General features: G+C 75.4%; 103 protein-coding genes and 2 tRNA genes (2 of these 105 running past the window's edge). 67 read left to right on the top strand and 38 right to left on the bottom strand.

Annotation, left to right across the window (positions count from 1 at the left end; all coding sequences use genetic code 11):
- Positions 1–97, top strand: partial view of a DUF5703 family protein gene (locus tag DMP17_RS20030; protein ID WP_062400830.1) — the end only. The gene continues 188 nt to the left of window position 1, outside the view; 97 of the gene's 285 nt are visible here — the last part of the coding sequence; the start codon falls outside the window, past its left edge; it ends in the stop codon at positions 95–97.
- Between the two features lie 13 nt (positions 98–110).
- Here DMP17_RS20030 and DMP17_RS20035 read toward each other — a convergent pair whose 3' ends face one another.
- From DMP17_RS20035 to DMP17_RS20045, 3 genes are all read right to left on the bottom strand, one after another.
- Positions 111–488, bottom strand: a complete 378-nt coding sequence (locus tag DMP17_RS20035; RefSeq protein WP_226366794.1) for a VOC family protein — start codon at positions 486–488, stop codon at positions 111–113.
- Positions 489–537: 49 nt separating this feature from the next.
- The gene (locus tag DMP17_RS20040) at positions 538–1,308 is read right to left on the bottom strand and encodes an SDR family oxidoreductase (protein ID WP_226355599.1); all 771 of its coding nucleotides are present in this window, start codon (positions 1,306–1,308) and stop codon (positions 538–540) included.
- A gap of 130 nt (positions 1,309–1,438) precedes the next feature.
- Entirely contained in the window at positions 1,439–2,770 is a 1,332-nt protein-coding gene (locus DMP17_RS20045) for a M20/M25/M40 family metallo-hydrolase (protein ID WP_337830292.1), read from the bottom strand.
- 99 nt (positions 2,771–2,869) lie between these two features.
- On the opposite strand from DMP17_RS20045, the gene DMP17_RS20050 reads away from it, so the two are divergent.
- The 4 genes from DMP17_RS20050 to DMP17_RS20065 all read left to right on the top strand — a co-directional run bounded on the left by DMP17_RS20050 (position 2,870) and on the right by DMP17_RS20065 (position 6,432).
- A tRNA-Leu gene (locus DMP17_RS20050) sits at positions 2,870–2,954 on the top strand.
- Between the two features lie 125 nt (positions 2,955–3,079).
- Positions 3,080–4,261, top strand: a complete 1,182-nt coding sequence (locus DMP17_RS20055; protein ID WP_337830293.1) for an oxygenase MpaB family protein — start codon at positions 3,080–3,082, stop codon at positions 4,259–4,261.
- Between the two features lie 78 nt (positions 4,262–4,339).
- The gene (locus DMP17_RS20060) at positions 4,340–4,780 is read left to right on the top strand and encodes an ArsR/SmtB family transcription factor (RefSeq protein WP_226366797.1); all 441 of its coding nucleotides are present in this window, start codon (positions 4,340–4,342) and stop codon (positions 4,778–4,780) included.
- On the top strand, positions 4,777–6,432 hold the full coding sequence (locus DMP17_RS20065) for a SulP family inorganic anion transporter (RefSeq protein WP_337830294.1): 1,656 nt from the start codon (positions 4,777–4,779) through the stop codon (positions 6,430–6,432). Before DMP17_RS20060 ends, DMP17_RS20065 begins: the two co-directional genes overlap by 4 nt.
- Positions 6,433–6,439: 7 nt before the next feature.
- Here the strand turns inward: DMP17_RS20065 and DMP17_RS20070 are convergent, their stop codons facing one another.
- A complete protein-coding gene (locus DMP17_RS20070) occupies positions 6,440–7,633 on the bottom strand; it encodes an MFS transporter (protein WP_226355594.1) in 1,194 nt (397 codons plus the stop codon).
- Positions 7,634–7,759: 126 nt separating this feature from the next.
- Between DMP17_RS20070 and DMP17_RS20075 the strand changes: the two genes are divergently transcribed.
- Genes DMP17_RS20075 through DMP17_RS20085 form a run of 3 tightly spaced genes read left to right on the top strand, consistent with a single transcriptional unit; the run spans position 7,760 to position 11,634 of the window.
- The gene (locus DMP17_RS20075) at positions 7,760–8,959 is read left to right on the top strand and encodes an aminotransferase (RefSeq protein WP_337830295.1); all 1,200 of its coding nucleotides are present in this window, start codon (positions 7,760–7,762) and stop codon (positions 8,957–8,959) included.
- 51 nt (positions 8,960–9,010) lie between these two features.
- The gene (locus DMP17_RS20080; RefSeq protein ID WP_226366800.1) at positions 9,011–10,447 is read left to right on the top strand and encodes an MFS transporter; all 1,437 of its coding nucleotides are present in this window, start codon (positions 9,011–9,013) and stop codon (positions 10,445–10,447) included.
- A 56-nt stretch (positions 10,448–10,503) separates the two neighbouring features.
- Positions 10,504–11,634, top strand: a complete 1,131-nt coding sequence (locus tag DMP17_RS20085; RefSeq protein ID WP_226355591.1) for a GGDEF domain-containing protein — start codon at positions 10,504–10,506, stop codon at positions 11,632–11,634.
- A gap of 10 nt (positions 11,635–11,644) precedes the next feature.
- Here the strand turns inward: DMP17_RS20085 and DMP17_RS20090 are convergent, their stop codons facing one another.
- Positions 11,645–13,300: an FAD-dependent oxidoreductase gene (locus DMP17_RS20090; RefSeq protein WP_226355590.1), complete on the bottom strand. Its 1,656-nt coding sequence runs from the start codon at positions 13,298–13,300 to the stop codon at positions 11,645–11,647.
- A 165-nt stretch (positions 13,301–13,465) separates the two neighbouring features.
- On the opposite strand from DMP17_RS20090, the gene DMP17_RS20095 reads away from it, so the two are divergent.
- Positions 13,466–14,620, top strand: coding sequence for a DegT/DnrJ/EryC1/StrS family aminotransferase (locus DMP17_RS20095; RefSeq protein WP_226355589.1), 1,155 nt, complete (start codon positions 13,466–13,468; stop codon positions 14,618–14,620).
- Positions 14,621–14,645: 25 nt separating this feature from the next.
- Here DMP17_RS20095 and DMP17_RS20100 read toward each other — a convergent pair whose 3' ends face one another.
- Positions 14,646–15,305: an ATP-binding protein gene (locus DMP17_RS20100; protein WP_337832705.1), complete on the bottom strand. Its 660-nt coding sequence runs from the start codon at positions 15,303–15,305 to the stop codon at positions 14,646–14,648.
- A gap of 124 nt (positions 15,306–15,429) precedes the next feature.
- On the opposite strand from DMP17_RS20100, the gene DMP17_RS20105 reads away from it, so the two are divergent.
- The 4 genes from DMP17_RS20105 to DMP17_RS20120 all read left to right on the top strand — a co-directional run bounded on the left by DMP17_RS20105 (position 15,430) and on the right by DMP17_RS20120 (position 19,451).
- Positions 15,430–16,029, top strand: coding sequence for a sigma-70 family RNA polymerase sigma factor (locus DMP17_RS20105; RefSeq protein ID WP_062404298.1), 600 nt, complete (start codon positions 15,430–15,432; stop codon positions 16,027–16,029).
- A 212-nt stretch (positions 16,030–16,241) separates the two neighbouring features.
- The gene (locus tag DMP17_RS20110; protein ID WP_226355588.1) at positions 16,242–17,075 is read left to right on the top strand and encodes a DUF5134 domain-containing protein; all 834 of its coding nucleotides are present in this window, start codon (positions 16,242–16,244) and stop codon (positions 17,073–17,075) included.
- Complete coding sequence (locus DMP17_RS20115; RefSeq protein ID WP_337830296.1) at positions 17,072–18,478, top strand: PepSY-associated TM helix domain-containing protein; 1,407 nt, start codon at positions 17,072–17,074, stop codon at positions 18,476–18,478. The genes DMP17_RS20110 and DMP17_RS20115 overlap by 4 nt, the downstream gene beginning before the upstream one ends.
- A gap of 79 nt (positions 18,479–18,557) precedes the next feature.
- Positions 18,558–19,451 carry an oxidoreductase gene (locus DMP17_RS20120; protein ID WP_226355586.1) on the top strand — a complete coding sequence of 298 codons (894 nt, stop codon included), beginning with the start codon at positions 18,558–18,560 and terminating at the stop codon, positions 19,449–19,451.
- Positions 19,452–19,504: 53 nt separating this feature from the next.
- Here DMP17_RS20120 and mftD read toward each other — a convergent pair whose 3' ends face one another.
- Positions 19,505–20,722: a pre-mycofactocin synthase MftD gene (gene mftD, locus DMP17_RS20125; protein ID WP_226355585.1), complete on the bottom strand. Its 1,218-nt coding sequence runs from the start codon at positions 20,720–20,722 to the stop codon at positions 19,505–19,507.
- Positions 20,723–21,318: 596 nt separating this feature from the next.
- On the opposite strand from mftD, the gene DMP17_RS20130 reads away from it, so the two are divergent.
- The 7 genes from DMP17_RS20130 (at position 21,319) to DMP17_RS20160 (ending at position 31,298) form a co-directional block, all read left to right on the top strand.
- On the top strand, positions 21,319–22,200 hold the full coding sequence (locus DMP17_RS20130) for a LytR/AlgR family response regulator transcription factor (protein WP_226356667.1): 882 nt from the start codon (positions 21,319–21,321) through the stop codon (positions 22,198–22,200).
- Positions 22,201–22,304: 104 nt separating this feature from the next.
- Entirely contained in the window at positions 22,305–23,318 is a 1,014-nt protein-coding gene (locus DMP17_RS20135) for a hypothetical protein (protein ID WP_337830297.1), read from the top strand.
- 189 nt (positions 23,319–23,507) lie between these two features.
- Positions 23,508–26,621, top strand: a complete 3,114-nt coding sequence (locus DMP17_RS20140) for an LCP family glycopolymer transferase (protein WP_337830298.1) — start codon at positions 23,508–23,510, stop codon at positions 26,619–26,621.
- A gap of 138 nt (positions 26,622–26,759) precedes the next feature.
- A complete protein-coding gene (locus tag DMP17_RS20145) occupies positions 26,760–27,758 on the top strand; it encodes an ABC transporter substrate-binding protein (protein ID WP_226355583.1) in 999 nt (332 codons plus the stop codon).
- The gene (locus DMP17_RS20150) at positions 27,755–28,813 is read left to right on the top strand and encodes a FecCD family ABC transporter permease (protein WP_337830299.1); all 1,059 of its coding nucleotides are present in this window, start codon (positions 27,755–27,757) and stop codon (positions 28,811–28,813) included. The genes DMP17_RS20145 and DMP17_RS20150 overlap by 4 nt, the downstream gene beginning before the upstream one ends.
- Positions 28,810–29,859 carry a FecCD family ABC transporter permease gene (locus DMP17_RS20155; RefSeq protein WP_337830300.1) on the top strand — a complete coding sequence of 350 codons (1,050 nt, stop codon included), beginning with the start codon at positions 28,810–28,812 and terminating at the stop codon, positions 29,857–29,859. The genes DMP17_RS20150 and DMP17_RS20155 overlap by 4 nt, the downstream gene beginning before the upstream one ends.
- Positions 29,856–31,298, top strand: coding sequence for an ATP-binding cassette domain-containing protein (locus tag DMP17_RS20160; RefSeq protein ID WP_337830301.1), 1,443 nt, complete (start codon positions 29,856–29,858; stop codon positions 31,296–31,298). The genes DMP17_RS20155 and DMP17_RS20160 overlap by 4 nt, the downstream gene beginning before the upstream one ends.
- A gap of 19 nt (positions 31,299–31,317) precedes the next feature.
- Here the strand turns inward: DMP17_RS20160 and asnB are convergent, their stop codons facing one another.
- Positions 31,318–32,931, bottom strand: a complete 1,614-nt coding sequence (gene asnB, locus DMP17_RS20165; protein WP_337830302.1) for an asparagine synthase (glutamine-hydrolyzing) — start codon at positions 32,929–32,931, stop codon at positions 31,318–31,320.
- 261 nt (positions 32,932–33,192) lie between these two features.
- On the opposite strand from asnB, the gene DMP17_RS20170 reads away from it, so the two are divergent.
- The 3 genes from DMP17_RS20170 to mihF all read left to right on the top strand — a co-directional run bounded on the left by DMP17_RS20170 (position 33,193) and on the right by mihF (position 35,717).
- Positions 33,193–34,623, top strand: a complete 1,431-nt coding sequence (locus tag DMP17_RS20170; protein ID WP_226355579.1) for an NAD(P)/FAD-dependent oxidoreductase — start codon at positions 33,193–33,195, stop codon at positions 34,621–34,623.
- A gap of 91 nt (positions 34,624–34,714) precedes the next feature.
- A complete protein-coding gene (locus tag DMP17_RS20175; protein WP_226355578.1) occupies positions 34,715–35,158 on the top strand; it encodes an ester cyclase in 444 nt (147 codons plus the stop codon).
- Positions 35,159–35,405: 247 nt separating this feature from the next.
- Complete coding sequence (gene mihF / locus DMP17_RS20180; protein WP_020621796.1) at positions 35,406–35,717, top strand: integration host factor, actinobacterial type; 312 nt, start codon at positions 35,406–35,408, stop codon at positions 35,715–35,717.
- Positions 35,718–35,787: 70 nt separating this feature from the next.
- Here mihF and DMP17_RS20185 read toward each other — a convergent pair whose 3' ends face one another.
- Genes DMP17_RS20185 through DMP17_RS20200 form a run of 4 tightly spaced genes read right to left on the bottom strand, consistent with a single transcriptional unit; the run spans position 35,788 to position 39,355 of the window.
- Positions 35,788–36,774, bottom strand: a complete 987-nt coding sequence (locus DMP17_RS20185) for a glycine betaine ABC transporter substrate-binding protein (RefSeq protein WP_226366808.1) — start codon at positions 36,772–36,774, stop codon at positions 35,788–35,790.
- Position 36,775: 1 nt separating this feature from the next.
- Entirely contained in the window at positions 36,776–37,570 is a 795-nt protein-coding gene (locus DMP17_RS20190; protein ID WP_073575474.1) for an ABC transporter permease, read from the bottom strand.
- Positions 37,567–38,703, bottom strand: coding sequence for an ABC transporter ATP-binding protein (locus DMP17_RS20195; RefSeq protein ID WP_226356664.1), 1,137 nt, complete (start codon positions 38,701–38,703; stop codon positions 37,567–37,569). The genes DMP17_RS20190 and DMP17_RS20195 overlap by 4 nt, the downstream gene beginning before the upstream one ends.
- Before the next feature lie 4 nt (positions 38,704–38,707).
- On the bottom strand, positions 38,708–39,355 hold the full coding sequence (locus DMP17_RS20200) for an ABC transporter permease (protein WP_226355575.1): 648 nt from the start codon (positions 39,353–39,355) through the stop codon (positions 38,708–38,710).
- A gap of 83 nt (positions 39,356–39,438) precedes the next feature.
- On the opposite strand from DMP17_RS20200, the gene DMP17_RS20205 reads away from it, so the two are divergent.
- On the top strand, positions 39,439–40,431 hold the full coding sequence (locus DMP17_RS20205) for an alpha/beta fold hydrolase (RefSeq protein WP_337830303.1): 993 nt from the start codon (positions 39,439–39,441) through the stop codon (positions 40,429–40,431).
- Here DMP17_RS20205 and DMP17_RS20210 read toward each other — a convergent pair.
- Both DMP17_RS20210 and DMP17_RS20215 read right to left on the bottom strand, forming a co-directional pair.
- Positions 40,413–41,111: a response regulator gene (locus DMP17_RS20210; RefSeq protein WP_226355573.1), complete on the bottom strand. Its 699-nt coding sequence runs from the start codon at positions 41,109–41,111 to the stop codon at positions 40,413–40,415. The genes DMP17_RS20205 and DMP17_RS20210 overlap by 19 nt on opposite strands.
- Complete coding sequence (locus DMP17_RS20215) at positions 41,108–42,736, bottom strand: sensor histidine kinase (protein WP_337830304.1); 1,629 nt, start codon at positions 42,734–42,736, stop codon at positions 41,108–41,110. Before DMP17_RS20215 ends, DMP17_RS20210 begins: the two co-directional genes overlap by 4 nt.
- Before the next feature lie 144 nt (positions 42,737–42,880).
- Here DMP17_RS20215 and DMP17_RS20220 point away from each other — a divergent pair, with 144 nt between their 5' ends.
- The 6 genes from DMP17_RS20220 to DMP17_RS20245 all read left to right on the top strand — a co-directional run bounded on the left by DMP17_RS20220 (position 42,881) and on the right by DMP17_RS20245 (position 49,668).
- Entirely contained in the window at positions 42,881–43,915 is a 1,035-nt protein-coding gene (locus DMP17_RS20220) for a Bug family tripartite tricarboxylate transporter substrate binding protein (protein ID WP_226355571.1), read from the top strand.
- A 234-nt stretch (positions 43,916–44,149) separates the two neighbouring features.
- Positions 44,150–45,112 (top strand): Bug family tripartite tricarboxylate transporter substrate binding protein, encoded by a 963-nt coding sequence (locus tag DMP17_RS20225; protein ID WP_337830305.1) that lies wholly within the window; start codon positions 44,150–44,152, stop codon positions 45,110–45,112.
- Complete coding sequence (locus tag DMP17_RS20230; protein ID WP_337830306.1) at positions 45,109–45,651, top strand: tripartite tricarboxylate transporter TctB family protein; 543 nt, start codon at positions 45,109–45,111, stop codon at positions 45,649–45,651. Before DMP17_RS20225 ends, DMP17_RS20230 begins: the two co-directional genes overlap by 4 nt.
- Complete coding sequence (locus tag DMP17_RS20235) at positions 45,651–47,159, top strand: tripartite tricarboxylate transporter permease (RefSeq protein ID WP_337830307.1); 1,509 nt, start codon at positions 45,651–45,653, stop codon at positions 47,157–47,159. Before DMP17_RS20230 ends, DMP17_RS20235 begins: the two co-directional genes overlap by 1 nt.
- A gap of 148 nt (positions 47,160–47,307) precedes the next feature.
- On the top strand, positions 47,308–47,682 hold the full coding sequence (locus tag DMP17_RS20240) for a hypothetical protein (RefSeq protein WP_337830308.1): 375 nt from the start codon (positions 47,308–47,310) through the stop codon (positions 47,680–47,682).
- A gap of 15 nt (positions 47,683–47,697) precedes the next feature.
- Positions 47,698–49,668: an amino acid transporter gene (locus DMP17_RS20245; RefSeq protein ID WP_337830309.1), complete on the top strand. Its 1,971-nt coding sequence runs from the start codon at positions 47,698–47,700 to the stop codon at positions 49,666–49,668.
- Here DMP17_RS20245 and DMP17_RS20250 read toward each other — a convergent pair.
- Together DMP17_RS20250 and DMP17_RS20255 are read right to left on the bottom strand one after the other, a co-directional pair.
- Complete coding sequence (locus tag DMP17_RS20250) at positions 49,665–51,251, bottom strand: AMP-binding protein (protein ID WP_337830310.1); 1,587 nt, start codon at positions 51,249–51,251, stop codon at positions 49,665–49,667. The two genes, DMP17_RS20245 and DMP17_RS20250, sit on opposite strands and share 4 nt — an antisense overlap.
- Entirely contained in the window at positions 51,251–52,402 is a 1,152-nt protein-coding gene (locus DMP17_RS20255) for an acyl-CoA dehydrogenase family protein (RefSeq protein WP_226355564.1), read from the bottom strand. Before DMP17_RS20255 ends, DMP17_RS20250 begins: the two co-directional genes overlap by 1 nt.
- A gap of 67 nt (positions 52,403–52,469) precedes the next feature.
- On the opposite strand from DMP17_RS20255, the gene DMP17_RS20260 reads away from it, so the two are divergent.
- From DMP17_RS20260 to DMP17_RS20270, 4 genes are all read left to right on the top strand, one after another.
- A complete protein-coding gene (locus DMP17_RS20260; protein WP_062400803.1) occupies positions 52,470–53,084 on the top strand; it encodes a TetR/AcrR family transcriptional regulator in 615 nt (204 codons plus the stop codon).
- Between the two features lie 269 nt (positions 53,085–53,353).
- Entirely contained in the window at positions 53,354–54,472 is a 1,119-nt protein-coding gene (gene sfnG, locus DMP17_RS20265; protein ID WP_226356663.1) for a dimethylsulfone monooxygenase SfnG, read from the top strand.
- Positions 54,473–54,619: 147 nt separating this feature from the next.
- On the top strand, positions 54,620–54,691 hold the full coding sequence (locus DMP17_RS46430) for a putative leader peptide (protein ID WP_350590274.1): 72 nt from the start codon (positions 54,620–54,622) through the stop codon (positions 54,689–54,691).
- A 194-nt stretch (positions 54,692–54,885) separates the two neighbouring features.
- Positions 54,886–56,124, top strand: coding sequence for an acyl-CoA dehydrogenase family protein (locus tag DMP17_RS20270; protein ID WP_226355562.1), 1,239 nt, complete (start codon positions 54,886–54,888; stop codon positions 56,122–56,124).
- Between the two features lie 70 nt (positions 56,125–56,194).
- On the opposite strand, the gene DMP17_RS20275 is transcribed toward DMP17_RS20270, so the two are convergent.
- Positions 56,195–57,022 (bottom strand): SDR family oxidoreductase, encoded by an 828-nt coding sequence (locus DMP17_RS20275; RefSeq protein ID WP_337830311.1) that lies wholly within the window; start codon positions 57,020–57,022, stop codon positions 56,195–56,197.
- Positions 57,023–57,181: 159 nt separating this feature from the next.
- A complete protein-coding gene (locus DMP17_RS20280; RefSeq protein ID WP_226355560.1) occupies positions 57,182–58,495 on the bottom strand; it encodes a TMEM165/GDT1 family protein in 1,314 nt (437 codons plus the stop codon).
- A gap of 316 nt (positions 58,496–58,811) precedes the next feature.
- On the opposite strand from DMP17_RS20280, the gene DMP17_RS20285 reads away from it, so the two are divergent.
- From DMP17_RS20285 to DMP17_RS20295, 3 genes are all read left to right on the top strand, one after another.
- A complete protein-coding gene (locus DMP17_RS20285; RefSeq protein WP_226366815.1) occupies positions 58,812–59,981 on the top strand; it encodes a thiolase family protein in 1,170 nt (389 codons plus the stop codon).
- Positions 59,982–59,998: 17 nt separating this feature from the next.
- Positions 59,999–60,745 (top strand): E3 ubiquitin ligase family protein, encoded by a 747-nt coding sequence (locus tag DMP17_RS20290; RefSeq protein ID WP_337830312.1) that lies wholly within the window; start codon positions 59,999–60,001, stop codon positions 60,743–60,745.
- 111 nt (positions 60,746–60,856) lie between these two features.
- The gene (locus DMP17_RS20295; RefSeq protein ID WP_226355557.1) at positions 60,857–62,377 is read left to right on the top strand and encodes a S1C family serine protease; all 1,521 of its coding nucleotides are present in this window, start codon (positions 60,857–60,859) and stop codon (positions 62,375–62,377) included.
- 132 nt (positions 62,378–62,509) lie between these two features.
- On the opposite strand, the gene DMP17_RS20300 is transcribed toward DMP17_RS20295, so the two are convergent.
- The 3 genes from DMP17_RS20300 to DMP17_RS20310 are packed head-to-tail and all read right to left on the bottom strand — an operon-like array spanning position 62,510 to position 64,414.
- On the bottom strand, positions 62,510–63,166 hold the full coding sequence (locus tag DMP17_RS20300) for a DedA family protein (RefSeq protein WP_226355556.1): 657 nt from the start codon (positions 63,164–63,166) through the stop codon (positions 62,510–62,512).
- Entirely contained in the window at positions 63,163–63,963 is an 801-nt protein-coding gene (locus DMP17_RS20305) for an MBL fold metallo-hydrolase (protein WP_337830313.1), read from the bottom strand. Before DMP17_RS20305 ends, DMP17_RS20300 begins: the two co-directional genes overlap by 4 nt.
- Before the next feature lie 16 nt (positions 63,964–63,979).
- Complete coding sequence (locus DMP17_RS20310; protein ID WP_337830314.1) at positions 63,980–64,414, bottom strand: pyridoxamine 5'-phosphate oxidase family protein; 435 nt, start codon at positions 64,412–64,414, stop codon at positions 63,980–63,982.
- A 211-nt stretch (positions 64,415–64,625) separates the two neighbouring features.
- On the opposite strand from DMP17_RS20310, the gene DMP17_RS20315 reads away from it, so the two are divergent.
- Positions 64,626–65,336, top strand: a complete 711-nt coding sequence (locus DMP17_RS20315; RefSeq protein WP_337830315.1) for a hypothetical protein — start codon at positions 64,626–64,628, stop codon at positions 65,334–65,336.
- Positions 65,333–66,097, top strand: a complete 765-nt coding sequence (locus tag DMP17_RS20320; protein ID WP_337830316.1) for a class F sortase — start codon at positions 65,333–65,335, stop codon at positions 66,095–66,097. Before DMP17_RS20315 ends, DMP17_RS20320 begins: the two co-directional genes overlap by 4 nt.
- Here DMP17_RS20320 and DMP17_RS20325 read toward each other — a convergent pair.
- Positions 66,037–67,347, bottom strand: a complete 1,311-nt coding sequence (locus DMP17_RS20325; protein ID WP_337830317.1) for a citrate synthase — start codon at positions 67,345–67,347, stop codon at positions 66,037–66,039. The two genes, DMP17_RS20320 and DMP17_RS20325, sit on opposite strands and share 61 nt — an antisense overlap.
- A gap of 69 nt (positions 67,348–67,416) precedes the next feature.
- Between DMP17_RS20325 and DMP17_RS20330 the strand changes: the two genes are divergently transcribed.
- The 5 genes from DMP17_RS20330 (at position 67,417) to DMP17_RS20350 (ending at position 79,216) form a co-directional block, all read left to right on the top strand.
- Positions 67,417–68,589 (top strand): citrate/2-methylcitrate synthase, encoded by a 1,173-nt coding sequence (locus DMP17_RS20330; RefSeq protein WP_226366822.1) that lies wholly within the window; start codon positions 67,417–67,419, stop codon positions 68,587–68,589.
- Between the two features lie 102 nt (positions 68,590–68,691).
- Positions 68,692–70,164, top strand: a complete 1,473-nt coding sequence (locus DMP17_RS20335) for an MFS transporter (RefSeq protein WP_337830318.1) — start codon at positions 68,692–68,694, stop codon at positions 70,162–70,164.
- Between the two features lie 532 nt (positions 70,165–70,696).
- Positions 70,697–72,646, top strand: coding sequence for a 3-oxoacyl-[acyl-carrier-protein] synthase III C-terminal domain-containing protein (locus DMP17_RS20340; protein ID WP_226366824.1), 1,950 nt, complete (start codon positions 70,697–70,699; stop codon positions 72,644–72,646).
- Positions 72,647–72,830: 184 nt separating this feature from the next.
- The gene (locus DMP17_RS20345; RefSeq protein ID WP_337830319.1) at positions 72,831–78,452 is read left to right on the top strand and encodes an ATP-binding protein; all 5,622 of its coding nucleotides are present in this window, start codon (positions 72,831–72,833) and stop codon (positions 78,450–78,452) included.
- The gene (locus tag DMP17_RS20350; RefSeq protein ID WP_226355546.1) at positions 78,449–79,216 is read left to right on the top strand and encodes a beta-ketoacyl-ACP reductase; all 768 of its coding nucleotides are present in this window, start codon (positions 78,449–78,451) and stop codon (positions 79,214–79,216) included. Before DMP17_RS20345 ends, DMP17_RS20350 begins: the two co-directional genes overlap by 4 nt.
- Positions 79,217–79,285: 69 nt before the next feature.
- Here DMP17_RS20350 and DMP17_RS20355 read toward each other — a convergent pair whose 3' ends face one another.
- On the bottom strand, positions 79,286–80,473 hold the full coding sequence (locus tag DMP17_RS20355) for a glycoside hydrolase family 3 N-terminal domain-containing protein (protein WP_443217965.1): 1,188 nt from the start codon (positions 80,471–80,473) through the stop codon (positions 79,286–79,288).
- A gap of 125 nt (positions 80,474–80,598) precedes the next feature.
- Positions 80,599–81,588, bottom strand: coding sequence for a glutathione S-transferase family protein (locus tag DMP17_RS20360; RefSeq protein WP_337830321.1), 990 nt, complete (start codon positions 81,586–81,588; stop codon positions 80,599–80,601).
- A 35-nt stretch (positions 81,589–81,623) separates the two neighbouring features.
- Between DMP17_RS20360 and DMP17_RS20365 the strand changes: the two genes are divergently transcribed.
- The 4 genes from DMP17_RS20365 to DMP17_RS20380 all read left to right on the top strand — a co-directional run bounded on the left by DMP17_RS20365 (position 81,624) and on the right by DMP17_RS20380 (position 84,849).
- Positions 81,624–82,697: an acetyl-CoA hydrolase/transferase C-terminal domain-containing protein gene (locus DMP17_RS20365; protein WP_337830322.1), complete on the top strand. Its 1,074-nt coding sequence runs from the start codon at positions 81,624–81,626 to the stop codon at positions 82,695–82,697.
- Entirely contained in the window at positions 82,694–82,828 is a 135-nt protein-coding gene (locus tag DMP17_RS20370; RefSeq protein WP_337830323.1) for an acetyl-CoA hydrolase/transferase C-terminal domain-containing protein, read from the top strand. The genes DMP17_RS20365 and DMP17_RS20370 overlap by 4 nt, the downstream gene beginning before the upstream one ends.
- Before the next feature lie 336 nt (positions 82,829–83,164).
- Entirely contained in the window at positions 83,165–84,016 is an 852-nt protein-coding gene (locus DMP17_RS20375; protein ID WP_308016790.1) for a glycine/sarcosine N-methyltransferase, read from the top strand.
- Positions 84,013–84,849: a methyltransferase domain-containing protein gene (locus DMP17_RS20380; protein ID WP_308253080.1), complete on the top strand. Its 837-nt coding sequence runs from the start codon at positions 84,013–84,015 to the stop codon at positions 84,847–84,849. The genes DMP17_RS20375 and DMP17_RS20380 overlap by 4 nt, the downstream gene beginning before the upstream one ends.
- Before the next feature lie 31 nt (positions 84,850–84,880).
- Here the strand turns inward: DMP17_RS20380 and DMP17_RS20385 are convergent, their stop codons facing one another.
- From DMP17_RS20385 to DMP17_RS20405, 5 genes are all read right to left on the bottom strand, one after another.
- A complete protein-coding gene (locus DMP17_RS20385) occupies positions 84,881–85,792 on the bottom strand; it encodes an alpha/beta fold hydrolase (RefSeq protein ID WP_226355542.1) in 912 nt (303 codons plus the stop codon).
- Entirely contained in the window at positions 85,756–86,334 is a 579-nt protein-coding gene (locus DMP17_RS20390; protein WP_337830324.1) for a GtrA family protein, read from the bottom strand. The genes DMP17_RS20385 and DMP17_RS20390 overlap by 37 nt, the downstream gene beginning before the upstream one ends.
- Positions 86,335–86,461: 127 nt before the next feature.
- A complete protein-coding gene (gene pcaG / locus DMP17_RS20395; protein ID WP_337830325.1) occupies positions 86,462–87,037 on the bottom strand; it encodes a protocatechuate 3,4-dioxygenase subunit alpha in 576 nt (191 codons plus the stop codon).
- The gene (gene pcaH, locus DMP17_RS20400; protein WP_226355539.1) at positions 87,034–87,732 is read right to left on the bottom strand and encodes a protocatechuate 3,4-dioxygenase subunit beta; all 699 of its coding nucleotides are present in this window, start codon (positions 87,730–87,732) and stop codon (positions 87,034–87,036) included. The genes pcaG and pcaH overlap by 4 nt, the downstream gene beginning before the upstream one ends.
- A gap of 29 nt (positions 87,733–87,761) precedes the next feature.
- On the bottom strand, positions 87,762–88,985 hold the full coding sequence (locus DMP17_RS20405) for a 4-hydroxybenzoate 3-monooxygenase (RefSeq protein ID WP_337830326.1): 1,224 nt from the start codon (positions 88,983–88,985) through the stop codon (positions 87,762–87,764).
- A 70-nt stretch (positions 88,986–89,055) separates the two neighbouring features.
- On the opposite strand from DMP17_RS20405, the gene DMP17_RS20410 reads away from it, so the two are divergent.
- Together DMP17_RS20410 and DMP17_RS20415 are read left to right on the top strand one after the other, a co-directional pair.
- Positions 89,056–89,814 (top strand): IclR family transcriptional regulator, encoded by a 759-nt coding sequence (locus DMP17_RS20410; RefSeq protein WP_226355537.1) that lies wholly within the window; start codon positions 89,056–89,058, stop codon positions 89,812–89,814.
- Positions 89,815–89,871: 57 nt separating this feature from the next.
- On the top strand, positions 89,872–90,999 hold the full coding sequence (locus DMP17_RS20415) for an epoxide hydrolase family protein (RefSeq protein ID WP_226355536.1): 1,128 nt from the start codon (positions 89,872–89,874) through the stop codon (positions 90,997–90,999).
- A gap of 4 nt (positions 91,000–91,003) precedes the next feature.
- Here the strand turns inward: DMP17_RS20415 and DMP17_RS20420 are convergent, their stop codons facing one another.
- Positions 91,004–92,233: an FIST signal transduction protein gene (locus DMP17_RS20420; RefSeq protein ID WP_226355535.1), complete on the bottom strand. Its 1,230-nt coding sequence runs from the start codon at positions 92,231–92,233 to the stop codon at positions 91,004–91,006.
- Between the two features lie 96 nt (positions 92,234–92,329).
- Positions 92,330–92,638: a S24/S26 family peptidase gene (locus DMP17_RS20425; protein WP_443217898.1), complete on the bottom strand. Its 309-nt coding sequence runs from the start codon at positions 92,636–92,638 to the stop codon at positions 92,330–92,332.
- A 111-nt stretch (positions 92,639–92,749) separates the two neighbouring features.
- Between DMP17_RS20425 and sodN the strand changes: the two genes are divergently transcribed.
- Together sodN and DMP17_RS20435 are read left to right on the top strand one after the other, a co-directional pair.
- The gene (sodN, locus tag DMP17_RS20430) at positions 92,750–93,157 is read left to right on the top strand and encodes a superoxide dismutase, Ni (protein ID WP_062400785.1); all 408 of its coding nucleotides are present in this window, start codon (positions 92,750–92,752) and stop codon (positions 93,155–93,157) included.
- 116 nt (positions 93,158–93,273) lie between these two features.
- Positions 93,274–93,807, top strand: coding sequence for an AAA family ATPase (locus tag DMP17_RS20435; protein ID WP_226366834.1), 534 nt, complete (start codon positions 93,274–93,276; stop codon positions 93,805–93,807).
- 12 nt (positions 93,808–93,819) lie between these two features.
- Here DMP17_RS20435 and DMP17_RS20440 read toward each other — a convergent pair whose 3' ends face one another.
- Positions 93,820–94,287: a MarR family winged helix-turn-helix transcriptional regulator gene (locus DMP17_RS20440; RefSeq protein ID WP_337830328.1), complete on the bottom strand. Its 468-nt coding sequence runs from the start codon at positions 94,285–94,287 to the stop codon at positions 93,820–93,822.
- An 80-nt stretch (positions 94,288–94,367) separates the two neighbouring features.
- Here DMP17_RS20440 and DMP17_RS20445 point away from each other — a divergent pair, with 80 nt between their 5' ends.
- The 3 genes from DMP17_RS20445 to DMP17_RS20455 all read left to right on the top strand — a co-directional run bounded on the left by DMP17_RS20445 (position 94,368) and on the right by DMP17_RS20455 (position 96,972).
- The gene (locus tag DMP17_RS20445) at positions 94,368–95,543 is read left to right on the top strand and encodes an FAD-dependent monooxygenase (RefSeq protein WP_337830329.1); all 1,176 of its coding nucleotides are present in this window, start codon (positions 94,368–94,370) and stop codon (positions 95,541–95,543) included.
- 19 nt (positions 95,544–95,562) lie between these two features.
- Positions 95,563–96,117, top strand: coding sequence for a DUF1697 domain-containing protein (locus tag DMP17_RS20450; RefSeq protein WP_337830330.1), 555 nt, complete (start codon positions 95,563–95,565; stop codon positions 96,115–96,117).
- Between the two features lie 255 nt (positions 96,118–96,372).
- Positions 96,373–96,972 carry a superoxide dismutase gene (locus DMP17_RS20455; RefSeq protein ID WP_337830331.1) on the top strand — a complete coding sequence of 200 codons (600 nt, stop codon included), beginning with the start codon at positions 96,373–96,375 and terminating at the stop codon, positions 96,970–96,972.
- 57 nt (positions 96,973–97,029) lie between these two features.
- On the opposite strand, the gene DMP17_RS20460 is transcribed toward DMP17_RS20455, so the two are convergent.
- Positions 97,030–98,322 (bottom strand): competence/damage-inducible protein A, encoded by a 1,293-nt coding sequence (locus DMP17_RS20460; protein ID WP_337830332.1) that lies wholly within the window; start codon positions 98,320–98,322, stop codon positions 97,030–97,032.
- Positions 98,323–98,727: 405 nt separating this feature from the next.
- On the opposite strand from DMP17_RS20460, the gene DMP17_RS20465 reads away from it, so the two are divergent.
- Positions 98,728–100,173 (top strand): glycosyltransferase family 2 protein, encoded by a 1,446-nt coding sequence (locus DMP17_RS20465; protein ID WP_337830333.1) that lies wholly within the window; start codon positions 98,728–98,730, stop codon positions 100,171–100,173.
- Positions 100,174–100,228: 55 nt separating this feature from the next.
- Here DMP17_RS20465 and DMP17_RS20470 read toward each other — a convergent pair whose 3' ends face one another.
- Entirely contained in the window at positions 100,229–100,705 is a 477-nt protein-coding gene (locus DMP17_RS20470) for an acyl-CoA thioesterase (protein ID WP_337830334.1), read from the bottom strand.
- Positions 100,706–100,960: 255 nt separating this feature from the next.
- Between DMP17_RS20470 and DMP17_RS20475 the strand changes: the two genes are divergently transcribed.
- From DMP17_RS20475 to DMP17_RS20485, 3 genes are all read left to right on the top strand, one after another.
- Complete coding sequence (locus DMP17_RS20475) at positions 100,961–101,353, top strand: STAS domain-containing protein (RefSeq protein WP_226355526.1); 393 nt, start codon at positions 100,961–100,963, stop codon at positions 101,351–101,353.
- Between the two features lie 6 nt (positions 101,354–101,359).
- Positions 101,360–101,452: transfer RNA gene (locus DMP17_RS20480), tRNA-Sec, on the top strand.
- A 43-nt stretch (positions 101,453–101,495) separates the two neighbouring features.
- Positions 101,496–102,749 (top strand): hypothetical protein, encoded by a 1,254-nt coding sequence (locus tag DMP17_RS20485; RefSeq protein WP_337830335.1) that lies wholly within the window; start codon positions 101,496–101,498, stop codon positions 102,747–102,749.
- 13 nt (positions 102,750–102,762) lie between these two features.
- Here DMP17_RS20485 and DMP17_RS20490 read toward each other — a convergent pair whose 3' ends face one another.
- Together DMP17_RS20490 and selD are read right to left on the bottom strand one after the other, a co-directional pair.
- Positions 102,763–103,809 (bottom strand): PLP-dependent cysteine synthase family protein, encoded by a 1,047-nt coding sequence (locus DMP17_RS20490; protein WP_226356662.1) that lies wholly within the window; start codon positions 103,807–103,809, stop codon positions 102,763–102,765.
- Between the two features lie 75 nt (positions 103,810–103,884).
- The gene (gene selD / locus DMP17_RS20495) at positions 103,885–104,919 is read right to left on the bottom strand and encodes a selenide, water dikinase SelD (RefSeq protein WP_337830336.1); all 1,035 of its coding nucleotides are present in this window, start codon (positions 104,917–104,919) and stop codon (positions 103,885–103,887) included.
- Between the two features lie 151 nt (positions 104,920–105,070).
- On the opposite strand from selD, the gene DMP17_RS20500 reads away from it, so the two are divergent.
- The 5 genes from DMP17_RS20500 to DMP17_RS20520 all read left to right on the top strand — a co-directional run bounded on the left by DMP17_RS20500 (position 105,071) and on the right by DMP17_RS20520 (position 110,235).
- On the top strand, positions 105,071–105,964 hold the full coding sequence (locus tag DMP17_RS20500) for a hypothetical protein (protein ID WP_337830337.1): 894 nt from the start codon (positions 105,071–105,073) through the stop codon (positions 105,962–105,964).
- Between the two features lie 67 nt (positions 105,965–106,031).
- Positions 106,032–107,363: an L-seryl-tRNA(Sec) selenium transferase gene (selA, locus tag DMP17_RS20505; RefSeq protein WP_226355522.1), complete on the top strand. Its 1,332-nt coding sequence runs from the start codon at positions 106,032–106,034 to the stop codon at positions 107,361–107,363.
- 3 nt (positions 107,364–107,366) lie between these two features.
- Positions 107,367–109,187, top strand: a complete 1,821-nt coding sequence (locus tag DMP17_RS20510) for a SelB domain-containing protein (protein ID WP_337830338.1) — start codon at positions 107,367–107,369, stop codon at positions 109,185–109,187.
- A 48-nt stretch (positions 109,188–109,235) separates the two neighbouring features.
- Positions 109,236–109,649, top strand: a complete 414-nt coding sequence (locus tag DMP17_RS20515) for an STAS domain-containing protein (protein WP_337830339.1) — start codon at positions 109,236–109,238, stop codon at positions 109,647–109,649.
- A 259-nt stretch (positions 109,650–109,908) separates the two neighbouring features.
- Positions 109,909–110,235: a WhiB family transcriptional regulator gene (locus tag DMP17_RS20520; RefSeq protein ID WP_060710891.1), complete on the top strand. Its 327-nt coding sequence runs from the start codon at positions 109,909–109,911 to the stop codon at positions 110,233–110,235.
- 96 nt (positions 110,236–110,331) lie between these two features.
- On the opposite strand, the gene DMP17_RS20525 is transcribed toward DMP17_RS20520, so the two are convergent.
- Together DMP17_RS20525 and DMP17_RS20530 are read right to left on the bottom strand one after the other, a co-directional pair.
- The gene (locus tag DMP17_RS20525; protein WP_226355520.1) at positions 110,332–110,817 is read right to left on the bottom strand and encodes a hypothetical protein; all 486 of its coding nucleotides are present in this window, start codon (positions 110,815–110,817) and stop codon (positions 110,332–110,334) included.
- Positions 110,818–111,282: 465 nt separating this feature from the next.
- Positions 111,283–113,580 carry a SpoIIE family protein phosphatase gene (locus DMP17_RS20530; RefSeq protein ID WP_337830340.1) on the bottom strand — a complete coding sequence of 766 codons (2,298 nt, stop codon included), beginning with the start codon at positions 113,578–113,580 and terminating at the stop codon, positions 111,283–111,285.
- 215 nt (positions 113,581–113,795) lie between these two features.
- Here DMP17_RS20530 and DMP17_RS20535 point away from each other — a divergent pair, with 215 nt between their 5' ends.
- From DMP17_RS20535 to DMP17_RS20545, 3 genes are all read left to right on the top strand, one after another.
- Entirely contained in the window at positions 113,796–114,224 is a 429-nt protein-coding gene (locus DMP17_RS20535) for an STAS domain-containing protein (protein ID WP_226355518.1), read from the top strand.
- Positions 114,225–114,306: 82 nt separating this feature from the next.
- Positions 114,307–114,738, top strand: coding sequence for an ATP-binding protein (locus DMP17_RS20540; RefSeq protein ID WP_226366845.1), 432 nt, complete (start codon positions 114,307–114,309; stop codon positions 114,736–114,738).
- A 1-nt stretch (position 114,739) separates the two neighbouring features.
- Positions 114,740–115,343: the 5' portion of a SigB/SigF/SigG family RNA polymerase sigma factor gene (locus DMP17_RS20545; RefSeq protein WP_226355516.1), read on the top strand. The gene runs 173 nt beyond the window's last position; only the first 604 of its 777 coding nucleotides appear in the window; its start codon is at positions 114,740–114,742; its stop codon lies off the right edge, out of view.

A 115,343-nucleotide genomic window follows, 5' to 3' on the forward strand; every position in this document is an offset into this window, starting at 1 on the left:
GTCCCGGCTGCGCCTCTACCCCGGTGGCGTGCGCAAGATCGTGCTGCGACGACGGCTCGGTGCCCAGCAGGGCCTGCTGCCCGAGCCCACCTTCTGACGGTCCCCGCCCGTCAGCCGCCGTAGGGCACCGTGATGAGCTCCATCCGGTGCCCGGACGGGTCCTCGAAGTAGACGCCCCGGCCGCCGTCGTGGGTGTTGATCTCGCCGGGACGGCTCCCGCCGGGGTCGGCCCAGTACTGCTGCCCGCGGGCGGTGATCCGGGCGAACGCGGCGTCGAACTCGTCGTCGGAGACCAGGAACGCGTAGTGCTGCGGGACGATCGTCGCCGGGTCGGCGTCCATGAAGTCCAGGTCGACGCCGTTCGCGACGCGCACGACCCGGAACGGCCCGAACGACGTCGGCTCGGGCAGCCCCAGGATCTCGGTCAGGTACGCCGCCCCGGCGCGCTTGTCACGGGAGTGGACGATGGTGTGGTTCAGCTCGGCCATGCCCCCAGGATGTGACCTGCACCGCGGTTCAGGTCAAGGCCCGCCCGTCTCAGGCGTCCTGCCAGCCGACCTCCGGTGGCGTGCCCGCCCCCCGCGGGCTGGGCACCCCCCGGAACCCGTAGGGCGCGGGCTCGCGGCCGGGCTGCACGTACCAGCACTCCCCCGGCTCGCCCCGCTCCAGGATCTGCTCGACGGCCGCGGCGACGTCGTCGGCCCCCAGCAGCGGGAAGTCACCGAACTGGGCGCGGACGTTGCCGATCAGCGGGGTGTCGGCGAACCCGGGGCACACCGCGGTGACCCGGATGCCCTCCCCCGCCAGCGCCGGGCCCGCGGCCCGGACGTAGCCGACGACGGCGTGCTTGGTCGCGGTGTAGAGCGCGTCGCCGGGCAGGCCGATCAGCCCGGCCAGCGACGCGGTCGCCACCACGTGCCCGCCCCCGGCGCGGCGCAGCGCCGGAACGGCGGCGTTGAGCCCGAACACCACGTGGTCGAGGTTCACCCCGAGGATGCGCCGGTAGCCGTCCAGGTCGAGGTCCTCGACGCCGGACTGGCCCGCCGTGATGCCGGCGTTGAGCAGCACGATGTCGAGCCGCCCGAAGCGCTCCTCGGCCGCGGCCACCGCGGCGGCCATCGCCGCGGGGTCGGTGACGTCGGCCGCGTGGGCGAGCCCACCGGCCTTCTCCGCGACGGCCGCGGCGCCGTCGGCGTCCCGGTCGACGACCACGACCTGCGCACCCGCCGCCACCAGCCGGTCGACCGCGGCCGCGCCGATGCCCGACGCGCCCCCGGTGACCAGGGCGACCTTCCCGGAGAGATCCATGGAGGTCACCCTGCCACCCGGCGACCGGTGCCGTCATCCGTCCCGGCGCCGGGCAGCGGCTCAGGCCGTCCGCAGGCCCCGCCCGATGTTCCTACTCACGCTGTTCGCAGGCCCTGCCCGATGTTCCTGCTCACGCTGTGCGCAGGAAGCGGTCGAGCACCCGGGTGCCGAACCTCAGCGCGTCCACCGGCACCCGCTCGTCGATGCCGTGGAACAGCGACGCGAAGTCCAGCTCCGGGGGCAGCCGCAGCGGCGCGAAGCCGTAGCACTTCATGCCCAGCGTCGAGAACGCCTTCGCGTCGGTCCCCCCGGACAGCATGTAGGGGACGATCTCGGCGGTCGGGTCCTCGGTGCGCAGCGCGGCCTGCATCGCGTCGGTCAGCGCACCCTCGAACGGCGTCTCGACGGCGGGCAGGTCGGTGACCCACTCCCGCTCGACGTCCGGGCCCAGCAGCTCGTCGACCTCGCGCAGGAACGCCTCCTCGCGGCCCGGCAGCACCCGGCAGTCGACGACCGCCTCGGCCGTCGACGGGATGACGTTGGCCTTGTACCCGGCGCTGAGCATCGTCGGGTTCGCAGTGTCCCGGACGGTCGCGCCGATGATCCGCGAGATCGGGCCGAGCTTGGCCAGGGCGCCCTCGAGGTCGTCCTCCGGGTACTCGACGCCGGTCAGCTCGGTCATCCGGTCCAGGAACGCCTGCACCGTGTCGGTGATCGTGAGCGGGAACGTGTGGTTCCCGAGCCGGGCGACGGCCTCGGCCAGGATGGTGACGGCGTTGTCGTCGTGCAGGAACGAGCCGTGGCCGGGCTTGCCCTTGGCCCGCAGCCGCATCCAGGCGATGCCCTTCTCCGCCGCCTCGATCAGGTACGCCCGCTGGTCCTCACCGAGGGTCAGCGAGAAGCCACCGACCTCGCCGACGGCCTCGGTGCAGCCCTCGAACAGGTCCGGCCGGTGCTCGACGAGCCACTGCGCGCCCCACTTGCCGCCGGCCTCCTCGTCGGCGACGAAGGCCCACACGATGTCCCGCGGCGGGACGACGCCCTCACGCTTGAAGCGGCGGGCGACCGCCAGCATCATCGCGTCCATGTCCTTCATGTCGACGGCGCCGCGGCCCCAGACGTAGCCGTCCTGCACGGCCCCGGAGAACGGGTGCACCGACCACTCGCTCGCGTCCGCGGGGACGACGTCGAGGTGGCCGTGCATCAGCAGCGCGCCGCGGGAGCGGTCCGCGCCCTCGAGCCGGGCGATCACGTTCATCCGCCCGGGCATGCCGGACTCGACGAGCTCGACGTCGTAGCCGACCTCGCGCAGCTTGTCCGCCACGTAGTCGGCCGCCTCGGCCTCACCGACGAGGGTCTCCGGGTCGGCGGTGTTGGTCGTGTCGATCCGGATCAGCTCCGAACACAGCTGCACGACCTCGTCCTCGGCGCTGCTCGGGTCGTCGTTCGCTGAAGCGGTCATGGGCGTCGTTCTACCACCGGCGGCGCGTGCCGACCCCGCCGCAACCCGGCCGCGGGCCTCGGCTATGCTTCCCCCACGACGCGATCGAGAGATCGCGACGTCCGAGTGGCGGAATGGCAGACGCGCTAGCTTGAGGTGCTAGTCCCCGTATAAGGGGGTGGGGGTTCAAGTCCCCCCTCGGACACACATCCTCCGAAACCGGTCACGGTCCTCCGTGGCCGGTTTCGTGCGTTCCGGGCCCGTCGCCCTCCGTAAGGGGGGATCGGCACGCCGTGGTTGTCGCCGGGCGGCGCAACTAGGAACGACGTCATGACCACATCGAACGGAGCTCCTCCGGTACCCGGGCGGGCCGTCGGCCTCGCCGCCGCCCGCACCCGCCACGGCGACGACGTCGACCTGCTGCTGCGGATGCTGCAGACGGGCGACCCGCTCGCCGACGCCGTCGTCGCCGAGTTCGACGAGCTCGGCGCCCCCGCCCGCGAGGCGCTGCAGCGCGGTCTCGTCGCGGGGCGGGCCGACGTGCCGGACGTCCCACCGGCCGTCGACGCGCTGCTCGCCCAGGTCGAGACCGTGCCCGGCTGGGTCTCACCGGAGCTGCTGGACACCGGCGACCGGATCTCGCTCGCCGTGCCGCCGCACTGGAACCACCTGGCCTTCGCCGGCGGATCGCTGACCCACACCTACAGCTCGCCCTCGATGGCGAGGCTGCTGGTGGGGACCGGCCGGCTGACCGCGACCGCGCCGCGCCGGCTCGCCGAGACCGGGATGTGGGCCGCCGCGGCGACCCTGCCCGGCGGTCTGCGCCGCGGCGCCCCCGGCTACGTCCAGACCGTGCAGGTCCGGCTGCTGCACGCGCGGGTACGGGCCTCGGCCACCCGGCACGGGTGGGACGCCGACCGGTGGGGGGCGCCGGTCAACCAGGCCGACGTCGCCCGCACCTGGCTGGACTTCACCCTCGTGCCGTTCACGCTGCTGGCGGGCATCGGCCACCACCTCACCGCCCACGAGCAGTCCCGGCTGTACCGCTACTGGTGGTACGTGGGCCACCTGCTGGGCCTCGACGAGCGGCTCTTCCTCGGCATCGAGGACCACGAACGGGCCCGGACGCTGCTCGACCTGCTCGACTCGACCGCCGACGCACCGGACGCGAACAGCAGGGCGCTGGTCGAGGCCCTCTACACCGCGGCGACCGCCGACCTCGCCGCCGCGCCGGGCTCACCGATGGACGCGGCGGGCTGGCGCGACCTGCTCCATGCCGTCGCCCGCAGCTGCCACGGCGAGGAGGTCGCCGCGGCGCTCGGCATCCCGGAGTCCCCGTTCACGCCGTTGCTGCCGCTCCTGGCGGCGGGCGAGGCGACGGCGCGCCACCACCGGCGGCAGGTCCCGGGGGCGATGCGGCAGGCCGAGGAGGACGGCATCGCCGCCCGCCGCGGGCTCGTCGCCGTGGTCACCGGCAGCACTGCGTTCCAGGACCACATCACGCACCCGTGAACACCCGGGTGACGCGCCCGACCGTCCACGTTCTGTTTGACGACTTAGGATAGTCGTCAAACGAGGAGGTGGGCGCCGGTGTCGCTCGACGACCGACGGACCGAACCGCTGTACCGGATCAAGGCCGAGCTGTTCAAGTGCCTCGCCCACCCGGTCCGGATCCGGATCCTGGAGGAGCTCGCCGCCGCGGAGGGCGACGCGGTCGCGGTGTCCGAGCTGCTCACCGTCACCGGGTGCGAGGCCTCCCAGCTCTCCCAGCACCTCGCCGTCCTGCGCCGGGCCGGGCTCGCCACCTCCACCCGCAGCGGCAACGCCGTCGACTACCGGCTGGCGGCACCGCTGGTGGCCGAGCTGCTGGTCGTCGCCCGGGCGTTCCTCCTGGCCGGTCTGGCCCGCGACGAGACGCAGCTGGCCGCCGCACGGGCACTGCCCCCGCTGCCCGGGGCCAGCGCGCGGGTCCTGCTCGAGGCGGGCGACGCCCCGGCCGGGGCCGAGGCCGGCACCGCGGCGCTGCGGTGAACGTCGCCGACCTGCTCCCCCGTCGCGAGGACTACGACCTCCACCCCCGCACGCTGCGCGCCGACCTCGCCGCCGGGGTCACGGTCGGCGTCGTCGCCCTCCCCCTCGCGCTGGCGTTCGGCGCGAGCGCCGGGGTCGGGCCGGCGGCGGGCCTGGTCACCGCGGTCGTCGCCGGGATCGTCGCCGCGGTCCTGGGCGGCTCGAACGTCCAGGTGTCCGGCCCGACCGGTGCGATGGCCGTGGTGCTCGCCCCGATCGTCGCCGCGCACGGTGCCGGCGCGGTCGCGCTCGTCAGCGTGCTCGCGGGGCTGATCGTCCTGGTCGCGGGCGTCGCGCGGCTCGGCCGGGTCGTCGGCTACCTGCCGTGGCCGGTGGTGGAGGGCTTCACCCTGGGCATTGCCTGCATCATCGCGCTCCAGCAGGTCCCGGCCGCCCTGGGCGTGCACGCCGAGGCCGGGCACGACACGGTCGTCACCGCGGTCCGGGCCGTCGTCGCGGCGGCCGGGTCCGCGTCGCCGACCACGGTCTGGACGCTCGGCGCGGTCGCCGTGGTGGCGGTGCTCGTGCCGGTCCTGTCGCGGCTGCACCCGGGCATCCCGTCCTCGTTGGTCGCGGTCGTGGTCGTCACCGTGGTCGCCGAGCTGACCCACGCGCCGGTGCCGCGGATCGGTGCGCTGCCGGACTCGCTGCCGTTGCCGGTCGTCCCCGGGTTCGACGTCGCCACGCTGCGTGAGCTCGCCGGTGCCGCACTCGCCGTGGCCGCGCTGGCCGCGGTCGAGTCGCTGCTCTCGGCCCGGGTCGCGGCGTCGATGACCCGGACCGGGTACCGCGCGGACCGCGAGCTCGTCGGCCAGGGGCTGGCCTCGGTCGCGAGCGGGCTGTTCGGCGGGATGCCCGCCACCGGCGCCATCGCCCGGACCGCGGTGAACGTGCGCGCGGGCGCCCGGACCCGGCTCTCGGCCGTCGTGCACGCGCTCGTCGTGCTGGCCGTCCTGTACCTCGCCACCGGGCCGGTCTCCCGGATCCCGCTCGCCGCGCTGGCCGGGGTGCTGCTCGTGACCAGCGTGCGGATGATCCCGGTCGCGACGGTCCGGGCCGTCGTCGGCGGGGGCCGGGCCGCGGCGTTCACCTTCGCCGTCACCGCGGTGCTCACCGTCGCCGTCGACCTCATCGTGGCGATCGAGATCGGGATCGGGATCGCCGCGTTCTTCGCGCTGCGGCACCTGTCCCGCGACGCCGGGGTGCGCCGCGAGCCGCTGCCCGGCCCCGCCGAGCCCGGTGACGAGCACATCGCGCTGTTCCGGCTGCAGGGCGCGCTGTTCTTCGGCGCCGCCGACCGGATCCTGACCACGGTGCTGGAGGGGACCGCCGGGACCGGGGCGCAGGTGGTCGTCCTGCGGCTGTCCGGGCTCGGCATCCTCGACGCGACCGGCGCCCGTGCGCTCGGCGAGCTCATCGACACGCTCGAGGCGGGCGGCCTCACCGTGATCGTCAAGGGGGTCCGCGGGGAGCACCGCGACGTGCTGAGTGGGGTGGGGGCGCTCACCGGGCTGCGGCACCCGTCGCACCTGCACACCGACCTCGACGAGGCGGTCGCGCACGCGCGCACGCACGTGCGGCGCCCCGTCGTGGACGGCACGGGGCCCCGGTAGAGCCGGGTCAGCGCGGATCACGGACCCGGGTGCCGACGGCCAGCACCGCCCCCACCGCCGCGGCCCCGGCGAGCACCGCGAACAGCTGCGGGTAGCCCCCGAGCGGCCCGGCCAGCGCCGCACCGGCCCACGGCGAGACCGCGACCGCCACCGTCGCGGGCGCCGACAGCAGCCCGCCGAGCCGCCCGTAGAACCGCGACGGCCACCGGTCCGACACCGCTGTGGCCTGCAGCAGGGTCGTGATCCCGCGGGCCGCGCCGGTCAGCACCGCCGCGCCGACCAGCAGCCACGCCGGGCCGGGCAGCAGTCCCAGCAGCGCGGTCGACGCGGCCAGCGCCGCCAGGACGAGCACCGCCCGTGCCGGTGGGGCCAGCCGTCCCACGGCGCGGGTGTAGAGGGCCCGCCCGGCGACCTGCCCGACCCCGCCGAGCCCGAGCGCCCAGGCCGCCGTCTGTACGTCGAGCCCCCGCTCGATGAGCAGCGGCACCTGGTTCACCGCGACCGCGAACCCGCAGAACGTGCCGAGGAACACCGCGGCCACGGTCAGCAGGAACGGGCGGCTCCGCGCGATCGCGCCCGGGTCGGCGTGCTCGGGCGGGGCGGGGGCCTCCGGCCACGGGCCGCGCAGCCCGAGCAGGTGCGCGGGAACCGTCACGACCAGCAGGACGACGGCGAGCACCAGGTAGGTGCCGCGCCAGCCGAACCCGCCGAGCAGCGCCGCCGACAGCGGCGCGAACACCGTGCTGGCCAGGCCGCCGGCCAGGGTGAGCCCGGTCAGCGCGCGCACCCGGTCGCTCCCCCACCAGCGGGTCAGCGCCGCGAACGCGGGCGGGTACAGCGTCGCCGACTGCGCGAGCCCCGCGACCAGCCACGCGGCGAGGAACCACGGCCACGACGGTGCGACGGCGATCCCGACGACGGCGGGCACCCCCAGCAGCGACCCGGCCGTCATCACCCAGCGCGGGCCCCACCGGTCCAGCAGCCGTCCGACGACGATCCCGGCCAGCGCGGACACCCCGAGGCCCGCGGAGAACGCGCCGGTCACCGCGCTCACCGACCAGCCGGTGTCGGCGGAGACCGACGGCGCGAGCACCGGGAACGCGTAGTAGAGGACGCCCCAGCTGGTGATCTCGGTCAGGCACAGGACGAGCAGGACCCGGCGGCGGAACCCCGCGCCGGGCGCCGTCCGGACCTCGACCACCGTGCCACCTCGCAACGCCTCGTGCGGCGACCGTATCCCGAGGGTCGCTGGACCGCCCCGGGCCGCGTCGGCGACGATCGGACCCGCAGGACCGACGCAGGACGACCCGGAAGGCGGCATCCGACGGTGCGACTCGACCCCACGACGGCGGCCGGCAGCGACTCCCCCATCGGCGCGGCCCTCACGCTGGCCGGCGAGCGGGACCCGGCGCGGAACGCGACGCACCCGTTGCTGGACCTGTCGCAGGCCGCGCCGCCGTACCCGCCGGCACCGGAGGTCGTCGAGCGGGTGGTGGAGGTCGCCCGGGACCCGGGGCTGTCCGGCTACGCGCCGGTGCCCGGCATCGCCCCGCTGCGCCGCGCGGTCGCCGACGAGCTGACCCGCGACTACGCCGGCGGGATCTCCCCGGACGACGTCGTCGTGACGGCGGGCTGCAACCAGGCGTTCGCCGTGGTCGCCGACGCCCTCGCCGGCCCGGGCGACGAGGTGATCTCGCCGCTGCCCTACTACTTCAACCACGACATGTGGCTGCGGATGCGCGGCGTCACCCCGGTGTACCTGGAGCCCGACGCGGACCTGGTCCCCCGGGCCGCCGACGCGGCGGCGCTGATCACGCCCCGCACCCGCGCGATCGTGCTGGTCACCCCCGGCAACCCGAGCGGGGTGACGGTGCCGCCGGAGGAGATCGTCGCGTTCGCCGAGCTGGCCCGCCGCCACGACCTCGCGCTGGTCCTCGACGAGACCTACCGCTCGTTCCGGCCCGACGCGCACGCGCACGCGCCCGCGCACCCGCTGTTCGCCGACCCGTCGTGGCGCTCGACCGTGGTCAGCCTGCACTCCTACTCCAAGGACCTGGCCATCCCGGCGTACCGGGTCGGATCGGTGATCGCGGGCCCCGAGCTGCGACGCCAGGTGCTCAAGCTGCTCGACTGCATCGCCATCTGCGCGCCGCGGACCGGGCAGGAGGCCGCGCTGGCCGGGCTCACCCGCGCCGGGGCGTGGCGGGCCGACCGGGTCGCGGAGATCGCCCGGCGACGGGAGTGGGTCGGTGCCGCACTCGCCGACCGGCCGGGTGGGTTCGAGATCGCCGCGCTCGGCGGGTTCTTCGCCTGGGTGCGCCACCCGTTCCCGGAGCGCCCGACCCTCGACGTCGTCCGGACACTACTGCTCGACCACGACACCCTGACCATCCCGGGCACCGCGTTCCTGCCCGACGACCGGCAGATGCTGCGGCTGTCGGTGGGGCGGGTGGACGAGGCGGCCGCGGCGCTGCTGGCCGAGCGGCTCACCGAGGCCGGGCGGCGGGCGGGGGTGGTCACCGGCTGACCCCGGGGCCCGGCGGCGGAAGAGACCGGGACGTCCCGGTGTTCGCCGACCATGGACACCGGACTGCGCACCGGCACCGCGGCCGGCCGCTGGGTCATCACGGCCTGCGTGCTCGGCTCGGGCATGGCGATGCTCGACAACACCGTCGTCACGATCGCCCTGCCCCGCATCGCCGAGGATCTCGGCGCCGGATTCGCCGGTCTCCAGTGGACGGTCAACGGCTACACCCTGACCCTGGCCGGGCTGATCCTGCTCGGCGGCTCGCTGGGCGACCGGTTCGGCAGGCGGCGGATCTTCGTGACCGGGGCGGTGTGGTTCGCGCTGGCCTCGCTGCTGTGCGGGCTGGCGCCGAGCGTCGAGGTGCTCGCCGCGGCCCGGGCCCTGCAGGGGGTGGGCGGGGCGCTGCTGACCCCGGGCAGCCTGGCGCTGATCTCGGCGTCGTTCCACGGGGCGGACCGGGCGGCGGCGATCGGGGCCTGGTCCGGGCTCGGCGGGGTCGCGGGGGCACTGGGCCCGTTCGTCGGCGGGACGCTCGTGGAGTGGTCGTGGCGGGCGGTGTTCCTGATCAACCTGCCGCTCGCGGCGGTCGTCGTCGCGGTGGCGGTGCGGCACGTACCCGAGTCGCGTGACCCCGACGCCGCGCACCGGCTCGACGTCCCGGGCAGCGTGCTCGCCGTCGCCGGGCTGGCGTTGCTGACCTGGGCCGGGACGGCGGCCGGCGCCGGTGCGTCGCCCGGGCTGCAGGTGTGGGGCGCGGGCCTCGCCGGGGTGGCGGCACTGGTGGCGTTCGCGCTGGTCGAACGGCGCAGCCGGTCCCCGCTGGTACCGCCGGAGCTGTTCACCGGCACCGGCGACGCCGGGGACGGGCGCCGGTTCACCGGCGCGAACGTCGTGACCGTCGCCGTCTACGCGGCGCTGGGGCTGCTGTTCGTGCTGCTCGCCGTGCAGCTGCAGATCGTGGCCGGGTTCTCCCCGTTGCTCGCGGGGACCGCGACGCTGCCGGTCACCGTGCTCATGCTGCTGCTGTCGGCCCGCGCCGGACGGCTCGCGACGCGCACGGGCCCGGCGCCGCTGGTCACCGGCGGACTGCTGCTGGCCGCGGCCGGGATGCTGCTGGCGTCGCGGATCGGGCCGGGCGCGGCCTGGCTCACCGACGTGCTCCCGGCGACGGCGCTGGTCGGGCTGGGGCTGTCCGCGGCCGTCGCGCCGCTGACGACGGCGGTGCTCGACGCGGCGGCGGACCGGCACGCGGGCGTCGCGTCGGGGGTCAACAACGCGATCGCGCGGGCCGCGGGCCTGCTCGCGGTGGCGGCCGTGCCCGCCATCGCGGGGATCCGCGGGGACGCCCCGGCCGACCCGGCGTCGTTCGGGCCGGGGTTCACCATCGCCATGACGATCGGGGCGGCACTCCTCGTGACCGGCGCCGTACTCGCCGCTGCGCTACTCCGGGGACGACCTGCGACTCACACCACACCTACGCTCCAGTAATCAGTACCCAGCGTATACCTTAGAGGCAAGCGTTACTGCAAGAGAGTGAGGCGTGTGTGCGCGGACTCGGACCGGATTCCCCGGCCGTGCTCGACGCCGCGGACCGTCCCTCACGGACCGTCACCAAGCCGCTGCTCGACGCGCTCGCCCGGGCGACCGAGGAGTTCGCGCTCGCCCCGTCCCGGGACCGGCCGATGGCCGTCGTCGGGCTCTTCCAGCGGTCGGAGTACCTCGGGCCGGTGCTCGGCGCCTGGGACCGGCTCGCCGCGGCCTGCGGGGACGGCGCCGTCGTCGCCACCGTCGGTGCGACCCCCGACGGGCTCCCCGACGGCCTCGGGCACGTCCGTCTCACCGACGGTGAGGACGCGGCCCGCGAGTGGAGCGTCACCGTCCTGACGCCGCGGTCCGGGGCGACCGTCGTCGCCCACGACCTGGAGGCCGTCGACGGGTCGGCGCGCTCGCTGGAGCGGGGCAGGCTGTTCTCCGCCCGCTGGTCGTTCCGGCACGCCGACGCCCACTCCGAGCTGCTGCGGCTGCGCCACCAGCTCGGCGCGCGGCTGGGCTCGCGGCACACCGGCGGGCTCGACGAGGTGCTCTCCCGGGTCGTCCCCATCCCCGGCACGGCCACCGACCACCGCTACGACGCCGCCGCGGACACCCTCGCCCGTGAGCTGTCGCTGGAACGCCGCCGCGCCGACGCCGCGCAGACCCGGCTCGACGAGCTCGAACCCGGCGCCGAGCGCGACCCGCGCAGCGGGCTGCCGACCCGGGCGTTCCTGGACCGCTGGCTCGACGGGTCGGCGCCGGGCACCCTGCCGCTGGGCCTGGTGCTGCTGCGGGTGCACGGGCTGGGGTCGATGACCCGGCGGCACGGGTTCCGCGCCGAGACCGCGGTGCTCCGCGGGATCGCCCGGCTGCTCACCGGGCAGGTCGGGTCCGCCGGGCGGCCGGTGCGCGTCGGGCGCGAGGAGTTCCTCCTCCTGCTGCCCGGCACCGACGTCCGGTCCCTGGCCGCGGCTGCCCAGCGGCTGTGCGAGACCGTCGCCGGGCTGGCGGCGGTGTTCCCGTTCGTCCCGACGCCGTCGCACGCGGTGATCACCCGGACCCGGCACCGCCCGCTGCCCCTCGAGGAGATGTGGGCGGCGCTCGACGACGCCGGGACCGGCGTCACGCTGCTGCGCGGCTGACCGCGCGGGCTCAGCCCCGGACGTCGGCCGCGATCAGCTCCGCGGTCCGGCAGGCCAGCGCGACCAGCGCCAGCGTCGGCCCGACCGCCCCGGCCGACGGGAACACCGCGCTGGAGGCGACGTGCACGTTCGGCGTGCCGTGCACCCGGCACTCCGGGTCCACGACGCCGGTGCGCGGCGAGTCCGACATGCGCAGCAGCCCCATCTGGTGGGTGCCGTCGGTCATGTCCATGTCGTGCACGCGCTCCACGTCGGACAGGTCGACGTGGGCGAGCCCGGTCCGCTCCAGCTCCTTGCCGATCAGCGACAGCGACGTCGCGATCGCCTCCCGGTCACCCGCGGAGACCCGGTAGTCGACCCGCAGCCGGTGCTGGCCCAGCGCGTCGCGCTCGCGGTCGAGCGTGACCCGGTTCGCCGGGTCGGGGGTCTGCTCGGCGTCGAACCGCAGCCGGCAGTGCGCGGAGTCCAGCGGCATGAACGACGGCACCCGCCGCTCCCCGGTGATCCGCGGCCGCGCCCATCCGCGGGCGAAGCGCGCCACCCGCAGCGGGTCCGCGGCCACGTTGCGCATGTGGTGGCCGATGTCGGTGGTGTGGCTGTACTGGGCGTGCGTCCCGGCGGCCTTGAACCCGGCACGGAGCTTGCCCAGACCCCAGTAAGTCAGCGCGAACGTCGACAGCAGCGCGTCGCCGTGCTCGGCGTCCTTGGGGTCGGCGAACCACAGCGCCGCCTTCAGGTTGCCCAGCCGGTGGTCGGCCTGGACCTGCGGGGACAGCGAGAGCATCCGGCGGGCGTAGACGCCGTCGTCGGTGGGCAGGTAGCCCAGGCCCAGCGTGCGCCCGGCCGTGGTCAGCCGCAGCCGCCCGACCTCGCCCACCGGGTGGGTCATGTAGTGCCGCCCGACCTGGCCGTACTCGTCACCGATCCCGGCTCCGGTCCCGGTGCCGCCGTAGCCGTCGGAGGCCAGCAGGATCCGGACCGACTCCAGACCCCCCGCCGCGACGACGAAGTGCCGCGCCCGGATCCGGATGTCACACCCCGGCCGCGGGACGACGACGGCCTCGGTCGCGTTGCCCGACACCGGGTCGCGCTCCAGGCGGGCGACGGTGGCGTGCAGGAACAGCCGGATCCGGCCGGCCTTCGCCATGTTCTCCACGGTCGGCGCGAACGACGTCGGCGGGCTCCAGCGCCACAGGTCGTCCCAGCGCAGGGTGTCGCTGCGGATCCCGGGCGGGGGCGCCGGGAAGCCCGATCCGTCGGCCGAGTACTCGCAGGCACCGGCGTCGAGGTGCCGCTGGGCGGCCGGGTACCAGGCGCGCAGCTCCTCGTGCGGGATCGGCCACGCGGCACCGGGCATCCACTCGCGGTCGGAGAAGTCGACGTCGTCGAGCGGGGCGCAGCGGCCGCCCCAGACCAGCGAGGTGCCGCCGAGGCGCTTCTGCCGGACGGCGTCGACCGGGTCGTGCTTGCCCCGCCCGGTGATGCCCCGGTACGTGTCGCGGGCGGTGCGGCTCAGGCCCGGGCCGCCCCCCTCCAGGACGACGACGCGCAGGCCGCGGTCGGCCAGCTCGGTCGCGGCCGCGGCCCCGGCCGGACCGCTGCCGATCACGCAGACCTCGGCCTCGAAGATGGAGCCGGGGAGCGCGCGCCGGGTGTCGATGAGCATGGAGGGCGGTTCCTTCCGAACGTGGTGCGGTACTGCCACCGATGGTGCCCCGGCTCCGCTGTGAGGACGCTGTGGCTGCTCCCACCCTCCCGTCCCCCGGTCGCGCCGACCCCGCCCGGTACGGTCGTGTCCGGTTCACACGGTTCGCATCCGGAGGAGCACGGTATGGGACTCGCCGCCATGGCGACGACCGCACGGGGGATGGCCGCGACGGTCCGGGTCCTCGGGCGCGGGGAGCTGGGACGCTTCACCGGGGGCGACCGCTCGGAGGTCGCACGGTTCGAGTCCGAGCTCGCCGGGTTCCTCGGGACCCCGCACGCGCTGGCCGTCAACAGCGGCACCAGCGCCCTGGTCGCGGCACTGGTCGGTGCCGGGGTCGGCCCCGGCGACGAGGTGCTCGTCCCCGCCTACACCTGGGTGTCGACGGCCGCCGCGGCACTCGCCGTCGGCGCCGTGCCGGTCCTGGTCGAGGTCGACGCCTCGCTCACGATGGACCCGGCCGACCTCAAGGACCGGATCACCCCGCGCAGCCGGGCGGTGCTGCCGGTGCACATGCTCAACCACGTCGCCGACATGGACGCGATCATGGACGTCGCGGCCGCCCACGACCTCGTCGTGATCGAGGACGCCTGCCAGGCCATCGGCGTCACCTACCGGGGGCGCCCGGCCGGGTCGATCGGCCACGCCGGGGCTTTCAGCTTCAACCAGCACAAGAACATCCGCTCCGGCGAGGGCGGCGCCCTGGTCACCCGGGACCCGAAGCTGTTCGAGCGGGCGTCGATGTACCACGACGTCGGCAGCTACGAGCGCGCCGGATTCGCCGGGGCCGACGCGGACCTGATCGTCGGGGTCAACCTTCGGATGCCCGAGCTGTCCGCGGCGGTGCTGCGTCCGCAGCTGGCCGGTCTGCGGGCGCAGATCGCCCGGCGCGGGCGGCACCGCGACATCATGCTGTCGGCGCTGGCGGACCGGATCGGGCGCGACCTGGAGCCGGTGCCGCACCACGACCCGGCGAACGCCGCCGGCCTGGCTCTGGCCTTCCGGACCCCCGAGGAGGCGGCGGAGTTCGGTGCCCGCCGCGGCGTGCACCGGCTCATCGACACCGGCCGGCACGTCTACACGAACTGGCGCTCGCTGCGGGCCCGCAACCCGCTGCACCCGGGGTTCGACCCGTACGCGGCGAACGGCACCGAGATCGACCACGGCCCCGGCGCCTGCCCGGGCACCCTGGAGATCCTGGCCCGGACCTGTGTGGTCGACCTCGCCCCCGAGCTGCCGACGCCGGCGTTCCGGCTGCTCGCCTCCCGCACCGCGGGCTGAGCCGCCCGGCGGCCCCGGCCCGGTCTCAGCCGGCCGGGGCCAGCACGGCCTGCACGTGGCCGTCGCGGGCGACGGTGCCGGTGACCGCGACCGGCACCTCGTGGGCGAACCCCGGCCCGTCGGTGACGAAGGTGTGGAACTCGCCGTTCTCCCCGCACGGGTCCACTCCCGGTGGCAGCGCGGCCAGGAACTCCGCGTCGAAGGCGGCCCCGGCGAGCCGCGCGGGGACCCGGTCCGGGTCGACGGCGACGACGACCGCCCGCAGCCCGGCGTCGAGCATCCCGGCGGCCAGCGCGCCGGTCGCCGCGCCCCACAGCGGGAACACCCCGGTGAGCCCGGTGCCGTCGAGGACCTCCTCTCGGAACGCACGGACGTCGGCCAGCGCCAGGTCGCCGTGCACCAGCCCCGTGACACCGGACGCGGCGGCCGGCGCGAGCGCGGCCCGCAGCCGGGCCCGGTACTCCCCGTCCGGGCACGACGGCGGCAGCTCCACCCGGTGCAGCGGCAGGCCCAGCGCGTCGGCCTGGGCGGCGACGAGCGCGGCGCCCACGCCGTGCACCGCGATCTCCGCGCCACCGGGCCCGGCCGTGACGGTGCTGAGCAGCCCGGTCACCCGCGTTCCGGCCCGTCGCGCGGCGGCCAGCGCCGTCGCCGCGTCCTTGCCCCCGGACCAGCTGACCCACATGTCGGACACTCCGCGACGGTAGCGTCCGGACAGCATCGATCCGGTCACACACCGTGTTCCCACGGAGCGGACGGTGACCGGGTCGGGCTTCTGCCCCGCACGGCCGACGGCTACCGTGACCAGCGTGCCCGAACGCCACGACGACGCCACCGTGACGGCGTGGGCGTTGGCCGCGGGTGCCGGTGACACCGCCGCGCTCGCGGAGTTCGTGCGGGCGACCCAGGTCGACGTCCACCGCTTCCTCGTCCACCTCGCCGGTCGCGACGACGCCGAGGACCTCGCGCAGGAGACGTTCCTGCGGGCCCTGCGGTCGCTGCCCTCGTTCGCGGGCCGCTCCACCGCCCGCACCTGGCTGCTGTCGGTCGCCCGCCGGGTCGCCGTCGACGCGGTGCGCACCGCGGTCCGCCGGCCCCGCGTGCGGGACCTGGGCGAGGACACCCAGGAGGTGCTGGAGCGCGCGGTGCCCCGCACCGGCGCGCAGGAGGCCGTCCTGCTGCGGACGCTGGTCGACGCGCTGCCCGACGACCGTCGCGAGGCGTTCGTCCTGACCCAGGTCCTGGACCTGGGCTACGCCGAGGCCGCGCAGGTCTGCGGCTGCCCGGTCGGCACCATCCGGTCCCGGGTCGCCCGGGCCCGCGAGGACCTGCTGCGCGCGCTCGGCGAGGACGGGACCGGGACCGCCGGGGCGCCCGCATCCGGCGTCCGGCGCGCCGCCCGCCCCTGAGGCCGCGCCGCACCCGACGCGTCCCACCCTGCCGCCGCCCCGACCGCCGCGGCATCCGGCCGCATGCCACCCGACCACCGCCGTCCGACGGTCACGACGGGAGTGACCGGCGTCGCACCCACCGGACCGGTACGGGCGGGAACCGGACGGGCCCCGCCGGCGACCACTTCCGGCGTGCGCCCCCGCACCTCCCCCGCCCCCGAGGAGTACCTGTGATCTCGTCGTTGCCGCTGGCCTGGGCCCTGACGGCGGTGTTCGCCGCCACCGGGTCCTACGCACTGGCCCGCTGGGCCGCCGCGGTCTCGGAGCGCCGCTCCGCCGCGCACCGCACCGCGGAGCTCGCGCACCTGCTGATGAGCGCGGCGATGGTCGTCATGACCTGGACCTGGTACGGCAGCGCCGGGCTGTGGACCCAGATCGTCCTGTTCGGCGTGCTGGGCGTGTTCTTCCTGGTCACCGCGTCGCGCGGGGTGCCCTGCGGGCCGTCGGGGCGGGTCGCGGGCGCGGCGCACGCGCTGATGGCCGCGGCGATGGTCTGGATGCTCGCCGCGATGCCGCTGATCATGGCCTCGCCGGTGGCGGCCGCGGGCGGCGGCGGTGCCCACGCCCACCACGGCGGCGACACCATGGACATGTCCGGGACGGCCCACGCCGCGGGCCCGGCCGGATGGGCGGTCGCGGTGACCGTGGCGCTGTGCGCCGTGCTGCTGGCCGCCGCCGGCTACTGGGGTGCCCGCGCGCTGAGCCACGACCGCGACGCCGGGGACCCGCTGACCCCCGACGACGCGTCCACGGCCGCTGAGGCGACCGACCTGGCCGCCTGCGACTGCGCCGACCCCGCGGCGGCCCCGCAGGCCGCGCAGGCCGCGCAGCCGGTGCCGGCCGAGGCGGCGGGGGCGGCGGGGGCGACCACCGCGCTCGCCGAGCGGGTCGGGGCGCCCGCGCGGCCGGCGGGCCGGCTCGGCGCGCGCTCGGACGCCGCCTGCCACGCCGCGATGAGCGTCGGCATGGTCGTCATGCTCGCGGCGATGGTGGCGGGCTGGTGAGCGCCGGCCTCGACACCCGGCCCGGGGCGCCCGTCCCGCCGCCGGAGCGGCCCCCGCTGTTCCGGGGCCTGAAGGGCCTCGTCACCCGGATCCACTTCTACGCGGGCCTGTTCGTCGGCCCGTTCCTGCTGGTCGCGGCGCTGACGGGGCTGCTCTACACGCTGTCGCCACCGATCGAGCGCTGGATGTACGCCGACGCGCTGACCGCCCCGGTCAGCGGCCCGGAGCTCCCGCTGTCCCGGCAGGTCGAGGCGGCCGTCGCGACCCAGCCCGGCCTGCCCGTCACCGAGATCCGGCCGTCGCGCGAGCCCGGCGCGACGACCCGGGTGTCGTTCGACGCCGACCTGCCCGAGAGCTACAGCCGCACCGTGTTCGTCGACCCGTACACCGCGCAGGTGCGGGCCACCCTCGACACCTACGCCGAGTGGCTCCCCGCCCGCGGCGTGATCGACAACCTGCACCGCTCGCTGCAGCTGGGCGCCCCCGGGCAGGTCTACACCGAGCTCGCGGCGTCCTGGCTGGCCGTGCTCACCCTGTCCGGCCTCGTGGTGCAGGTGACCCGCCGGGTACGACGACGCCGGGAACGGCTGCTGCCGCGGACCGGCGGGTCGTCGCGGTCGCGGCTGCGGTCCTGGCACGGCGCGGTGGGCGTCTGGGCCTCGGTCGGGTTCCTGTTCCTCGCCGCGACCGGCCTGACCTGGTCGCAGTTCGCCGGGGCCAACGTGGGCGCGCTGCGCACCGCCCTGGACTGGACGACGCCGTCGGTCAGCAGCACGCTGCCCGCCGCCGGTGGCGACGCGGCCGCGCCCGTGACGGGTGCCGCGACGGCACCGGTCGCCCCGCGGGCGGTCCCTGCCGTCGCCCAGCGGGTCCTCGACGCCGCGCGCGCCGACGGCCTCGTCGGACCGGTCGAGCTCACCCCGGGCGAGGCCGGGGAGGCCTGGAAGGTCCAGCAGACCGTGCGCAGCTGGCCGTCGCAGCAGGACTCCGTGGCGGTGGACCCGGCGACCGGGACGATCACCGACCGGCTCGCCTTCGCGGACTGGCCGGTCGCGGCGAAGCTCGCCCGCTGGGGCATCGACGCGCACATGGGCCTGCTGTTCGGCACCGTCAACCTGGTCGCGCTCGCCGCGCTCGCGTCGGCCGTGGTCGTGCTGGTCGTGTGGGGCTACCGGATGTGGTGGCTGCGCAGGCCGACCCGGCCGGACGGGTCGCGTGCGCTCGCCGGGCCGCCCGGGTCCCGCGAGCGGCCCTCCCCCGCCGCGGTGGCGCTGGTCGGGCTGGCCGCGGTGGCGGCCGGGCTGGTGCTGCCGGTGCTGGGGGTCTCGCTGATCCTCTTCCTGCTCGTCGACGCCCTGGTCGCGGCCCGGCGGGACCGGCCGGCCGCCGAGGTGGCGGGCTGACCCCTCCGGGGTGCGGGCGGGTGGGACCCGGCCGGAGCGGGTAGACCTGGACACCCGTTCCCCGTGAAGGAGTCACCCCGTGTTCCGGACCTCACCCGCCCCCTGGACGACGGCGGACATCCCGCCCCAGCAGGGCAGGACCGTGATCGTCACCGGCGCCACCAGCGGGCTCGGGCTGGAGACCGCCCGGGCCCTGGTGCACGCCGGTGCACGCGTCGTGCTGGCCGTGCGGAACACCACGCGCGGCGAGGAGATCGCCACCGAGCTCGGCGGGGCGGCGTCGGTGCGCCGGCTCGACCTGGCCGACCTCACCTCGGTCCGCGAGTTCGCCGCCGGGTTCGAGGGCACCGCCGACGTCCTGGTCAACAACGCCGGGCTGATGGCGGTGCCGTTCTCCCGCACCGCGGACGGCTTCGAGACCCAGCTCGGGGTCAACTTCCTCGGCCACTTCGCCCTCACCGGGCTGCTGGCCGACCGGATCACCGAACGCGTCGTGACGCTGTCCAGCCTCGCCCACCGGATGGGCCGGATCGGCATCGACGACCTGAACTTCGAGCGCCGCCGCTACGAGCGCTGGACCGCCTACGGCCAGTCCAAGCTCGCCTGCCTGATGTTCGCCTACGAGCTGGAGCACCGGTTCGTCGCCGCCGGGTCGCGGCTGCGGTCGATGGCCGCCCACCCGGGCCTGTCCTCCACCAACCTCATGGGGCGCACCGAGTCCTTCCAGGACACGATCATGTCGGTGTTCACCCCGCTGGTCGCCCAGCCGGCGCCGATGGGCGCGCTGCCGACGCTGTTCGCGGCGACCGTGCCGGACCTGCCGGGCGGTGCCTACATCGGACCCGACGGGATCGGCGAGGCACGCGGCAACCCGCGTCCGGTGGGGTCCACGGCGGCCTCGCACGACCGCCGGATGCAGCGGGCGCTCTGGGAGCGCGCCGAGGAGCTGACCCGGGTCACGTACCCGCTGTGAGCAGGCGGTGGTGCGGGGGCCCGGTCGCGCCGGGCCCCGCACCACCGGGTGTCTCAGAGCTTCGAGACGCGGGTGAAGTTCTCCGGGACGATCAGGTCGTCGCGGGAGAGCTCGTGGATCGACTTCTTGCCCAGCCCCAGCAGCGCCTCGTCGATCCCCTTGTAGAGGATCGAGAGGACGTTGGTGACCCCGCGCTCGCCCTGCGCGGCCATGCCCCACAGGTAGGCGCGGCCGATCAGGACCGCGCGGGCACCGAGCGCGAGCGCCTTGACGACGTCGGCGCCGCGGCGGATGCCGCCGTCCATCACGACCTCGACCTGGTCCCCGACGGCATCGACGATCGCGGGCAGCGCCCGGATCGCGGCCGGGGTGCCGTCGAGGTTGTTGCCGCCGTGGTTGGACACCGAGACCGCGGTGGCGCCCGCGTCGACGGCGCGACGGGCGTCGTCGGGGTGCATGATGCCCTTGACCATGAACGGGCCACCCCACTTCTCGCGGAGCCAGGCGATGTCGTCCCAGGTCGGGAGCGGGGTCGTCCACCAGACGCCGTAGGCGCCGAAGAAGGTGGGGGCGTCACCGCCGCCGGGGGGCGCCATGTTCGGGGCCTTCAGGTCCGGGATCCTCCCGGACTTCGCCCAGTCCAACAGGTAGCGCGGCTTGGTGATCATCTCGGGCGCGAACTGCAGCGCGGCCTTGACGTCGACCTTCTCCGGGATGGGCGGGCTGCCCCAGTCGCGGCGGGTGGCGAAGGTCCAGTCCAGGGTCACGATGAGGCCCTTGGCGCCCGCCCGCTTCGCACGCAGGGCGCGCTCGAGAATGTCCTCCTTGGACCCGGCCCAGTAGACCTGGAAGAAGACCTTGTCGTGGACGGCACAGACGTCCTCGACGGAGCGGGACGCGAACGACGACAGGCCCATCGCCGTCGACACGGTCTGGTCGGGGTTGAGCGGGTTCTGGATGTTGGAGCTGTGCGCCGCCCGCGCGACGGCGACCTCGCCCTCCGGGTCGACGGCCTGGACGCCGGTCGGCGAGATCAGGACCGGGAAGTCGATCTCCTGGCCCATCACGGTGGTCTTCTGGTCCCGCTGCGGCGGCAGCCCCGCGATGTGCGGGCGGAAGCCGAGCTCGTCGAAGGCGGCGACGTTGTCCGCCAGCGTGATCCCCTGCTCCGCGCCGGCGACCAGCGCGTAGTAGACCGACTTCGGCAGACGCTTGCGCGCCCGTCGCTGTGCCTCCGCGACCGTCTCGAACCAGTCCTTCGTGCTCGCCATGCCTGCCCCTTCGCAGTCGGAGGTTTGCGCCCGGCCACCGTCGGTCGCGGCCGGTCCGACACGCCGACCGGGTACGAGACGGTCCCACGTGGCGGGTCTCACGGCACGGTAGCGTTTCGGCACCGAGTGCCACAATGGCACCCGCCCGCAGCCCGTCCGATCGGCGGGGGAACGACCCTCCGCCCGACCAGCCACGACGCCGTCCCCGGCCCGTCCCACGGCCGGAGGACGCACCGCGTCCACGACCGGCTGCCACGACTCGTGACGCTCCGCTGTCACGTCCACTCCGACGGCCCACCCCGGATCGTGTGGAACGAGAGGCCGGACCGGCCGTCGGTGACGCTCCGCTGTCTCGATACGGTGTGCCCGCAGTCACCGGTCAGCGGGCGGTGTGCCCGCGGCAAGGAGGAGCCGTGTACAGCCACGCGCGGGGTGGGCACGCTTCGGGCGCGACGCCCGCCGGCCCGGTCGGCCACGTGCTGCAGCCCGGGTACGGCGCCGCGAGCAACCACCGGCCCATCGGGGTCCCGGGACAGCTCCGCGCCCCGGAGCCGCCGCAACCACCGCCTGCCGCCGCGGCGGGGACACGGCTCACCGTGCTCGCCGTCGACGACGAGGAACCGGCCCTGCTCGAGCTGGCGCACCTGCTCGGCGAGGACCAGCGGGTCGCGACCGTGCTGACCGCACCGGACGCCACCGAGGCGCTGCGCATCCTGCACGGCTCGCAGGCCGACGCGAACACCCCGACCGTCGACGTCGTGTTCCTCGACATCCGGATGCCCGGCCTCGACGGCCTGGAGCTCGCCCGGGTGCTGAACGCGATGGCCGACCCGCCGCCGGTGGTGTTCGTGACCGCCCACGACGACCGCGCCGTCGACGCCTACGAGGTCGGCGCCGTCGACTACCTGCTCAAGCCGCTGCGCACCGAGCGGCTGTCCGGCTCGCTGGACCGCACCATGGCGCTGCGCGCGGCCCGCCGGGCCGCCCCCGGCCCACCCCCGGCGCCGCCGCGCCACGGCGCCGAGCAGGGCGGCAGGCCCGACCCCGCGGCCGCCCGCCGGGGCGCCCCCGCCGCGACCACCGACGACGAGGTGGTGCCGGTCGAGCTGGCCGGCACCACGAAGCTCGTCCCCCGCTCCTCGATCCGGTTCGTCGAGGCCCAGGGCGACTACGCCCGGCTGCACACCAACGAGGGCAGCCACCTGGTCCGGATCCCGGTCTCGGTGCTGGAGGACCGCTGGGGCGAGGCCGGGTTCGTGCGGATCCACCGCGCCTACCTGGTGTCGCTGCCGCTCATCACCGAGCTGCGCATGTCCGGGTCGGGGTACGTGGTCCGCCTCGGCAACGGGCCGGGTGCGGTCGAGCTGCCCGTCAGCCGGCGGCACACCGCGGGCCTCAAGCGGATCCTGCGGGGACGTCCGCCGCGTCCGCAGCGCGGGCCCGAGGACGGCCCGGACGGACCCGTCGTCCCGCGCTGACGCGGGGCTCACGACCGCGGCGGGTCACGGCCCGTCGCGTGGCCGACACGCCCGGTCACCGTCCGTACTGCCGTGCGCGATCCTGTCGCCTAGCCTGGTGACCGGTGTCCATCTCGGGTGAGTCCTCGCACGTCCTGTCCGTCACGAACCGTCGCCGCCCCGCGCGTCGCACGCGTCCGCCTGCGCTGCTCGTGGCGCTGCTGACCGCGTGCGCGCTGGTCGCGGGCTGCTCCGCGAGCGCCGCCGCCCCCGCCCCGGCCCCGGCCGCCCCGCCGTCCCCCGCGCGGCCGGCGCCCACCTCCGCCGCGCCCGCGGTGCCGGAGCTTCCCGGTGGTGGCACCGAGGTCTTCCCGGGCCGCCGGATGGCCGCGCTCTACGGCCACCCGGGCACCCCGTCGATGGGGGTCCTCGGCGAGCAGGACCTGCCGCGCTCGATCGCCCGCGCGAAGGACCTCGCCGCCGACTTCCAGCCGCTCGTGCGCGAGCCCGTCGTGCCGGCGTTCGAGATCATCACGACGGTCGCCGACCGCGCCCCCGGCCCGGACGGCGACTACTCGGCGGAGATGAGCGTCGACGAGCTGCGGCCGTGGGTCGAGCAGGCCGGGAAGGCCGGCGTCTACGTGGTGCTGGACCTGCAGCCCGGGACCACCGACTTCCTGACCCAGGCCGAGCGCTACGCCGAGCTGCTCGCGCAGCCGCACGTCGGGCTCGCGCTCGACCCCGAGTGGCGGCTGAAGCCGGGCCAGCGCCACGGCGTGCAGGTCGGCTCGGTGACCGCGGCCGAGATCAACCGGACCTCGGAGTGGCTGGCCGGGCTGGTGCGGGAGAAGAAGCTGCCGCAGAAGGTGTTCCTGATCCACCAGTTCCGGGTCTCGATGATCTCCGACCGGCAGACCGTGGTCACCTCCCACCGCGAGCTCGCGACCGTGCTGCACGCCGACGGCTACGGCACCCGCCAGGAGAAGACCGAGACCTGGAACGCGCTGCACGCCGCACCCCGTCCGCCGGGTCTGTGGTGGGGCTGGAAGAACTTCATCGACGAGGACAGGCCGACCTTCACCCCGCGCGAGACCTACGCCGTCCGGCCCGAGTCACCCGTCTTCGTGTCGTATCAGTGACGGGTATGTCCACCCTGTCCGGCGCCACCCACCGGGGTGGGTGGCCGCTCACCGAGATCGTGATCACGGCAAGTACCCTCACCGGGACCCGAGCGCCGTCGTCGCCGCCGGGTGCGCAGGCACGTGCCGCGGCTCCTCCGCGCGGCACGGCCACCCCGCCCGTGCCGACCAGTGAAGGGGGTGCCCCGGGTGGACGAACGACCGCAGGAGGGCTCCCGCCCCACCGGTCCGGACCGGCCACGACGACCCGGCCCTCCCGAGCGCGCCCGCCGCGACGACCGCCCGCACCTGCGGGACGAGGCCCGGCGCGGCACCCCGCCCCGGGACCGCGGTGAGACCCCGCCGCCGAACGACCGTCGCGACACCCCGCCGCCGTCCGCCCGTGGCGGTGCCGCACCCCCGCCCGGCCCCGCCGGGCCCCCGGCCCCGCAGTCCGGCAGGCCCGGCGACCGCAGACCCCCGCAGTCCGGCAGGCCTCCCCAGGAGCAGCCGTCGGGCCCCCGGCGACGACCCGGTCCGCCCGCCCCCGGTGCGCCACGCCCGCCCGCCGGTGACCCGCGCCCCGGGACCGGTCCCGCGGCGCGTCCCGGTGGCAGGCCCCCCGGCCCGCCGGACGGTGCCGGGCGCCCCGCCGAGGACGAGTCCTGGCTCCCCCGGCGCGAGCGCGAGGCCCGGGCCGCGGCCCGGCGGGCCGCCGCCTGGTCGTCCCGCTCGACCCGGGACGAGACCCCGGGCCGTGGTGGGCACAGCGACAGCAGGCCCACCGACATCCGTTCCATCCGCGCGACCCGTCGTGGCATCGGTGAGACCGTGAAGGTCCCCGGCCGGCCGGACACCGCCGCGGAGCACCGGCGGCACCGCGCGTCCGAGCCCGACGCCCCGCCGGAGGAGCGCGACCGCGCGGCCCGGCTCAGCGGTGAGCTGCCGATCGTGCCGCGCCGGCCCGGCGACCGTCCCGGTGGCCCTGTCTCCGGCGGCGCAGCGTCCGGTGGCGCAGTGCCCGGCGGCGCCGCACCCGGTGGCGCCGCACCCGGCGACCGTCCCGGTCGCGCGGTGCCCGGCGGCCGTCCCGGTGGTGCCGTGTCCGGTGGCCCCGTGCCCGGTGGTGCCGGTGCGTCCGCGCCCGCGGGTTCGCGCCCGGACGCACCGTCGCGCCCCGGGGGCCCCGCGGTGCCGAGCGGTCCGGGTCAGTCGGGTCCAGGCCAGGCGGGTCCGGCGTCGGTGCCGCCGGGTGGCCCCCGGCGCCCCGGTGAGACCCGTCCCGGCGGTCCCGACCCGCGCTCCGGCGGCCGGCCCGACACCGGCCCGCAGGCCGTACCGGGCCGTCCCGCCGCGACCGGGCAGCCCGGCGGCGCCACCGCGGCGCCCTCCGGTGCGCGGCCGTCCGGTGCCGTCCGCCCGGACGGCACCCCCGGCCGCCCCGACACCGGCCGACCGGACGGCCCGCAGGGACGCCCCGCCGACGCACGCCCGGCAGGTCCGGGCGGGTCCGCGCCGGAGGCCCCGCGCGACACCGCACGTTCCGCTCCCCGGCGGCCGCCGCACACCGGCCTCGCCGCCGGTGCCGCGGCGGGCACCGCCGCAGCAGGGTCCGCAGCGGCGGGAGGCTCCGTGGCGAAGGCCCGGGGTCGCCGCGGCGACGCGCGCGACGAGGACACCACGCTGTCCCCGCCCGCCGGCCCGTCGGCCGCACCCGACCCCGCGCGGCGCACCCTCGCCGCCGCGCTCGGCCTCACCGCGGCATCCACCCTGGTGCCCGGCAGCGGACACCTCGCGCTGCGCCGCCGTCGTACCGGTGGGCTGATCCTCGGCACGCTGGTCGCGATCGTCGTCGGGCTGGCGGCGCTGGTGCTCCTGGCCCGCCGCTCGACGCTGCTCCAGAACCTGCTGTCGACGACCACGCTGACCGTCATCGCGGGCGCGCTGGTGGTCGCCGGGATCGCCTGGATCGCCCAGGTCGCGCGGACCTACGCACTCGCCCGGCCGCGCGGGATGCCACTCGGCCGGAAGATCCTCGGCACCGGGACCGCGGCCCTGCTGTGCCTCACCGTCGCGGTGCCCTTCGGCTACGGCGTCGAGCTGGTGAACTCCCAGCGCGGGCTGCTGAACTCGCTGTTCCAGGGCGGTGGGACCTCGGCGGCCGAGGCGCTGGGCAAGCCCCGGCTGAACGTGCTGCTGCTGGGCAGCGACGCCGGCGACGACCGGACCGGTACCCGTACCGACACCATGATGGTCGCCAGCATCGACACCCGTTCCGGCCGGACGACGCTGTTCAGCCTGCCCCGCAACATCCAGCGGGCCGAGTTCCCGCCGGGCAGCCCGGCCGCGGAGAAGTTCCCGAACGGCTTCCACGACCCGTCGCAGCCGCTGTCGGGCGACTACCTGCTCAACGCCATCTACGCCTACGCCCAGCAGCACCCCGAGATCGCGCCGTCGGGGCCGACGTCGTCGCCGGGCATCAACCTGCTCCAGTCCTCGATCGCGTACATGACCGGCCTGCCGCTGGACTACTACCTCGAGGTCAACATGGCCGGGTTCTCCTCGATGATCGACGCCGTCGGCGGGGTCACCGTGAACGTCGGGCCCGAGCCGATCCCGGTCGGCGGCGTCACCGCGTTCGGCAGGCACGTCACCCCGGACCGCTACATCAGCCCCGGGGTGCAGACCCTGGGCGGCGAGGACGCGCTGTGGTTCGCGCGCTCCCGCCGCGACGGCACCGACTACCAGCGGATGGGCCGCCAGCGCTGCCTGATCCAGGCCGTCATCTCGCAGACGACCGCGACCGAGCTGATCTCCCGGTTCCAGAGCATCGCCGCGGTGACCCGGGACAACGTCGCCACCGACATGCCCCAGCAGGTGCTGCCCGCGCTGGCCGTCCTGGCCGACGAGGGGTTCCGGCTGGAGAGCGTCGCGTTCGACCCGTCGCTGCCGGACCCGAACTCCTCGACGGGTTACTTCGTCACCGCCGACCCCGACGTCTCCTACATGCGCGAGGTCGTCCGCAACGCCATCGCCGACCCGGCCCCGGAGCCGGCGCCCGGGACCGCCCCGGCGCTCGCCGCCCCGACGACGCAGCCGTCCCCGAGCACGGAGTCGTCGCGGTCGTCCTCGGCGAGCGCGTCGCCGACCCCCGACCCCGCCGCGGCCCTGCCGCAGTCGGTCGAGGAGTCCTGCGCCGCGACCGGTGCGGCCGACGTCCCCGCCGGGGGCGAGCCCGGCACGTCGCAGGACCCGTCCGCGACCGGTTCGACCGGGGTCTCCGGCTCCGACCAGGTCGACGGCCTCCGCCCCGACCAGAACTGAGCCCCTGCCGCCGGGCCCGCCGTACCGGGGCCGCCCTGCGGCAGTTGTGGCGCAGACGGCTGCGGTCCGCTCTTCCGTTCGCCGCACCCGGGATGATGAAGTGAGGGTCACCTGTTCAGTGGAAAGGCGGCCCTTACTGTGCGTCGAACGCTCCCCCTGTTCGCCGGTCTGCTCACCGTGCTGATGGTGCTGGCCGGATGCGGCTCACCGGGACCCGCGCCCGCGCCCGGGACGGCTCCGTCCGGGGACGGCGCGTTCCCGGTGACGATCCCGACCGCGTTCGGCGACGTCACCGTCCCCGAGCAGCCCCGCCGGGTCGTCGCCCTGGGGTGGAGCGACGCCGAGACCGCACTGGCCCTGGGCATCGAGCCGGTCGGGGCCGCGGACTGGCTGGCCGTCGGCGGCGACGGCCTGGGGCCGTGGGTGCAGGCCCGCTACACCACCCCGCCGCAGATCCTCGGCACGCTCGAGGTCGACCTGGAGGCCGTCGCTGCGCTGGACCCGGACCTCGTCCTGGACACCCGGGCGTCCGGCGCCCGCGACCGCCACGACCGGCTGACCCAGCTCGGCGTCCCGGTGGTCGGCATCCCCGCCGGCGCCGAGAACTACAAGACGACCTGGCGCGACCAGCTCCGTATGGTCGGCGCCGCCCTGGGGAAGCCGCAGGAGGCGGCGCGCGCGCAGGCCGACCTGGAGCAGCGCTTCGCCGACGCCCGGGCACAGCACCCGCAGCTGCAGGGCGCCACCGTCGTATCCGGGGCCCGCAACACCCTCGGCGAGTACGCCGCCTACACCGGTGACTCCGGGCGGATCGCGTTCCTGTCCGAGCTCGGCATGGTCAACGCCCCGCAGATCGCCTCGCAGCGCACCGACGGCTTCTCCGTCCCCGTCTCCCGCGAGCGGATGAACCTGCTCGACGCCGACGTCACCGTCATGCAGGCGATCTCGAAGGACACCTCCGAGATCGCGGCCGACCCGCTGTGGCGGGCCGTGCCGTCGGTGGCCGCCGGGCGCGGCGTGCTGCTGTCGGACCGCGACGTGTCCCAGGCCTTCTCCAGTGCCTCGGTCGACGGCTGGCGCTACGCCCTCGACCGCACCGTGGGCCCGCTCGCGGACGCGGCGGCGAAGGCGCGGTGACCGCCCCGGCGACCACCGCCCCCGTCCCGCCCCCGCCGGGCGCACCCGCGACCGTGCGGCGCCGGCGGTGGCCCGCCGCGGCCGGCCTGGCCGCTGCGCTGCTGACCGTGGCCGCGCTGAGCCTGCTGGTCGGGGCCCGGCCGCTCGCGCCCGGGTTCGTGTTCGACGTGCTCACCGGCGCCGTCGACCGGACCTCGCCGGAGGCGCTCGTCGTCACCGAGGTGCGGCTGCCGCGCACGGTGCTGGCGGTCCTCGCCGGGTCCGCGCTCGGCGTGGCCGGGGTGCTCGCGCAGGGCATGACGCGCAACCCGATCGCCGAGCCCGGCATCCTCGGGCTCAACACCGGCGCCGCGCTCGCCGTCGTGCTCGGGATCGCGCTGCTCGGCGTCGACACCCTCACCGGCTACGTCTGGTTCGGCTTCGCCGGGGCGGCGGTGGCGGCCGTCGTCGTCGCAGGGGTGGCCGGGATCGGCCGGCGCGGCAGCGTCTCCCCCGCGACGCTGGCCCTGGCGGGCGCCGCGCTCGCCGCGGGCCTGCAGTCGATCACCACCCTGTTCCTGCTCACCGACCCCCAGGCCTTCGACGACTACCGGTTCTGGCAGGTCGGCTCGGTCGCCGGGCGGGACCTGGGGATCGCCGCGCAGGCCGCGCCGTTCGTCGCCGCCGGGCTCGCACTGGCCCTGACCTGCGGGCCGCGGCTCAACGCGCTGGCGCTCGGCGACGACGTCGCCCGGTCGTTCGGCCGCGCGGTCGGGACCGACCGTGCCGTGTGCGGAGTGGCCCTGGTCGTACTGGCCGGGGCGGCGACCGCCGCCGCCGGACCGATCGCCTTCCTCGGGCTGGCCGTGCCGCACCTGGTGCGCCGCCTCGCCGGGACCGACCACCGGGTGGTGCTGCCGCTGGCGGCGCTCGCCGGGCCCGTCCTGCTGCTGGCCGCGGACGTCCTCGGGCGGATCGTCACCCCGCCCGGCGAGGTCCAGGCCGGGGTGGTGACGGCCGTCGTCGGCGCCCCGCTGTTCGTCGCGCTGGTCCGGCGGCGGAGGTTCCTGCGATGACCGCCGCGACCCTCGGCGACGACCCCACCGCGGTGCTGCGCCGGATCCGGGCCCGGTCCCGGCGCCGGCGCGCGACGGCCGGGCTCGCCGTCGCCGCGGCCGCGCTCGCCGCGTTCGTCGCCTCCCTCTCGGTCGGCGCGCAGGGCCTCGGCCCCGGCGACGTGCTGGCCGCGCTGGCCGGGATCGGCACGCCGCGCACCGAGCTGGTGGTGCTGCGGCTGCGGATGCCGCGGGCGCTGACCGCGCTGCTGGTCGGCGCCGCGCTCGGCCTGGCCGGGGCGCTGTTCCAGCGGGTGCTGCGCAACACCCTGGCCAGCCCGGACGTGATCGGCGTGGGTGCCGGTGCCGCCGTCGGTGCGGTCACCGCCTCGGTCGTGCTCGGCCTGTCCGTCACCGGGACCTCGGCCGGCGCGGTCGTCGGCGCCGTCGCGGCGGCGCTGCTCATCAGCGTCCTGGCCCGCCGCGACGGCCTCGGCGGCACCCGCTTCGTGCTGGTCGGGGTCGGGATCGGGTCGGCGGCGATGGCCGTCGTCTCCTACCTGATGATCACCGCGTCGCTGACCACGGCGCAGCAGACGCTGGTCTGGCTGACCGGCAGCGTCACCGAGACCGGCTGGTCCACCGCCGTCCCGCTGGCGCTCGCCTGCGCCGTGCTCGTCCCGGCCGGGCTGCTGCTGGCCCGCGCGCTGCCCCGTCTGGAGCTCGGCGACGACACCGCGACCGCGCTCGGGCTGCCCGTCGGCCGGGCCCGGGCCGCGCTGCTGGCGGTGGCCGTCCTGCTGGTCGCCGCCGCGGTCGCCGCGGCCGGGCCGGTCTCGTTCGTCGCGCTGGTCAGCGGGCCGCTCGCCGCCCGGCTCGCCGGCCCCGGGCGGGCGTCGCTGCCGCACGCCGCCGGGGTCGGGGCCGCACTGGTACTGCTCGCCGACGTCGTCGCCCGCACCCTGATCGCCGAGGTCGCGCTGCCCGCGGGCGTCGTCACCGGCGCGATCGGCGCCCCCTACCTGCTGTGGCTGCTCGCCCGCTCCCGGACCGGAGGAATCCCGTGACCACGCCCGCCACCGCCCCCGCCGGGCCCGCGCTGGACGCCGACGACCTGGTCCTGCGCTACGACGAGCGCGTCGTCGTCGACGGTCTGACCGTGCACGTCCCGCCCGGCCGGATCACCGTGATCGTCGGCCCGAACGCCTGCGGCAAGTCCACCCTGCTGCGCGGGCTGGGCCGCATCGTCGCCCCGGCCGCCGGGACCGTGCGCCTCGACGGCACCGACCTCCGGACGCTGCCCGGCCGCGAGCTGGCCCGGCGGCTCGGGCTGCTGCCCCAGTCCCCGACCGCCCCGGACGGCATCACCGTCGCCGACCTGGTGGAACGCGGCCGGTCGCCGCACCAGGGCTGGTTCGGCGGCCGCGGCGACGCCGACGACGCCGCCGTCGCCGACGCGATGCGCGCGACCGGGGTGCTGGAGCTGGCCGACCGCCCGGTCGACGAGCTGTCCGGCGGTCAGCGCCAGCGAGTGTGGATCGCGATGGTGCTGGCCCAGGACACCGGGGCGCTGCTGCTCGACGAGCCGACCACGTTCCTGGACCTGCCGCACGCGGTCGAGGTGCTGGACCTGCTCGTCGACCGGAACCGGGAGCGGGGCAGCACGGTCGTCGTCGTCCTGCACGACCTGAACCTTGCCTGCCGCTACGCCGACCACCTGATCGCGATGGCCGACGGCGCGATCGTCGCGCAGGGCCCGCCCGCGACGACGATGACCGCCGACCTGGTGCGCCGGGTGTTCGGGATGGAGTCGCGGGTGGTGCCCGACCCGGTCGCGGGCACCCCGATGGTCGTCCCGGCCGGCCGGCACCACCCGCTCGCCGCACCGGGCACCGGCGCGGCCGACGGTTCCGGGATCCGGACCGAGGAGGAGCTGCGCGCCGTCGTCGCGGAGCCGCACCCGCTGGTCGCGGGCAAGTCCACCGACCGGGTCGACGAGGTCGCCGCCCGGTTCGTCGCCGCGTCGCCTCTGGTCTTCCTCGGCACCACCGCCCCCGACGGCACCGTGACGGTGACCCCGCGCGGCGACGCACCCGGTTCCGTGCGGGTCCTCGACGGCGGTCGCCGCCTCGCCGTCCCGGAACGGCCGGGCAACCGCCGCGTCGACAGCATGCGCAACCTGCTCGCCCGCGACGGCGTCGGCCTGACGTTCTGCGTGCCGCGCTCGGCCCACGTGCTGCGCGTGCACGGCCGGGCCCGGGTCACCCGGGACCCCGAGGTGCTGGCGCTGTGGGGGCCGTCAGACGCCGACGCCCAGGGCCCGGCGGCCCACCGGCCACCGCCGTTGGCGCTGCTGGTCGACGTGCACGACGCCTACGTGCACTGCGGCCGTGCGCTGACCGCGGCCGGGCTGTGGGATCCGGACAGCTGGGGCGACGGCCACGACACCCCCGGCCTGAAGGAGCTCGCCGACGCGTCCCGCGCCGACCGGGCGGCCCGGGGCTGACCCGGGGCCGCCCTGCGGCTCAGGCCGTCGCGAACGCCCCGAGCACGTGGTCCGGCCGGATCCCGTCGAAGTGGGTGCGCCAGATCCCGTGGTAGAGGACCTCCTCCTCGCTGCGCAGCGGCCAGGAGTCGGACGGGTGCTCGGGCACCCCGTCGGTCACCCCGGCGTCGGCCGCGGCGGCGGCCTTGCGGGCGGCCAGCTCGGCGAGCACGGTGCCGGCACCGGAGCCGTCGCCGAACTGCTCCTTGCCGCGCCACAGCAGGTCCTCGGGCAGCCAGCCCTCGAACGCCTCGCGCAGGATCGCCTTCTCGGGGCGGCCGTCCGGGCACTGCTTCCACTCCGGCGGCAGCGCCAGCGCGGCCCGGACCAGGCCGGAGTCGAGGAACGGCTCGCGGGCCTCCAGCCCGAAGTACATGGTGGTGCGGTCGCAGCGCTGCAGGTTGAGGTGGTGCAGCTGCTCCAGCGAGCGGACCAGCTCGGCCTGCAGGGTGTCCGGGTCGGCGTACTCGGGTCCGTGGATGTAGGAGTAGCCGGCGAACAGCTCGTCGGCGCCCTCCCCGGTGAGCACGACCTTGACCTTCTTCGCCGCCTCGCGGGCGAGGATCAGGTTAGGCACCGCGCTGCGGACCAGGGCCGGGTCGTAGTGCTCGATCACCTCGACGGCGTGGTCGAGGGCCTCGGCGATGTCCTCGGGGGTCACCAGGATCTCGTGGTGGTCCGACCCGATGTGCGCGGCGACCTTGCGGGCCGCGATCAGGTCACCGGACTCCGCGGTCCCGACGGCGAAGGTGGGCAGCTGCTCGCCGCGGGCCCGGGCCTCCTGCGCGGCGATGGCCGCGACCAGCGCCGAGTCCAGGCCACCGGACAGGAACACGCCGACACCGACGTCGGACATCATCCGGCGGCGGACAGCGGACACCACGGCCTCGCGCACCCGGGACAGGTCCGCGTCGTCCCAGCCGGGGCGGATCGCGCGACGCGCCGGGCGGACCTCGACCGGCACGGCGTCGGCGAACCGCACCAGCCCCGATGACGGGCTCCACAGACAGCCGGGCGGGAACGAACGCACGTACGGGCGGTCCTCGGGGTCGAACGCGCGGAGCTCGCTGGCGAACAGCACCGTCTCCGAGGGGTCCGGCGCGGTGTACGGGACGTCGTCGCCACCGGTCTCGGTCGGCGGCACCCAGTACAGCGGCTTCACGCCGAACGGGTCCCGGGCGACGAGCCCGGCGCCGTCGGTGCGCCCCATGGCGACGGCGAACATGCCGTTGAGGGAGGCGACCGCGGCCTGGCCGTCCCACATCACCGCGTGCAGCGCGGCCTCGGTGTCGGACTTGGTGCGCACCGTGCCGTCCGGGAACGCCTTGGCGATGCGCTCGTGGTTGTAGATCTCGCCGTTGCCGACGATCCACGCGGTGCGGGCGGCGTCGGACATCGGCTGGTGCCCGCCGCTGACGTCCATGATCGACAGGCGCTGGTGGCCGAGCCAGGTGTTCCCCACGACCTGCACGCCGGTGTCGTCGGGCCCGCGGTGCGCCACCCGGGCGAGCATCCGCTCGTACTTCCCGGGGTCGGCGGGCTCACCGCCCGGCCACGCCGTGGGTCCACCGAACGCCGCCACGATCCCGCACATGGGCCCCATCGTCGCACGGTCGTGCGAACCCGCATCCGGCTTCCGCTCCCCCACCGTGTGAGTTCGGACTCTGAAAGGCGTTTCCGGAGCGATCCGAATTGCCCCGGCGGCCGTGGGTTCGTACGGTCGGAGACCGGCCAGGACGGCCGCCGTCCACCGCCGACACCAGGACTCAGGGTCCGGAGGCGGGGACCGACACCGGCCATCGAGCAGGTGCGCGGTGACGCCGCGCCAGGACCGACCGACAAGGGGCGGACTCAGGTGAGCACGGCAGAGCACGACGAGCGGCAGGGCCGGCACAAGGTCGTGATCGTCGGCGGAGGGTTCGGCGGTGTGCAGGCCGCCAAGGCGCTCAAGGGCGCCGATGTCGACGTGACGATCGTCGACCGCACGAACCACCACCTCTTCCAGCCGCTGCTCTACCAGGTGGCGACGGGCATCCTGTCCCCCGGCCTGATCGCCCCGGCCCTGCGCCGGGTGCTGAAGAAGCAGAGCAACGTACGCACCCTGCTCGCCGAGGTCGGCGACATCGACCTCGAGGCCAAGGTCGTCCACGCGGCCGCGCCGGACGGGCAGCGGATCGTGCTGCCCTACGACACCCTCGTCGTCGCCGCGGGCGCCACGCACGCCTACTTCGGGCACCCGGAGTGGGCCGAGCACGCGCCCGGCATGAAGTCGATCGAGGACGCCCGGCTGCTGCGCTCGCGCATCCTGGGTGCCTACGAGCTCGCCGAGGTCGCGACGACCGAGGAGGAGAAGCAGGCGTGGATGACCTTCGTGGTCGTCGGCGCCGGCCCCACCGGCGTCGAGCTCGCCGGTCAGCTCGCCGAGCTGGCGCAGTACGTGCTGCCGCGTGAGTACCGGTCGATCGACACCCGCTCCGCGAAGATCATCCTGCTCGACGCGGCGCCGGCGGTGCTTCCGCCGTTCGCGAAGAAGCTGCAGAACTACACGCGCAAGACGCTGGAGAAGAAGGGCGTCGAGGTCCGCCTGAACACCATGGCGACCGGGATGGACGCCGACTCCATCACGGTGAAGGGCCCGAACGGCGAGGAGCGCATCACCGCCCGCACCAAGGTGTGGGCCGCGGGCGTCCAGGCGTCGCCGCTGGGTGAGCTGCTGGCGAAGGCCTCCGGCGGTGAGGTGGACCGCGCGGGCCGTCTCACCGTCGACCCGGACTGCAGCCTGCCGGACCGCCGCGACGTGTTCGCGATCGGCGACATGGTCTCCACCATCGACCGGCTGCCCGGCGTCGCGCAGGTCGCGATGCAGCAGGGCACCTACGTCGGCAAGCTGATCAAGGCGCGGGCGAAGGGCGACGACACCACCCCGGCCCCGTTCAAGTACTTCGACAAGGGCTCGATGGCCACCATCGGCGCCCGCGAGGCCGTCGCCGACGTCCGCGGCATCAAGCTCACCGGCTGGCTCGGGTACTTCATCTGGTGCTACGTGCACGTGATGTTCCTGATCGGCTGGGGCAACCGCTTCGGCACGCTCTACAACTGGCTGCGGTCGCTGCGCTACGCCCGCTTCCGCGGGCACCGGCTGATCAGCGTCACCGCCTCCTACGACAAGGCGGTCGACCCGGAGAAGCCGCTGGGCGAGAAGACCGACGAGCGCGCCGAGCTGGACCCGCGGGTCTCGCCCGGCACGCCGCCCGCGCCCGAGGAGCGACCGGCCGCCACGGCCTGAGTCGGCCACGCACCACGACCGACGCCCGGGGGCATGTGCCCCCGGGCGTCGTCGCGTGCGCGGGTGGGCCGGGGCGTGGCACCGTGATCGGGTGACCCCGGCGATGCAGGTCCTGATGCGCGACATCGCACGGCTCTGGGACACCGCGGCCGACGCGCTCTACGACGCGGGCGACCCCGGTCCGGCGACGGCGGCGCTGGCCACCGATGTGAGCTGGACCGAGCTGCCGACCGGCGCCGGGGGCCACGGCCGGGACGCGGTCGCCGCGCACCTGGCCGCCGTCGCCGCGGCCCGGCCGTCCGGGCTGACCCGGACCCGGGTGTCGCGCACCGTCGACGTCCGCCGGGTGGTCGACGAGGTCCGCGTCGGCTTCACCCACGACCGGGAGCTGCCGTGGCTGCTGCCCGGGATCGCCCCCACCGGGCGCGCGGCGGAGGTGCTGGCGGTGCAGCTGGTGCGGGTGCGGCAGGGCCGGATCGACGAGGTCCGGACCCTCTGGGACGTCGCGGGACTGCGCTCCGTGCTCGACGGGTGAGCCCATCGTCACCGCTTTCGCGTTTTCATGCCGCTGACCTGCGGCAACAGTCCCGACCCCGCGTCGTGCGACGGGCGGTCGCCCGGGTGCGGTGAGCAGCGCCACGGACGGCCCCGAACAGGGCCGACACGCCCTGAAGAGGGGGTTCCCGCAGGTCGTGGCGATGTCTCTGCCAGTCTGTACCGCGATCGGAGATGGCAGTCCACCCCGGTGAGCGGGGTGCGTGAACCGAGAGGAGTTGTCAGCGATGGCTCTGCCCACCCTGACCCCGGAGCAGCGCGCCGAGGCGCTCAAGAAGGCGGCTGCGGCCCGTACCGCCCGCAAGGAGCTCCGCGACAAGATCGCCAGCGGCGAGGAGACCATCCCCGCGGTGCTGGGTCGCGCGAAGACCGACCAGATCGTCGGGAAGACCAAGGTCGCGGACCTGCTCAAGAGCGTCCCGGGCTGGGGCCCGGCGAAGGTCTCCAAGGTGATGGAGGAGGCCGGCATCGACGTGTCGCGCCGTGCCGCCGGCCTCGGCGACCGTCAGCGCGCCGCGCTGATCGAGAAGGTCGGCTGACCTTCCCCCAGCGCCTCGCGACGGCCCGGTACGCACACTGTGCGGACCGGGCCGTCGCGCGTTCTGCGGGTCAGGCCCCGATGAGGCCGTGGCCGGCGAGGAACTGCTGGGCGACCGACGTGGCGCTGCGGCCCTCCAGGTCGACCAGCCCGTTGAGCTCGATCATCACCTCGACGGTGAGCAGCTCGCCCAGCGTCGCGGCCAGCGTCCGCAGCGGCGGGTACCGGTCCACGGTCTCCGCCCGGCAGGTCAGCGCGGCCAGCTGGGTGGTGAAGAAGTTCCGGTCGTCGGCCAGCACGACGAGGTCGAGCGAGCGGATCCGCGCGTCGGTCGTGAACACCTCCGCGAGGTCGCACGGGCTGGACCGGGCGACGTTGACGAAGTTCAGCGCGAAGTCGTTCTGGTAGGTCTGCGCGGCCGGGAACGTGATGCCGTAGGCGGCCTGCATGTCGGCGAACTCGCGGTCGAGGAACTCCGCGGCCCCGCAGAACGTCGCCCGGGACTCGTCGGCGGCGAAGTAGGGCCCCAGGTCGGACAGCGTCCGGACCTCACCGAGCGGGCCGTCGGCGTCGCCGCGGCGGGCGACGGCGTACTGGTTGCCGAAGCGGGCGGGCCCGAGCCAGGCGACGTCGTTGCGCTCGAGGTCCTGGGCGGCGACGGCGTCGTAGAGCGCCCGCTCACCGGGGATGGTCGTGTCGTTGCCCAGGAACAGCGTCCAGCCGGTGCCGGCGTACTCCCAGTAGACGTCGACGTCGCCCTGTTCCAGGGCCGCACGGACGATCGTGGAGCCGGACAGGCCGGTCCGGTCGACGGTGCGGGCCCCGCAGGCCTGCAGCGCGAGCAGGGTGATCGCGCCGAGCACCCGCTGCTCGGTGAACTCCTTCGAGCCGACGGCCAGCTCGGCGCCGGACAGGTCGACGTCGCGGGCCAGGGACCCGCCGCGCAGCTGCTGCGGCGACGGGCCGGCGACGGCGGCCGCGGCGCCGCAGCCCGAGACGAGCGCCGCGACCCCGGCGAGCAGGCCGGGCAGCGCGCGGCGCGGGAAACGGGTGGTCATCTCAGAGCCCCTTCGGGTGCAGGACGTCCTCGGCGAGGCCCGCCAGCCAGTCGATGAGCAGCGCGAGCGCCGCGACCAGCACGCTGCCGGTGACCAGGACGAGGGTGCGGTTGGACGCCAGACCGTTGGAGATGATGTCGCCCAGCCCGCCGGCGCCGATGAACGTCGCGAGCGCGACGGTGCCGGTGGTGATCGTCAGCGTGGTCCGGACGCCGGCCAGGATCACCGGCACCGCGAGCGGCAGCTCGACGGAGAACAGCACGCCGCGGCGCGTCATGCCCATCCCGCGTGCCGCCTCGATCACCGAGCGGTCGACCTGCTCCAGCCCGGCGATCGTGTTCCGGACGATCGGCAGGATCCCGTGGAGCACGAAGGCGAGCACCGCGATCACGGTGACCGGCAGGGTCAGGAACGCCACCGCGAACAGCACGATGAGACCGATCGACGGGATCGCCTGGCTGATGTTGGCCACGGTCAGCACCGGCCCGGCGAAGCGACGGGTGGCCTCCCGGGTCAGCAGCACGCCCAGCGGCACCGCGATCACCAGCACCAGCACCGACACGACGGCGGTCAGCCAGACGTGCTGCCAGGTGCGGCTCGCGATGTAGGCGGCGTCGAGGCTGCGCGCCTCGATCGAGTCGAGCTCGCGGGAGGACACGACCAGGTACAGCGTCGTCAGCGCGACGACGACCACGAGCGGCCGGGCGAGCAGCGCCGCCCACCGCCGGGCCGGGCGGGCGGTCCCGTCCGGCCGCGGCCCGGTCGTCGCGCCCGGGCGGGCGGCGGTGACGGTCATCGGGCGACGCTCCGGGTGTCCTGGCCGGCCGGGGCCGCGCCCGCGGGCCGGTGCACGGTCGCGAGGATCGTGTCGAGGTCGAGCACGCCGCGGTGCACGCCGTCGCCGTCGACGACGGCCACGGCGTTCGCGTTGCCGGCGAGCATCGCGTCGAGCGCGGTGTGCAGGGTGTCGTCCGGGCCGATCCGGGTGACGACGGGCAGCCCGTGGTCGAGCACGTCACCCGAGGCGTCGCGGGGCAGCCAGCCCAGGGGGCGGCGGTCGTCGTCGAGGAGCAGCACGAACTCGTGCTCCCCCGCGTGCAGTGCGGCGAGACGCTCCTCGCGGGTCGTGCCGCGCCCGACCGTCGGCCGGACGGGCACGTCGACCTCGCCGACCCGGGTCAGGGTGAGCCGCTTGATCGTGGCACCCGCCCCGACGAAGTCGGCGACGAACTCGCTCGCGGGCTCGGTCAGCAGCTTCTCGGGGGTGTCGAACTGCTCCACCCCGGAGCCCGCGTCGAACACCGCGATCCGGTCGCCCATCTTCACGGCCTCGTCGATGTCGTGGGTGACGAACACGATCGTCGTGCCGAGCTCGGCCTGAATGCGCAGCAGCTCGTTCTGCAGGGTCTCGCGGGTCAGCGGGTCGATCGCGCCGAACGGCTCGTCCATCAGCATCACCTCGGGGCCCGCCCCGAGTGCGCGGGCCACGCCGACGCGCTGCTGCTGGCCACCGGAGAGCTGCTTGGGGAAGCGGCCGCGGAACTCGTCCGGGTCGAGCCCGACCAGGGTGAGCAGCTCGTCGACGCGCTCGGCGGTGCGGCGGCGGTCCCAGCCGAGCATCTTCGGCACGGTCGCGACGTTCTCGGCGACGGTGCGGTGCGGGAACAGCCCGGTCTGCTGGATGGCGTAGCCGATCCGGCGGCGCAGCTGGTCCGGGTCGACGGAGGTGACGTCGTCGCCGTCGAGCAGGATCCGGCCCGAGGTCGGCTCGATCAGCCGGTTGATGAGCTTCATCGTGGTCGTCTTGCCGCAGCCCGACGGGCCGAGGAACACGACGAGCTCGCCGCGCGGCACCTCCAGGTCCAGGCGGTCGACGGCGGGCCGCTCCTGCCCCGGGTAGCGCTTGGTGAGCTGTTCCAGCCGGATCATCGGCTCAGGCACGGATTCCCCTCGAGGTGGTCAGGCGGGTGAGCAGGGCGATCGCGGCGTCGAACAGGACCGCCAGCACGACGATCCCGGCGATGCCCTGCACGGTCAGGTAGATCGCGAACGGGGTGCCCGCGCTGGACAGGCCGGACAGGATCAGGTTGCCCAGCCCCGGCCCGTTGACGGCCGCGGAGATCGCGGCGATGCCCAGCAGCAGCTGCGCGGCGACCCGGACCCCGGCGAGCACCACCGGCCAGGCCAGCGGCAGCTCGATGCCCAGCAGCAGCCGGGTGCGGTCCATCCCGACGCCGCGGGCGGACTCGGTGACCGCCGGGTCGACCGCGCGGAGCCCGACGATCGCGTTGCGGACCACCGGCAGCAGGCCGTAGAGCATCAGCGCGACGACCGCGGGGCCCCACCCGAGCCCGAGCAGCGGGATCAGCAGCCCGAACAGCGCGTAGGACGGCACCGTCATGATCAGCGACGACCCGTTGACGGCGGCGGCCCGGCCGAGGTCGGTCCGGTAGGTGGCGACGGCGAGCGGCACGCCCACCACCACCGCGAGTGCCAGCCCCACCACGACGAGCGCGGCGTGCTCGAGGGTGTACCCGAGCACCTCGCCCCAGTTCGTGGAGAGATACTCCCAGAAGCCCATGACCGGCATTCTCTACGCACACCGGACCAACCCCCCACCCGGTCGGCGGAGGCGGACCGTCACCGGTCTGGCAGCCTGCGCATGTGGAGATCGCCGGCACCGTACGCGAGGTCGAGACCGAGCCGGGCGTGACCCTCTGGGTGCAGGACCTGCCCGCACACCGGCCGACTCCGGCGGCGCCGGTGCTGCTGGTGAACGGGGCGGGCTCGGCGGGGTACGGCTGGCCGGACGCGCTGGTCGAGGTGCTGCGCGAGCGGCACCGGGTGGTCCGCTACGACCATCGCGACACCGGCCGCTCGACCCACGCGTTCGAGGACCGGCCCTACGCCGTCGCCGACCTGGCGACCGACGCGCTCGCGGTGCTCGACGGCTGCGGGATCGACCGGGCGCACCTGGTCGGGATGTCGCTGGGCGGGACGCTGGTCCAGCTGCTCGCGCTCGACGCGCCGCACCGCATGGTCAGCGCGACGCTGCTGTGCACCGCAGCGCTCGACACCGGCGACGCCGACCTGCCCGGCCCGACCCGGGACGTGCAGCGGATGTGGCAGGAGCTGGGCGACCCGCGCGACGAGGCCGGGGAGCTGGCCTGGCGGGTCGAGTACTGGCGACGCGTCTCCGGCGGGGTGCTGCCGTTCGACACCGCGGAGTTCGCCGCGCGCGAGCGGCGGATCATGGACCACACCGGGCGGGTCGAGCCGTGCACCGCGCACGCCCAGGCCGACCTCGACGGGCTGGACCGCGGCGCCGAGCTGGGCTCGGTCACGGTGCCGACGCTCGTCGTCGAGGCGCCGGAGGACCCGGTGCACCCGCCGCCGCACGCGGACCACCTGGCGGCGCGGATCGGGGCGGCCGCGCAGCTCGTCACGGTGGACGGGATGGGGCACGCCCTGCCGGACCTGCTGTGCGAGCCGATCGCGGCGGTGCTGCTGGAGCACGCCGCCGAGGCCGAGGAGGCAGAGGCCGACCCGGTGGCACCGCAGGCGGAGGCGGACCCGGCGGCTCCGCGGGCGGAGGCCGATCCGGCGGCTCCGCGGGCGGAGGCGCTGCGGGGCGCCGGTCAGCCGACCCAGCGGTAGCGGCGCTCCGGGCGGCCGGTGCCGCCGTAGCGCAGCCGTACGGTGACCTGCCCGGTCGACACGAAGTGCTCCAGGTAGCGGCGTGCGCTGACCCGGGACAGCCGGGTGGCCTCGGCGCACTCGGTCGCCGACAGGTCCGCCTCCGCGTCGGTCCCCGAGTGCTCGCGCAGGGTGCCCGCGACGAGCTCCGCGGTCGGGGTGGTCAGCCCCTTCGGCATCCGTTCGGGGCCGCCGGGGGTGCGGGCCGGGGCGGCACCGGTGCCGCCGAAGAGCCGGTCGATGTCGGACTGGTCGCGGACCCGGTCCAGGTCGCGCCGGATCCGCGTCGCCCGGTGCACCTGGGCGGCGAGCGCGGCGGAGTCGAACGGCTTGACCAGGTAGTGCAGCGCACCGCCGTGCAGGGCGGCGGCGACCGTGTCGGAGTCGTCGGCGGCGGTCACGACCAGCACGAACGGGTCGTCGGCGGCGCCGGTGCGCAGCCGCGTCAGCACCTCCAGGCCGGACATGTCGGGGAGGTAGACGTCGAGCAGCACCAGCTCCGGGCGGAGCCGGGCGGCGGCGTCGAGGGCGTCGGCGCCGTTGTGCGCGACGCCGACCACGGTGCAGCCCTCGATCCGCTCCACGTAGCCGGAGTGGACCTTCGCGACCATGAAGTCGTCGTCGACGACCAGGACCCTCACACCCGCACCCCCGTCGGCGCCACCGGCAGCACCGCCTCGAACACTGCACCGACCCGGCCCGCCGGTGCCGGCCGCACCGCGATGGTGCCACCCCGGCGCAGGCACGCCTGCCGGGCCAGGGCCAGGCCGAGCCCGCGGCCGCCGATCTCGGCGGCCTTGGTCGAGTAGCCGGCCCGGAACACCTCCTCGGCCAGCTCGGAGGCGATCCCGGGGCCGGAGTCGCGGACCTCGACCCAGACCTCGTCGCCGTCGGTGTCGCCGCCGCCGGCGAGCCCGATCTCGATCCGGCGCGGGCCGTCCCGCCCGGCGGTCGCGTCGATCGCGTTGTCGATCAGGTTGCCGAGCACGGTCACGAGGTCGGCGGACAGGTCCGGGTCGTGGTCGGGGTCGGTCGGGTCGAGCCGGGACTCCGGGTCCAGGGCCAGCTCGACGCCGCGCTCGGCGGCCTGGCTGTTCTTCGCGACGAGCAGCGCGGCCGTCGCCGGGTCGCCGACGCTGGCGGTGACCTCGCGGCGCCACCCCTCCGAGGCGGCGACGATCCCGGCGACGAACCGGCGCACCTCGTCGTGCTCGCCGAGCTCGGTGAGCCCGGCGATGGTGTGCAGCCGGTTGGAGAACTCGTGGGCCTGGGCGCGCAGGGTGTCGGTGACGGTGTGCGAGGCGTCGAGCCGGTGCTGCAGGGTGGTGAGCTCGGTGCGGTCCCGCAGGGTGACCACGGCGCCCACGTCGCGGCCGTCGACGCGGACCGGGCGGCGGTTGAGCACCAGGGCCCGGGTGTCGCGCAGCACGAGCTGGTCCTCGCCGTCGGCGGCACCGGTGAGGACCTCGCGGAGCCGGTCGTCGAGGCCGAGGTCGGCGACGGCGTCGCCCTCGCGGGCGCCGGGCAGCTCCAGGAGCTCGCGGGCGACCAGGTTGAGCAGGGTGATCCGGTCCGCGGTGTCCAGCCCGACCACGCCCTCCTTGATCCCGAGCAGCATCGCCTCGCGGCGCTGCACCAGCTCGACGATCTCGTCGGGCTCCAGGCCGAGGGTCTGGCGGCGGATTCGCCGCGCGAGCAGCAGCGACCCGAGGACGCCGACGCCGAGCGCCAGCCCCAGGAGCGCGCCGGTCTCCGCGCGGGCCCCGGCGAGGGACTCCCACAGCGACGGCGCGCGGATCCCGGCCGACACCAGCCCGGCGACGGCGCCGCGGTCGTCGATCACCGGCACCTGGGCGACGACGGTGCGCCCGTCGGGGTTACCGACCCAGGCCCGGCCCTGCGGCGCGGTGCTGGCGCCGGGGTCGAAGCGCTGCCGGACCCGGGACGGGTCCGGTGAGGTGCGCACGACCATCCCGGCGTCGACGATCTCGATCTCGTCGGCCCCGGACAGGTTCTCCGCGCTGCGGGCGAACGACGGCAGCAGGTCGTAGCGCCGGGTCTGCAACGCCTCGCGGACGGTCGGCACGGACGCGACGTCCTCGGCGACCGACAGCATCCGGCGCCCCTGGGTCTCGCGGAACGACTCCGAGGACTGCACGGCGGCCAGCGCCGCGACCGCGGCGAGCAGCACGACCACGACCACCAGCTGCCAGACGAGGAACTGGCGGGCCAGCGGTCCACCCGTACCCCCGGCGCGCCGTCGCATGCGCCCAGCGTAGGACGCGCGGCGACGGCGGCGGCCACGCGAGGCGGTGGGACCACGACGCGTCGCGCGGCTCACCCTCGGTGGACCGGCCCGGCCGCGGACGCGCAGACTCACCGGCGGCGGCACGGCGACGGGCGGGTGGGCATGGCGGGGACGGTGACGCGGCCCGGCGGGCCACCGGTCGCCCGCCGCGCCCGCCGGGGTCCGGTCGTCGCGCTGGTCGCGGTGCTCGTGCTGGCCCTCGCCGCGGTCGTCGTCCCGATCGTGCTGACCGACGGGCCGCGGCCGTTGTCCGACCTGCGCATCCTGGTCCCCAACCCACCCGGCGGCGGCTACGACGTCACCGCGCGCAGCGCGGCGAAGGTGCTGTCCGACACCGGGATCGCCGGCCCGGTCGAGGTGTTCAACCTGTCCGGTGCCGGCGGGATCGCCGGGCTCGGCCGGGTCGAGGGCGAGGCCGGCAACGGCAGGCTCCTGATGAGCATGGGGCTCGGGATCGTCGGGGCGACCGCGTCCCGGGACACCCCGCTCTCGCTCGCCGACACCACGCCGATCGCGCGGCTGACCGAGGAGTCGGAGATCGTCGTCGTGCCCGCGGACTCGCCCTACCGCGACGTCCGCGCGCTGCTCGACGCCTGGCGCGCCGCCCCCGGCGGGCTCACCGTCGGCGGCGGCTCGACCGTCGGTGGGCCGGACCACCTCGCCACGATGCTGCTCGCCGAGGGCACCGGCATCGCCCCCGCCCGGGTCCGCTACGTGTCCTACGAGGGCGGCGGTCCGCTGCTCGCGGCGGTGCTGCGCGGCGAGGTGGCCTTCGCGGTGTCCGGGGTGGGCGAGTTCGCCGACCAGATCGGGTCCGGGGACCTGCGGGTGCTCGCGGTGACCGCGGGCGAGCGGGTGCCCGGCCTCGACGTGCCGACGCTGCGCGAGTCCGGGGTGGACGTCGAGTTCAGCAACTGGCGCGGGCTGGTCGCGCCGCCCGGTCTGTCCGACGCCGACCGCGCCGCGCTGGCCGACGCCGTCGCCGCGATGCGCGGCACCCCCGAGTGGCGGCAGGTGCTGGCCGCGAACGGGTGGCACGACGCCTGGCTCCCGGGCGCGGACTTCGCCCGGTTCACCGCCTCCGAGAACGAGCGGGTGGAGCACGTCCTGGGTGAGCTGGGCCTGCGGTCGCGCTGACCCCGTCCGGCGCGACCGAAACGACCACAACGACCGTTGTGGCCGTTACGGAGACACCGGACGGGTGACTCCGCACACTTCAGCGCGTTCGCTTCGCAACGGTGAGATCGGACGCACATGCCCCAGTCGACGGCTCCTCCGCAGTCGCAGGAACCGCCCTCGCAGCACCGGCCCACGCCGGACGACCCCGCGCCGCCCGTGCCGCGGCCCCGGGTCGGACCTCTCCTCGGCACGGTGGTGGCCGTCCTGGCCGCGCTGCTCCTCGTCCCGCCCGCGGTGGGCGCGATCGGCGGCGGCGGCGACGGCACCCAGCTCCGCGGACTGCGGATGCTGGTCCCGAACGCCCCCGGCGGCGGCTACGACGTCACCGCCCGCAGTGCGGCAAAGGCCATGGAGGACGCCGGGCTGACCGGGTCGGTCGAGGTCTTCAACCTGCCCGGTGCGGGCGGCACGGTCGGGCTCGGCCGGACCGTCAACGAGGCCGGCGACGACCGGCTCGTGATGAGCATGGGCCTGGGCGTGGTCGGCAGCGTGTACTCCAACGACTCGCCGGTCACGCTCGAGCAGACCACGCCGATCGCGCGGCTCACCGAGGAGACCGAGATCGTCGTCGTCCCCGGTGACTCGCCCTACCGGAACCTCGGCGACCTGCTGGCCGCCTGGCGGGCGGCCCCGGGGAAGACCCCGGTCGGCGGCGGCTCCTCCCCCGGTGGCCCGGACCACCTGGCCCCGATGCTGATGGCCGAGGGCGCCGGCGTGGACCCGCGCGCGGTCAACTACATCTCCTACGACGGCGGCGGCGAGCTGCTCGCCTCGGTCCTCGGCGGCAAGGTCGCGTTCGGGGTGTCCGGGCTCGGCGAGTTCGCCGACCAGATCGCCTCCGGTGACCTGCGGGTGCTCGCGGTGACCGCGGGCGAGCGGATCCCGGGCCTCGACGCGCCGACGCTGCGCGAGTCCGGCATCGACGTCGAGTTCACCAACTGGCGCGGCGTCGTCGCGCCGCCGGGGCTGGACCCCGAGGGCGTCGCCGAGCTGGAGCGCGCCTACGCCGAGCTGCACGCGACGCCGGAGTGGCGCGAGGTGCTGGCACGCAACGGCTGGCAGGACGCGTACCTGCCGGGGCCGGAGTTCGGCCGGTTCCTGGCCGACGAGGACGCCCGCGTCGAGCGGGTACTGACCGGGCTGGGGCTGACGTGACGACCATCGGGGACACCGGGAACACCGGGAACACCGGGACCGCTCGCTCCTGGTGGAAGGAGCACTCGGAGCTGGGTGTGTCGGTGCTGCTGGCCCTCACCGGCCTGCTGGTGCTCGGCGACACCCTCGCCGAGGGCGGCGGCGGCAGCGCGTCCGACCCGCTCGGACCGCGCACCGTCGCGTTCGTGCTCGGCGCGGCGCTGCTGGTGCTGGCGGCGCTGCTGACCGTCGACGTCCTGCGCGGCGGCCGCGGCGAGGCCGAGGGCGGCGAGGACGTCGACCTCGACGTGCCGATGGACCTGCGCACGGTCGGGATGCTGGCCGGGGTGATCGTCGCGACGGCGGCGCTCATCCCGCTCGCCGGCTGGCCGATCGCCGGGACCGTCCTGTTCGCCGGCGCCACCTACGCGCTCGGCTCGCGCGCGGTGCTCCGCGACCTCGGCATCGCCGCCGGGGTCTCGCTGCTGACCTGGGTGCTGTTCGACGCGGTCCTCGGCGTCGACCTGCCGGGCGGCCCGCTGATGGGGGTGTTCGGCTGATGGGCACGTTCGACCTGCTCATGAACGGGTTCGCGCACGCGCTGACCCCGCAGAACCTGCTGTTCGCCGCGTTCGGGGTGCTGCTCGGCACCGCGATCGGCGTGCTGCCGGGCATCGGCCCGGCGATGGCGGTGGCACTGCTGCTGCCGGTGACCTACGCGTTCGACCCGACCGGTGCGTTCATCATGTTCGCCGGCATCTACTTCGGGGCGATGTTCGGCGGGTCGACGACGTCGATCCTGCTCAACACCCCGGGCGAGTCCGCCTCGGTGATGGCGGCCATCGAGGGCAACCCGATGGCGAAGTCCGGGCGCGGCGCCCAGGCGCTCGCCACCGCCGCGATCGGGCACTTCATCGGCGGCATCGTCGGCGTGACCGGGCTGGTCCTGGTCGCCCCGCTGATCGCCTCGGTGGCCGTCGACATCGGCGCCCCGGACTACTTCGCGATCATGGTTCTGGCCTTCGTCGCCGTCAGCGGCGTGCTGGGTGCCTCGCGGGTCCGCGGGTTCGCCGCGCTCGCCCTGGGCCTCACGATCGGCCTGGTCGGGCTCGACCCGATCTCCGGGCAGCCGCGGCTCACCTTCGGGGTGCCGCAGCTGGCCGACGGCATCGACGTCATCATCGTCGCGGTCGGGCTGTTCGCGATCGGCGAGGCGCTGTGGGTGGCCGCCCACCTGCGACGACGCAAGCAGGAGGTCATCCCGGTCGGCCGTCCGTGGCTGGGCCGCGAGGACCTCAAGCGGACCTGGAAGCCGTGGCTGCGCGGCCCGTTCATCGGGTTCGGCTTCGGCTCGATCCCGGCCGGCGGCGCCGAGATGTCGACCTTCATGGCGTACGTGACCGAGCGGAGGCTCTCGAAGCACCCGGAGCAGTTCGGGAAGGGCGCCATCGAGGGCGTCGCCGGGCCGGAGTCCGCGGCCAGCGCGTCGTCGGCGGGGACGCTGGCGACGATGCTGACCCTCGGCCTGCCGACGACGGCGATCGCCGCCGTCATGCTCGCCGCGTTCCAGCAGTTCGGCATCCAGCCCGGCCCGCTGCTGTTCCAGAAGGAGCCGGACCTGGTCTGGACGCTCATCGCGAGCCTGTTCATCGGCCTGGTCATGCTGCTGGTGCTGAACCTGCCGCTGGCCCCGGCCTGGGCGAAGCTGCTGCGGATCCCGCGGCCGTACCTCTACGCGGGCATCCTGTTCTTCGCCTGCGTCGGCGCCTACGCGGTCTCCGGCCAGCCGGTCGACCTGCTGGTGCTGCTCGCGATCGGCGGCATCGGGTTCCTGATGCGCCGGTTCGGGCTGCCGGTGCTGCCGGCGATCATCGGCGTCATCCTCGGTCCGGACGCGGAACTGCAGCTGCGCCGCGCCCTGCAGATCGCCGACGGCGACGTCACCACGCTGGTCTCCACCCCGCTCGCGATCGTCGTGTACTCGCTGATCGCGATCCTGCTGGTCGCCCCGGTCGTGCTCCGCGCGGTCCGCGCCCAGCGCGGTGACCGGGAGTCCGAGACGGTCTGACCCGGCCGGCACCCCGACACGCCCCGCGGCCGCACCGACCGCGGGGCGTCGTCGTGCGCGCGGTGATCCGTGCGCCGCGCGCGTCCGGACGCACGCGCGGCACGGATCACCGCGCGCGCAGCGGATCACGTCACGGCAGGATCGGGTCATGGGGTTCGACGCCGCCCGCGCGCTCGCCGAGACGCTGCTGGCCCACCAGCGCCCGGAGCTGTGGGAGCGCGCGCAGCGGGCGGCGATCGCGGCCCGCACCGCCGCCGAGGACGGCGGGCACGACCGGGACCTGCTGATGACGGCCGCGGTGCTGCACCCCATCGGGCACTCGCCGGTCGCCCGCCGGACCGGGGACCCGCAGCGCGACGCCGCCCGGTTCCTCGAGGTCCGCGGCTACGACGCGCGGGTCGTCGAGCTCGTCGCCGGGCGCGGCCCGCTCGCCGGTGCGCTGCGCGCCTGCACCGACGCGGCCACCATCACCCCGTCGGATACGGACGATCCGCCCGGAGGAGCGGCGCCGACCGTGTCGTAGCGCAATCCTGGGCCGGTGGCGATCACCGAGACCCCGCGGCGGGTCCGCAACCGGGTGGGCTCCTGGCTCCTGCAGGACGCGCACCGCCCCGACCGGCAGGGCCCGCACGCCCGGCCCGAACCGGAGCACCCACGCCACGCCTGGTGGAAGGTCATGTGCCTGACCGGCGTCGACTACTTCTCGACGCTGGGCTACCAGCCGGGGATCGCGGCGCTCGCCGCCGGCGTGCTCTCCCCCGTCGCCACCCTCGTCCTGGTGGCGGTGACGCTGCTGGGCGCGCTGCCGGTCTACCGCCGCGTCGCCCGGGAGAGCCCGCACGGCGAGGGCTCCATCGCGATGCTGGAACGGCTGCTGCCCGGGTGGCGCGGGAAGGTGTTCGTCCTGGTCCTGCTCGGGTTCGCGGCCACCGACTTCCTCATCACGATGACGCTGTCCGCGGCCGATGCGACCGCGCACCTGGTGCAGAACCCGCTGGCCCCCGCGGCCCTGCAGGGGCAGAACGTGCTGATCACGCTGCTGCTGCTCGCGCTGCTCGGCGGGGTGTTCCTCGCCGGGTTCTCCGAGGCCATCCGGATCGCGGTCGCGCTGGTCGCGGTCTACCTGGTGCTCAACGCCGTCGTCGTGGTGGACGGGCTGGTCCGGATCGTCGCGGCGCCGCACGTCGTCGCGGGCTGGTCGGCGCTGCTCGTGTCCCGCCACCCGGACCCGCTGCTCATGGTGGGGGTCGCGCTGATCGTGTTCCCGAAGCTGGCGCTGGGCCTGTCCGGGTTCGAGACCGGGGTGTCGGTGATGCCGCTGGTGCGCGGCCGCGACGGTGACACCGAGGACCGCCCGGAGGGCCGGATCGCGGGCACCCGGCGGCTGCTCACCGTCGCCGCGCTGGTCATGAGCACCTTCCTGGTGACCTCCAGCGTCGTGACCGTGCTGCTGATCCCCGAGCCGGAGTTCGCCCCCGGCGGGCAGGCGAACGGGCGGGCGCTGGCGTTCCTGGCCCACCGCGACCTGGGGAACGTCTTCGGCACCGTCTACGACCTGTCCACGATCGCGATCCTGTGGTTCGCCGGGGCCTCGGCGATGGCGGGCCTGCTCAACCTGGTGCCGCGGTTCCTGCCCCGCTACGGGATGGCGCCGTCCTGGGCGCGGGCGGCGCGGCCGCTCGTCCTGGTCGTGATGGTGGTCGCGTTCGCGGTCACCCTGCTGTTCGACGCCGACGTCGACGCCCAGGGCGGGGCCTACGCCACCGGCGTGCTGGTGCTGATGACCTCCGCGGCGGTCGCCGTCGCGCTGTCGGTGCGGCGCACCGGGAGCCGCCCGGCCGTCGTCGCGTTCGCGCTGATCGCGCTCGTGTTCGTCTACACGACGGTGGCGAACGTCGTCGAGCGGCCGGAGGGCGTGAAGATCGCCGCCTGTTTCATCGCCGGGATCCTGGTGGTGTCGCTGCTGTCGCGCACCCTGCGCGCGTTCGAGCTGCGCATCACCGACGTCACCCTCGACGACACCGCCCGCGGGTTCCTCGACGAGTGCTCCGGCTCCGGCAGGCCGCTGCGCCTGGTCGCGCACGAGCCCCGCCCCGGCGAGCGGGACAGCGTCGCCCGCGACGAGGAGTACCGGGAGAAGCTGGCCGAGGAGACCGAGGACCACCACATCCCCGACCCCGGCCGCGTGGTGCTGGTCGAGGTCACCGTCACCGACCCGTCGGAGTTCGAGTCGGGCATCGCCGTGCGCGGGGAGCGCCGCGGCCCGTACCGGGTGCTGACGACGTCGGCGCCGTCGGTCCCGAACGCGATCGCCGCGCTGCTGCTGCACCTGCGCGACGTCGGCGACCGCGCCCCGCACATCTACTTCGACTGGACCGAGGGCAACCCGGTGCGCCACTTCGGCCGGTACCTGTTCACCGGCGTCGGCGAGGTCGCCCCGATCACCCGGGAGATCCTCCGGGAGGCCGAGCCCGACGTGGCCCGGCGCCCCGTGGTGCACGTCGGCTAGGGCGGCCCGTAGTGGCCGGCGTGGGTCTCGCGGACGACGTTCTTGCGGATCTTCCCGGTCGAGGTGCGCGGCAGCTCGTCGGCGACGATCACCGCCTTCGGGACCTTGTAGGGGTCGAGGTGCCCGCGCAGCGCGGCCAGCAGCGCGTCCGGGTCGACCGTCGCGCCGGGCCGGGGCACGACCACCGCGGTGATCGCCTCGCTCCACCGCTCGTGCGGCAGCCCGACCACGACCGCCTCCGCGACGTCCGGGGCGGCCGCGTAGACGGCCCGCTCGACCTCCAGCGAGGCCACGTTCTCGCCTCCCGTCTTGATCACGTCCTTGACCCGGTCGGCGAACCACAGCACGCCGTCCTCGCCGAGCCGGCCGACGTCGCCGGAGTGGAACCAGCCGTACCGGAACGCCTCGGCGGTCGCGGCGTCGTCGTCGAGGTAGCCGTTCATGGTGGACGGGCCGCGGTAGACGATCTCGCCCTCCTCCCCCGGGCCGAGCAGGGTCCCGCCGGAGTCCATGACCGCGACCCGGACCCCGGTGATCGGGGTGCCGACCGCACCGATGTGGGTCAGCTGGTGCTCGGGCTGGAACAGGGTGGTGCACGGGCTCATCTCGGTCTGCCCGAACAGCAGCGCGAAGTCGCAGCCGAAGCCGTCCAGGCAGGCCCGGATCAGCGGCTCGGGCATCGGCGCCATCGCGTACACCGCGCGCCGCAGCGACGACAGGTCCCGACCGGCGAACGACGGGTGCTCCAGCGCCGCCCGGTACATCATCGGCAGCCCGAACACCTGGGTGATCCGCTCGCGCTCGACGGTGTCGAGGAACGCGGCGGGCTCGAACCCCCGGGCGAGGTGGATCGTCGCCCCGACCAGCACCGCCGGGGTGCAGAACGCGTTGAGCTGCGCGGTGTGGAACATCGGCATCATCGCCAGGAAGCGGTCCGCCGCCGACCAGCCCGAGTCCAGCGCCGCGGAGAACGACTCCAGGGTGACCGCCAGGTGCGAGGTGACGACGCCCTTCGGGAACGACGTCGTCCCCGAGGTGTACAGGTAGGACAGCGGGTCCCGGTCCTCGACCAGCACCTCGACCGGCCCGGCGCCGTCCCCTCCCCCGGCCTCGACGTCGGCCAACGGGACCCCGGCACCGGCCACCCCGCCGGTGCCGGGCGCGACGAACACCTCGGTCACCGCGGGCACCTGCTCCCAGGCGGGCGCGAGCGCCGCGACCAGCTGCGCCTCGACGACGATCCCGCGGGCCCGGGAGTGGCCCAGGACGTAGGCGACCTCGTCCGGACGCCAGCCCAGGTTCACCGGCACGCAGACCAGGCCGAGGCGGGCGCAGGCGTAGTAGACGGCGAGGAACTCGGCGCTGTTGCCCGAGGCCAGCGCGAGCGCGTCGCCGCGGGTCCAGCCGCGCACGGCGAGCCCACGGGCCAGCCGGTCCACCCAGGCGTCCAGCTCGGCGTAGGTCCAGGACCGCTCCCCGTCGACGACGGCGGTCCGCCCCGGCCGGGCGGCCGCGCTGCGGCCGAGCGCGTCGGCGACGTTGACCCGCCCGATCAGGTTCCGGTCGAGCTCGCCGGCACCCATCAGTACGACCTCGGCAGCCCGAGCCCGTGCTGGGCGACGTGGTTGAGGATCATCTCGCGGTTCACCGGCGCGACCTGCATGAGCCGGGCCATCCCCCAGTACGGGATCAGCCCGTACTCGCTGGCCAGACCGTTGCCGCCGTGGGTCTGCATGGCCGCCTCGACGGCGTGCGTCGCCGCCTCGGCCGCCGCGTACTTGGCCATGTTGGACTCCTCGCCCGCGGGCATCCCGCGGTCGTGCAGCCAGGCGGCCTTGCGGGTCATCAGCGCCGCGAGCTCGGTCTCGATCCGGGCCCGCGCCAGCGGGTGCGAGACGCCCTGGTGGGCGCCGATCGGGGTGTCCCAGACCTGCCGGGTGCGGGCGTAGTCGGCCGCCTTGGCCAGCGCGAACCGGGCGATGCCGACGCCGAGCGCGGCGCCGGTGATCCGCTCGGGGTTGAGGCCGCGGAAGACCTGGCGGAACCCGTCGCCCTCGGCGCCGACCAGGTTGCCCGCCGGGACGCGGACGTCGTCGAAGTGCAGGACGTGCTGCTTGTCCGGGGCGATGAGGTCCACCGGCAGCGGGGTGCGGGTCAGCCCGGGCGAGTCGACCGGCACGACGAACAGGCTCAGGCGCGCCTTCCCGTCCGGCGCCTTCCCGGTCCGCGCGACGACCAGGACGGCCTCGGCGTCGTCGGTGCCGGAGATGTAGTGCTTGGTGCCGGTGAGCACCCAGTCGTCGCCGTCGCGGTCGGCGCGGGTCGCCATCCGGTGGGTGTTGGAGCCCGCCTCCGGCTCGGTGATCGCGAAGACGACCTTGGTCGAGCCGTCGGCGAGCCCCGGCAGCCAGCGACGGCGCAGCTCCTCGGAGCCGAACTCCCCGATCACCTCGGCCGAGATCGCCGCGGACACCAGCACCAGCAGCAGCGGGGCGCCCTGCGCCGCGGCCTCCTCGCAGACGATGGACAGCTCCACGAGCCCGCCGCCACCGCCGCCGTGCTCCTCGGCGACGTTGACGCCCAGGAACCCGGCCTGCCCCATCGCCTTCCACAGCTCGTGGGTGTGCCTGCCCTCCCGGGCGCACCGCAGGTAGTACTCGCTGCCGTAGGAGGCCGCGATGGCGGCGACGGCCGCCCGCAGATCGCGTTCCTCGTCGGTCTCGGTGAAGTCCACGCCGACTCCCTAGTGATCCGTTGTTCACTTGTGGCGGACCGTACCGCGCGGATGCGATGCTGGAAAGATGCCGACGCGAACCAGCTCCGGAACCGCGGGACCCCCGCGGCGGCGCGACCCGGAACGCGGGGAGCGGATCCTCGAGGCGGCGGCCCGGCTCGCGGCCGGTCGCGGCTTCCACACCGTCGGGATGGCCGAGATCGGCGCCGAGGCCGGCATCGTCGGGTCCGGGATCTACCGGCACTTCGCCTCCAAGGAGGCGGTCCTGCTCGCCCTGCTCGACCGAGGCATGGCCCGTCTGGAGGCCTCCGCGGCGGCGGCGCTGGCCGCGGGCACGCCCGAGCGCGAGACGCTGACCGTGCTGGTGGCCGACCACATCCGGCTGGTGACCGAGAACCGCACCGAGTTCGCCGTCTACTACGGCGAGGTCCACACCCTGCCCGCCGAGGCCCGCCGCGACCTGCGGCGCCGTCAGCGCCACCACGTCGAGGACTGGGTGCACGTGCTCGCCCCGCTGCGCCCGGACCTGTCCGACGGCGAGCTGCGCGTGCTGGTGCACGCCTGCGTCGGCGCGATCCAGTCGACGCTGTTCTTCCGCAGCGGCCTGGACCAGCACCGGCTCGTGGGGCTGCTCGGCGGGCTGGCGCACGGCCTGCTCGGGGTCGACCCGGTCCACCGGTGAGGACCCGTGGTGATCTCCCCGGCATCCGGTTGACAACAACCGGCTCCGCGGGTTCGGTGGGAGCGTGACCGGCTTCCTGCTGACCCGACGCCGTCACGTCGACAACCTCGTCGTCGTGAGCCAGGCCTGTCGCTGATCGCGTCACCGCAGGTCCGTTTCCTCCCTCTTTCCTCTCTTTCCGGCGCCGTCGCGCGCCCGTCTGCCGTGCCCGGCACACCCCCGAGGAGTCTCCCGTGTCCGATGCTCTCGCCACCACGCCCAACACCCGGATCCAGGAGCCGCTGAAGTTCGCGTACTGGGTCCCGAACGTCTCCGGCGGGCTGGTCACCAGCACCATCGAACAGCGCACCGACTGGGGCTTCGAGTACAACCGGAAGCTGGCGCAGACCGCCGAGAACAACGGCTTCGAGTACGCGCTGTCCCAGATCCGCTACATGGCCAGCTACGGCGCCGACCACCAGCACGAGGCCACCGCGTTCTCCCTCGCGCTGGGCCTGGCCACCGAGCGGCTCAAGGTGATCGCCGCCGTCCACCCCGGCCTGTGGGAGCCCTCGGTGCTGGCCAAGTGGGTCGCCACCGCCGACCACCTGACGAACGGCCGGCTCGCGGTCAACGTCGTCTCCGGCTGGCTGAAGGCCGAGTTCACCGCGATGGGCCAGCCGTGGCTCGAGCACGACGAGCGCTACCGCCGCAGCAACGAGTTCATCCGGGTGCTGCGCGAGATCTGGACCTCCGACGGCGGCGCCGAGTTCGCCGGCGACTTCTACCGGATCCGCGACTTCGACCTCAAGCCCCGCCCGGTCGACGTCCCCGGCCGTCCGCACCCGGAGATCTTCCAGGGCGGCAACTCCACCGCGGCCCGCTACAACGGCGGCACCGTGTCGGACTGGTACTTCTCCAACGGCAAGGACTACGACGGCTTCTCCGAGCAGGTCGAGGAGGTCCTCGGCCACGCGAAGACCGCCGAGCGACTGCAGCCCGTCCGGTTCGGCCTCAACGGCTTCATGATCGCCCGGGACGGCGAGAAGGAGGCCCGGGACACCCTGCGCGAGATCATCGAGAAGGCCAACCGGCCCGCCGTCGAGGGCTTCCGCGACGCCGTCCAGCAGGCCGGCAACTCCACCGGCGACAAGCGCGGCATGTGGGCGGACTCGTCGTTCGAGGACCTCGTCCAGTACAACGACGGCTTCAAGACCCAGCTGATCGGCACCCCGGAGCAGATCGCCGACCGCGCGATCGAGTACAAGCGGCGCGGCGCGAACCTGCTGCTGCTCGGCTTCCTGCACTTCCAGGAGGAGGTCGAGTACTTCGGCGCGAAGGTGCTGCCGGTCATCCGGGAGAAGGAGGCCGAGCTGGCCGCCCGCGAGCCGCAGCTCACCACCGTCTGACCGACACCGTCCGCACGGGCCCGGCGACCGTCGTCGCCGGGCCCGTTCGCGTTCCCGGGGCCCGTCCTGACCGGACATCCCGCGCCGCGTCCCATTTCCGGGAACGTCTCGTTGACTTCCACCGTGATCTCCCCGAACACTGGGACCGTGCTGTTCACCGAGCTCACCCGTCGACGCCACGTCGACCTCTCGCGTGTGACCTCGTCGCTCTGTCGCTGACCGGCATCCCCGCGGAGCAGGCCCTCTGACCTGCGCCGCGGCCGGCGACCCCGGTCGCCGGTGACCGCCCCGACAGTTCCCTCCCGTCCGGGCCCACCGTTCCTCCGCCGATTCGGTGCGCATTCCCGCGCGTATCCGCCGAATCGTGCGCCGCCGTGCCCGGGCGCCATTCTCCGACGACGAGGAGACACACCGTGACCACGACCGAGAACCGTTCCGAGCCCACCACCGTCGAGTCGCTCGACTGGTCCGCCACGCCCACCGACGCCGCGGGCTGGCTGGCCCGGGCCCGCGACGTCCGCCGCGTCCTGGAGCGTGACGCCGCGGCCCGCGACCGGGCGGGCGCCACCCCGCACGACGAGGTCGCCCTGCTCAAGGACTCCGGCCTGGTCACCCTGCTCGGCCCGGTCGAGCACGGGGGCGGCGGACAGGAGTGGCCGCTGGCCTACCGGGTGATCCGCGAGGTCGCCGCGGGCGACGGCTCCATCGGCCAGCTGCTCGGCTACCACCTGCTCTGGTTCTGGGCCGCCCGGCTCGTCGGGACGCCCGAGCAGATCGCGGCGGTCGAGGCCGACGCCACCCGCAACCGCTGGTTCTTCGGGGGCGCGGTCAACCCGCGCGACGCCGAGCTGACCATCCGCGACGACGGCGACGAGCTCGTGTACTCCGGCCGCAAGTCGTTCTCCACCGGCAGCAGGGTCTCCGACGTCACCGTGCTGGAGGGGGTGATCGAGCGGACCGACACCCACGTCTTCGCGATCGTGCCGAGCCACCAGGAGGGCATCGTCTTCGCCGACGACTGGGACAACATCGGCCAGCGCCTCACCGAGTCCGGCAGCGTCACGATCACCGACGTCCGGGTGCCGTGGGCGGCGGCCGCCGGGTTCACCGACCGGGTGTTCACGCCGCGGGTCTACAACACGCTCAACGTGCCGATCATCCAGCTCGTCTTCGTGGCGTTCTACCTCGGGATCGCCCGCGGGGCGCTCGAGACCGCGGCGCGCTTCACCCGCGAGCGGACCCGGCCGTGGCTCCACGGCGGCCACGAGCGCGCCGTCGACGAGCCCTACCAGCTCGACCTCCACGGCGACCTGCACGCGAAGCTGTGGGCGGTCGAGGCGCTGGCCGACGCCGTCGCGCAGGAGCAGCAGGTGATCCACCGCGACGCCGACGGCGTCACCGCCGAGCAGCGCGGTGAGCACGAGGTGCGGGTCGCCGCGGTGAAGGCGCGGGCCACCGACGTCGCGCTGGAGATCACCTCGGGGATCTTCGAGGGCCTCGGGGCCCGCGCGACGACGACGGAGCTGGGCTTCGACCGGTTCTGGCGCAACGTCCGCACGCACACCCTGCACGACCCGGTCGCCTACAAGCGGCGCGAGGTCGGGGCGTGGGTGCTGCGCGACGAGCTGCCCGAGCCGACCTGGTACTCCTGACCCCGCCCGCGGTGCCCGCCCCCGTCCGGTCGGGGCGGGGCGGGCACCGCGCCGGGACCGCGGCGGCGCCTCAGGTCAGGGCGGCGCGCAGCGACCCGGCGTGCTCGGCCGCCCAGGCCTCCACGGTGGTCCCCGGCCGCCCGGTGACCTGCTCGACCACACCGTTCGGGGCCGCCGCGCCGGCCCGCAGGAACTCCCCGAGGACGGTGTGGACGACGACGCCCGCCCGGTCGGCGTCCATCGACCCGGCCAGCACGGCGGCCGCCTCGTCCGGCGTGACCTGCTCGAACCCGATCGGCACCCCGGTCGCCGCCGCGATCGCCGCGACCCACCGGCGGCGGGTGACCGCCTCCGGGCCGGTGAGGGTGAGCGCGCGCCCGTGGTACTCCTCGCCCGCGGTGAGGGCGACGGCGGCGACCTCGGCGATGTCGGTCATCGCGGTCGGGGTGCTCGCCAGGTCCGGCCACGGCTCCCGGACCACCCCGTGCGCCGCGATCTGCGGCAGCCACATCCGGCAGTTCTCCACGAAGTCCGCGGGCCACAGGTGGGTCCACGGGACCGGCGCGGCCTCGACCGCGGTGACGACCGTCCCCCACCAGCTCTCCGGCTCACCGGACAGGTCGACCACGTGCCCGACCCCGGCGGCCGCCGCCCGGTCGAGGACCTCGGCCACGGTGGGCACGTGCGGTGCGAGGTAGACCGCGCGGACGCCGTCGAACACCCCGTCCAGCGACGCAGGCCGGTGCAGCGAGCCGCGCACGACCTCGACGTCGCCGGGCAGCGCGGCCCGGACCGGGTCGACGGTGAGCGCGCGGACCGGCTCGTCGGTGCGCGCCCGCAGGTGGTCGACGACCATCCGGCCGATGTTGCCGGTCGCGCCCGTGACCAGGACCGTCATGACCCCACCGTACGACGGCGCGAGCCCCCCGACACGACACCGCCCGCCCCGGTCGCGCCGGGGCGGGCGGTGTCGTCGCGCGGCGCTGCCGCGGTGTCGCGCTGTCGGCGCGTGCCGGTGCGGTGGTGCCGCCAAAGCGGCGCCGCGGTGCCGGGACGCTCAGCCGACGGTCGTGCGGTCGCCCTCACCCGCGGGGGTGCGGTCGGTGCGGACCCGCGGGAGGAACCGGCCGGTCCGGGCGCGGTACTCGTCGTACTCGGCGCCCAGTGCGCTGCCCAGGCCGGGCTCGTAGACCGCACGGGCCTGGATCTGCACCGCCACCAGGATCAGCACCCCGGCGAGCACGCCGAGCAGGGTCGGGGCCATGAACAGCATCCCGGCGCACCCGACGATCAGGCCGGTCAGCGCGGGGTTGCGGACGCGGCGGTAGATCCCGCCGGTGGCGAGCACCGGGCGTCGTGCGGCGTCCGGGTCACCGGCCGCGGCCGCCCCGGCCTCGGTGGCCGAGCGGCGCCACACCGTGCCGAGCTGCAGCATCGCGACCGCGACGACGGCGAAGCCGAGCAGCAGCAGCCCCGCCCCGACGACGGCGACCGCCGGCCGGGCCAGCACCGAGATCGGCTGCAGCACGTCGAGGGCGACCAGCAGCGGCGCACCGAACCCGAGCACCGCGGCCAGCACGAACAGCGTGCGGGCCCACCAGGCCGGGCTGCCCGGGGTCCGGGCGACGTCGAGCCTGCGCTCCCCGCGGGCGCGGTGCGCCCGACCGCGGAACCACAGCCCGGCGCCGACGGCGAGCGCCCCCAGCACCAGCGCGGCCCAGCCGAGCCCGTGGTGCCCGGCGACGTCGAACACGCGGCCCCAGGCGTCCTCGCCCCACACCTGCGGGACGGCCTCGTAGAGCAGCCAGGCGCCGAAGACGAAGAACATCACCGCGGCGCCGATCGAGATGGCCCGCTCCGGGAGCCGCTTGCCGAGCTGACGCCCGACGACGATGGCCAGCCCGTCCGCGGCGACCATGCCGACCGTGGACCCGGCCCAGATGCCGATCGACCCGGCGAGGGTGTCGTGCTGGGCGGCCAGGGTGATCGTCGCGAGCATCGTCTTGTCACCGAGCTCGGCGAGGAAGAACGCGACCGACGCGGCGACGACGGCGGACCCGCCGGCCCGCTTGGCCTTCGCCTCCTCGTCCTCGGAGAGGCTGTCACCGCGCAGTGTCCAGGCGCCGAACGCCAGGAAGGCGACCGCGGCGACCAGCGCGATCCAGCCGGTCGGGATCGACGCGCCCAGGCCGTAGCCGACGGCGACCGACACGAGGTGGGTCACCGAGGTGGCGATCGTGATCCCGATCAGGACCGGGATCGCGTTGAAGCGCGTCGCGAACGTGAGGGCCATGAGCTGCGACTTGTCGCCCAGCTCGGCCACGAAGATGACGCCGAAGCTGATCGCGAACGCGATCAGGAAACCGTTCATGTCCATCCCTCGATCTCGACCGGACCGAGGTGGGGGTGCCCTCGACCCGGAGTATCCGGATCGAAGGTCTCGCTCGCCTGGTGGTGGTCAGGCCGCTGCACCCGGGTCGGCCGTCGGAGTACGAGGCGGACCAGTATGTCGAGCGCAGCGTTGGGAGCTACTCCCCTTCGCGTACGCCGGAGACGGTACCTCATCGATCCAGAGCGTCTCGACACCTGATGCACATACGGCGCTGTGATCGCCCTCTCAGCGCCGACCCCCTCCGATGGCTTAGCGTCGCGAACGAGTCGTGTCACCGGTGACCAGGAGGACCCCCATGCCCGAGGCCGTCGTCTGTGCCGCCGTCCGCACACCGATCGGGAAGCGGAAGGGGTCGCTGGCCGAGGTCCACCCGGTCGACCTGTCCGCCGCCGTCCTGAGCGCCCTGGCCGAGCGGACCGGGATCGACCCCGCCGTCGTCGACGACGTCGTGTGGGGCTGTGTGAACCAGGTCGGCGACCAGGCCGCGCAGATCGGCCGCTACGCGCTGCTCGCCGCGGGCTGGCCGGAGACGGTGCCCGGGGTGACGGTGAACCGCGCGTGCGGGTCGAGCCAGTCCTCGTTCGACTTCGCGGCCGGGATGGTGCTGGCCGGGCAGTACGACGTCGTCGTCGCCGGTGGGGTGGAGTCGATGACCCGGGTGCCGCTGGGCGCGGGCCGCGACCTGGGACGTCCCTACGGGCCGCTGGTGCGCGAGCGCTACCGCGCCGACCTGGAGTCCGGGGAGTTCCCGAACGGGGACTTCAACCAGGGCGTCGGCGCCGAGCGGATCGCCCGGGGCTGGGGACTGTCGCGGACCCGGCTCGACGAGTACGCGGCACGCAGCCACGAGCTCGCCGCCGCCGCGATCGACGCCGGCGTGTTCGACGACCAGCTCGTCGACGTCCCCGGCGCGCCCGGGTTCACCGCCGACGAGGGCCTGCGCCGTGGCACCACCGCCGACACCCTGGCCGCGCTGAAGCCGTCGTTCTCCGCGGACGGGGTGATCCACGCCGGGAACAGCTCGCAGATCTCCGACGGCGCGTCGGCGGTCCTCGTGACCACCCCGGAGCGGGCCCGCGAGCTCGGCCTGACCCCGATCGTGCGCTACCACTCCGGGGCCGTGTCCGGTGCGGACCCGCTGCGGATGCTGACCGGGCCCATCCCGGCGACGCAGAAGGTGCTGAAGCGTTCCGGGCTGTCGATCGGTGACATCGGCGCGTTCGAGGTCAACGAGGCGTTCGCGCCGGTCCCGCTGGCCTGGCAGGCCGAGCTGGGCGCCGACGACGCCGTGCTCAACCCGCTCGGCGGGGCGATCGCCGTCGGGCACCCGCTGGGGGCCTCGGGCACCGTGCTGCTCACCCGCCTGGTGCACCACATGCGCGACCGCGGGATCCGCTACGGGCTGCAGACCATGTGCGAGGGCGGCGGCACCGCCAACGCCACGATCGTGGAGCTGGTCGCCTGACCTGCTAGGTTCCGCCCGTGCTGTGGGTGGGGATCATCGCGCTGCTGGCCGGGGCCGCCTGCATCTGGGTCGCGGTCCGCACCCAGCGCCGGGTGCACGCGATGATGGCGGCCGAGACGCTGTCGGTGCCCGAGCTGCTCGACCTCGCGGGCGTCGCGGCGGAGCTCGCCGGGCGGCCGGGCACGTTCCGGAAGGTCTGCGAGGTCGTCGGGCAGACCGCGCCCGCCCCGGTCGGGGTGCTGCACTCCGACCTCGCGGGCGTCGACTGCGTGTGGCACATGCAGCGGGTCGAGCGCCGGTTCGAGCGCCGTGAGCGCGACGACGAGGGCCGCACCCGGACGCAGACCCACACCGAGACCGTGTCCGAGCGGACGTCCCCGCACGGCTGGGCGCTGCTGCGCGACGGGCACACCATCGGCGTCGACCCGGGCGGGCGGCACCCGGACCCGGTGGAACGGGTGCTGGACCGGTTCGACCCGGCCGACGACCGGGGCCGTGGCGGGGACCGGACCGTCGGCTACCGCAACCAGGAGTGGGTGCTGCGCCCCGGCGTCGCGATGTACGTCCTCGGCGAGGTCGACGACCGCGACGGGCCACTGGTGATCCGGCCCCCGCAGGACGCCGGCGGAACCTTCGTGCTGTCCACCCGCACCGAGGCCGAGCTGACCGAGTCCGACCGGCGCGCGCAGCGGCTGTGGGCCCGCGGCGGGGCCGCCCTCGCGGTGCTGGGACTGGTGCTCACGGTGGTCGGCGCGATCTCCTGACCTGCCCGGACCGCCGGTGAGGACCCGCGTGCCGGGCACTCTCACCCGATGCCCGAGCGATTCCCAGCGCGGTCACAGGGTCGTCTCAGGGTCACGGCGCACAGTTGCCCCATGACCGAGAACGGGCCGGGAACGGGCGAGTCGTCCGACGGACGGACCTCCACCGGAGGCGGCGCCACCGACCCCGTCCGGCCCGCACGGCGTCACGAGGGGGCGGTCCCCGCCCACCCGGCCGGCGACGACGGCACCCACGCACAGGAGGCGACCACCGTGACCGACACCGACCACCGGCAGCAGGGCGGCAGCCAGGGGGGCGACCCGGGCGGCAGCCACGGGGCCCAGACTCCCCCGCCGTGGGCGACGACGAGCAACCCCACGATCCCGGCCTACGGCGCGGGGAGCCCGCCCACCTCGGTGTACCCGCCGTTCCCGCAGCAGGGTCCGGCTCCGAGGCCGCCGCGCCGGTTCGGTGCGGGCCTGGCCGCCGTCGCGCTGACGGCCGCCCTGGTCGGCGGTGCGGCCGGCGTCGGCGGCGCCTACCTGGTGCTCGACGGCTCCTCCACCCCGGCCACGCTGACCAGCGCCGCCGCCCCCGGCACCCCGGCCACCCCCGCCGACGGCTCGATCGCCGGTGCCGCGGCCGCGATCACCCCGAGCACGGTGGACATCCAGGTCCGCACCGCGCAGAGCGTCGCCGAGGGGTCCGGGGTCATCCTGACCTCCGACGGCCAGATCCTCACCAACAACCACGTGGTCGCGAACGCCACCGACGGCGGCCGGATCACCGTGTCCACCGCCGACGGGAAGCAGTACACCGCGACCGTCGTCGGCACCTCCCCCAGCTACGACCTCGCCGTCATCAAGCTGCAGGGCGCCAAGGACCTCAAGCCCGCCACCCTCGGGGAGTCCTCGAGCGTGCAGGTCGGCGAGCAGGTCGTCGCGAACGGCTCGCCGCAGGGCCTGTCCGGCACCGTCACCGCGGGCATCGTCTCGGCGCTGAACCGGACCGTCACCGCGGGCGGCGACGGCCAGGCCCCGGTCGTCTACAACGGCCTGCAGACCGACGCCCCCATCAACCAGGGCAACTCCGGCGGCCCGCTGGTCAACCTGGCCGGGCAGGTCGTCGGCATCAACTCCGCGATCGCCACCGCCGGGCAGAGCTCCGGCTCGATCGGGCTGGGCTTCGCGATCCCGGTCGACACCGCCAAGCGGGTCGCCCAGGAGCTGATGGACTCCGGCGTCGCGACCAAGCCGCAGCTCGGCGTGCAGGGCTCGGTGTCGGCCTCCGGCAGCGCCCCGAGCGAGACCGCGGGCGCGCAGATCACGACGGTGGAGCCGAACTCGCCGGCGGCCGCCGCGGGCATCAAGGCGGGCGACGTCGTCACCAAGGTCAACGAGTACCCGGTGTCGAGCTTCGCGGACCTGATCGCCCGGGTCGGCAACTTCACCCCCGGCCAGCAGGTCACGCTGACCGTCGGCAGTGGGTCCGGTGCGCGTGAGGTGCCGGTGACGCTCGGCAGCGTGCGCGACACCGCCGCCGCGACCGCCCAGAACGGGGCGCGCACCGTGCCCGAGGGCGGCTCCACCGGCGAGCTGCCGTTCGGCATCAACCCCTTCGGCGGCGGCAACTGACCTGATCCCCCCGGGGCGACGCCACGCCCCGGGCACCCGCTCCGGCCGGGCGCGACATCCCCCTCCCGTCGCGCCCGGCCGGTTCCGTGTGCGCGGGTGGACGAGCGTGCCGGCCGGCGGGGCCGCCGGGGATCAGCCGGTGGGGTGGCGGGCCCGCAGCCGGGTCCGCACCCGCCCGGCCAGCGCGGTGACCGCCGCGACGACGGCCACCAGCCCGACCGCGAGCAGCGCGGCCACCAGCGGGGAATCGGTGAGGTTGCCGGTCAGCACCCCGAGCACGCCGTAGAGCAACGTCCACAGCACCGCCCCGGCCGCGACCGCGGGCACCAGCTTCGCCCAGGTCATCCCGGAGACCGCGGCCGCGATCAGGGTCGGCACCCGCCCCGCGGGGGCGACCCGTCCGACCAGCACGACCAGCCAGCCGCGCTCGGCGAACGCGCCGCGCATCCGTTCGATCCGGGCCGCGGTGCGCTCGCCGCCGAGCCGCCCGCCCGCGACCGCGGCGCGGACCGGGTCACCGGCCAGGCGGGCGACGGCGAAGGTGATGACGTCACCGAGCAGGGCCGCGGCGAAGGACAGCAGCAGCACCACCGGCAGCGACAGCGCGGAGCTGGTCATCGCCGTCGCGGCGGCGGCGCCGACGATCGCACCGGTCGGCACGACCGGCACCACCGACCCGAGCAGCACTCCCCCGGCGACGACGAGGTAGGCGATCCGCCCGGCGTCCGGGCTGAGCTCGGCGTCGAGCCACTCCTGCGCGGACGCGGCCAGCAGGTGCGGCGCGCTCACGCCGGCGTTCCGACGGCGGCGCCGGGCGGGAGCACGAGGGTGCGGGTGGGCAGCCCGGCCGCGGCGACGGCGTCGGCGAAGTCGTACGGCGGGCGCACGAGCAGCTCCCGCATCCGGGACCCGGTCCGCCCCGGGACCGAGCACAGCCCGGCGACGGCGAGGGTCCCCCAGTGCACCGGCAGCGCGACGGCCGGTGCGAGCCGCCGGACGGCCTCGGCGGCACCGGCCGGGTCGAGGTGGCCGGGTCCGAGGTTCGGGCCCCAGCCCCACACCGGCAGCGCGGCGAGGTCGATCGGGCCCTGGGCGGCGACGTCGTCGAGCCCGGGGAATAGGCCGGTGTCCCCGGCGACGTAGACGCGCAGCCCGTCGCCCTCCAGCAGGTGCCCCATCGCGTCGGCCTGCGGGCCGTGGGTGAACCGGGGCCCCCACCGGTGCCCGGAGTGGTCGGCCGGTGTGCCGGTGACCCGCAGCCCGTCGAAGACCCGCGTCTGCCCGACGGCGAGCTCGGAGACCCGGGCGACGCCGCGGCGGCGGAGCCAGTCGCCGGCGCCCGCGGGCACCACGACCTCCACCGCGCGCGGCAGCCGGCGCAGCGAGGCGAGGTGCAGGTGGTCGGCGTGCAGGTGGGAGATCAGGACCAGGTCGGCCCCGGCGGGCCACTCCGGGTCGACGGCCGGCGCGGTGCGGCGCAGCGGCCCGACCGACCGCCCCAGCACCGGGTCGGTCAGGACGGTGCGCCCGCCGATCCGCAGCCGCAGGGTGCTGTGGCCGAGGAAGGTCGTCTCCGGCAGGTCCACACCGGCGAGTATCCCCTCAGGCGTTGCCGAGAACCCGGTCGACCGCGATCTGCAGCACCACCCGTGCCGGGTTCTCCCGGGGCTGCTTGTACTCGGCGGCGTAGCGGCGCTCGGCGTCGGCGACGACGTCGGGCTCGTCCCGCACGACGGCGCGGCCCTCCAGCGTGGACCAGGTGCGCCCGTGGACGACGGTGACGCTGACCCGGGCGCCGTCCGGCCCGGCCGCGGCGACGTTGCGCGCCTTCTGCGACCCGCCGCTGCAGATCACCCGGGCGGTGCGCTCGGCCACGTCGACGGTCACCCCCACCGGCACCGCGTGCGGGGTGCCGTCGCGGCGCGGGGTCACCAGGACGCACGGGCGGCGCTGGGACCAGAGCTCGACGAACGCGTCGGAGACGGCGTCGTCGAGGGACCGGCGGCGGCGCCGGGGCGGTTCGGGGGTGGTCGTCACGGTCGCCATCCTGGACGTCGTGCCGGGCCCCGCGCGCCCCGGCACGCCGAGGCCTCGGTCACTCCGGGCGACGCCACCCGCCCCGGTGATCCCCGTACGGGCGACTTCCCTGGCCCTCTCGACCGGGTGTCGCTTCACTCTCCGCCATCGGACAGGGCGTCACGTTCGCCCCACCGGTCACCAGGATCACGTTCGTCACAGGGAGTGGATCATGACCGCACGTTCGCTCGTCCGCCGCACCGGCGCCGTCGCCGCGTCGCTCACCCTCGCCGCGCTCGCCGGGGTCCCGCTGGCCGGGGCGGCGTCGGCCGCGGAACCGGCCGTCACCCCGGTGGCGAGCGCCGTCACGGCCCCGGCCGCCGTCGCCACCGCGGGCCCGGTCGTCGCGGCCCCGGCCCAGGAGGACACCGAGGAGCCGCCCGCCGAGGAGCCCGCGGACGACGCGACGCCGGCCGACGAGGACCCCGACGCCACCGACCCGGACGCGACCGATCCCGAGGAGTCGGCGCCCGGGGAGACCGCGCCCGAGGAGACCGCCGCGGCCCCGGAGGCGACCACCCCCGCGGCCGGGGCCCCCGCCGCCGGGCGCGGCAGCGACCTGGACTGCGTCGACCTCTCCCGTGCCCAGGCCCAGGCCGTGCTCGCCGCCGACCCGTCGGACCCGAACAACCTGGACCGCGACAACGACGGCCGGGCCTGCGAGGGCTCGGACCTCGTCGCGGCCGCCGGTACCGGGCAGGTGCGCGCGGTCCCGGGCGGTGGGGTCGAGGCCGGTGACGGCTCCGGCGGCGCCGGGGTCGACCCGACGGTGTTCCTGCTGGTCGGGACGGGCGCGGTCCTCGCCACCGGGGCGGGCGTCGTCGTGTGGAACGGGCGTCGCACCGGCCGCGCCGCACTCCCCCTGACCACCCGCCACTCGTGACCCCCACCCCCACCCCCGCCCCCGCACCCGCGCACCCGTCGGGACACCGGACGCGCACCGGTCCGGAGAACGCGCTCCCGATCGGGGACGCGTCCTCCGACCCCGCGCGCGTCCGGGATCCGTGGGGGCCGCTCGGGCCGCGTGGGTCGCGCGGGCCCCGTGCGGTGCGACGGGTGTGGTGGGGGCTGCTCGTCGTGCTGGCGCTGGCCGTCCCGCTCGGGGCGCCGCCGGTGGCGCTCGGTGGGGCGGTGCCGCCGCTGCCCACCACCACGCTCCGTCCGGCGGCGGCCCCGCTGCCGCCGTCGGAGCCGGTGCGGGTGCGGGCGCCCTCGATCGGGCTCGACAGCGGGCTCGTCCCGCTCGGCCTGACCGGGCGCGGAACCCTCGAGGTGCCGCCCGACGGCGCCGACAGCGGCTGGTACACCGGCGCCCCCACCCCGGGCGCCCGGGGACCGGCGGTGCTCGCGGCGCACGTCGACTGGGACCACGAGCCGGGCCCGTTCCACCGGCTGCACGCGCTGGCCCCCGGTGACCTGGTGTCGGTCGACCGCGCCGACGGCACCACCGCGACCTTCGAGGTCCAGGCGGTGCGCCGCTATGCCAAGGACCGCTTCCCCACCGCGGCCGTCTACGGCGACCTGACCGGCGCGGGCCTGCGGATGATCACCTGCGGCGGGACGTTCGACCGGGGCGTGCGCAGCTACACCGACAACGTCGTGGTGCTCGCCTCGCTGGTCGACCCGGGCCGCGGCCCGGTGTAGACGCCGGTCGGCCGGAACCGCAGACCGGGCTCGGCGTACTCCTCCAGGGCGTGCGCCACCCAGCCGACCGTCCGGGCGCAGGCGAACAGCAGCTCGCCGGCGTCGGGGCGCAGGTCGTGGGCGTGCATCAGCGCGGCGAGCGCGAGGTCGACGTTCGCGGCGGGTCCGTCGCCACCGCGGTCCATCCCCGCGACGACGGCGTCGACACAGGCCATGACGCGGTCCGCGGCCGGGTCGGCGCGCAACCGGTCGAGCAGCACCGTGGCCCGCGGGTCGGTGCCCCGGTAGACCGAGTGCCCGAAGCCCGGGACCCGCTCGCCGGCCCGCAGCCGCTGGGCGAGCGCGCCGGGCGGGTCCTCCAGCGCGTCGGTGAGGAAGCGGTGCGCGAGCCCGCTGACCAGGCCGTGCCGGGGCCCGTCGAGGGCGCCGAGCCCGGCCGAGACGACGGCGTGCACGTCGGCCAGGGTGCTCGCGGCGACCCGGGCGGCGACCGTCGACGACGCCAGGCCGTGGTCGGCGAGCAGGACCAGCGCGGCGCGGAGGTGTCCGGCCGTCGCCGGCGCGGGTGCCCGGTCCGGGTCACGGACCAGCGCCGGCAGCAGCCGCTCCGCCAGGTCGGACCGGCCGGACCCCGCGGGCACCGGCTCCGCCCCGTGACCCGGCTCCCCGCCGGGCCCCGCCCCCACTGCGCCCCGTAGCCCGCCCGCGGCTCCCGGGTCCCCGGCGAGCGCGGTCACGACCGTCCCCAGCAGCGACGACGCCGTCGCCACCACCGCTCCCGGCCGGGCGTCGGCGCGCAGCGGGTCGGCCGCGGCCACCGCGGCGACGGCGAGCCGGAACCGGTCGGTCGCCCGGGCCCCGGCGGGGGCGGCGGCGAGCACGGCACGCGCCGGGGCGAGCAGGTCCGGGGCGGCGTCGAACGGCACCCGGCCGGGGACCTCCCACAGCAGCGCCGCGACGTGCTCGAGGTCCGAGGACGCCGCGAGCGCGGGCACCGCCACCCCGCGGAACCACGGCCCGTCGTCGGCGACGAGTGTGATCCGCGTCCTGATGCGCTCGACCGTCCCGGACGGCTCCCCCGACTCGCGGCCGCGCGCGGCGAGGGCCTCCACCTCGTCCTGGGCGAACCGGCTCCCCCGCCGCTGCGCGCCGCGCACGCTGGTCAGCAGCCCGCGGCTGGCGTAGGCGTACACGGTCTCCCGCTTCACCCCGAGGCGTTCCGCGGTCTCGGCGACGGTCAGGTACTCCACGACGTGGACCGTATCAACATTGACTGCATCAATATTGACAATGGTTCCCGACGGGCGGACGGTCCGGTCATGACCAGCACCGACAGCATCGGCGCCGCCGTCCCGCAGGTCCCACCGGGCCTGCGCGGCGTCGCCGTCACCAGCACCCGCATCGGGGACGTCCGCGGCGACGAGGGCTTCTACCACTACAGCCGGTACTCCGCGGTCGACCTCGCGCGCACCCGCACCTTCGACGACGTGTGGTTCCTGTTCGTCCACGGCCGTCTCCCGGACGCGTCCGAGGCCGCGGAGTTCGCCGCCGCCACCGCGGAGCGCCGGGTCCTGCCCGACGCCGTCGCCGCGCAGCTGCCCGCGATCGCCGACGCCTGCGGGCCCGACCTGCTCGCCGGGCTGCGCACCGCGCTGTCGCTGCTCGGCCCGCAGCACGGGATGCGCCCGCTCTGGGACGACCCGGCGGCGGGCACCCGCGACGCCGCGACCGTCTGCGCCGCGACACCGACCGTCCTCGCCGCGCTGCACCGGCTGCGGCACGGCCTCGACCCGGTCGCGCCGCGCACCGACCTGTCCTCCGCCGCGAACTGGCTGTGGATGCTGGACGGGGCCGAGCCCGCGCCGGCGCACGTCCGCGCGCTCGACGCCTACCTCGTCGCGACGGTGGACCACGGCTTCAACGCCTCCACCTTCACCGCCCGGGTGGTCGCCTCCACCGGCGCCGACGTCGCGTCCTGCGTGGTCGCCGCGCTCGGGGCGTTCGCCGGGCCGCTGCACGGCGGCGCCCCCGACCGGGCGCTGGAGAGCCTCGACGCGATCGACCGCGACGCCGGCGGCTCGCCGGAGCGCTGGGTGGCCGACCGGCTCGCCGCGGGGATGCGGATCATGGGGTTCGGCCACGCCGTGTACCGCGGGCCGGACCCGCGCTCGGCGCTGCTGCGCGAGGTCGCCGCGGAGCTGGGCGGGCCGCTGCCCGCGCGTGCCGCCGACGTCGAACGGCGGGTGGCCGCCACCCTCGCGGAGCTGCGCCCGGACCACCCGCTGTTCGCGAACGTCGAGTTCCACGCGGGCGTGGTGATGGAGGGCTGCGGGATCCCCCGCAGCATGTTCACGCCGACGTTCGCGGTCAGCCGGGTCGTCGGCTGGTGCGCGCACGTGCTGGAGCAGGCCGCCGAGCGACGCCTGATCCGGCCCTCCGCGGTCTACGACGGCCCGCCGCCGCCCGAGCCGGTCCCCGCGCGCGGGAGGTGACCCGGCTTGCCGGACGGGTGACCGGCATGCTCATCTGATGGGTGACTCCCGCTTCAGCGGGGTCGTCCGCAGGCACGATCTGTCACCCACCACGGAGGTCGAGTGTTCCGGGCACGCCGTCCGCACCAGCAGCCCGAGAGCACCCACCCCGAGGGATCCGCACCGGCGCCGCCGCGCCCCGGCGTCGCGATCGCCGTACTGGCCTCGTGCGGGCTGCTCGTCTCGCTGGTCCAGACCATGGTCGTCCCGCTGCTCCCGCGGTTCCCGGAGCTGCTCGACGTCAGCGGGTCGACGGCGTCGTGGCTGATCACCGCCAACCTGGTCGCCGGCGCGGTGTCGGCGCCGGTGCTGGGGCGGCTCGGCGACATGTTCGGCAAGCGGCGGATGCTGCTCGTCGCGCTCGGCCTGGTCGGGGCGGGGTCGCTGCTCGGCGCGCTGGCGCCCGGGATCGGGCTGCTGCTCGTCGCCCGGGTGCTGCAGGGCGCCGCGTTCGGGGTGATCGCGCTCGGGATGAGCCTGATGCGCGACGTCCTGCCCGCCGACCGGGTCGGGTCCGGGGTCGGGCTGATGTCGTCCTCGCTCGGCTTCGGCGGGGCCATCGGGCTGCCGATCACCGGCGTCGTCGCCCAGTTCGCGAGCTGGCGCTGGCTGTTCGCCGGGGCCGCGGTGCTCGGCGTCGTGCAGATCCTGCTGGTCCGGCGGCTGGTGACCGAGTCACGGCTGCGCACCGGCGGCCGGTTCGACGTGCCCGGGGCGCTCGGCGTCGGCGCGGCGCTGGTGTGCCTGCTGCTGGCGATCTCCAAGGGCAACGACTGGGGCTGGGCCTCCCCGACCGTGCTCGGTCTGTTCGCCGGCACCGTGGTTCTGGTGGCCGCGACCGTCCGGTGGGAGCTGCGCGTCCCCGCACCGCTGGTGGACCTGCGGGTCTCGGCACGGCCCGCGGTGCTGCTCACCAACCTGGCCTCGGTGCTGGTGGGCTTCGCGATGTTCGCCGGCTTCGTGCTCGCCACCCAGATCCTCCAGGCACCGGTCACGACCGGCTACGGGTTCGGGCTCTCGCTCGTCGTCGCCGGGCTGGTGCTGCTGCCGATGGGCGGGTCGATGGTGGTGTTCTCCTCGGCCTCGGCGCGGCTGTCGCGGCTGCGCGGCCCGCGCACCACGCTGGTGATCGGCACGCTCCTGCTGGGGGCGGGCAACTTCGCCTTCGCCGCGATGCCCTCGACGGTGCCGCTGCTGATGGCCGCCTCCACCGTGGCCGCGGTCGGCGCCGCGCTCGCCTACTCGGCGATCCCGCTGACGATCATGCGTGCGGTGCCGGAGTCGGAGACCGCCGCGGCGAACAGCCTCAACACTCTGGCCCGCCAGCTCGGCACGAGCTCGTGCACCGCGGTCGTCGCGGCCGTGACGGCGACCTACGTGCTCGGCGACGGCGGACCCCCCTCGGCGACGGCGTACACGATCTCCTTCGTCGCGGCGGGCGCCGCCGGGCTGCTCGCCACGGTGCTGGTGCTGCTCACGCCCGCTCCGGCGGCGGAGACCGTCGAGGCCCCGGCCCCGGCCACCGCCCACGGCTGAGCACCGGACCGCCCGGGAACGGTGCGCCGGGAATGGGGACCGCATTCCACCGACGCATTCCCCCCGGGTGCCGTCCCGGCCGCGTGCCGCTGCCCGCGCGCGACCGTCCACATCGGAGGCGGGGCCGCGTCCTCCCCCGTTCGGACGATGGCGCACCCCACCAGGTGCGGGTGACGATCACCGCACGGGCTGTGACGCCGACGACCACGCTCCTGCCTGCATGTGCACGCGTCGGGACCGACCGGCCACGCCCGGTGATCATTCCACTGTGGACGACCTCCGCCCGCCAACCTGCGGATCTGCGGAATTCTTTCGGGGAACCGACGAGTAGAACCGACCGGTAACATTCTCGCCGGTAACAGTCCGAGTTGACCGACCATCCGTGAGAGCGCACACTCGGCGGCTGGATCACATTCCGATCGTGACTGTTCATCGATAGCGTTGCAGGCACCGCAACCGATCCGATCGACCAGGCCGCACCGCGTCCCGCCTGGCGATTCCGCCGGTCGACGCCGCTGCTGGAGGTCGTCACATGAAACCGTTCGTGGTCAACAACCACGACCGACTGGTCTTTCCCGCCAATTTTCTCGGAGAACTCGACTTCTCCGTCATCGACGATATGGAGCAGTTCACCGCCATCGTCGGTCGCGATTTCGAGGCAAAGGCGCCCACCGGCACCGACATCCTCGAGCGGGTCACCAGCGGCGCCTACGAGAGCCGCTTCGCACTGCTGCGCGACATGAGCCAGAACCTGTTCTGGGTCAACCGGTACACGCTCACCATGTTCGAGAAGCGTCCGACCCGCTGGCGTGACCTCCCCCGCCACCGCAACGACGTCTTCCTCCCGCTGCTCACCCCGTGGCGCGACGGCGACAAGAAGGTCCGGGCCGTCGCCGACGCCTTCGCCGCGCTCCCCAGCACCTGGGACGAGGCGACCGAGCGCCGCATCTTCGACCTCCTCTTCGACGTCTACGGCAACCGTCGCCACCACGCGACCGAGCTGCCGGCCGTCAAGCCGACCGTCGAGCAGTTCCTCACCACGCCGGGGGCGCAGACCTTCGTCGTGCCGCAGCACGACCCGGACTACCCGGTCTTCTCCTTCAACGAGATCCTCGACGCGCACGCCGAGCGTCCCGAGCTCGAGGCCCTGACCCGCTGGGCCATGGTGCTGCACAACCAGTACCCCTGGGACCGTGCCGCCACCGAGCTGCGCACCGCCGACGAGATCGGCGACGACGAGTACGTCATCGCCTTCCACCCCCGCAACCGCGACGTCGAGCAGTTCCTGGACCGCGCCACCGGCACCCGCCCGGCGCGCCGCGGCCGGCTCTCCACCCAGTCCGACCCGGTCGAGCCCGCCACCCCGCTGCCCCCGATCCGGGTCCGTGAGGCGTTCGCGGTGCAGCCGAGGATCGAGGCGCTCGCCGTCGTCCGGGGCGAGCACGTCTGCTCCAACGACGACGTCGTCCGCAACTCCGCGTTCTCCTGGTCGCCGATGAGCGCCGACGAGATCTCCGCCAAGACCGGCATCGACCAGCGCCGCTACACCGAGCTGGACATCGAGGACCTGGCCTGGGCCGCCGCGGTCCGCGCGCTGGAGCACTCCGGCCGCGACCGCTCCGAGATCGGCGCCGTGCTCGTCGCCACCTGCACCAGCGAGCGGCTCATCCCGTCGCTGTCGACGTGGCTGTCCGGGCGGCTCGGGCTGCTCCAGACGCACTGCTCGGCCGACATCGTCGCCGCCTGCGCCGGGCTGCCCTACGGCCTGTCCGAGGCCGTGCGCCAGCTGCAGGAGGTGAACCGGCCGGTCCTGCTGGTCTGCGTCGAGAAGTTCTCCGACAAGATCGGCAACGTCCGCACCTCGCGGATGATCTTCGGTGACGGCGCGGCCGCGATGGTCGTCGCCCCGGCCGCCGAGGGCGAGCGTGGCGACATCGACCTGCTGCAGACCTACGCGTCGGGCCCGGACACCCAGGTGAACTCGATCATCTGGCCGAACCCGGAGTTCGACAACGACATCACCGTCTACGGCCCCGAGGTCAAGGCGCTCGTCGCCCGCTACCTGTCGCAGATGATCGGCGAGCTCACCGAGCAGGCCGGCCCCGACGGCGAGGGCTCGATGCTCGACGCCGTCGACCTGATCGTCCCGCACCAGGCCAACAAGACGATGATCCTGCAGCTCGCGGGCAAGGCGGGGCTCTCGGCCGACCAGCTGTACTTCAACATCGAGTCGATGGGGAACGTGTCCGCGGCGTCCATCCCGATCGCGCTGTTCGACTCCGTGGCCGACGGCGTCGTGTCCGGCCGGACCCGGGTCTTCGCGCCCGGCTTCGGGGCCGGCGCGGTGGGCGGCTACGCGGTGCTGGAGGTCGACCCGACCGTGATGGCACCGGAGGTCCACCTGGACCCGACCGCCGCCGCACTGGCCGAGCCGGCCGCCGCACCGACCTCGGACGACGTCCGCATCGCCTTCGGCGAGTAGGCACGACCGGGTGACACGGGCCACAGTGGGCGGGAAGATCCCTGTCCGAGAGGTGAGCCCGCCCGCATTCCGGCACCGACCGGGCCACCGTCCGTACCGACCCGCCGACCGCACGACGACGATGTCGATGCGGCACACCGCCGCCGTCCCGTCGTCGCACCCGTAGGAGCAGTGAAGCCCAGCCATGTTCTCGCGCATCGCCATCGTCAACCGCGGCGAACCCGCCATGCGGTTGATCAACGCCGTCCGTGAGTGGAACGCCCAGAACGGGCCCGACCGCCGCCTGCGCACGATCGCGCTGCACACCGCCGTCGACCGGCGGGCGATGTACGTCCGTGAGGCCGACGAGGCCGTCCTGATCGGGCCGGACGACCCGGACCACATGGGCGCCAGCCCCTACCTCGACCACGCCGAGCTGGAGCGCGCGCTGCGCGCCACCCGCGCCGACGCGGTCTGGCCGGGCTGGGGCTTCGTCTCGGAGAAGGCCGACTTCGCCGAGCTGTGCGAGCGGCTGGGGATCACCTTCGTCGGCCCGTCGGCCGAGGTGATGCGCCGACTCGGGGACAAGATCGCCTCCAAGCAGCTGGCCGAGTCGGTCGGCGTGCCGATGGCGCCGTGGTCCGGCGGTCCGGTGGCCGACGTCGAGACGGCGCGCAAGGCCGCCGAGACCGTCGGCTACCCGCTGATGGTGAAGGCGACCGCGGGCGGCGGGGGCCGCGGCATCCGCTACGTGCCGGGCCCCGAGCAGCTCGACGAGGCCTTCGAGCGGGCCGCGTCGGAGGCGTCGAGGACCGCCGGGGACGCGACCGTGTTCCTGGAACGCGCGGTGTCGGGCGGACGGCACGTCGAGGTGCAGGTCGTCGCCGACGCCACCGGTGACGTCTGGACCCTCGGGGTGCGCGACTGCTCGGTGCAGCGGCGCAACCAGAAGGTCATCGAGGAGTCGGCGTCCACCGCACTCGACCCCGAGCAGGAGGCGCTGCTGCGCAGCTCGGCCGCCGAGCTGGCCCGCGCCGCGGGCTACGTCAACGCCGGCACCGTCGAGTTCCTCTACCAGCCCGAGGAGAAGCTCCTCTCCTTCCTCGAGGTCAACACCCGGCTGCAGGTCGAGCACCCGGTCACCGAGGCGTGCACCGGCGTCGACATCGTGAAGCTGCAGCTGCACGTCGCCGCGGGCGGCACGCTCGCCGAGGTCGCCCGCGAGGTCCCGGCGGCCCAGGGCTGGGCGATCGAGGCCCGGCTGACCGCCGAGGACCCGGAGCGCGAGTTCGCGCCCGCCCCGGGGCGCATCGAGCACCTGGCGCTGCCGTCCGGTCCGGGCATCCGGGTCGACACCGGCGTCGCCGCGGGTGACGTCATCCCGCCGCAGTTCGACTCCATGATCGCCAAGGTGATCGCCTGGGGCCGCGACCGCGACGAGGCCCGCGCGCGGCTGTCCCGTGCGCTGCGCCAGACCTCCGCGGTGATCGACGGCGGCTCCACGAACAAGGCGTTCCTGCTGGACCTGCTCGACCGCGACGAGTTCCGCTCGGGTGAGCTGCAGACCACCTGGCTCGACACGATGATGGCCGACGGCTACGCGCCGCCGCGCCGCCTCGACGTCGCGCTGCTCGCCACCGCCGTGCAGAGCCACGACGGCCACGTCGCCCGCCAGCAGGAGCGGCTGTTCCGCTCCGCCGAGGCCGGCCGGCCCGAGGTGGGCTACGAGACCTGGCACCAGACCGATGTCACCGTCGCCGGGCAGTCCTACAAGCTGAAGGTCGCCCGCACCCGCGCCGGCCGCTACACCGTCGAGCTGGACGGCGTGTCGGTCGACGTCGACGTCGAGCGCAACGGCGCCTACGAGCGCCGGCTCACCGTCGGCGACCTGTCCTGGACCGTGCTGTCGGTCGCGCAGGAGGCGGACTACCTCGTCGAGGTCGACGGCGCCGTGCACCGCATCTCCGGCGGCGAGGCCGGCATCGTCCGCGCCCCCGCCCCGGCGATGGTCGTCGCGCTGCCCGTCACCGCGGGCCAGACCGTCTCCGAGGGCGACACCCTCGCCATCGTCGAGTCGATGAAGCTGGAGACCTCGCTGCGGGCGCCGTTCGACGGCACCGTCGCCGAGATCCTCGTCCCGGCCAACACCCAGGTCGACGGCGGCACGAAGCTCGTGCGGCTGGAGCCGTCGGCCGACGCGGACTCCACGGTCCCCAGCGGGGAGCGCGCCGACCTGTCCGCGTTCGCCGCGGCCGGCGCCGACACCGACGCCGCCGCGACCGCGGCCGACGCCCTGTCCGCGCTGCGCTTCCAGGTGCTGGGCTTCGACGTCGACGAGCGCCAGGCCCGCCCGCAGCTGCGCCGCCTCGCCGGCGCCCGCGAGCAGCTGGCCGCCGACGACCCGGCCGTGCTGGCCGGGGAGACCGCCGTCCTGCAGATCTTCGCCGACCTCTGCCAGCTCTCGCGCAACCGGTCCGAGACCGACGACGAGACCGGCGAGACCGAGCGCAACCCGCAGGAGTACCTCTACGCCTACCTGCGTTCCCGCGACGCCGACGACGAGGGCCTGCCCGAGTCGTTCCAGACCAAGCTGCGCCGGGCGCTGGCCCACTACGGCGTCACCGAGATCGACGGCGGGACCGGCCGCGCCGACGACCTGGGCCCGGCGCTGTACCGGATGTTCCTGGCCCACCGCCGCGCGCCGCAGCAGGTGCCGGTCGTGCTGGACCTGCTGAACTGGCGGCTGCGTCACCCGGAGTCGGTCGCGAACCTCTCCCCCGCGGCGCGCGAGGACTACCTGCGCACCCTCGACGAGGTCGTCGTCGCCACCCAGCTGCGGCACCCCGTCGTCGGGGACACCGCGCGGCTGGCCCGCTACCGGGCGTTCGACGCCCCGGTCGTCGCCGCCGAGCGGGACCGGGCGCTGGCCGAGGTCCGGGAGAGCCTGGACGTGCTCGCCTCGGACCCGGAGACCGCGGACCGGGCCCGCCGGATCGACACCCTCGTCGGGTCCTCGGAGCCGATCCTGGGCGTGTTCGGGGAGCGGCACGACGCCGTCCTGCTCGAGGTCATGACCCGGCGCTACTACCGGGTGCGGGTGCTGCGCGACCTGGAGCTCGTCGAGCACGCGGGCAAGCCGCTGCTGACCGCCCGCTACCAGCACCTGGGCCGGGACCGCACGGTCTTCGCCTCGGTGATCGACAACAACGACCCGGCCGCCGCGCAGGCCGTGTCCGACGAGCTGCGCCGCCGCGTCGGCGAGCTCGACGGGGACCGCACCGCGCTCGTCGACCTCTACGTCACCTCGACCAAGGCCGACGACGGCGGTGACCCCGACGCCCGCGCCGAGCGCGTCCGCGCCGCCCTGGGGAAGGTGCCCGCGCACCTGCACCGGGTCGCCGTCGCCGTCCGACCGAACCCGCGCGCCGCGGGCACGGCGAGCGACGAGGCCGAGCCGCCGACCTGGTTCACCTTCCGGCCCGACGAGACCGGCGAGCTGGTCGAGGACCGCACGCTGCGGGGCATGCACCCGCTGGTCGCGGACCGGCTGCGGCTGTGGCGCTTCCGCAACTTCGAGCTGCACCGCCTGCCCGCCGCCACCGACGTGCACCTGTTCCGGGCCACCGGCCGCGAGGTCACCGCCGACGACCGGCTGGTCGCGATGGCCGACGTCCGCGAGCTGACCGTGCTGCGCGACGAGGAGACCGGGAAGGTCCGCTCGCTGCCGCAGTTCGAGCGCGCGCTCGACGCCTGCATCAACTCGCTGCGTGCCGCCCGCGCCGGGGACCGCACCCTGGCCCGGATGTCGTGGAACCGGATCGCGCTCTACGTGTGGCCGGAGGTCGACGTCCCGCTCGCCGAGCTGGACTCGGTGGTCCGCCGGCTCGCGCCGCGCACGGCCAACCTCGGGCTGGAGCAGGTCCTCGTCGAGTTCCGCACCGCCGACGCCGCCGTCACCGGCGGCCAGGGTGGTCCGCGCTCGATGCTGCTGCGCATGTCGCGCCCGCCCGGCGCGGGGCTCACGGTCAAGCTCGACCAGCCCCCGACCGAGCCGATGCGCGAGCTCGACGCCTACGACCAGAAGGTGCTCAAGGCCCGTCGCCGCGGCGCCGTCTACCCGTACGAGATCGTCCCGCTGCTCACCGCCCCGGTCGACGCCGGCCCGGGCACCTGGCAGGAGTACGACCTCGTCGACCCGGCGGACCCGGCGCTGCCGGTGCCGGTCGACCGCGCGCCCGGCGGCAACAGCGCCAACCTGGTGCTCGGCGTCGTCTCGGTGCCGACCCGGCGCTACCCGGACGGGATGAAGCGGGTCGTGCTGCTCGGCGACCCGACCCGGGCGCTCGGCGCGATCGCCGAGCCGGAGTGCCGCCGCGTGATGGCCGCGATCCACCTGGCCCGCGAGCTGGACGTGCCGATCGAGTGGTTCGCCGTCTCGGCGGGCGCGAAGATCGCGATGGACTCCGGCACCGAGAACATGGACTGGATCTCCCGGGTGCTGCGCGGGATCATCGAGTTCACCCAGGACGGCGGGGAGCTCAACGTCGTCGTCACCGGCATCAACGTCGGCGCCCAGCCCTACTGGAACGCCGAGGCCACGATGCTCATGCACACCAGGGGCATCCTGGTGATGACGCCGGACTCGGCCATGGTGCTGACCGGCAAGCACTCGCTGGACTTCTCCGGCGGCGTCTCGGCCGAGGACAACTTCGGCATCGGCGGCTACGACCGGATCATGGGCCCGAACGGGCAGGCGCAGTACTGGGCGCCGGACCTGGGCGGCGCCGTGGGCGTGCTGCTGGCGCACTACGCCCACACCTGGACCCAGCCGGGCGAGCGGTTCCCGCGGCCCGCGCCGACCACCGACCCGGTCTCCCGCGACGTCACCACGGCGCCGCACTCCGGGCCGAACTGCGACTTCACCACGCTCGGCGAGATCTGGGCGCCGGAGACCAACCGGGAGCGGAAGAAGCCGTTCGACATCCGCTCGGTGATGCGCGGCGTCGCCGACGCCGACCACCCGACGTCGGAGCGGTGGGCCGACATGCACGACGCCAACTCGGTCGTCGCGCTCGACGCCCACCTCGGCGGCCAGCCGATCGCGATGATCGGCATCGAGTCGCGGCCGCTGCCGCGGCGCGGGCCGCGCCCGGTCGACGGGCCGTCGCAGTTCACCGCCGGGACGCTGTTCCCGCGCTCGTCGCGCAAGTGCGCGCGGGCCATCAACGCCGCGTCGGGCAACCGGCCGCTGGTCGTGCTGGCGAACCTGTCCGGGTTCGACGGCTCGCCGGAGTCGCTGCGCGGCCTGCAGCTGGAGAACGGCGCCGAGATCGGCCGGGCCATCGTCAACTTCGACGGCCCGATCGTGTTCTGCGTGGTCTCCCGCTACCACGGCGGCGCGTTCGTGGTGTTCTCCGGAACGCTGAACGACAACATGGAGGTCGCCGCGATCACCGGCTCCTACGCCTCCGTGCTGGGCGGGGCGCCCGCCGCGGCCGTCGTGTTCGCCGGCGAGGTCAACGACCGCACCGCCAAGGACGAGCGGGTCACCGACCTGGAGACCCGGATCAAGCAGGCCGTCACCGACGGGGACGAGGCGACGGCGGCACGGCTGCGCGGCGACCTCGCCACCCTCCGCCCGGACGTCCGCTCCGAGAAGCTCGGCCAGGTCGCGGACGAGTTCGACACCAAGCACTCCATCGAGCGGGCGCAGTCCGTCGGCTCGGTGCACCGGATCGTCTCCCCCGACCAGCTCCGGCCGTACCTGGCCGACGCGGTCCAGCGGGGCATGAAGCGCACTCTCGACACCCTTGGAGGAAACGCATGACCGCTATCACCGATACCCACCCGGAGCAGCGCGTCGCCATCGTGACCGGGGGTGCGCGCGGGATCGGCGCCGCGATCACCACCGCGCTGGCCCGCACCGGGGTGCACGTCGCCGCGGGGTACTCGTCGAACTCCAAGGCCGCCGACGAGCTGAAGGGCAAGCTGGAGGCCGAGGGCGCGTCGATCTCGGTGCACCAGGGCAACGTCGGCTCGCCCGAGGACTGCCAGCGGGTCGTGTCCGAGGTCCTGGAGCAGCGGGGCCGCGTCGACTACCTGATCAACAACGCCGGCATCACCGTGGACAAGACCGTCCGCAAGCTGACCGTCGACGACTGGCACGCCGTGCTGCGGATCAACCTGTCCGGCGCGTTCTACATGACCAAGGCCGTGCTGGAGCACATGACCGGCAACGAGTTCGGCCGGATCGTGAACATCTCCTCGGTGATCGGCCAGACCGGCGCGATGGGCCAGGCCAACTACGCCTCGTCGAAGGCCGGCCTGATCGGCTTCTCGAAGTCGCTGGCCCAGGAGGTCGCCCGCAAGGGCGTCACCGTCAACTGCGTCGCGCCGGGCTTCATCGAGACCGAGATGGTCGCCGCGGTGCCGGAGAAGGCGCTCGAGAAGATCGTGTCGAAGATCCCCGTCGGCCGCCTCGGCCAGGCCGACGAGATCGCCCGCGCCGTGCAGTTCCTCGTCGACGACCGCGCCGGCTACGTGACCGGCTCGGTGATCAGCGTGAACGGCGGGCTGGACATGGCGTCCTGACCGTCGTTCTCCCCGGCCGAGGGCCTCGCACAGTGTCGTGCGGGGCCCTCGTGCGTTCCGCGGGAGCGCTCAGCCGCGGCTGCAGAGCCCCTTGGCCGCCAGCACCCGCGCGACGGCGGTGTCGTTGGCCTCCGCCGTGATCCGCCCGTCGGCCAGCGCCTTCTCCGCGGCATCGAGCAGCGGGGCGACCGGGGTGACGTTGGAGAACAGCGCCATGTCCGCGCCTGCGGTCAGGGCCCGGGTGGTGGCCTCGGCGAGCCCGAAGCGGTCGGTGATCGCCTTCATCGCACCGAGGTCGTCGGTCATGGCGAGGCCGTCGAACCGGTAGTCCTCACGCAGCAGCCGGTAGGCGGCCGGGGCGATGCTGGTGGGCACGTCGGTGGTCAGGCCCGGGACGTCGAGGTGGCCGAGCATGACCCCGACCCGCCCGTCGAGCGGCTTCCCCGGTCCGACGAGGTCGGCGTAGGGCCGGAGGTCACCGGCACGCAGCCGGTCCAGCGGCGGCGTGCTCACCGAGCCCTTGTGCGAGTCACCGGAGCTGTGCCCGTGGCCGGGGAAGTGCTTGAGGACGCCGAACACCCCGCCGGCCTCCTGACCCTCGGCCCAGGCCGCGGCGTAGCGGGTGACGGTGGCCGGGTCGTCGGAGAACGAGCGGTCCCCGATGACGGCGGTGCGCGGCTGGTCGGAGACGTCGACCGACGGTGCGAGGTTCCAGGTCACGCCGCGGGCCTTCAGCTGCCCGGCGCGCTTGCGGGCGATCTCGGTGACCTGCTCGGGGGTGTCGGACGCGGCCATCTGCCGGGCGCTGGGGACGTCGCCGTCGAGCTCGTCGATGCGCTGGACCCGGCCACCCTCCTCGTCGACGGCGACGGCGAGCGGCGTGCGGGACACCTTCTGCAGCGCCGCGAGCCGGTCGTCCTGCAGCAGCGCGGTCGCGTTCCCGCCGAGGAACACCCCGCCGACCTGCGAGTCCCGCACGATCGCGGTGGCACCGGCCGGGTCGGCGGCGTCCACCCCGACCATCAGGCGCTGGGCGAGCCGGTCACGCGGGGACAGCGCCGCCACCATCGGGGCGCAGGTGTCCGGGTCCGGAGCAGGCTGCGCCGCCGGTGCCGCCTGCGACGCTGCGCCCGGCGGGGCGGCGTCGGTGCTGTTCGCGGTGAGCTGCGGCCCGGCGACGGCGACGAGCCCCGCCGTCAGCGCGCCCACGACTGCGGCGGTGAGCAGTCCGGTGCTGCGACGGCGTCGCTGCCGGATCACGGGGTGGGGTCGTCCAGGCACTCGCATCGCGACCATCGTGACAGGCCCGCCGCGGCCCGGCGCCCCCGCCGCGCCGCGGTCACCGGCTGCCCCGGCCCGACCCGCTCCGCCGGATGCGGGGCTCAGCCGATCGCGGGGACCCGCTCGGACTCCGGCGGCGGGCCGGGCGGGGTGCCGTCGCCGAACGGGCGCCCGCCCAGCTCCTCGCGGCCGTGCGCGGTCGTCCAGCCGGCGGTGTCGGGCCCCTTCGGGACGATCCCGGTCGGGTTCACCGACGCGTGCACGCCGTAGTAGTGCTGCTTGACCTGCTCGAAGTCGATGGTGTCGCCGAAGCCGGGGGTCTGGAACAGGTCCCGGGCGTAGGCCCACAGCACGGGGAGCTCGGTGAGCTTGTGCCGGTTGGCCTTGAAGTGGCCGTGGTAGGCGGCGTCGAAGCGGACCAGGGTCACCCACAGCCGGATGTCGGCCTGGGTGATCGAGTCACCGACCAGGTAGCGGCGCGTCGACAGGTGCTCGGACAGCTCGTCCATCCGGGACCACAGGGCGTCGTAGGCGCGGTCGTAGGCAGCCTGGGACGAGGCGAACCCGCACTTGTAGACGCCGTTGTTGACGTCGTGGAAGATCCCCTTCCCGATCTCCTCGATCGCCTCCGGGTCGGTCCACAGGTCCGGGGCGCCCTCGCGGTGGAGCCCCCGCCACTGGGTGGACAGGTCGCGCTCCAGCAGCGCGTACTCGTTGGTGACGACCTTCCCCGAGGCGACCTCGACCATCGCGGGGACGGTGACGCCCTCGTCGTAGCCGGGGACGGCCTTCTCGTAGGCCTCGCGCAGGTACTCGATGCCGAGCACGGGGTCGACGTCGCCTGGGTCGAGGTGGAAGCGCCAGCTGCGCTCGTCGTGCAGCGGGCCCGCGACGCCCATCGAGATCGCGTCCTCCAGCCCGAGCAGCCGCCGGGTGATGATCACCCGGTTCGCCCACGGGCAGGCGCGCGCGCCGACGAGGCGGTAGCGGCCCGCCTCGACCGGCCACGGCGACGACCCGTCGGCCGTGATCCGCTCGGCCACCCCGAGCGCCTCCCGTACGAACTCACCGCTGCCCTGGTCGGTCCCCATGCCCGCCAACGCTAGCCCTGTGGTCGGATGGGCGCATGGGCGTCGACGGTGACCTCGCACGCGGCCTGTCCGAGCTGGTCACACCGGGTTCCCGGGTGGCGCTGGCCGACGGGTGCGGGCTCCCCTACGCGCTCGCCCGCCCGCTCTCGGCGGTCGCGGCCCGGGCCGGGGGTGTGCGGCTCGTGCTGGGCTGGGTGCCCGGCCCGGCCCCGGACCTCGACCCGGCGGCGTTCGCCGACATCCGGACCGTCGTCGGGGGGCCGGGGGCGCGGGCGCTGATCGAGTCCGGGCACGCGCACCGGGTCCCGGCCCGGCTCTCGGCGACGCCCGCGCTGCTGGCCGGTCCGCTGCGCCCGGACCTGCTGCTGGCGACCGTCGTCCGCGACGACCGCGGTGAGCTGCGGTTCGGCGCGGAGGCGTCCTGGATGCGCGGCCTGTACGACGCCGGGGTCCCGGTCGCGGCGGTCGTGTCCCGCTCCGCGCCGCACGCCGACGCCGGTCCCCCGCTGGCCGGGGTGGAGGTGCTCGGTGAGGTCGACGGGCCGGACGGGGCCCCGCACACCGTCGCCACCCCCGCGCCGGGCGACGCCGACCGGGCGGTGGCCGCCGCGGTCGCGGGCCTCGTCCCGGCCGGGGCGCGGATCCAGTTCGGCCCCGGGCGGCTGGCCGCGGCACTCGTCGAGGCCCTGGACGTGCCGGTCGCGGTGGACTCCGGGCTGCTCGCCGACGCGGTCGTCGACCTGGACGAGCGCGGGCTGCTGCGCGGGACGCCGTCGGCGACGGCGCTCTACGGCAGCTCCCGGCTCTACGACTGGGCGGACCGGCTGGGCCGCGCCGGGCACGGCACGGTCCGCCCGGTCGAGTACACCCACGACGTGTCCCGGCTCGGCTCCGATCCGGGCCCGCTGGTCGCGCTGAACACCGCCCTGGAGATCGACCGGGCCGGCCAGGTCAACGTGGAGGGCGTCGCCGGCTCGGCGGCCGGGATGATCGGCGGGCACCCGGACTTCGCCGCCGCCGCGGCCCGCGGGCCGGGGCTGTCGGTGATCGCGCTGGCCTGCACGCACCGGGCCGCCCGACCCTGGTGGAGCGGCTCGGCGGACCGGTGACGACGCCGTCGCACGACGTCGACGTGGTCGTCACCGACCGGGGCGTGGCCGACCTGCGGGGGCTCGGCCGCGGGGAGCGGCGACGCGCACTCACCGCGCTGTGGGGTGGCACCGTTGCGACGGACGGGTGAAATCCGATCCGTGCTGTGACCGGGAACACAGATCACCCGGGGTAAGCGACGGGGCCTCGCGACACGCCCGGAGACCGCCGTCGGTGACCGGTCGTCCATAGCGGACCGACGCCGTGTGACGTCCGGGTAACACCACTGGTCGGCGCGCGCGCCACCCGCCGCCGAGCGCGTCGGCCGTGCGATGTCCGAAAACGTCCCCGATGACCGGCCGAGTTGCGTATAACACAACTCCTGGGCCCGATCCAGGCCCGCGGCCGGGGACCGGACGGGACGCCCGTCCCCGCCCTACGGTCGGCCCGCCCCGCACCCGACACCTTCGACGAGGAGGCGCGGTACATGACGGCCGACCAGCGCAGCGGACCACCCGGGCTCGACGGCACCGTGCAGGAGTTCGGCGACTCGCCGACCGAGGTCCGCGAGTCCACCCACTACAAGCAGGAGTATGTCCAGTCCTTCGTGGACAAGTGGGACGAGCTCATCGACTGGCGCGCCCGCTACGCGAGCGAGGGCCGGTTCTTCGTCGAGCAGCTGCAGCGGCGCGGTGTGCGGAGCGTCCTCGACGTCGCGACGGGCACCGGCTTCCACTCGGTGCGGCTGCTCGAGGAGGGCTTCGACACCGTGGTGTCGGCCGACGGCAGCGCCGAGATGCTGGCGAAGGCCTTCGACAACGGCATGCGCTTCGGCGGGCACGTCCTGCGCGTGGTCCAGGCGGACTGGCGGTGGCTCAACCGGGACGTGCACGGCGAGTACGACGCGATCATCTGCCTCGGGAACTCCTTCACCCACCTGTTCTCCGAGCGCGACCGGCGCCGGGCGCTCGCCGAGTTCTACGCGATGCTCTCGCACGACGGCGTGCTGGTCCTCGACCAGCGCAACTACGACGCGATCCTCGACAACGGCTTCACCTCGACGCACCGGTACTACTACTGCGGTGACGACGTCGTCGCCGAGCCGGAGTACGTCGACGACGGCCTCGCCCGGTTCCGCTACCGGTTCCCCGACGGGTCCCAGTACCACCTGAACATGTTCCCGCTGCGCAAGGACTACACCCGCCGTCTCATGCACGAGGTCGGGTTCCAGCGGGTCGAGACCTTCGGCGACTTCCAGTCGACCTACGCCGACGACGAGCCCGACTTCTTCGTGCACATCGCCGAGAAGGCCTACCTCGACCAGGAGGACGCCGAGTGACACGGACGACCCAGGACACCGCCGAGCACACCGCCCGGTCCTACTACGACTCCGACGACGCCGACACCTTCTACTCCCGGGTCTGGGGCGGGGAGGACATCCACGTCGGCGTCTACCGGGCACCGGACGAGCTGATCTCGGTCGCCAGCGCCCGCACGGTGACCCGGATGGCCGAGGTCGCCGGGGTCGGCCCAGGCACCCGGGTGCTCGACCTCGGGGCGGGCTACGGCGGCGCGGCCCGCCGGCTGGCGGTCGCGCACGGGGCCACGGTGCACTGCCTCAACCTCTCCCCGGTGGAGAACGCCCGCAACGAGCGGATGACCCGGGAGCAGGGCCTGGACGGTCGGGTCGAGGTGACCACCGGCAGCTACGAGGACGTGCCGGTCGAGGACTCCTCGGTCGACCTGGTGTGGTCGCAGGACGCGTTCCTGCACTCCGGCTCCCGCGACACCGTGCTGGACGAGATCGCCCGGGTGCTCCGCCCCGGCGGGCAGGTGGTGTTCACCGACCCGATGGCCGTCGACGGGCTCGACCAGTCCTCGATCCAGCCGATCCTCGACCGCATCGCACTGTCCACGATGGCCACGCCCGGCTTCTACACCGGCGGTCTGGAACGGCGGGGCTTCACCGGGGTCCGGTTCCTCGACCACGCCGAGCACCTGCCGACCCACTACCGCCGGGTACGCGAGGAGCTGGTGGCGCACGAGGAGGAGCTGTCGTCGTCGATCTCGGGGCCCTACCTGACCGCGATGAAGGCGGGCCTGCAGCACTGGGTGGACGGTGGCCGGGCCGGGAAGCTGACCTGGGGGATCGTGCACGCCGTCCGCGGCTGAGCGCAGTCCGCGGTCGGGCCCCGGCCGCGGCTCAGCCGCCGAGGAAGGCGCGGACCGCGGCGGTGGTCGCGGCGGGCTGCTCGTCGACCAGGAAGTGCCCGGCCCCGGTGACCGCCTCGCCGGTGACCAGCGCGGGGTCGGCGGCGGCGCGGCGCCAGACGTCGAGCGGGCTCTCGTCGTTCGCGCCGACGACGCCGCGCTCGCCCCACAGCACCAGTGTGGGAGCGGCGATCCGCTCGTGCGCGGCGGCGGAGGCGGCGTCGTGCTCGAGGTCGATCGAGGCCCCGGCGCGGTAGTCCTCCAGCATCGCGTGCCGGGCCGCCGGGTCGGCGAACGCGCGCTCGTAGGTGGCCAGCGCCTCGGGCGGGTGCGCGTCGAGCCCGGAGCCCCAGCCGCCGAGCAGCGAGTGCAGGTAGCCGATCGGGTCCCCGGCGATGAGCCGCTCGGGCAGGTCGGCGGGCTGGATGAACAGGAACCAGTGGTAGTACGCCGTCGCCAGCGCCCGGTCGGTGTGGGCGTAGACGTAGGCGGTGGGGAGGATGTCGAGCAGCGCCGCCCGCGCGACGCGCTCGGGGTGGTCGAGCAGCATCCGGTGGGTGACGCGGGCGCCGCGGTCGTGGCCGACCACGGCGAAGCTGTCGAACCCGAGCCGCGCCATGACGTCGACCTGGTCGGCGGCCATCGCCCGGAACGAGTAGCCGGCGTGGTTCTCGCCGTCGGCGGGGCGGCCGGACTCGCCGTAGCCGCGCAGGTCGGTGGCGACGACGGTGTGGTCTCGCGCCAGGTCCGCCGCGAGCGGCCCCCACATGGCGTGGGTCTGCGGGAAGCCGTGCAGCAGCAGCACCGGCGGGCCCTCGCCGCCGCGCACCCCGTGGACGACGACCCGCTCCTCGGGCGGGCCGACGGTCAGGTCGAAGGCGTCGAAGTCGACTGTTCCGGGCACGGGTGCCGTCCTCCCTGGTCGGGTCGCGCGCCGGCGGCGGCCGGCCGTGCCACATCGAACACCCAGAACCGCAGCACCGCGAACCGCAGCAGCCCGCCGGCGAGGCTGGCGGCCGCGACGACCGCGGCCTCCTCCCCCGGCGTGGTGGCCCCGGCCAGCTGGTGCAGCGCGAGCAGCACCGCGGAGGTGTAGGTCGCGTAGAACGCGACGGTGCCCGCGTCCTGCACCCACTCGCGCAGCCGGTGCGCGGGGGCGCCGTCGAAGGCGAAGCGGCGGCTGGCCTCGGTGCTGATCGCGGTGGTGAGCACCAGCGCGACCAGGTTCGCCGGGACGGCCGGGAGCACCGGGCGGAACAGCAGGAACAGCGCGGCGTTCAGCGCCGTCGCCCCACCGCCGACGGCGGCGTAGCGGGCGAGCTGCGCGGCCAGCGGGTACCGCCGCGACAGCGCGACGACGGCACCGGTCACGGGCCCGGGGACCCGGGCCGCGGAGGTCGCCGGGTCCCCGAACGGCACGTGTGCCGCCGACTGTGCTGCGTCCACCGGTCCTCCCGCCCCTGCTGGGTAGATCTTCGCAGGAGTACCCCCGACGGATCACCGGGAATCAACCGGACGCGTCACACCTTCACGGGGTGATGCCCCGGGCGGGTGCGCGCGCGGCCGGGCACCGTCACAGTGCGAGGAACACCGTCTCCCCCTCGCCGCGCAGGCGGATGTCGAACCGGTACCGGCCCGGGCCCTCCGCGACGGCGACGAGCGTGTGCCGGCGCGCCTCCGGGACCGCCGCGAGCAGCGGGTCGGTGGCGTGGGCGTCGGCGTGCTCGGGGAAGTAGATGCGGGTGACGACGCGGTCGAGCAGGCCGCGGGCGAACACCGAGACGTTCACGTGCGGAGCCTCGGCGGAGCCCGCACCGGAACCGTCGGGCAGCGCACCGGGCAGCACGGTGCGGATCCACCACCGGCCCTCGTCGTCGGTGGGGCAGCGGCCGAAGCCGCGGAGGCCCTCCACCGTGGACTTCGCCGCGCCGCGCGGGTCGTCGGGGTGGTCGAAGCGGCCGTCCGGGTCGGCCTGCCAGGTCTCGACCAGCGCGTCGGGCACGAGCGCGCCGGTGCCGTCGACCACGGTCCCGCCGATCAGGACGGCGCCCGGGGTGCCGTCGGGCACGACGTCCGGGCCGTCCGGCCAGGGCAGGCCCAGCGACAGGTACGGGCCGACGGTCTGGGTGGGGGTCAGCGGCAGGCTCATGCGTGGGGCTCCTCGAACGGAGTGGCGCCGCGGCCGCGCAGCACGATGTCGAAGCGGAAGGCCAGCGCCCACTCGGGGCGGGTCGCGTCGAGGTCGAAGGTGGACACCAGCCGACCGCGGGCCTCCTCCGGCGTCGCGTTGTAGATCGGGTCCTGGCCGAACAGCGGGTCGTCCGGGAAGTACATCTGGGTGACCAGCCGCTGGGTGAAGGCCCGCCCGAACAGCGAGAAGTGGATGTGGGCGGGGCGCCAGGCGTTGTGGTGGTTGCCCCACGGGTAGGCGCCGGGCTTGATCGTGGTGAACGAGTAGTTGCCCTGCGCGTCGGTGAGGACCCGGCCGCCGCCGGTGAAGTTCGGGTCGAGCGGGGCGGGCCAGTTGTCCCAGCGGTGGGCGTAGCGGCCCGCGGCGTTGGCCTGCCAGACCTCGACGAGGGTGTCCGGGACAGGGCGGCCGTCGGAGTCGAGCACCCGCCCGGCGACGACGATCCGCTGGCCGAGAGCCTCGCCGCCGGCGCCGACGGTGAGGTCGTCGTCGCCGGGGCGGACCGGGCCGGTGAGCAGCGGGCCGGTGATCTCCGTGAGCCGCTGGGGCAGGATCACCGGCTGCTCGGACGGCGCCCGCAGCGTGGTGCTGCGGTAGTCCGGTGAGAGCAGCGGTGCGTGGGTCCCGGCCGGGACGGGGGCGTAGCCCTGCATCGGCGGTCCTTCCTCGTGGTGGGTGGGGTCTAGACGGCGCCGTGCGGGAGGCCGACGTAGTTCTCGGCGAGGCTCGTCGCGGCGGCGCGGGAGGTCACGGTGTAGCGCAGCTGGGAGCGCTGCAGGCCGACGCCGAACGCGTCGCCGCCCTCGGTGGCGGGGTCGAAGCGGTGCAGCATCGAGGTCATGAACCAGGAGAAGTGCTCGGCCCGCCAGACCCGGCGCAGGCAGGTGTCGGAGTAGGTGTCCAGGCCGCCGGTGTCGCCGTCGCGCAGCGCGCGGACGACGGCGTCGGCGAGCACCCGGACGTCGGCGATGGCGAGGTTCATGCCCTTCGCCCCGGTGGGCGGGACGATGTGCGCGGCGTCGCCGGCGAGGAACAGCCGTCCGCGGCGCATCGGGGAGGCGACCATGCTCCGCATCGGGGTGACCGAGGGCTTCTCGAGGAACTCGCCCTCGTGCAGGATGAAGCCGTTGCAGGCCAGGCGGGTGTGCAGGGCGTCCCAGATGCGGGCGTCGGACCAGTCGGCCGACCTGGTGTCGTTCGGGACCTGGACGTAGAGCCGGGTCACCTCGGGGCTGCGCATCGAGTAGAGCGCGAAGCCGTCGTCGTGGTGGGCGTAGACGAGCTCGTCGGTGGTGGGCGCGGCTTTTGCGAGCACCCCGAGCCAGGAGAACGGGTAGACCCGCTCGGCGACGTCCGGGGCCACCAGCGGGCGGGAGACGCCGTGGAAGCCGTCGCAGCCGGCGATCACGTCGCAGCGCAGGACGTGCTCGGCGCCGTCGGCGTCGGCGTAGGTGACCGACGGGGTGTCGGTGTCGACGTCGTGCAGGGCGACGCCGGAGACGCCGAACTCGACGGGCAGGCCCGCGTCGTCGACGCGGTCGGCGAGCAGGTCCTTCACGACCTCCTGCTGGCCGTAGACGGTGATCCCGGTGCCGACGAGGTCGGCGAAGTCGATCCGGTGGTCGGCGGCGGGGGCGCCGGGGGCCTCGGCGAAGCGCAGCGAGATGCCGGTGTGCGGCATGCCCTCGCGGTCCAGCCGTCCGGCGACGCCCATCCCGCGCAGCAGCTCGACCGTGGGTGCCTCCAGCACCCCGGCGCGGACCCGGGCCTCGACGTAGCCGCGGTCGCGGGCCTCCAGCACGACCGAGTCGACACCGGCCAGCGCCAGCAGCTTCGCCAGCACGAGCCCGGCAGGGCCCGCCCCGACGATGCCGACCTGGGTCCGGGACTCGCGTCGCTGCGTCATGGGACCCACCTTCCCGTTCCCGGGCGCGGCCATTCGACCGAGCTTCCGCTCTACGGAAGAATGCCCGGTCATGACGACGCGTCCGGTCCGCTCGGGGGTCACCGCGCGGGTGCTGGACGTGCTGGGCGCGTTCAGCGCGCAGGCCCCGGTGCTCGGGCTGACCGACATCGCCCGGCGCACGGGGCTCCCGCTGACGACGGTGCACCGGATCGCCGGTGAGCTCGCCGCGGGCGGGGCGCTGGACCGCGGCGACGACGGCCGCTACCGGATCGGGCTGCGGCTCTGGGAGATCGCGCACCTGGCCCCGGCCAGCCACGGCCTGAGGGAGGCGGCGATGCCGTTCCTGGAGGACCTGCACGAGGTCACCCGGCACAACGTGCAGCTCGCCGTGCTCGACCCGGACGACGCCGGCGAGGTCGTCTACGTCGAGCGCCTGTCCAGCCACGACGCCGTCTCGATCGTCACCCGGACCGGGTCACGGCTGCCCTCGACGGCGACCGGGGTCGGGCTCGTGCTGCTCGCGCACGCCGACCCGGCCGCGGTCGAGGCCGTGCTGGCCCGGCCGATCCGCCGGTTCACGCCGTGGACGGTGTGCCGCGCCGACGGCGTCCGGGCTCTGCTCGCCCAGGTCCGGACCAGCGGTTTCGTGGTGTCCGACCGGCAGATCGAGGAGGTGTCGATGTCGGTGGCCGCCCCGGTGCGCAGCGGGGACGGGCCGGTCGTCGCCGGGCTGTCGATCGTCGTGCCGGCCGCGACGAACCCGCACACCCTGGTGCCCGCGGTGCGCGCGGCGGCCCGCGGGATCAGCCGGGCGCTCGCCGCATCGTGATCGTTCCGATGCCGTGGCCGGTACGCCCGTCGTGGCGTTCCGTGCCACCGTGACGACGTGCGCGAGTTCCGGATCGAGATCCCCGACGCCGAGCTGGACGACCTGCGTGAGCGGCTCGCCCGCACCCGCTGGCCGGACCCGGGGACCGTCGACGGCTGGTCCCAGGGCGTCCCGCTGGACTACGCCCGCGAGCTGTGCGAGTACTGGCGCACCCGCTACGACTGGCGCCGCGTCGAGGCCGAGATCAACGCGTGGCCGCAGTACCGCACCGGCCTCGACGGCGGCGGCGACGACTCGGTCGAGATCCACGTGCTGCACGCCCGCTCGAAGCACCCGGACGCGATGCCGCTGCTGCTCACCCACGGCTGGCCGGGCTCGCTGGTCGAGTTCCTCGGCGTGCTGCCGGCGCTGACCGACCCCGAGGACCCGGCCGACGCCTTCCACGTCGTCGTGCCGACGCTGCCCGGGTTCGGGTTCTCCGGCAAGCCCACGACGACCGGTTGGGGGGTCGAGCGGATCGCCGTCGCCTGGGCGCAGCTGATGGACCGGCTCGGCTACGAGCGTTTCGCCGCGCAGGGCGGCGACTGGGGCTCGATGATCACCTCCGCGCTGGGGACCGCGGCCCCGGAGATGCTCTACGGCATCCATCTGACGATGGCGCTGGCCCCCAAGCCCGACGACGCCGCCGAGCTCACCGCGCAGGAGAAGGCCGACATCCGCTTCTCCAAGGAGTTCTCCCGCTACGGCTCCGGCTACTCCGCCGAGCAGTCCACCCGTCCGCAGACCATCGGCTACGGGCTCGCCGACTCCCCCGCCGCGCAGTGCACGTGGATCGTGGAGAAGTTCTGGGACTGGACCGACTGCGCGGGCCACCCGGAGAACGTGATCAGCCGGGACCGGCTGCTGGACAACGTCATGCAGTACTGGCTGGGCTCGGCCGGCGCGTCGTCGGCGCGGATCTACTGGGAGAGCTTCGCCCGCCGCCGCCTCGACGACGTCGAGGTCCCGACCGGCGTCGCCCAGTTCCCGCACGAGATGGTGAAGCTCCCCCGGTCCTGGCTGGAGCGCCGCTACACCGACCTGCGCTGGTTCTCGCGTCCCGACGTCGGCGGGCACTTCCCGTCGCTGGAGCAGCCCGAGTCCTTCGTCGACGAGGTGCGGGGGTTCTTCCGCACCCTGCGCTGAGGTCTCAGACCACCAGCACGGACGCGGTGAACGCGTGCAGGTGGTTGCCCGGCCCGACCGGTCCGATCTCCCCGGCGGCGAAGAAGCCGGCCACCCGGGGACCGGCCGCGTCGCCGGACCCGCTCGCGTGCGGGTCGAGGCCGACGCGCACGGCGTGCACGTCGTGATCGGCGTCGCCGAACATGCCGGCGCCGCGGCCGTTGCAGGAGAACAGCAGCGCGCCCGCGGCCGGCGCGGCGCGGCGCACCGGGGCGAGCAGCTCGTGCAGGTCCTGGGCGGCACCCGCGGCGTCGCGGACCTGGAAGCGCACGGTGGTGCCGACCTCGACGACGTCGCCCGCGATGACGGCGCCGTCGCCGACGTCGACGGCCAGCACCGCGCGGACCAGGAAGTCCCCGCGGTCGTGGGACTCGGCGTACTCGTCGACGGCGACGCCCAGATGCAGCCCGGTCAGCGCCTGCTGCTGCTCCTCGGGCGGCAGCGCGGTGACGATCTCGCGCAGCCGCTCCGCCGCGGGCCGCCCGGCGAGCTCGGCGATCCGGTTCTCCTCCGCGCGGGTGACGACCATCGGCGGCCCGATCGGGCGGCATCCCTGGCTCACGACGACCCGCGCGTCGGACGTGCCGCCGAGCAGCACCCCGACCGCGCCGCCGTGGTGCACGGTGCCGCCGGCGAACAGCCGGTTGGCCCCGGGACCGCCGGGCCCGCTGGCCAGGCCGCCGATCACCGGGAAGCCCGGGTTCGTCGAGGCGAGCCGGTCCAGCACCCCGCTGACCGGGAACGCGAACGGGTCGGCGAGCAGGACGGCGACCCGGTCGTCCTCGGCGGGCGGGACCAGGCCGCGCACGCCGATCGCGTCGCGGCCGTCCGGTCCGGCGCCGGGGCGGCGCTCGGCGACCGGGAAGATCGTCCGGACCCGGGTGCCGGGCAGCGACGCCGCCCAGACGGCGACGGCGGGCTCGCCCTCGACGCCGCGGCCGTCGGCCATCACGCCGTGCGCGGTGGTCCCGATCGTCGCGCCGGGCGCGGCGAGCTCCATCACCCGCAGCCCCGCGGCCTCGACCTCCTCGACCGGCGCGGCGGCCCCCGCACCGGGGCAGACGAAGAACACCACGAGGTCGGGGACGACGCCGAGCGCGGCCAGCGCCTGCCCCGTCGCGACCTCCGCGGCGCCGACGAGATCCGGCCCGACAGCCAGCCCGTCCCCGACCTGCACGACGCCACCCACCACCATGGCTCCCGACGCTACGTCAGCCGGCGGCTCCCGCACGGGTTCGGGCGTCCCGCACGGGATCGGGACCCGTGTGGGACGCCGGATCCCGTGCGGGACTCAGCGGCGGAGGGCGGGGACCCGGCCGGGGCGAGGCCAGAGGCGGTGGCGGGCGACGGCGTGGACGCGGGCGGGGCCCAGGATGGCCGAGTCCGTGGAGCCGAACGGGTTGTCGCCGCGGACGTGCCAGCCGTCGCCGTCGGGGTGCACGGCCCGCTTCACCGACAGCTGTCCGGGGCGGGACTCCCAGGTCACGAGGACGACGTCGCCGGACCGGACGGGTGCACCGAAACGGACCAGCACGACGTCACCGTCGGACAGGGCCGGGGACATCGACGGCCCCCGCACCGTCACCCTCCGCAGACGCATCACGGACTCCCTCCAGAGTGGATCTCTCGTGACGCGGTCGTCCTGCCCGACCACCGCCGCGAGGGTAGGGTCGCCGGTGCCAGAACGATCACCCCACCAGGGAGGACACTCATGCGGCTGTCCCGCATTCTCCGTCCGCGACTGGAGGCCACCGCGCACTGCGACCTCCCCTGCGGCGTGTACGACCCGGCCCAGGCCCGGATCGAGGCCGAGTCGGTCAAGGCGATCCAGGAGAAGTACCAGGGCAACGAGGACGTGGACTTCCGGGCCCGCGCCATCGAGATCAAGGAGCAGCGCTCCGACCTGGTCAAGCACCACCTGTGGGTGCTCTGGACCGACTACTTCAAGCCGCCGCACTTCGAGAAGTACCCGGAGCTGCACGAGCTGTTCAACAAGGCCACCAAGGCCGCCGGCGCGTCGGGCACCAAGGGCTCGAACGACCCGGCCACCGGCCAGGAGCTGCTCGACTACATCGCCCAGATCGACAAGATCTTCTGGGAGACCAAGCAGGCTGCCTGATCCAGGCGCACGACGGCGCCGGTCGGCGGGGAGCGATCCCCCCGGCCGGCGCCGTCCGCGTTCCGGGGGCACCCGACCGCGCAGATCCGGCCGGGGCCCCGGGGTACGGTCGCCCGGTGATCATCTGGCTCAACGGCGGGTTCGCCGCGGGGAAGACCACGCTGGCCCGGGAGCTGCACCGGCGCCTCCCCGACGCCGTCGTGTACGACCCCGAGGACGTCGGCCTGATGCTGTGGAAGTGGCTGCCGCCGGGCGAGGACTTCCAGGACCTGCCGAGCTGGCGGGAGCTGGTCGTCGCGACGGCCCTGTCGCTGCGCAGGCACCACGCACGGACGCTGGTCGTGCCGATGTCCCTGGTCCGCGACACCTACCGGGCGGAGATCCTCGACGGCCTGGCCGACGCGGGCGAGGACGTCCTGCACGTCTTCCTGGACGCCGCCCCCGAGGTGCTGCGGGACCGGCTCCGCGCCCGTACGCCGCCACCCGGTGACCATCGCCCGGACGGGTCGGCGCTCGACTGGGCCCTGAGCCGGCTGGACCCGGCGGCCGCGGGCCGGCAGCCGGCGGGGACCCTCGTCCTGCGCTCGGACCGGCTCACCCCGGCGGAGCTCGCCGACGCCGTGCTCGCCGCCGCCGACCGACCGTCGTGACCGTCGTCGGCGTCAGGTCGGCTCGTCGTCGACCTGCGCGGTGAGGTCGTCCACCATCCGCCCGAGCAGCCGGGCGAGGTCGGTGCGGTCCTGCTCCGACCAGCCCGCCATCGCGCCGGAGAACCACCCGAGCACCTCGCGCAGGTAGCGCCCGACCGCGTCGGCGCCCCCGGGGGCCAGCTCGACGAGCCGGGCCCGCTGGTCGGCCGGATCCGCGACGCGGTGCACCAGGCCGCGGCGCTCCAGCTCGTTCACCTGCCGGGTGACGTGCGGCCCGACCACCTGCATCCGGGTGGCGATCTCCCCCACCCGCAGCGGGCCGCCCGCCGTCTGCAGCGTGATCAGCACCGACAGGGCGGGACGGTCGACGTCGATGCCCGCAGCGGCGACCGCGCGCTCGACCACGCGTCCCCGGCTCAGGACGGCGCTGAGCTGGGTGATCCGCGGCAGCAGCGCGGCCAGCACCGGGTCGTCGGACACACGTCCCCCTTGATAGATACCTAAGTTAGGTATATGTTCGGCGTCGTCGGAAAAGGATACCTAAGTTAGGCAGGTACGTCATGAAGGGGACGATCCTCGTGTCCGGGGCGAGCATCGCGGGGCCCGCGCTCGCCTACTGGCTGCACCGCCGGGGCTTCGGCGTCACCGTCGTCGAGCGGGCCGGTGCGGTCCGCGGCGGCGGCTACCCGATCGACGTCCGCGGCACCGCGGTCGAGGTGGTCGACCGGATGGGCCTGCTCCCCCGCGTGCGGGCGGCGCACGTCGACTCGCAGCGGCTCACCTTCCTCGCCCCCGACGGCACGCCGATCGCGACCGTCGACCCGGAGGCCGCGACCGGCGGGACGCACGGTCGCGACGTCGAGCTGCGGCGCGGCGACCTCACCGGCGCGCTGTACGACGCGGTCCGCGACGACGTCGAGTTCGTCTTCGGCGACTCGATCGCGAGCCTGACCGATCACGACCACGGCGTCGACGTGACCTTCCACAGCGGAGCCGAGCGGAGGTTCGACCTGGTCGTCGGCGCGGACGGGCTGCACTCGGCCACCCGCGCGCTCACCTTCGGGCCGGAGGAGCAGTTCCACCACTACCTCGGGTACTGCTTCGCCGGGTTCACGATGCCGAACCATCTCGGCCTCTCGCACGAGGGCGTCCTGTGGAACGTGCCGGGCCGGGCGGGCATCCTCTACGCGACGGGCGACGCCCCCGAGGTGCACGGCTTCCTGAACTTCGCCCGCACCGACCCGCCGTTCGACGCCTTCCGGGACCCGCAGGCCCAGCGCGACCTCGTCGCGGAGACGTTCGCCGGGGACGGCTGGGAGATCCCGCGGATGGTCGCGTCCATGCGCACCGCCGACGACCTGTTCTTCGACGTCGTCAGCCAGATCCGGATGCCACGCTGGTCGTCGGGCCGGGTGGCGCTCGTCGGCGACGCGGGTTACGCGCCGTCGTTCATGAGCGGGCAGGGGTCGAGCATGGCGCTCGTCGGGGCCTACGTGCTCGCCGCCGAGCTGGCCGCGGCCCCCGACCACGCCTCCGCGTTCGCCGCCTACGAGGACGGGCTGCGCGGGTTCGTCGAGCTCAACCAGGCCCTCGCCACCGGGGGCGGCGGGCTCGTCGCACCCCGTACGACCGAGGACCTGGAGCGGCGCAACGCGGCGTTGCGCGAGCCGGTGGGCCCCACCGGTGACCGCATCCGCGAGGCGGCCTCGGCCTTCACCCTCCCGGCCGCCGCGTAGACGCGGCACCATTCCCGGCGTGCGTACCCACGTCGCGCTGCTGCGCGGGATCAACGTCGGCGGCCACGGGAAGGTCCCGATGGCCGACCTGCGCCGGGTGCTCGGCGAGCGCGGCTGCGCCGACGTCGTCACCCACATCCAGTCCGGAAACGTCGCCCTGACCAGCCCCGCGGGCGACGACGAGGTCGTCGCCACGGTCGCCGCGGCGCTGGTCGAGGAGTTCGGCGTCGAGCGCCCGGTGGTCGTGTTCGGCCGCGAGGACTACCTCGCCGCGGTGGCCGCGAACCCGTACCCGGAGGTCACCGACCCGAAGCAGCTGCACGCCCTGTTCCGGGCCGGCCCGGTGTCCGACGACGACCGCGAGCGGATCGCGGCCGCGCTGGCGGCCGAGCGGGCGAAGGGCGGGCGGGGCGACGCCGTCGCCCACGGGCGGGTGGTCTGGCTGCACCTGCCCGACGGGCTGGGGCGCAGCGAGCTCGCCACCCGGCTGGCCGCCCGGACGAGGGCCGGTGACCAGGGCGGGACGATGCGGAACCGGGCGACCGTGGAGAAGCTGGCCGAGCTCCTGGGCTGAGCCGGACACGCGACGGCGCCGCGGCCGCGTCCGGTCGGACGTGACGCACGGCGCCGTCGACGGTGGATTCGAGCTGCCAGAACGATCCCCACCGCGTCACCCGCATTCCTGCAAGTGACTTGCAGAAGAGTACATGTGGCGAATCGCTGCGTCCATGCGTGCGCGTCACCCGTCGCGAGTGGGCGGCAGTTGCTACATAGTGGCAAGTGACCACGCGTGGCGTCCCGCCGCGCGTCCCCGACGAGGAGAGGACCCATGGCCGAGTACACGCTTCCGGACCTGCCCTACGACTACTCCGCGCTCGCCCCGCACATCGCGCCCGAGATCATGGAGCTGCACCACTCCAAGCACCACAACACCTACGTCCAGGGCCTCAACACCACCCTCGACAAGCTCGCCGACGCCCGCGACAAGAACGACTTCGGCGCCGTCGTCGGACTCGAGAAGACCCTCGCCTTCAACCTCGGCGGCCACGTCAACCACTCCGCCTTCTGGAACAACCTCTCCCCCGACGGCGGCGACAAGCCCACCGGCGACCTCGCCACCGCCATCGACGCCGACTTCGGCTCCTTCGACGGCTTCCAGGCCCACTTCACCGCCGCCGCCACCACCATCCAGGGCTCCGGCTGGGCCATCCTCGGCCACGACCAGCTCGGCGACCGCCTGCTCATCCACCAGCTCTACGACCAGCAGTCCCAGCTCCCCGCAGGCCAGACCCCCATCGTCCTGCTCGACATGTGGGAGCACGCCTTCTACCTGCAGTACAAGAACGTCAAGCCCGACTACGTCGCGGCCTGGTGGAACGTCGTCAACTGGGCCGACGCCGCCGAGCGGTTCGCCGCCGCGAAGGGCTGAGCCTCCCCCGCACCGCCACCGCGCCCCGCCCGGGAACCCGGGCGGGGCGTCGTGCCCTCAGCGGTGCGCACCCGGCCCGGTGACGCCGGTGGCGCGCAGCAGCAGGTGCATCGCCAGGTCGACCGAGCGCTCGCGGACGTCGGCGCGCCCGCCGGGCAGCTGCGGGTCGCGCGCGATGACCTGGCCGTCGGCGGTGGCCACGCAGAAGCAGACGTAGCCGACGGGCTTGGCCTCGGTACCGCCGCCGGGGCCCGCGACGCCGGTGACACCGACGCCGACGTCCGCCCCGAACCGCGCCCGCGCACCGTCCGCCAGTGCCCGCGCGACCTCCGGCGACACGGCCCCGTGCGCCTCGATGAGCGCGGCGGGGACGTCGAGCAGCGCGGTCTTGGCCTCGTTCGAGTACGCGACCACACCCCCGGCGACGTAGGCCGACGACCCGGCCCGGTCGACGAGCCGCCCGGCCAGCAGCCCGCCGGTGCAGGACTCGCCGGTCGCGACCGTCCAGCCCTTCGCGCCCAGCGCCGCGGCGAGCAGCTCGTCGGTGGTGCTGCCGTCGTCGCTGATGAGTGCGCGGCGGTGGCGGTCGACGATGCGGGCGGCCAGCTCGCGGGCCACGGGCTCGGCGCCGGGCAGCGGGTGCAGGTCGACCTCCAGCTCCGAGCGTCGCAGGCAGGTGGTCACCTCGACCCCGGACATGTCGAGCTCGGTCTCCAGGACGCGCAGCGTCTCGGCGATCTCGGACTCCGGCAGCCCGGCGAAGCGCAGGAGCGTGGCCTCCGCACGGGGCACCCGGGTCAGCAGCTCCGCCACGGGCGCCGACTCCAGCGCGGCGGGCCACATGCCCTGCAGCTCGCGCGGCGGCCCCGGCAGCACGACGACGAGCGGCCCGCCGGAACGCGTCACGGCCAGCCCCGGCGCGGTCCCGACCGGCTCGAGGACGCTCGCGCCGCGCGGCACCCTGGCCTGCTTGGCCGTCGCCGCGTCGAGCGCGGGCCCGGCCCAGCCGGCGCGGCTCGCCCAGCCGGCGACCCGGTCGTGGATCCGGCCCTGCAGCGCGGTGTCGACCTCCATCTCCGCGCCCGCGAACCCGGCGACGACCTCGGCGGTCAGGTCGTCGGCGGTCGGCCCGAGCCCGCCCGAGGTGACGACGAGGTCGTCGGAGGCGACGAACTCCAGCGCCGAGCGCAGGTCCTCCGGGCGGTCCCCCACCAGCAGGACCCGCGAGACGGCGAAGCCGAGCTCGCCGAGGGAGCGGGCGACGAAGGGACCGTTGGCGTCGGCGACGTGGCCGGTGAGCAGCTCGCTCCCGGTGACCAGGACCGACGCGGTGGGACGGGACTCGCTCATGATCCGAACCTACCCGCGCCGGGACGTCCGCACCCTGTCGCGCGCGGGGTCACCATCGGTGCAGGTCCGGGGCGTCGGGACGCCGTCCGGAGTGGACTCGCCACCCGTTCGGGTGATGGTGGTGCGCGACACGCCCGGAACCGGACCACTCCGGCGTGTCGTCGCATCGCGAATGCCGCTCGTCGTGCCCCCGGACGGCTGCGGGCAACCGCCCCGCGCGGCCGCCGTCGTCACCCGTACGGCGCACGATCGGGCGGCACGGCTCCGACCTGCACCGACGCCGTCCGTCGCACCACATCCGGTGAACTCCGTGACCGCGCACACGCACAGTGTCCGTTTTCCGGCAACTGCGCACTCTCAGTGTGAGCACAGCGGGCGTACCCGACACTGTGTCCCATGTCAGGGATGTCTGCGCCGAACGACGCCGCGACCTGGGTCGGTGAACTGGACCGGCTCGGCCCGCTGCGTGATCTGCGGGTCGACCCGGCCTTCCACGCCGCCCGTCTGCTCGTCACCGTCGGTGGCACTCCGCAGGGCCAGGTGACCGTGCCGCTGCGTGGCGGTCGCGCCACGATCGCGGAGCTGCGGTCCGCACTGATCACCCTGGGGTCGCCCGAGCAGGTGGCCCCGGCGCCGGTCGCGGGCGACCCGGTGACGGTGGTGATCGCGACCCGCAACCGGCCGGACTCGCTGGCCCGCTGCCTGCGCGCGGTCCTCGCCTCCGACCACCCGGCGCTGTCGGTCGTCGTCGTCGACAACGACCCGCCGGACGAGCTCACCCGCGACGCCGTCGCCGCCGCCGGGTCCCCGCGGGTCCGCTACGTCCGCGAGCCCCGCCGGGGCGCGTCGGTCGGGCGCAACCGGGGTCTCGCCGAGGCCCGCACCGAGATCGTCGCCTTCACCGACGACGACACCGAGGTCGACCCCGCCTGGGCCTCGCGCATCGCCGGCGCGTTCGCCGCGGACCCCGAGCTCGCCTGCGTCTCCGGCCCGGTACTGGCCGCCCGCCTGGGCAGCCCCGAGGAGCGCGCCGCCGACGTCGCCCTGGCCTGGAACAAGGGCTTCACCCCGCGCCGGTTCACCCTCGCCGAGCCCCCCGCGGACTCCCCGATCTTCCCGTTCGCACCCGGCCTGTTCGGCATCGGCGCCAACCTCGCCGTGCGCGCCGGGGCCGCCCGCGCCGTCGGCGGCTTCGACGAGGCCATGGGCCCGGGCACCCCCACCCACGGCGGCGAGGACTGCGAGTTCCTCGTCCGCATGATCCTCGCCGGCAACGTCCTCGGCTACGCCCCGGGCGCCTACCTCTGGCACCACCACCGCCCCGACCAGGCCGCGCTGCGCAAGCAGATGGAGGGCTACGCCGTCGGGCTGGGCAGCTTCCTGGCGAAGGTGGCGCTGTCGCCGCAGGGCCGTTCGGTCGCGCTGCGCCGGCTCCCCGCGGCCGTCGCCCGGCTGCGCCACATCTCCGACCGCGAGGCCGGCGCGGGCGTGGCGATGCCCGCCGACGCCGACCAGACGCGCAACCGGGGCCTGCTGAACGGCCCGCGGGCCTACCTCCGATCGCGCCGCGCGGTGCGGCGGGCCGGCGGAGCGGTGCCGCCGCTGATCGGGCCGGCGCGGGCCGGGACGACCGCCCCGCACAAGATCCTCGCGACCGGCGGCCACCCGGCCGTCACGCCCGCCCGGCCGCACGGCACCGACGGGTACCCGGCCGTCGCGCCGGCCCGGCCCCAGGGCACCGGGGGCCACCCGGCCGCCGTACCCGGGCGGCCGCAGGACACCGGCGGGTACCGGCCCGTCCCCGCCCGCACCGGCGGCCCGTACGGCGCCGGCCCCGCCCGGCGCGGCTGAGCCGCCCGCGGGGCCGCGGCGACGACCCGCGCCACGACCCGCGCCACGGCCCGCGCTACGACGTGGTGACGTCCGGACCCGGCCCCAGCAGGGCCGGGTCCGACGACGCGGCCACGAGCCTGCCGTGCGGGTCGGCGACCAGCCGTCGCGTCGTGGTGTCGAGGACCCCGAGGGTGCACTCCACCTCGGCCGCGAGTTCGTCCGTCCGGGCCCCGTCGGCCGCGGCCACCCGGACGATCCGGTGACTCATCGTGAACGGCTTGCGCGCCGTGAACGCGATCACCGAGTCGATCCGCAGCTCGTCGCCGGCGCGCAGCTCGGCCCGGAAGTGCGCCGTCGTCGACAGCAGCACGATCGTCAGGCCGTGCGCGCCGAGCGCGTGCTGGGACAGCCCGGCGGCGCGGAAGTGCTCCATCCGGGCGTGCTCGCCGTACTGGTGGTAGACGGCATGGTTGACGTGCCCGTTCACGTCCATCTCGTAGCTGCGGACACCGATCCGGACCCCGAACGGCGGAGACTGCTCGACGCTCATGGTCCACACCCTGCCAGCCGGGCCGGACCACCCCGGGCAGCGCGCCCGACCGCGTCGCGGAACGTTTGTGCCACCTACGACCGCGGTCGTAGGGTGGGTGGCCGCGCTGACTAGGCTGGTGCGGAGGCAGCACGAGCGGTACGTCAAGCAACGGCGGCCGGTTGTCACTCACGGTGAAGTCGATGGCGCGTCCGGGAACGGACCACGAGCACGTCGACGGCGCCGACGGCGACGACTCGCGAGGGAGCACGACACATGAGCAGTGAGACGCCCACCGGGGTGGGGGGAGACCAGGGCCCCGACGTCGGCGAGGTCGTCCGCTTCGAGGTGGTCGAGCACGGTGACGGCGCCGTCGTCGTCCACGTGCACGGCGAGATCGACACGATGACCGCGCCCGTGCTGAGCGAACGACTCGCCGAGCGGATCGGCTCCGCGAGCCTGCTGGTGGTGGACCTGACCCGGGTCACGTTCCTCGGGTCGGCCGGGCTGGCGGCCCTCGTCGAGGGCAAGGAGAAGGCGGAGAACGCCGGCAGCCGGCTGCGGCTGGTCTGCGGCTCGCACGCCGTCACCCGCGCGCTCGAGGCGACCAACCTGATGTCCCTGTTCGACGTGGCCGACGGCGTGCCGGAGGCGCTCCGCACGGCCTGACGACCCGGAGGCGTATGGGTGCCTGGTGGCCCCCGCGGTCTTCAACACCGACGTGGCCGAGCATCTCGGCCAGGCGGGTTCGATTCCCGTCCGCCTCCGCCGACCACCACCCCCGACGACCGGGACGACGAGCCCCACCGCGATGAGCATCCTGCACCTGGACGAGCTGTCCCCCACCTCGGGTGACGGCCCGTCCGGTGTGCCGGAGCTCGCGGCCGCGGTACGCGAGGGACGGCTGAGCGCAGCCACCGTCGCCGAGCGGCTCCTCGCCACCCCCGACGACACGGTGCCCGTGGGCGCCGGGCTGGTGGTGGATCCCGGACCGCTGCGCGCGGCCGCCGCGGCGCTCGACCGGCGCACCGACCGGTTCGCCCTGCCGCTGGCAGGCGTCCCGGTGGTGGTCGAGGACGGCATCTCCGTGGCCGGGCGCGGGGACGAGATCGTGCGCAGGCTGCGGGCCGCGGGCGCACTCGTCGCCGGGCGGGCGCGGACCGCCGAGCACGAGGTGGGCCTCGACGCCACCCCGGGCGGCCGGGCCACCGCGACCGTGGTCGCCTCCGGCGTCGTCCCGCTCGGGATCGGTGTCGACGGCGACGGCACCCTGCGCTGCGCCGCCGCCGCGCACGGGATCGCCGCGCTCAAGCCGGGCCGCCGGGTGCTCCCGCTGCCCGACGCCGCCGAGCGACGCTGGTGCGGGCTGGCCGAGCCGACCCTGCTCGCCGGGCGCGCGGAGGACCTCACCGCGGTGCTCGACGCGCTCTCCCGCGGCACCGGCGGGCCGCCCGCGCCGTCGTCGGTGCTGCGGCTCACCACCCCCGCCGGTACCGGCCCCGGGCCGGCCGCGGCGCCCGTCTCCTCGCTGGCCGCGTCGCTGCGCACCGGCCGCACCCGGCTCGCCGGGCCGGACTCGGCGTCCGCGGTGCACGCGGCGATCCGGATCCTGCAGGACGCCGGGCTGGGCCTCGTCGCGGCCGACCCGCCGTACCGGGCCGTGCTGGTCGTGCACTCGGCCCGCCGCCGTCAGGCCGGGCTCGCCCGCCGGGTGGAGGACCTCGGCCTCGACCCCGCCGAGCTGCCGCGCAGCGCCCGTAGCCTCGTCCGGCGCGGCCGCCGGGTCCGGCGCCTGGGCGGGCTGCGTCCCGCGACGCCCGCGTCGTGGCGGCAGCGGATGGTCTCCTGGCTCGACGACGCCGGCGCCGAGGCCGGTCTGCTGCCCGCCCCGCCCGGGGCGTCCGGCGCCGGGTCCACCGGGGTGGCGGCGTGGAACCTGGCCGGGCTGCCGTCGCTGGTCGCGCCGGTGCACCGGCCCGGGGAGCACGGCTGCGTGCAGCTCGTGGGCCGGCCCGGGTCGGAGCGGCGGCTGCTCGCGACCGCCGCCCTGCTCGCCGGGGGATGAGCCCCGGCCCGGCTCAGTCCGCGGGCGGGGACCAGACCCCGGTCGCGACGAACCGGTCGAGCGTCTCCCTGTAGGGCGCCAGGTCCATCCCCTGGGCGGCGACCCAGGCGTCGTCGTAGTAGCTGTGGCGGTAGCGCTCGCCGCCGTCGCACAGCAGCGTCACGACGCTGCCCGCGCGTCCGGCGCGGAGCATCTCCGCGACGACCTGGTAGACGCCCCACAGGTTGGTGCCGGTCGACCCGCCCGCCCACCGGCCGGTGCGGTCGCGCAGGTGCCGGGCGGCGGCGACGCTGGCCGCGTCGGGCACCGGGACCATCCGGTCGATCACCGACGGGACGAAGCTCGGCTCCATCCGGGGCCGCCCGATCCCCTCGATCCGCGACGCCGCCCCGGTCGCGTACGACGGGTCCCCCGCCGTCCAGCCGGGCAGGAACGCCGACCCCTCCGGGTCGACGACGGCCAGCCGGGTCGCGAGCCGCCGGTAGCGCAGGTAGCGGCCGATCGTGGCCGAGGTGCCCCCGGTCCCGGCCCCCACGACGATCCACTCCGGCACCGGGTGCGGCTCCTCGGCCAGCTGGGCCAGGATCGACTCGGCGATGTTGTTGTTGCCGCGCCAGTCGGTCGCGCGCTCGGCGTAGGTGAACTGGTCGAGGTAGTGCCCGCCGGTGTCCGCGGCGAGCCGCTCGGCCTCGGCGTAGACCTCGCCGCCGTGGTCGACGAAGTGGCAGCGCCCGCCCTCCCGCTCGATCAGCGCGATCTTCTCCGGGCTGGTCGAGCGCGGCATGACCGCCACGAACGGCACCCCGAGCAGCCGGGCGAAGTACGCCTCGGAGACCGCCGTCGACCCGGAGCTGGCCTCGACGACCGTGGTGCCCTCGGTGATCCAGCCCGACGCGAGCGCGTAGAGGAACAGCGACCGGGCCAGCCGGTGCTTGAGGCTGCCGGTGGGGTGCACCGACTCGTCCTTGAGGTAGACCTGCACGCCCCACTCGGCGGGCAGCTCCAGCACGTGCAGGTGGGTGTCGGCGGAACGGTTCGCGTCCGCCTGGACGCGGCGCATCGCCTCGTCGACCCAGGCGCGGGTACGGGCACAGGAACGGTCGACGGGCTGCACGCCCCCGACCCTAGATCGGGCTCAGAGCCGGACCAGCCCGGTCCCCTCGGTCACGCTGCCGATCCGGGCCGCGTCGTGCCCGCGCCCGCGCAGCCACGCGACGGCGGCGTCGCCGCGGCCGGGGGCGGCGCCGAACAGCAGCCCGCCGGAGGTCTGGGCGTCGGACAGGACCAGCAGGTCCTCCTCGCCCGCGGAGCCCGCGACGACCCGGTCGTCGATCCAGGCGCGGTTGCGCAGCGTGCCGCCGGGGACGACGCCGTCGGCGACCAGCTCCCGCACCCCGCCGAGCAGCGGCACCGCGGCGACGTCGACGTGGGCGTCCACCCCCGAGGCGACGGTCATCTTCGTGAGGTGCCCGAGCAGGCCGTAGCCGGTGACGTCGGTGCAGCCGGTGGCGCCCGCCTCGCGGGCGGCCGCGGCGGCGTCGGCGTTCGGGGTGGTCATGACGGCGACGGCGGCGTCGACGTCCGCGGGCACCCCGCGCTTCACCGCGGTGGTGGTCACGCCGATCCCGAGCGGCTTGGTCAGCACCAGCTCGTCGCCCGGGCGCAGCCCGGCGTTGGTCAGGACCCGGTCCGGGTGGACCTCCCCCACCACGGCGAGGCCGTACTTCGGCTCCGGGTCGTCGATCGTGTGCCCGCCGACGACGGCGAACCCGCACCGCCGCCCCACCCCCGCGCCGCCCTCCAGGACCGCGGCCAGCACGTCCGGCCCGAGCTGCTCGGACGGCCAGCAGACCAGGTTCAGCGCGAACAGCGGGGTGCCGCCCATGGCGTAGACGTCGGAGACGGCGTTGGTGGCGGCGATCGCGCCCCAGGTCCCCGGGTCGTCGACGACCGGGGTGAAGAAGTCGGTGGTCGCGACCAGCGCACGGTCCGCGGACAGCCGCCAGACCGCGGCGTCGTCGCCGGTGTCGGTGCCGACCAGCAGGTCCGGGTGGGACGGGGGCGTGACCGCCGCCAGGACCTCCCCCAGCTGGGCCGGTCCGAGCTTGCAGCCGCAGCCCGCGCCGTGGCTGAACTCGGTGAGACGACGGGCGACACCGGTGTCGGACATGTCCCCATCCTGGCAGCGTCGCTCCGTGATCGCCTGCGTCACACACCGTCGACCGCCGGACTGCCGCCGTCCGCCGAACGGGGGCTGTCGGGCTGCGCCACGGGCACGGAGACTGACGCACCGTGAGCAGCTGCACGGGGGGTACGACGAGGTGACCGACGGTGTCACGGATACCGGTGCCGAGGTGACGGCCGAGGACGTACGCGACGACGAGACGACCCGCTCCGGGGACGCGGTCCTCCCGACGGGACCCTTTCCCGAGGCCGTGCTCCCTGCGACGACGGCCGCCGGACTGCCGCAGCGCGCCCCGCGCGGCGGCGACGGCGCCCGCAGCGTCGAGCACACCGTCGAGGACCTGGTGGGCCGCCTCGCCGCGGCCGAGCACGCCCGCGACGCCGCCGAGCGCCGGGCCGAGGCACTCGCCGCCGCCCTGGAGGACGCCCGGTCCCGGCCCGCCGAGACCTTCGGCATGCGCGCGGACAAGGTGCTGCGGATGGCCGAGCACGAGGCCGCGATGCGGCGGCGCACCGCCGAGACCGAGGCCGCGCAGCTGGTGGACGCCGCCCGCGACGAGGCCACCCGGATCGTCGACGACGCCCGCGCGGAGGTCGACCGGCTGCGTGCGGCCGGGGTGGCCGCGCGGCGGGACAGCGAGCTCGTCGCGGACACCGCTGCGTCGATGCACGCCCACGTGTCCGCGCTGCGCTCGTCGGTGCGCGAGGAGATCGCCCGGCTGCACGGGATGCTGGGGTCCGAGCTCGGCAGGCTCGACGCGTCCGCCCGCGCCGCGCGCGGCGCCGACCAGGGCGAGCGTGTCCGGCGCCCGGTGGGCGGTCCGGCGCACGCCCTGCGGACCGGGGAGGCCCCCGGGGCCGACGGGGCACCCGTCGCCGACCCCGCCGTGGTCGAGGACCACGACGAGGAGGCCGTCGACCTCCCGGCGGTGGTGCTGCCCGAGCAGCGGGAGCCGGAGCCGCCGGCCGATGCGGCCCCGGCGACCGGCACCGCCGCCACCACCGAGGGCAGCGGGCAGCGGACGTCCTGACCCCGCCCCGGAGCGCGACGGCGCGGAGCACGGGACAGCACGGTGTGACGGGGGTTACGGTGCGCCGGTGACCCCCGCCGAGCCCGACCCGCGCCGGCGCGTCCCCCGGACCGACGTCGTCCTGGCCGACCCGGCGCTGGCCGGGGCCGCCGCACGGTTGGGCCGGCCGCGGGTCAAGCGCGCCGTCGTCGCGGCGCAGCAGGACGCGCGGGCGGGCCGGATCGCGCCCGAGGAGGTCGCCGCCGTCGCCGGGGCGGCGCTGCCCGCCGCCGCGACCGGGATCCGGGCGGTCCTCAACGCCAGCGGCGTCCTGCTGCACACCAACCTGGGCCGGGCCCCGCTCTCGGCCGCCGCCGTCGACGCGCTGGGGGTGGCCGCGGGCACCTGCGACGTCGAGCTGGACCTGGCCACCGGGCGGCGCGGGCCACGCGGCACGGACGCGCTGGCCGCGCTGCGCGACGCCGTCCCGGGTGCGGGGGCGGCCTGGGTCGCGAACAACGGCGCCGCCGCCCTCGCGCTGGTCTGCGCCGCCCTCGCCGGCACCGGCCGCGAGGTCGTGGTCTCCCGGGGCCAGCTCGTCGAGATCGGCGACGGCTTCCGCATCCCCGAGCTGATCGAGTCCACCGGGGCCCGGCTCCGCCCGGTCGGCACCACCAACCGCACCCACCTGCGCGACTACGCCGGCGCGATCGGCCCGGACACCGCGTTCCTGCTGGTGGTGCACCCGTCGAACTTCGTGGTGACGGGGTTCGTCTCGGCCGTCGGAGTCCGGGAGCTGGCCGGGCTGGGGCCACCGGTCGTCGTCGACATCGGGTCCGGGCTGCTGACCCCGCACCCGCTGCTGCCCGACGAGCCCGACGCCGCGGGCACCCTCGCCGACGGCGCCGACCTCGTCACCGCCTCCGGGGACAAGCTGCTCGGCGGCCCGCAGGCCGGTCTGCTCCTCGGCGGCGGGGACCGCGGCGCCGCCCTGGTCGAGCGGGTGCGGCGCTTCCCGCTGGCCCGGGCGATGCGCGTCGACAAGCTGACCCTCGCGGCGCTGGAGGCGTCGGTGGCCGGTCCGCCGACGCCCGTCCGGGAGTTCCTCGACGCCGACCCGGCCGCGCTGCGGGCGCGGGCCGACGCGCTCGCCGCGGCCCTGGCCGCCGACGGGATCGACGCGACCGCGGCGGACACCGTCGCCGGGGTCGGCGGGGGCGGCGCACCCGGGGTGGAGCTGCCCAGCGCCGCGGTCGCGCTGCCCGAGCGGTACGCGGCCGCGCTGCGCGCCGGTGACCCGCCGGTGCTGGGCCGGGTCGCCGACGGGCGCTGCCTGCTCGACCTGCGGGCGCTGCCGCCGTCGGCGGACGCGACGCTGGCCGGGGCCGTGCGCGCGGTGCCCGTGCGTCCGGAGGACTGAGCCGTGCACGTGCTCTGCACCGCGGGCCACGTCGACCACGGCAAGTCCACGCTGGTCCGGGCGCTGACCGGGATGGAACCCGACCGGTACGCCGAGGAACGCCGCCGCGGGATGACCATCGACCTGGGCTTCGCGTGGACCGAGGTGCCGGGGGCGGGCACGGTCGCGTTCGTCGACGTCCCCGGGCACGAACGCTTCGTCGCCACGATGCTCGCCGGGGCCGGCCCGGTCCCGGCGGCGCTGTTCGTCGTCGCCGCGGACGAGGGCTGGATGCCCCAGTCCGGGGAGCACGCCGACGCGCTCGCGGCCGCAGGCGTCACCGACGGACTGCTCGTGGTCACCCGCTCCGACCTGCTCGACCCCGAGCTGGCCCTCGACGACGCCCGCGCCGCGCTCGCCGCCCGCGGGCTCGGCAGCTGGCCCTCGGTCGCCGTCTCCGCCCGCACCGGCACCGGTCTCGACGCGCTGCGCGGCGCGCTGGCCGCGCTCACCGCCCGGCTGCCCGCACCCGACCCGGACGGGCCGGTGCGGCTGTGGGTGGACCGGGCGTTCACCGTCCGCGGGGCCGGGACGGTCGTCACCGGCACGCTGCGCAGCGGCACCGTGCGCCCCGGCGACACCCTGGAGCTCGACGGCGTCGCCGGCCGGGCACCGGTGACCGTGCGCGGGGTGCAGGAGCTCGGCGAGCCGGTCGACGCCGCCGCCGCGGTCGCGCGGGTCGCGCTGAACCTGCGGGGCGTCCCCCGCGACCGGGTCGACCGCGGCGACGCGCTGCTCGGCCCGGGGTCGTGGCCGGTGACCGGGGAGGTCGACGTCCGGCTGCACGGGGTCGGCGGGCCGGTGCCGCTGCCGTCGTCGCCGGTCGGGCTGACCCTGCACGTCGGCTCGGCGGCCGTGCCGGTGCGGGTCCGCCCGCTCGGTCCCGGACCGGCGGGCGGCGAGCCGGTCGTGCGGCTGACCCCGGCACGGCCGCTGCCGCTGCGGATCGGGGACCGGGCGGTGCTGCGTGACCCGGGTGCCGGGCGGATCGTGGCCGGGGTGACGGTGCTGGACCCGGCACCGCCGCCGTTGCGCAGGCGCGGCGCGGCCCGCCGCCGGGCCGACGAGCTCGCCGGGGTCGGGGCCGTCCCTGACGCCGACGCCGAGCTCGCCCGGCGCGGCACCGTCCGGGCCGACGACCTGGTGCGCTGGGGCGTGCCCGCCGGCGAGGTGGCCGCGCTCGCGGCCCGGGTCCCCGGCGCGGCGGGCCGGCTGCTGCACCCGGCCGCCGCCGCGTCGTCGGCCGCCGCACTGGCCGTCGCCGTCGCCGCGCACGACGCCGAGGACCCCCTCGACCCCGGGTTGCCGCTCGCCGCGGCCCGGCGCGCCGCGTGGCTGCCGGACGTCGCGCTGGTGGAGGCCGTGCTGTCCGCCGTCGGCGGGGCCGGTCTCGTCCTGCGCGACGGGCGGGTGCGGGCCGCCGCGGACACCGGCCCGCCCGCGGCCCTGCGCGACGCCGCGGCCCGCGTGCGCGCCGACCTCGACGGAGCCCCGTTCGCCGCGCCGGGGGCGGCCCGGCTCGCGGAGCTGGGGCTCGGGCCGCGGGAGCTGGCGGTGCTCGACCGGGCCGGGGAGCTGCTGCGGGTGGCCCCGGAGGTCGTGCTCGGCCCCGACGCGCCGGAGCGGGCGGTCGCCGCGCTCGGTGGGCTCGACGGCGCGTTCACCGTCTCCGCCGCCCGGGAGGTGCTCGGCAGCAGCCGCCGCGTCGTCGTGCCGCTGCTGGAGCTGCTGGCCCGCAGGGGCCTCACGGTGCGGATGCCCGACGGGACACATCGCCTGCGCTGAGCGGGCTCCGAGTGGCGACGCCGTGCCGCGGTGCCTACCGTCGACCCAATGACCGACCCCCGTCCGCCCGCCGCCGGCACCACCGACGGCTCGGGCGGGACGTCTCCCGATGTCACCGACACCTGCGACGGGCTGCGGCTGGAGACCTCCCGGCCCGCGGACGGGACGGTCGTCGTCGCGGTGACCGGTGAGCTGGACATGCTGACCGCGCCGGAGCTGCGGCACGCGGTGGCCGAGCAGATCTCCGTGGCCTCGCTGGTCGTGCTGGACCTCGACGGGGTCCGTTTCCTCGGCACCTCCGGGCTGGCGGCGCTGATCGAGCTGCGGGAGCAGGCCCACCGGGCCGGGGTCGAGCTGCGTCTGGCGTGCACCGAGCGGCGTGTCCTGCGCCCGATCGGCATCGCCGGGCTGCACCATCTGTTCGACATCCACGACGACGTGCAGGCCGCACTCGACTCCTGAGTAAGTGACCTGAGTCACATCTCGGCGTGCCCGGATCCACCCGTCTTCGCGGCGCCGCTCGCGGCGCGGAGGTGCGTGGCGGTGTCGTGAACAGGGGCGATGCCCGGTCCGTCCGACCGGGCGGCCGGCCCCGGACACCTCGCACGGCCCGTCGCTAGCACCGATCCCGACATCGCGCAGGTTTGATCTCGAACCCCCTCGGGAACCGGGGTGAGGAGCCAACCCGGTCCTCCCGGGCCCCGAGCGACGAGGTGAGCACGTGAGCGACGTTTCCCGGCTTCCCGGCCCGATGGACGACGTGTGGCAGTGGCAGCGACTGGGTGCGTGCCGCGGCATGGACAGCGCCGTGTTCTTCCACCCCGACGGGGAGCGCAACCCCTCCCGGTCGCGTCGCACCGAGCGCGCGAAGCAGGTCTGCCGGGGATGTCCCGTGCTGCAGGAGTGCCGTCGCTTCGCGCTGGCCAGCCGTGAGCCGTTCGGCGTGTGGGGCGGGCTGGGCGAGTCCGAGCGCCGCGCCATCATCGAGCGTCGCGACGCCGAGCGCATCGTCGCCGAGCAGGGCCCCGGCCTCGCCGCCGTCGTCTGACGGACCACGTACGACGGATCACCGATCCGGCACGGCCCGCCCGGGATCCGGGCGGGCCGTTCTGCTGCCCGGGCTGTTCCGACCGCTCGGCCGGCGTCACACCGCCGAGGGCAGCGCCTCCGGCTCCGGGACGTCCTCCGCGAGGGGCCCGGCGGGCCGGTAGGGCAGCACCGGCAGGCCGTAGACCCGGGCGACGCGGCGCACCGCGCGGCGGACCACCTCGATCTCCGGGTCGTCCACCGGCCCGGCGGCGGCCGGGGCCACGCACCAGGTGTCGTCGTCGGGGTCGAACCCGACCAGCTCCGAGAGCGCCGCGACGAGGTCCGCCTCGTCGCCGTCCTGCACCGCCCAGCGCAGCCCGAGCCGGTGCACCCGCACCCGCTCGACCGGCAGCGCCTCGACCGGCACGTCCTCGGTGTCGTCCTCGGCCGCCAGCAGCTCCCGCGCCTCGGCCGGTGTCAGCGGGCGCCGGGTGGGGGCCGGGTCGTCCCGCACGACCAGCAGGTCGGTCTCCCCCGCCTCACCGGAGAGCGCCGCGAGCGGGCCCCCCGCACGGGCGGACTCCGCCGCGGTCAGTGCCACCGCGACCAGCCTCCGCGGTCGCGTCGTCCCCTGCCTCACGCTCGCCCCCGTCGATCCCACACGTCGTCGTCCCTCGAGTACAACGCCCGGATCCCCGATTCGGGCGCCGATTACCCACCCGGACGGACGAGTGGGGTCACCCGGTCCACGAGCGGGAGACGACCCCCTGTCCGGAACCCACGGACGGCGCCGACCGCAACAACGCCGTGACCTCGGCCCGCCCACCGGTAGCACGGATGGGCCGGGCGGTCGAACGGCGCAGGCCCGCCGCCGGGCGGGGCACCGCCGGTGAGAGGCCGCCCCGGACGGTCGAACCCGGACGCCCGACGCGGCCGGAGCGGTCGACTCCGCCGGCCGGGGCCGCCGACACGGGAGACCGGCCGCCGATCGGGTCGGCCGGTGCGGCCGATCGGGGCGGTCCGTGCCGCCGGTCCGGGCGGTCGGCGCAGCCGGTCGACCGGACCGTCAGGCCGGGTGGTCCAGCCGGATCGCGAGCAGGGCGATGTCGTCGTCGAGCCGGTCCGGCAGGCACACCTCGAGCACCCGCTCCACCACCCGCTCCGGGTCGGCGTCGGACGGCAGCTCCTCCAGCGTGCGCTCGATGAGCTCGGTGCGGGCGTCGGCGTCCTCACCGACGATGTCGGTCAGCCCGTCGGTGTAGAACACGAGCAGCGACCCGGCGGCACACGGGACCGTGGCGCCACCGCGGTGCGCCCCGGCGGCCCGCCCGAACTCCGGCACCGCGCCGAGCATCGGCGAGTGGTGCGCGTCGAGCCGGTGCAGCCGGCCCTGCGGGTCGCGCAGCAACGGAGGCGGGTGCCCGGCGTTGGCGTAGGTCAGCTCGCGTCCGCCGTCGGGGCCCGCCGGCCCGAACCGGGCGTAGACCGCGGTCGCCATCGCGGCGATGTCCAGGCCCTGCACCAGCTGGTCGCAGCGGTCGAGCACCGGCCCGGGCGCATCCCCGCCCCAGGCGTAGGAACGCAGCACACCGCGCAGCTGCCCCATCGCGGCCGCCGCCGACAGGTCGTGCCCCACGACGTCGCCCACCGCGGCGCCGACCGAGCCGTCCGGCATCGGCAGCACGTCGTACCAGTCCCCGCCCACCTGGTTGCCGTCCGCGCCGACCAGGTAGCGGGCCGCGACCCGCATCCCCGGGACCTGCGGCAGCGCCGGGAGCAGGCTGTGCTGCAGGGTCGCCGCCGCGGCCCGCTCCACCTCGTAGAGCCGGGCGTTGTCGACGGCCAGCCCGGCGCGGCCCGCCAGGTCCGAGGCCAGGTGCACGTCGCGCTGGGTCCAGCGACGGCCGTAGGGGAACTGGGTGGACAGCGTCACCAGGCCGAGCACCCGGCCGCGGCCGAGCAGCGGGACGACCATCGCCGAGCGGATCCGCAGCCGCTCGTAGGCCTCGGCCGCCTCCGGATCGTCGGGGTAGACCTCGCGGCCGTCGTCGGGCAGCTCCTGCACCAGGTACGGCTTGCCGGTCCGCACCGCGGTCTCGGCCTGCTGCTCGATCCGCACGGCCCCCAGTGGACCGGACCGCGACAGCAGCGCCTCGTCGTCGGCGTCGCGGGCGGCGACGGCCATCCGTTCGCGGGTCGCCCCGTCGGGGGTGTCGAGCAGGTCCACCGTGCACAGGTCGGCCAGCTCCGGCACCACGATCCGGGAGAAGCGGCGGCAGGCGTCGGCCACGTCGAGAGCCGTCGTCATCTGGGTGGTCGCCTCGGCCAGCAGCCGCAGCTGGGCCCGCGCGGCCTCGGCGTCGGCGAGCGCCGCCCGCCGCTCCTGCTCGACGACGACCCGCTCGGTGACGTCGCTCTGCACGCCGACGAAGTTGACCAGCTCGCCGTCGCCGTCGTGCACCGGCGAGATGGACACCTGGTTCCAGAAGGCGGTGCCGTCGCGCCGGTAGTTGAGCAGCACCTCGGTGATCGCCCGCCGTTCCCGCAGCGCCTCGCGCACCCGGCGGACCGCGGACCGGTCGGTGTTGGGGCCCTGCAGGAACCGGCAGTTGCGCCCGACGACCTCGTCGAGGGGGTATCCGGTCAGCCGTTCGAACGACGGGTTCACCCAGGCCAGCGGGTCGTCCTCACGCTGCGGGTCGGAGATGGTGAACGACATCTCGGTGGCGAGCACCGCACGGTCGCGCAGGAACCCCATCCGGTCGCGGTCCTCGCCCTGGCCGACCTCGGAGTCCGACAGCGGCAGCAGCACGGCCAGCGCCCGGCCGGGCCCGGTGGCCGAGGCCTGCGCGAACGTGCCCTGGCCCTGGGCACCCGGGTCCGCCAGCGCGAACCCGGTCACCCAGACCAGGGTGCTGGACGCCGTGGCCCCCTCCCCCGGGACCGGGACGCCGTCGCGGTCGGGCATCAGCCCCGGCCCGTGCAGCGCGACCGGCTCGCCGGACACCGCCTCGCCGGAGGCGATCCGGGCCAGCGGGGACCCGTCGCCGGTGTACGGACGGCCGTCCAGGTCGGTCAGCCGCGCGGCCTCGCTCCACTCGCGGACCCCGATGGGCAGCCGCACCGGGCGGTCACCGGCCAGCTCCAGCGCGGTGGTGTTGGCGTAGACGATCCGCCGCTCGGAGATGTCGATCATCAGGACGGCCACCTGTGCCCCGCCGCGCACGTGCGGCATGGCCGGGGTGCTCGGCTGCTCCCCGAAGGACTCCACCGAGGTCGCGACCGCCTGGTCGACGGCCCGGTCCACCGCGTCGCCGGGGGGACCGGCCGGGGTGTCGGGGCCGAGATCGGAGTACCGCGTCACCCGGGCGAGCCTAAGGGCAGGCGCCGTGCCGGGCCCGCCGAGCCCGGCCGGTATCGTCGGGCCCGGTCTCCTGTCGTGGGTGGACCGGACCCGGCGCGGGCCAGGACGGCCCCGCCGCGACCCCGGTGCGTCGTGCGGCGCGAGAAGACACCTGCCCGTCGAGAGCACGGCGGCGCTCCGCAACGCTTCCGCGCCGCCCGGCGCCCGACACGGAGGTGATCACCCTGCCCGGATCCGCGCCGGCGCAACCGTCCCGGGGGGACGGGGACGCCGAGCTGGACGGCACCGACTCCGCCCACCTCGGCGTCGGCTTCTCCTCACCGCGCAGCGGCCTGACCGTGCTCACCGTGCGCGGCGAGGTCGACACCCTGACCGCACCGCGTCTCGAGACCGCCCTCGACGAGCTGCTGGACCTCGCCCCCGACGGCGACGGCCGCGACCTCGCCGTGGACCTGGAGGGCGTCACGTTCCTCGCCTCCAGCGGCCTCGGCGTGCTCATCCACACCGCCCGGCGGGCCGCCCGGGACGGACGGCGGCTGTTCGTCGTCGCCACCAACCGGGCCGTGCTCCGGCCGCTCGAGGTCACCGGCTCCGCCCAGCTGTTCACCGTCCTGCCCGACCAGGAGGGCATTCCCGGCGCCTGAGCGGGCACCCGGTCCTGCACACCCCCGCCGGAGGCGACATGATCCGGCCCGACACCCCCGTCGCACGAAAGGACTCGTCAGCGTGGCCCAGGAGGACGTGGCAGGCACGGCGCACGGCGCCGGCACCGACAACACCGTCGAGATCAGGGTCGCGGCGCGGCCCGCGCTGATCCCCACGGTCCGTGCGGTGGCCTCCGACCTCGCCGCACGCGCGGACTTCGACCTGGACGCGGTCTCCGATCTGCGGATGGCCGTCGACGAGGCGTGCGCGACGCTGGTCGCGATGGCCGCCCCCGGCTCGCCGCTGCGGTGCACCTTCGCCGTCTCCGACGAGCGGATCGAGGTCGCCGCCCGGGTCGAGACCGGCACCGGTGCGCAGTTGCCCACCGACTCCTTCGGCTGGCGGGTCCTGCAGACCCTGGCCGACCACGTCGCCGTCGAGTCCGGTGAGGAGGACGGCGGGCGCCCGGCCCTCACCATCCGCCTGCACAAGCTCGCGGGTCACGGGCTGTGACGTGACGTCGGACCCTCAGTACGCCCACCTCACCCCGCTGCTCGAGCAGTACGCGGGTCTCGACGACGGCGACCCCCGCCGGGACCGGCTGCGCGAGCAGCTCGTCACCGGCTACCTGCCCGTCGCCCAGCACATCGCCCGCCGGTTCAACCACCGCGGCGAGCCCCTCGACGACCTCGTGCAGGTCGCGACGGTCGGGCTGATCAACGCCATCGACCGGTTCGACCCGGAGAAGGGCGGCGAGTTCTTCTCCTTCGCCGTGCCCACGATCTCCGGTGAGGTGCGCCGGCACTTCCGGGACCAGAGCTGGTCGATGCGGGTGCCGCGACGGCTCAAGGACATGCACGTGTCGATCAACGGCGCGGTGTCCGAGCTGTCCCAGACCCTCGGTCGCGCGCCCCGCCCCTCGGAGCTCGCCGAGTACCTCGACCTGCCCGTCGGCGAGGTCCTGGAGGGACTGGAGGCCGCCGAGGCCTACCGCAGCTCCTCGCTCGACGAGATGCTGTCGTCGGAGGACGGCAGCGCCACCGTCGGCGAGCTGGTCGGTGACGCCGACGCCGAGCTCGATCGGGTCGACTACCGCGAGTCGCTGCGCCCACTGCTCG

This window comes from Pseudonocardia sp. TMWB2A (genome assembly GCF_017312135.1).

Bases quoted from the DNA above. Each gene is read 5' to 3' on its own strand.
- DMP17_RS20035 (WP_226366794.1), bottom strand. From the start codon at position 488: ATGGCCGAGCTGAACCACACCATCGTCCACTCCCGTGACAAGCGCGCC.
- DMP17_RS20040 (WP_226355599.1), bottom strand. From the start codon at position 1,308: ATGGATCTCTCCGGGAAGGTCGCCCTGGTCACCGGGGGCGCGTCGGGC.
- DMP17_RS20045 (WP_337830292.1), bottom strand. From the start codon at position 2,770: ATGACCGCTTCAGCGAACGACGACCCGAGCAGCGCCGAGGACGAGGTC.
- DMP17_RS20055 (WP_337830293.1), top strand. From the start codon at position 3,080: ATGACCACATCGAACGGAGCTCCTCCGGTACCCGGGCGGGCCGTCGGC.
- DMP17_RS20080 (WP_226366800.1), top strand. From the start codon at position 9,011: ATGGACACCGGACTGCGCACCGGCACCGCGGCCGGCCGCTGGGTCATC.
- DMP17_RS20090 (WP_226355590.1), bottom strand. From the start codon at position 13,300: ATGCTCATCGACACCCGGCGCGCGCTCCCCGGCTCCATCTTCGAGGCC.
- DMP17_RS20095 (WP_226355589.1), top strand. From the start codon at position 13,466: ATGGGACTCGCCGCCATGGCGACGACCGCACGGGGGATGGCCGCGACG.
- DMP17_RS20100 (WP_337832705.1), bottom strand. From the start codon at position 15,305: ATGTGGGTCAGCTGGTCCGGGGGCAAGGACGCGGCGACGGCGCTGGCC.
- mftD (WP_226355585.1), bottom strand. From the start codon at position 20,722: ATGGCGAGCACGAAGGACTGGTTCGAGACGGTCGCGGAGGCACAGCGA.
- DMP17_RS20155 (WP_337830300.1), top strand. From the start codon at position 28,810: ATGACCGCCGCGACCCTCGGCGACGACCCCACCGCGGTGCTGCGCCGG.
- asnB (WP_337830302.1), bottom strand. From the start codon at position 32,931: ATGTGCGGGATCGTGGCGGCGTTCGGTGGACCCACGGCGTGGCCGGGC.
- mihF (WP_020621796.1), top strand. From the start codon at position 35,406: ATGGCTCTGCCCACCCTGACCCCGGAGCAGCGCGCCGAGGCGCTCAAG.
- DMP17_RS20185 (WP_226366808.1), bottom strand. From the start codon at position 36,774: ATGACCACCCGTTTCCCGCGCCGCGCGCTGCCCGGCCTGCTCGCCGGG.
- DMP17_RS20190 (WP_073575474.1), bottom strand. From the start codon at position 37,570: ATGACCGTCACCGCCGCCCGCCCGGGCGCGACGACCGGGCCGCGGCCG.
- DMP17_RS20195 (WP_226356664.1), bottom strand. From the start codon at position 38,703: ATGATCCGGCTGGAACAGCTCACCAAGCGCTACCCGGGGCAGGAGCGG.
- DMP17_RS20200 (WP_226355575.1), bottom strand. From the start codon at position 39,355: ATGGGCTTCTGGGAGTATCTCTCCACGAACTGGGGCGAGGTGCTCGGG.
- DMP17_RS20215 (WP_337830304.1), bottom strand. From the start codon at position 42,736: ATGCGACGGCGCGCCGGGGGTACGGGTGGACCGCTGGCCCGCCAGTTC.
- DMP17_RS20220 (WP_226355571.1), top strand. From the start codon at position 42,881: ATGGCGGGGACGGTGACGCGGCCCGGCGGGCCACCGGTCGCCCGCCGC.
- DMP17_RS20235 (WP_337830307.1), top strand. From the start codon at position 45,651: ATGGGCACGTTCGACCTGCTCATGAACGGGTTCGCGCACGCGCTGACC.
- DMP17_RS20240 (WP_337830308.1), top strand. From the start codon at position 47,308: ATGGGGTTCGACGCCGCCCGCGCGCTCGCCGAGACGCTGCTGGCCCAC.
- DMP17_RS20250 (WP_337830310.1), bottom strand. From the start codon at position 51,251: ATGGGTGCCGGCGAGCTCGACCGGAACCTGATCGGGCGGGTCAACGTC.
- DMP17_RS20260 (WP_062400803.1), top strand. From the start codon at position 52,470: ATGCCGACGCGAACCAGCTCCGGAACCGCGGGACCCCCGCGGCGGCGC.
- DMP17_RS20275 (WP_337830311.1), bottom strand. From the start codon at position 57,022: ATGACGGTCCTGGTCACGGGCGCGACCGGCAACATCGGCCGGATGGTC.
- DMP17_RS20280 (WP_226355560.1), bottom strand. From the start codon at position 58,495: ATGAACGGTTTCCTGATCGCGTTCGCGATCAGCTTCGGCGTCATCTTC.
- DMP17_RS20285 (WP_226366815.1), top strand. From the start codon at position 58,812: ATGCCCGAGGCCGTCGTCTGTGCCGCCGTCCGCACACCGATCGGGAAG.
- DMP17_RS20295 (WP_226355557.1), top strand. From the start codon at position 60,857: ATGACCGAGAACGGGCCGGGAACGGGCGAGTCGTCCGACGGACGGACC.
- DMP17_RS20315 (WP_337830315.1), top strand. From the start codon at position 64,626: ATGACCGCACGTTCGCTCGTCCGCCGCACCGGCGCCGTCGCCGCGTCG.
- DMP17_RS20330 (WP_226366822.1), top strand. From the start codon at position 67,417: ATGACCAGCACCGACAGCATCGGCGCCGCCGTCCCGCAGGTCCCACCG.
- DMP17_RS20340 (WP_226366824.1), top strand. From the start codon at position 70,697: ATGAAACCGTTCGTGGTCAACAACCACGACCGACTGGTCTTTCCCGCC.
- DMP17_RS20345 (WP_337830319.1), top strand. From the start codon at position 72,831: ATGTTCTCGCGCATCGCCATCGTCAACCGCGGCGAACCCGCCATGCGG.
- DMP17_RS20350 (WP_226355546.1), top strand. From the start codon at position 78,449: ATGACCGCTATCACCGATACCCACCCGGAGCAGCGCGTCGCCATCGTG.
- DMP17_RS20360 (WP_337830321.1), bottom strand. From the start codon at position 81,588: ATGGGGACCGACCAGGGCAGCGGTGAGTTCGTACGGGAGGCGCTCGGG.
- DMP17_RS20365 (WP_337830322.1), top strand. From the start codon at position 81,624: ATGGGCGTCGACGGTGACCTCGCACGCGGCCTGTCCGAGCTGGTCACA.
- DMP17_RS20375 (WP_308016790.1), top strand. From the start codon at position 83,165: ATGACGGCCGACCAGCGCAGCGGACCACCCGGGCTCGACGGCACCGTG.
- pcaG (WP_337830325.1), bottom strand. From the start codon at position 87,037: ATGAGCCTGCCGCTGACCCCCACCCAGACCGTCGGCCCGTACCTGTCG.
- pcaH (WP_226355539.1), bottom strand. From the start codon at position 87,732: ATGCAGGGCTACGCCCCCGTCCCGGCCGGGACCCACGCACCGCTGCTC.
- DMP17_RS20405 (WP_337830326.1), bottom strand. From the start codon at position 88,985: ATGACGCAGCGACGCGAGTCCCGGACCCAGGTCGGCATCGTCGGGGCG.
- DMP17_RS20410 (WP_226355537.1), top strand. From the start codon at position 89,056: ATGACGACGCGTCCGGTCCGCTCGGGGGTCACCGCGCGGGTGCTGGAC.
- DMP17_RS20420 (WP_226355535.1), bottom strand. From the start codon at position 92,233: ATGGTGGTGGGTGGCGTCGTGCAGGTCGGGGACGGGCTGGCTGTCGGG.
- DMP17_RS20425 (WP_443217898.1), bottom strand. From the start codon at position 92,638: ATGCGTCTGCGGAGGGTGACGGTGCGGGGGCCGTCGATGTCCCCGGCC.
- sodN (WP_062400785.1), top strand. From the start codon at position 92,750: ATGCGGCTGTCCCGCATTCTCCGTCCGCGACTGGAGGCCACCGCGCAC.
- DMP17_RS20445 (WP_337830329.1), top strand. From the start codon at position 94,368: ATGAAGGGGACGATCCTCGTGTCCGGGGCGAGCATCGCGGGGCCCGCG.
- DMP17_RS20455 (WP_337830331.1), top strand. From the start codon at position 96,373: ATGGCCGAGTACACGCTTCCGGACCTGCCCTACGACTACTCCGCGCTC.
- DMP17_RS20460 (WP_337830332.1), bottom strand. From the start codon at position 98,322: ATGAGCGAGTCCCGTCCCACCGCGTCGGTCCTGGTCACCGGGAGCGAG.
- DMP17_RS20465 (WP_337830333.1), top strand. From the start codon at position 98,728: ATGTCTGCGCCGAACGACGCCGCGACCTGGGTCGGTGAACTGGACCGG.
- DMP17_RS20470 (WP_337830334.1), bottom strand. From the start codon at position 100,705: ATGAGCGTCGAGCAGTCTCCGCCGTTCGGGGTCCGGATCGGTGTCCGC.
- DMP17_RS20475 (WP_226355526.1), top strand. From the start codon at position 100,961: ATGAGCAGTGAGACGCCCACCGGGGTGGGGGGAGACCAGGGCCCCGAC.
- DMP17_RS20485 (WP_337830335.1), top strand. From the start codon at position 101,496: ATGAGCATCCTGCACCTGGACGAGCTGTCCCCCACCTCGGGTGACGGC.
- DMP17_RS20490 (WP_226356662.1), bottom strand. From the start codon at position 103,809: ATGCGCCGCGTCCAGGCGGACGCGAACCGTTCCGCCGACACCCACCTG.
- selD (WP_337830336.1), bottom strand. From the start codon at position 104,919: ATGTCCGACACCGGTGTCGCCCGTCGTCTCACCGAGTTCAGCCACGGC.
- DMP17_RS20515 (WP_337830339.1), top strand. From the start codon at position 109,236: ATGACCGACCCCCGTCCGCCCGCCGCCGGCACCACCGACGGCTCGGGC.